This is a genomic window from Caulobacter sp. LARHSG274, assembly GCF_052871235.1.
This window is the reverse complement of the sequence record NZ_JBIXJO010000012.1, coordinates 1-110,861: the sequence shown is the minus strand read 5'-3', so window position 1 is coordinate 110,861 and position 110,861 is coordinate 1. Positions and strand designations below refer to the sequence as shown.

Annotated in this window: 109 protein-coding genes and 6 pseudogenes (1 of these 115 running past the window's edge); 50 read left to right on the top strand and 65 right to left on the bottom strand. The window is 69.0% G+C overall.

The genetic code is table 11. The features are described from left to right. Together ACIPQB_RS18200 and ACIPQB_RS18195 are read right to left on the bottom strand one after the other, a co-directional pair. Positions 1–877: the 5' portion of a PfkB family carbohydrate kinase gene (locus ACIPQB_RS18200; RefSeq protein ID WP_446486665.1), read on the bottom strand. It extends 230 nt beyond the left edge of the window; 877 of the gene's 1,107 nt are visible here — the first part of the coding sequence; its start codon is at positions 875–877; its stop codon lies off the left edge, out of view. A gap of 6 nt (positions 878–883) precedes the next feature. Next, a complete protein-coding gene (locus tag ACIPQB_RS18195; protein ID WP_446486664.1) occupies positions 884–1,558 on the bottom strand; it encodes a bifunctional 4-hydroxy-2-oxoglutarate aldolase/2-dehydro-3-deoxy-phosphogluconate aldolase in 675 nt (224 codons plus the stop codon). An 817-nt stretch (positions 1,559–2,375) separates the two neighbouring features. Here ACIPQB_RS18195 and idi point away from each other — a divergent pair. Next, positions 2,376–2,939 carry an isopentenyl-diphosphate Delta-isomerase gene (gene idi, locus ACIPQB_RS18190; RefSeq protein ID WP_446486663.1) on the top strand — a complete coding sequence of 188 codons (564 nt, stop codon included), beginning with the start codon at positions 2,376–2,378 and terminating at the stop codon, positions 2,937–2,939. Here idi and ACIPQB_RS18185 read toward each other — a convergent pair. The 28 genes and pseudogenes from ACIPQB_RS18185 to flbT form a co-directional block, all read right to left on the bottom strand. Then, positions 2,936–3,439: a hypothetical protein gene (locus ACIPQB_RS18185; RefSeq protein WP_446486662.1), complete on the bottom strand. Its 504-nt coding sequence runs from the start codon at positions 3,437–3,439 to the stop codon at positions 2,936–2,938. The genes idi and ACIPQB_RS18185 overlap by 4 nt on opposite strands. A gap of 18 nt (positions 3,440–3,457) precedes the next feature. Continuing rightward, a complete protein-coding gene (locus tag ACIPQB_RS18180) occupies positions 3,458–3,994 on the bottom strand; it encodes a hypothetical protein (protein WP_446486661.1) in 537 nt (178 codons plus the stop codon). A gap of 47 nt (positions 3,995–4,041) precedes the next feature. Beyond that, entirely contained in the window at positions 4,042–4,410 is a 369-nt protein-coding gene (locus tag ACIPQB_RS18175) for a hypothetical protein (RefSeq protein ID WP_446486660.1), read from the bottom strand. A gap of 33 nt (positions 4,411–4,443) precedes the next feature. Further along, entirely contained in the window at positions 4,444–4,638 is a 195-nt protein-coding gene (locus ACIPQB_RS18170) for a hypothetical protein (RefSeq protein WP_446486659.1), read from the bottom strand. Positions 4,639–4,660: 22 nt separating this feature from the next. Further along, positions 4,661–6,121, bottom strand: coding sequence for an NAD(P)/FAD-dependent oxidoreductase (locus tag ACIPQB_RS18165; RefSeq protein ID WP_446486658.1), 1,461 nt, complete (start codon positions 6,119–6,121; stop codon positions 4,661–4,663). Between the two features lie 12 nt (positions 6,122–6,133). Beyond that, positions 6,134–6,754 carry a hypothetical protein gene (locus tag ACIPQB_RS18160; protein ID WP_446486657.1) on the bottom strand — a complete coding sequence of 207 codons (621 nt, stop codon included), beginning with the start codon at positions 6,752–6,754 and terminating at the stop codon, positions 6,134–6,136. Position 6,755: 1 nt separating this feature from the next. Then, entirely contained in the window at positions 6,756–6,971 is a 216-nt protein-coding gene (locus ACIPQB_RS18155; RefSeq protein WP_446486656.1) for a hypothetical protein, read from the bottom strand. A 2-nt stretch (positions 6,972–6,973) separates the two neighbouring features. Further along, a complete protein-coding gene (locus ACIPQB_RS18150; protein ID WP_446486655.1) occupies positions 6,974–7,603 on the bottom strand; it encodes a hypothetical protein in 630 nt (209 codons plus the stop codon). Positions 7,604–7,630: 27 nt separating this feature from the next. Further along, complete coding sequence (locus tag ACIPQB_RS18145; protein ID WP_446486654.1) at positions 7,631–8,335, bottom strand: hypothetical protein; 705 nt, start codon at positions 8,333–8,335, stop codon at positions 7,631–7,633. Continuing rightward, positions 8,332–8,697 carry a hypothetical protein gene (locus ACIPQB_RS18140; protein ID WP_446486653.1) on the bottom strand — a complete coding sequence of 122 codons (366 nt, stop codon included), beginning with the start codon at positions 8,695–8,697 and terminating at the stop codon, positions 8,332–8,334. Before ACIPQB_RS18140 ends, ACIPQB_RS18145 begins: the two co-directional genes overlap by 4 nt. Further along, positions 8,694–8,876 carry a hypothetical protein gene (locus tag ACIPQB_RS18135; protein ID WP_446486652.1) on the bottom strand — a complete coding sequence of 61 codons (183 nt, stop codon included), beginning with the start codon at positions 8,874–8,876 and terminating at the stop codon, positions 8,694–8,696. The genes ACIPQB_RS18140 and ACIPQB_RS18135 overlap by 4 nt, the downstream gene beginning before the upstream one ends. A gap of 25 nt (positions 8,877–8,901) precedes the next feature. Beyond that, positions 8,902–9,558: a hypothetical protein gene (locus tag ACIPQB_RS18130; protein WP_446486651.1), complete on the bottom strand. Its 657-nt coding sequence runs from the start codon at positions 9,556–9,558 to the stop codon at positions 8,902–8,904. 4 nt (positions 9,559–9,562) lie between these two features. Continuing rightward, the gene (locus tag ACIPQB_RS18125; protein ID WP_446486650.1) at positions 9,563–10,540 is read right to left on the bottom strand and encodes a hypothetical protein; all 978 of its coding nucleotides are present in this window, start codon (positions 10,538–10,540) and stop codon (positions 9,563–9,565) included. Between the two features lie 373 nt (positions 10,541–10,913). Beyond that, the gene (gene ppc, locus ACIPQB_RS18120) at positions 10,914–13,652 is read right to left on the bottom strand and encodes a phosphoenolpyruvate carboxylase (protein WP_446486649.1); all 2,739 of its coding nucleotides are present in this window, start codon (positions 13,650–13,652) and stop codon (positions 10,914–10,916) included. A gap of 182 nt (positions 13,653–13,834) precedes the next feature. Further along, entirely contained in the window at positions 13,835–14,605 is a 771-nt protein-coding gene (gene kduD, locus ACIPQB_RS18115; protein WP_446486685.1) for a 2-dehydro-3-deoxy-D-gluconate 5-dehydrogenase KduD, read from the bottom strand. A 24-nt stretch (positions 14,606–14,629) separates the two neighbouring features. Then, positions 14,630–14,726: pseudogene (locus tag ACIPQB_RS18110) on the bottom strand (hypothetical protein); the annotation flags it as partial. 29 nt (positions 14,727–14,755) lie between these two features. Beyond that, a complete protein-coding gene (gene kduI, locus ACIPQB_RS18105; protein WP_446486648.1) occupies positions 14,756–15,604 on the bottom strand; it encodes a 5-dehydro-4-deoxy-D-glucuronate isomerase in 849 nt (282 codons plus the stop codon). Between the two features lie 18 nt (positions 15,605–15,622). Next, positions 15,623–17,089: a glucuronate isomerase gene (uxaC, locus tag ACIPQB_RS18100; RefSeq protein WP_446486647.1), complete on the bottom strand. Its 1,467-nt coding sequence runs from the start codon at positions 17,087–17,089 to the stop codon at positions 15,623–15,625. Positions 17,090–17,191: 102 nt separating this feature from the next. After that, positions 17,192–18,274, bottom strand: a complete 1,083-nt coding sequence (locus ACIPQB_RS18095; RefSeq protein WP_446486646.1) for a LacI family DNA-binding transcriptional regulator — start codon at positions 18,272–18,274, stop codon at positions 17,192–17,194. Between the two features lie 389 nt (positions 18,275–18,663). Further along, a pseudogene (locus ACIPQB_RS18090) lies at positions 18,664–19,173 on the bottom strand (endo-1,4-beta-xylanase); the annotation flags it as partial. Then, positions 19,155–21,998, bottom strand: coding sequence for a hypothetical protein (locus ACIPQB_RS18085; RefSeq protein WP_446486645.1), 2,844 nt, complete (start codon positions 21,996–21,998; stop codon positions 19,155–19,157). The gene ACIPQB_RS18085 and the pseudogene ACIPQB_RS18090, both read right to left, overlap by 19 nt. Before the next feature lie 80 nt (positions 21,999–22,078). Beyond that, on the bottom strand, positions 22,079–22,633 hold the full coding sequence (pseH, locus tag ACIPQB_RS18080; RefSeq protein WP_446486644.1) for a UDP-4-amino-4,6-dideoxy-N-acetyl-beta-L-altrosamine N-acetyltransferase: 555 nt from the start codon (positions 22,631–22,633) through the stop codon (positions 22,079–22,081). 59 nt (positions 22,634–22,692) lie between these two features. Continuing rightward, positions 22,693–23,532, bottom strand: coding sequence for a flagellin (locus ACIPQB_RS18075; protein WP_446486643.1), 840 nt, complete (start codon positions 23,530–23,532; stop codon positions 22,693–22,695). Positions 23,533–23,700: 168 nt separating this feature from the next. Further along, the gene (locus ACIPQB_RS18070) at positions 23,701–23,955 is read right to left on the bottom strand and encodes a hypothetical protein (RefSeq protein ID WP_446486642.1); all 255 of its coding nucleotides are present in this window, start codon (positions 23,953–23,955) and stop codon (positions 23,701–23,703) included. Between the two features lie 175 nt (positions 23,956–24,130). Further along, positions 24,131–24,952, bottom strand: coding sequence for a flagellin (locus ACIPQB_RS18065; protein ID WP_446486641.1), 822 nt, complete (start codon positions 24,950–24,952; stop codon positions 24,131–24,133). Positions 24,953–25,273: 321 nt separating this feature from the next. Continuing rightward, positions 25,274–26,092 (bottom strand): flagellin, encoded by an 819-nt coding sequence (locus ACIPQB_RS18060; protein ID WP_446486684.1) that lies wholly within the window; start codon positions 26,090–26,092, stop codon positions 25,274–25,276. A gap of 247 nt (positions 26,093–26,339) precedes the next feature. After that, entirely contained in the window at positions 26,340–26,702 is a 363-nt protein-coding gene (gene flaF / locus ACIPQB_RS18055) for a flagellar biosynthesis regulator FlaF (RefSeq protein ID WP_446486640.1), read from the bottom strand. After that, positions 26,662–27,087 (bottom strand): flagellar biosynthesis repressor FlbT, encoded by a 426-nt coding sequence (gene flbT / locus ACIPQB_RS18050; protein WP_446486639.1) that lies wholly within the window; start codon positions 27,085–27,087, stop codon positions 26,662–26,664. Before flbT ends, flaF begins: the two co-directional genes overlap by 41 nt. A gap of 180 nt (positions 27,088–27,267) precedes the next feature. Here flbT and ACIPQB_RS18045 point away from each other — a divergent pair, with 180 nt between their 5' ends. The 7 genes and pseudogenes from ACIPQB_RS18045 to ACIPQB_RS18015 form a co-directional block, all read left to right on the top strand. Then, entirely contained in the window at positions 27,268–29,067 is a 1,800-nt protein-coding gene (locus ACIPQB_RS18045; RefSeq protein ID WP_446486638.1) for a tetratricopeptide repeat protein, read from the top strand. Positions 29,068–29,088: 21 nt separating this feature from the next. After that, positions 29,089–29,808: a cytidylyltransferase domain-containing protein gene (locus ACIPQB_RS18040; protein ID WP_446486637.1), complete on the top strand. Its 720-nt coding sequence runs from the start codon at positions 29,089–29,091 to the stop codon at positions 29,806–29,808. Positions 29,809–29,951: 143 nt separating this feature from the next. Next, positions 29,952–30,344 (top strand): primosomal protein, encoded by a 393-nt coding sequence (locus tag ACIPQB_RS18035; protein WP_446486636.1) that lies wholly within the window; start codon positions 29,952–29,954, stop codon positions 30,342–30,344. A 56-nt stretch (positions 30,345–30,400) separates the two neighbouring features. Further along, positions 30,401–30,586 (top strand): hypothetical protein, encoded by a 186-nt coding sequence (locus ACIPQB_RS18030; RefSeq protein ID WP_446486635.1) that lies wholly within the window; start codon positions 30,401–30,403, stop codon positions 30,584–30,586. Positions 30,587–30,669: 83 nt separating this feature from the next. Further along, the gene (locus tag ACIPQB_RS18025; protein ID WP_446486634.1) at positions 30,670–31,539 is read left to right on the top strand and encodes an AAA family ATPase; all 870 of its coding nucleotides are present in this window, start codon (positions 30,670–30,672) and stop codon (positions 31,537–31,539) included. 71 nt (positions 31,540–31,610) lie between these two features. Beyond that, entirely contained in the window at positions 31,611–32,453 is an 843-nt protein-coding gene (locus ACIPQB_RS18020) for a hypothetical protein (protein WP_446486633.1), read from the top strand. A gap of 4 nt (positions 32,454–32,457) precedes the next feature. Continuing rightward, positions 32,458–32,598: pseudogene (locus ACIPQB_RS18015) on the top strand (hypothetical protein); the annotation flags it as partial. Here ACIPQB_RS18015 and ACIPQB_RS18010 read toward each other — a convergent pair. Continuing rightward, positions 32,595–32,966, bottom strand: coding sequence for a hypothetical protein (locus ACIPQB_RS18010; RefSeq protein ID WP_446486632.1), 372 nt, complete (start codon positions 32,964–32,966; stop codon positions 32,595–32,597). The pseudogene ACIPQB_RS18015 and the gene ACIPQB_RS18010 sit on opposite strands and share 4 nt — an antisense overlap. 36 nt (positions 32,967–33,002) lie before the next feature. Beyond that, a complete protein-coding gene (locus tag ACIPQB_RS18005) occupies positions 33,003–33,815 on the bottom strand; it encodes a universal stress protein (RefSeq protein WP_446486631.1) in 813 nt (270 codons plus the stop codon). A 152-nt stretch (positions 33,816–33,967) separates the two neighbouring features. Here ACIPQB_RS18005 and ACIPQB_RS18000 point away from each other — a divergent pair, with 152 nt between their 5' ends. The 4 genes and pseudogenes from ACIPQB_RS18000 (at position 33,968) to ACIPQB_RS17985 (ending at position 37,649) form a co-directional block, all read left to right on the top strand. Continuing rightward, complete coding sequence (locus ACIPQB_RS18000; protein WP_446486630.1) at positions 33,968–34,609, top strand: YfbR-like 5'-deoxynucleotidase; 642 nt, start codon at positions 33,968–33,970, stop codon at positions 34,607–34,609. Next, positions 34,548–35,586 (top strand): annotated as a pseudogene (locus tag ACIPQB_RS17995) (NUDIX hydrolase). The gene ACIPQB_RS18000 and the pseudogene ACIPQB_RS17995 overlap by 62 nt, the downstream one beginning before the upstream one ends. Before the next feature lie 740 nt (positions 35,587–36,326). Beyond that, positions 36,327–36,986, top strand: a complete 660-nt coding sequence (locus ACIPQB_RS17990) for a hypothetical protein (protein ID WP_446486629.1) — start codon at positions 36,327–36,329, stop codon at positions 36,984–36,986. Between the two features lie 279 nt (positions 36,987–37,265). Further along, on the top strand, positions 37,266–37,649 hold the full coding sequence (locus tag ACIPQB_RS17985; protein ID WP_446486628.1) for a hypothetical protein: 384 nt from the start codon (positions 37,266–37,268) through the stop codon (positions 37,647–37,649). Positions 37,650–37,813: 164 nt separating this feature from the next. Here the strand turns inward: ACIPQB_RS17985 and ACIPQB_RS17980 are convergent, their stop codons facing one another. Then, positions 37,814–38,803 (bottom strand): sterol desaturase family protein, encoded by a 990-nt coding sequence (locus ACIPQB_RS17980; protein ID WP_446486627.1) that lies wholly within the window; start codon positions 38,801–38,803, stop codon positions 37,814–37,816. After that, a complete protein-coding gene (locus ACIPQB_RS17975; protein WP_446486626.1) occupies positions 38,800–39,186 on the bottom strand; it encodes a hypothetical protein in 387 nt (128 codons plus the stop codon). The genes ACIPQB_RS17980 and ACIPQB_RS17975 overlap by 4 nt, the downstream gene beginning before the upstream one ends. 174 nt (positions 39,187–39,360) lie before the next feature. Between ACIPQB_RS17975 and ACIPQB_RS17970 the strand changes: the two genes are divergently transcribed. After that, on the top strand, positions 39,361–39,777 hold the full coding sequence (locus ACIPQB_RS17970) for a DUF805 domain-containing protein (protein ID WP_446486625.1): 417 nt from the start codon (positions 39,361–39,363) through the stop codon (positions 39,775–39,777). 76 nt (positions 39,778–39,853) lie between these two features. On the opposite strand, the gene ACIPQB_RS17965 is transcribed toward ACIPQB_RS17970, so the two are convergent. Continuing rightward, positions 39,854–40,393, bottom strand: coding sequence for a porin family protein (locus ACIPQB_RS17965; protein WP_446486624.1), 540 nt, complete (start codon positions 40,391–40,393; stop codon positions 39,854–39,856). A 309-nt stretch (positions 40,394–40,702) separates the two neighbouring features. Between ACIPQB_RS17965 and ACIPQB_RS17960 the strand changes: the two genes are divergently transcribed. Then, positions 40,703–41,818, top strand: coding sequence for a beta-ketoacyl-ACP synthase III (locus ACIPQB_RS17960; protein ID WP_446486623.1), 1,116 nt, complete (start codon positions 40,703–40,705; stop codon positions 41,816–41,818). Between the two features lie 6 nt (positions 41,819–41,824). Here the strand turns inward: ACIPQB_RS17960 and ACIPQB_RS17955 are convergent, their stop codons facing one another. The 4 genes from ACIPQB_RS17955 to ACIPQB_RS17940 form a co-directional block, all read right to left on the bottom strand. Further along, positions 41,825–42,232: a type II toxin-antitoxin system VapC family toxin gene (locus ACIPQB_RS17955; protein WP_446486622.1), complete on the bottom strand. Its 408-nt coding sequence runs from the start codon at positions 42,230–42,232 to the stop codon at positions 41,825–41,827. After that, on the bottom strand, positions 42,229–42,471 hold the full coding sequence (locus ACIPQB_RS17950) for a FitA-like ribbon-helix-helix domain-containing protein (RefSeq protein ID WP_446486621.1): 243 nt from the start codon (positions 42,469–42,471) through the stop codon (positions 42,229–42,231). Before ACIPQB_RS17950 ends, ACIPQB_RS17955 begins: the two co-directional genes overlap by 4 nt. Before the next feature lie 44 nt (positions 42,472–42,515). Continuing rightward, positions 42,516–42,995: a nuclear transport factor 2 family protein gene (locus ACIPQB_RS17945; protein ID WP_446486620.1), complete on the bottom strand. Its 480-nt coding sequence runs from the start codon at positions 42,993–42,995 to the stop codon at positions 42,516–42,518. A gap of 71 nt (positions 42,996–43,066) precedes the next feature. Then, positions 43,067–44,263, bottom strand: coding sequence for a M48 family metalloprotease (locus ACIPQB_RS17940; RefSeq protein WP_446486619.1), 1,197 nt, complete (start codon positions 44,261–44,263; stop codon positions 43,067–43,069). 167 nt (positions 44,264–44,430) lie between these two features. Here ACIPQB_RS17940 and tcyJ point away from each other — a divergent pair, with 167 nt between their 5' ends. The 5 genes from tcyJ (at position 44,431) to recG (ending at position 49,197) form a co-directional block, all read left to right on the top strand. After that, positions 44,431–45,231 carry a cystine ABC transporter substrate-binding protein gene (gene tcyJ / locus ACIPQB_RS17935; RefSeq protein ID WP_446486683.1) on the top strand — a complete coding sequence of 267 codons (801 nt, stop codon included), beginning with the start codon at positions 44,431–44,433 and terminating at the stop codon, positions 45,229–45,231. Positions 45,232–45,298: 67 nt separating this feature from the next. Beyond that, entirely contained in the window at positions 45,299–45,955 is a 657-nt protein-coding gene (tcyL, locus tag ACIPQB_RS17930; RefSeq protein ID WP_446486618.1) for a cystine ABC transporter permease, read from the top strand. Beyond that, positions 45,952–46,692, top strand: coding sequence for an amino acid ABC transporter ATP-binding protein (locus ACIPQB_RS17925; RefSeq protein ID WP_446486617.1), 741 nt, complete (start codon positions 45,952–45,954; stop codon positions 46,690–46,692). The genes tcyL and ACIPQB_RS17925 overlap by 4 nt, the downstream gene beginning before the upstream one ends. 62 nt (positions 46,693–46,754) lie before the next feature. Next, entirely contained in the window at positions 46,755–47,057 is a 303-nt protein-coding gene (locus tag ACIPQB_RS17920; RefSeq protein WP_446486616.1) for a hypothetical protein, read from the top strand. A 64-nt stretch (positions 47,058–47,121) separates the two neighbouring features. Continuing rightward, positions 47,122–49,197, top strand: coding sequence for an ATP-dependent DNA helicase RecG (recG, locus tag ACIPQB_RS17915; protein ID WP_446486615.1), 2,076 nt, complete (start codon positions 47,122–47,124; stop codon positions 49,195–49,197). A gap of 161 nt (positions 49,198–49,358) precedes the next feature. On the opposite strand, the gene ACIPQB_RS17910 is transcribed toward recG, so the two are convergent. After that, positions 49,359–50,471, bottom strand: coding sequence for a DUF3089 domain-containing protein (locus ACIPQB_RS17910; RefSeq protein ID WP_446486614.1), 1,113 nt, complete (start codon positions 50,469–50,471; stop codon positions 49,359–49,361). Positions 50,472–50,596: 125 nt separating this feature from the next. Between ACIPQB_RS17910 and ACIPQB_RS17905 the strand changes: the two genes are divergently transcribed. After that, positions 50,597–50,887 (top strand): type II toxin-antitoxin system VapB family antitoxin, encoded by a 291-nt coding sequence (locus ACIPQB_RS17905; RefSeq protein WP_446486613.1) that lies wholly within the window; start codon positions 50,597–50,599, stop codon positions 50,885–50,887. Continuing rightward, a complete protein-coding gene (locus ACIPQB_RS17900; RefSeq protein ID WP_446486612.1) occupies positions 50,884–51,270 on the top strand; it encodes a type II toxin-antitoxin system VapC family toxin in 387 nt (128 codons plus the stop codon). Before ACIPQB_RS17905 ends, ACIPQB_RS17900 begins: the two co-directional genes overlap by 4 nt. Before the next feature lie 10 nt (positions 51,271–51,280). On the opposite strand, the gene rfaD is transcribed toward ACIPQB_RS17900, so the two are convergent. Next, on the bottom strand, positions 51,281–52,282 hold the full coding sequence (gene rfaD, locus ACIPQB_RS17895) for an ADP-glyceromanno-heptose 6-epimerase (RefSeq protein WP_446486611.1): 1,002 nt from the start codon (positions 52,280–52,282) through the stop codon (positions 51,281–51,283). Positions 52,283–53,047: 765 nt separating this feature from the next. Beyond that, a complete protein-coding gene (gene kdsA / locus ACIPQB_RS17890) occupies positions 53,048–53,920 on the bottom strand; it encodes a 3-deoxy-8-phosphooctulonate synthase (protein ID WP_446486610.1) in 873 nt (290 codons plus the stop codon). A gap of 201 nt (positions 53,921–54,121) precedes the next feature. On the opposite strand from kdsA, the gene ACIPQB_RS17885 reads away from it, so the two are divergent. The 8 genes from ACIPQB_RS17885 (at position 54,122) to ACIPQB_RS17850 (ending at position 61,083) form a co-directional block, all read left to right on the top strand. Then, the gene (locus ACIPQB_RS17885) at positions 54,122–55,345 is read left to right on the top strand and encodes a class I SAM-dependent methyltransferase (RefSeq protein WP_446486609.1); all 1,224 of its coding nucleotides are present in this window, start codon (positions 54,122–54,124) and stop codon (positions 55,343–55,345) included. 2 nt (positions 55,346–55,347) lie between these two features. After that, positions 55,348–55,629 (top strand): hypothetical protein, encoded by a 282-nt coding sequence (locus ACIPQB_RS17880; RefSeq protein WP_446486608.1) that lies wholly within the window; start codon positions 55,348–55,350, stop codon positions 55,627–55,629. 117 nt (positions 55,630–55,746) lie between these two features. After that, complete coding sequence (locus ACIPQB_RS17875; RefSeq protein WP_446486607.1) at positions 55,747–56,745, top strand: cysteine synthase A; 999 nt, start codon at positions 55,747–55,749, stop codon at positions 56,743–56,745. Positions 56,746–56,818: 73 nt separating this feature from the next. Next, positions 56,819–57,343, top strand: coding sequence for an RNA polymerase sigma factor (locus tag ACIPQB_RS17870; RefSeq protein WP_446486606.1), 525 nt, complete (start codon positions 56,819–56,821; stop codon positions 57,341–57,343). Beyond that, entirely contained in the window at positions 57,340–57,912 is a 573-nt protein-coding gene (locus ACIPQB_RS17865; RefSeq protein ID WP_446486605.1) for a hypothetical protein, read from the top strand. Before ACIPQB_RS17870 ends, ACIPQB_RS17865 begins: the two co-directional genes overlap by 4 nt. A 94-nt stretch (positions 57,913–58,006) precedes the next feature. Beyond that, on the top strand, positions 58,007–58,861 hold the full coding sequence (gene sseA / locus ACIPQB_RS17860; RefSeq protein ID WP_446486604.1) for a 3-mercaptopyruvate sulfurtransferase: 855 nt from the start codon (positions 58,007–58,009) through the stop codon (positions 58,859–58,861). Between the two features lie 81 nt (positions 58,862–58,942). Then, the gene (gene metC / locus ACIPQB_RS17855) at positions 58,943–60,103 is read left to right on the top strand and encodes a cystathionine beta-lyase (RefSeq protein ID WP_446486682.1); all 1,161 of its coding nucleotides are present in this window, start codon (positions 58,943–58,945) and stop codon (positions 60,101–60,103) included. A gap of 440 nt (positions 60,104–60,543) precedes the next feature. Further along, on the top strand, positions 60,544–61,083 hold the full coding sequence (locus ACIPQB_RS17850; RefSeq protein WP_446486603.1) for a DUF1697 domain-containing protein: 540 nt from the start codon (positions 60,544–60,546) through the stop codon (positions 61,081–61,083). A 1-nt stretch (position 61,084) separates the two neighbouring features. Here the strand turns inward: ACIPQB_RS17850 and ACIPQB_RS17845 are convergent, their stop codons facing one another. The 7 genes from ACIPQB_RS17845 to ACIPQB_RS17815 form a co-directional block, all read right to left on the bottom strand. Beyond that, a complete protein-coding gene (locus tag ACIPQB_RS17845) occupies positions 61,085–61,774 on the bottom strand; it encodes a hypothetical protein (protein WP_446486602.1) in 690 nt (229 codons plus the stop codon). A gap of 158 nt (positions 61,775–61,932) precedes the next feature. After that, the gene (locus ACIPQB_RS17840) at positions 61,933–63,513 is read right to left on the bottom strand and encodes a carboxylesterase/lipase family protein (protein WP_446486601.1); all 1,581 of its coding nucleotides are present in this window, start codon (positions 63,511–63,513) and stop codon (positions 61,933–61,935) included. A 25-nt stretch (positions 63,514–63,538) separates the two neighbouring features. Beyond that, positions 63,539–65,752, bottom strand: a complete 2,214-nt coding sequence (locus ACIPQB_RS17835) for a beta-glucosidase (RefSeq protein ID WP_446486600.1) — start codon at positions 65,750–65,752, stop codon at positions 63,539–63,541. 11 nt (positions 65,753–65,763) lie between these two features. Further along, positions 65,764–67,737 (bottom strand): glycoside hydrolase family 3 N-terminal domain-containing protein, encoded by a 1,974-nt coding sequence (locus tag ACIPQB_RS17830; protein WP_446486599.1) that lies wholly within the window; start codon positions 67,735–67,737, stop codon positions 65,764–65,766. Positions 67,738–67,798: 61 nt separating this feature from the next. Further along, entirely contained in the window at positions 67,799–69,994 is a 2,196-nt protein-coding gene (locus ACIPQB_RS17825) for a TonB-dependent receptor (RefSeq protein ID WP_446486598.1), read from the bottom strand. A gap of 311 nt (positions 69,995–70,305) precedes the next feature. Continuing rightward, positions 70,306–71,370: a LacI family DNA-binding transcriptional regulator gene (locus tag ACIPQB_RS17820; RefSeq protein WP_446486597.1), complete on the bottom strand. Its 1,065-nt coding sequence runs from the start codon at positions 71,368–71,370 to the stop codon at positions 70,306–70,308. A 42-nt stretch (positions 71,371–71,412) separates the two neighbouring features. Continuing rightward, positions 71,413–72,525, bottom strand: a complete 1,113-nt coding sequence (locus ACIPQB_RS17815; RefSeq protein WP_446486596.1) for an acyltransferase family protein — start codon at positions 72,523–72,525, stop codon at positions 71,413–71,415. A gap of 379 nt (positions 72,526–72,904) precedes the next feature. On the opposite strand from ACIPQB_RS17815, the gene ACIPQB_RS17810 reads away from it, so the two are divergent. The 4 genes from ACIPQB_RS17810 to ACIPQB_RS17795 all read left to right on the top strand — a co-directional run bounded on the left by ACIPQB_RS17810 (position 72,905) and on the right by ACIPQB_RS17795 (position 81,216). Next, positions 72,905–76,114 (top strand): glycoside hydrolase family 2 TIM barrel-domain containing protein, encoded by a 3,210-nt coding sequence (locus ACIPQB_RS17810; RefSeq protein WP_446486595.1) that lies wholly within the window; start codon positions 72,905–72,907, stop codon positions 76,112–76,114. A gap of 119 nt (positions 76,115–76,233) precedes the next feature. Next, positions 76,234–80,013, top strand: coding sequence for a LamG-like jellyroll fold domain-containing protein (locus ACIPQB_RS17805; RefSeq protein WP_446486594.1), 3,780 nt, complete (start codon positions 76,234–76,236; stop codon positions 80,011–80,013). Between the two features lie 12 nt (positions 80,014–80,025). Next, complete coding sequence (locus ACIPQB_RS17800; RefSeq protein ID WP_446486593.1) at positions 80,026–80,229, top strand: hypothetical protein; 204 nt, start codon at positions 80,026–80,028, stop codon at positions 80,227–80,229. Between the two features lie 303 nt (positions 80,230–80,532). Continuing rightward, positions 80,533–81,216 (top strand): TetR/AcrR family transcriptional regulator, encoded by a 684-nt coding sequence (locus ACIPQB_RS17795; protein WP_446486592.1) that lies wholly within the window; start codon positions 80,533–80,535, stop codon positions 81,214–81,216. Here ACIPQB_RS17795 and ACIPQB_RS17790 read toward each other — a convergent pair. Further along, entirely contained in the window at positions 81,213–81,887 is a 675-nt protein-coding gene (locus tag ACIPQB_RS17790; RefSeq protein ID WP_446486591.1) for a UdgX family uracil-DNA binding protein, read from the bottom strand. The genes ACIPQB_RS17795 and ACIPQB_RS17790 overlap by 4 nt on opposite strands. A gap of 129 nt (positions 81,888–82,016) precedes the next feature. Here ACIPQB_RS17790 and ACIPQB_RS17785 point away from each other — a divergent pair, with 129 nt between their 5' ends. Continuing rightward, positions 82,017–82,895 carry a transglutaminase family protein gene (locus ACIPQB_RS17785; protein ID WP_446486590.1) on the top strand — a complete coding sequence of 293 codons (879 nt, stop codon included), beginning with the start codon at positions 82,017–82,019 and terminating at the stop codon, positions 82,893–82,895. A 38-nt stretch (positions 82,896–82,933) separates the two neighbouring features. After that, positions 82,934–83,080, top strand: coding sequence for a hypothetical protein (locus tag ACIPQB_RS17780; protein WP_446486589.1), 147 nt, complete (start codon positions 82,934–82,936; stop codon positions 83,078–83,080). Between the two features lies 1 nt (position 83,081). Here the strand turns inward: ACIPQB_RS17780 and ACIPQB_RS17775 are convergent, their stop codons facing one another. The 4 genes from ACIPQB_RS17775 to ACIPQB_RS17760 form a co-directional block, all read right to left on the bottom strand. Beyond that, complete coding sequence (locus ACIPQB_RS17775) at positions 83,082–83,279, bottom strand: UvrB/UvrC motif-containing protein (RefSeq protein WP_446486588.1); 198 nt, start codon at positions 83,277–83,279, stop codon at positions 83,082–83,084. 543 nt (positions 83,280–83,822) lie between these two features. After that, the gene (locus ACIPQB_RS17770; protein WP_446486587.1) at positions 83,823–85,085 is read right to left on the bottom strand and encodes an O-antigen ligase family protein; all 1,263 of its coding nucleotides are present in this window, start codon (positions 85,083–85,085) and stop codon (positions 83,823–83,825) included. Positions 85,086–85,101: 16 nt separating this feature from the next. Continuing rightward, positions 85,102–85,803 carry a sugar kinase gene (locus ACIPQB_RS17765; RefSeq protein WP_446486586.1) on the bottom strand — a complete coding sequence of 234 codons (702 nt, stop codon included), beginning with the start codon at positions 85,801–85,803 and terminating at the stop codon, positions 85,102–85,104. Positions 85,804–85,912: 109 nt separating this feature from the next. Further along, positions 85,913–87,412, bottom strand: coding sequence for a GumC family protein (locus ACIPQB_RS17760; protein ID WP_446486585.1), 1,500 nt, complete (start codon positions 87,410–87,412; stop codon positions 85,913–85,915). Positions 87,413–87,497: 85 nt separating this feature from the next. Here ACIPQB_RS17760 and ACIPQB_RS17755 point away from each other — a divergent pair, with 85 nt between their 5' ends. After that, positions 87,498–88,238, top strand: a complete 741-nt coding sequence (locus tag ACIPQB_RS17755; RefSeq protein ID WP_446486584.1) for a polysaccharide biosynthesis/export family protein — start codon at positions 87,498–87,500, stop codon at positions 88,236–88,238. A 24-nt stretch (positions 88,239–88,262) separates the two neighbouring features. Here ACIPQB_RS17755 and ACIPQB_RS17750 read toward each other — a convergent pair whose 3' ends face one another. The 3 genes from ACIPQB_RS17750 to rnd form a co-directional block, all read right to left on the bottom strand. Further along, the gene (locus tag ACIPQB_RS17750; protein ID WP_446486583.1) at positions 88,263–88,541 is read right to left on the bottom strand and encodes a sel1 repeat family protein; all 279 of its coding nucleotides are present in this window, start codon (positions 88,539–88,541) and stop codon (positions 88,263–88,265) included. 438 nt (positions 88,542–88,979) lie between these two features. Beyond that, positions 88,980–90,695 carry a response regulator gene (locus ACIPQB_RS17745; protein WP_446486582.1) on the bottom strand — a complete coding sequence of 572 codons (1,716 nt, stop codon included), beginning with the start codon at positions 90,693–90,695 and terminating at the stop codon, positions 88,980–88,982. Positions 90,696–90,793: 98 nt separating this feature from the next. Then, entirely contained in the window at positions 90,794–91,963 is a 1,170-nt protein-coding gene (gene rnd / locus ACIPQB_RS17740; protein ID WP_446486581.1) for a ribonuclease D, read from the bottom strand. 112 nt (positions 91,964–92,075) lie between these two features. Between rnd and purM the strand changes: the two genes are divergently transcribed. The 3 genes and pseudogenes from purM to purN all read left to right on the top strand — a co-directional run bounded on the left by purM (position 92,076) and on the right by purN (position 93,818). Continuing rightward, complete coding sequence (gene purM / locus ACIPQB_RS17735; protein ID WP_446486580.1) at positions 92,076–93,101, top strand: phosphoribosylformylglycinamidine cyclo-ligase; 1,026 nt, start codon at positions 92,076–92,078, stop codon at positions 93,099–93,101. A gap of 4 nt (positions 93,102–93,105) precedes the next feature. Next, positions 93,106–93,218, top strand: a pseudogene (locus tag ACIPQB_RS17730) (hypothetical protein); the annotation flags it as partial. A gap of 18 nt (positions 93,219–93,236) precedes the next feature. Next, entirely contained in the window at positions 93,237–93,818 is a 582-nt protein-coding gene (gene purN / locus ACIPQB_RS17725) for a phosphoribosylglycinamide formyltransferase (protein WP_446486579.1), read from the top strand. Between the two features lie 159 nt (positions 93,819–93,977). On the opposite strand, the gene ACIPQB_RS17720 is transcribed toward purN, so the two are convergent. The 3 genes from ACIPQB_RS17720 to ndk all read right to left on the bottom strand — a co-directional run bounded on the left by ACIPQB_RS17720 (position 93,978) and on the right by ndk (position 95,670). Beyond that, complete coding sequence (locus tag ACIPQB_RS17720; RefSeq protein ID WP_446486578.1) at positions 93,978–94,631, bottom strand: YoaK family protein; 654 nt, start codon at positions 94,629–94,631, stop codon at positions 93,978–93,980. After that, entirely contained in the window at positions 94,628–95,164 is a 537-nt protein-coding gene (locus ACIPQB_RS17715; protein WP_446486577.1) for a hypothetical protein, read from the bottom strand. The genes ACIPQB_RS17720 and ACIPQB_RS17715 overlap by 4 nt, the downstream gene beginning before the upstream one ends. A gap of 86 nt (positions 95,165–95,250) precedes the next feature. Next, on the bottom strand, positions 95,251–95,670 hold the full coding sequence (gene ndk, locus ACIPQB_RS17710; RefSeq protein ID WP_446486576.1) for a nucleoside-diphosphate kinase: 420 nt from the start codon (positions 95,668–95,670) through the stop codon (positions 95,251–95,253). Between the two features lie 100 nt (positions 95,671–95,770). Between ndk and ACIPQB_RS17705 the strand changes: the two genes are divergently transcribed. Further along, positions 95,771–97,639, top strand: coding sequence for an ABC-F family ATP-binding cassette domain-containing protein (locus tag ACIPQB_RS17705; RefSeq protein ID WP_446486575.1), 1,869 nt, complete (start codon positions 95,771–95,773; stop codon positions 97,637–97,639). Between the two features lie 132 nt (positions 97,640–97,771). After that, positions 97,772–98,179: a hypothetical protein gene (locus tag ACIPQB_RS17700; RefSeq protein ID WP_446486574.1), complete on the top strand. Its 408-nt coding sequence runs from the start codon at positions 97,772–97,774 to the stop codon at positions 98,177–98,179. Here the strand turns inward: ACIPQB_RS17700 and ACIPQB_RS17695 are convergent, their stop codons facing one another. Next, positions 98,180–98,569, bottom strand: coding sequence for a c-type cytochrome (locus ACIPQB_RS17695; RefSeq protein ID WP_446486573.1), 390 nt, complete (start codon positions 98,567–98,569; stop codon positions 98,180–98,182). Positions 98,570–98,844: 275 nt separating this feature from the next. Between ACIPQB_RS17695 and ACIPQB_RS17690 the strand changes: the two genes are divergently transcribed. Further along, the gene (locus tag ACIPQB_RS17690) at positions 98,845–99,333 is read left to right on the top strand and encodes a MarR family winged helix-turn-helix transcriptional regulator (RefSeq protein WP_446486572.1); all 489 of its coding nucleotides are present in this window, start codon (positions 98,845–98,847) and stop codon (positions 99,331–99,333) included. Here the strand turns inward: ACIPQB_RS17690 and ACIPQB_RS17685 are convergent. The 4 genes from ACIPQB_RS17685 to ACIPQB_RS17670 all read right to left on the bottom strand — a co-directional run bounded on the left by ACIPQB_RS17685 (position 99,308) and on the right by ACIPQB_RS17670 (position 101,960). Then, a complete protein-coding gene (locus ACIPQB_RS17685) occupies positions 99,308–99,559 on the bottom strand; it encodes a DUF6894 family protein (protein ID WP_446486571.1) in 252 nt (83 codons plus the stop codon). The genes ACIPQB_RS17690 and ACIPQB_RS17685 overlap by 26 nt on opposite strands. Before the next feature lie 119 nt (positions 99,560–99,678). Then, positions 99,679–100,017: a peptidase inhibitor I78 gene (locus ACIPQB_RS17680; RefSeq protein WP_446486570.1), complete on the bottom strand. Its 339-nt coding sequence runs from the start codon at positions 100,015–100,017 to the stop codon at positions 99,679–99,681. Next, a complete protein-coding gene (locus tag ACIPQB_RS17675; protein WP_446486569.1) occupies positions 100,014–100,475 on the bottom strand; it encodes a DNA polymerase III subunit chi in 462 nt (153 codons plus the stop codon). The genes ACIPQB_RS17680 and ACIPQB_RS17675 overlap by 4 nt, the downstream gene beginning before the upstream one ends. Before the next feature lie 3 nt (positions 100,476–100,478). After that, positions 100,479–101,960 (bottom strand): leucyl aminopeptidase, encoded by a 1,482-nt coding sequence (locus ACIPQB_RS17670; protein WP_446486568.1) that lies wholly within the window; start codon positions 101,958–101,960, stop codon positions 100,479–100,481. Positions 101,961–102,218: 258 nt separating this feature from the next. On the opposite strand from ACIPQB_RS17670, the gene lptF reads away from it, so the two are divergent. The 8 genes and pseudogenes from lptF to ACIPQB_RS17630 form a co-directional block, all read left to right on the top strand. Further along, the gene (lptF, locus tag ACIPQB_RS17665) at positions 102,219–103,355 is read left to right on the top strand and encodes an LPS export ABC transporter permease LptF (protein WP_446486567.1); all 1,137 of its coding nucleotides are present in this window, start codon (positions 102,219–102,221) and stop codon (positions 103,353–103,355) included. Further along, on the top strand, positions 103,352–104,455 hold the full coding sequence (lptG, locus tag ACIPQB_RS17660) for an LPS export ABC transporter permease LptG (RefSeq protein ID WP_446486566.1): 1,104 nt from the start codon (positions 103,352–103,354) through the stop codon (positions 104,453–104,455). Before lptF ends, lptG begins: the two co-directional genes overlap by 4 nt. 28 nt (positions 104,456–104,483) lie before the next feature. After that, positions 104,484–106,904 (top strand): LPS-assembly protein LptD, encoded by a 2,421-nt coding sequence (locus ACIPQB_RS17655; RefSeq protein WP_446486565.1) that lies wholly within the window; start codon positions 104,484–104,486, stop codon positions 106,902–106,904. Between the two features lie 75 nt (positions 106,905–106,979). Then, a complete protein-coding gene (locus ACIPQB_RS17650; RefSeq protein ID WP_446486564.1) occupies positions 106,980–108,329 on the top strand; it encodes a peptidylprolyl isomerase in 1,350 nt (449 codons plus the stop codon). Further along, on the top strand, positions 108,326–109,333 hold the full coding sequence (gene pdxA, locus ACIPQB_RS17645) for a 4-hydroxythreonine-4-phosphate dehydrogenase PdxA (protein WP_446486563.1): 1,008 nt from the start codon (positions 108,326–108,328) through the stop codon (positions 109,331–109,333). Before ACIPQB_RS17650 ends, pdxA begins: the two co-directional genes overlap by 4 nt. Before the next feature lie 10 nt (positions 109,334–109,343). Then, positions 109,344–110,162: a 16S rRNA (adenine(1518)-N(6)/adenine(1519)-N(6))-dimethyltransferase RsmA gene (rsmA, locus tag ACIPQB_RS17640; protein WP_446486562.1), complete on the top strand. Its 819-nt coding sequence runs from the start codon at positions 109,344–109,346 to the stop codon at positions 110,160–110,162. Positions 110,163–110,233: 71 nt separating this feature from the next. Next, the gene (locus ACIPQB_RS17635) at positions 110,234–110,644 is read left to right on the top strand and encodes a hypothetical protein (RefSeq protein WP_446486561.1); all 411 of its coding nucleotides are present in this window, start codon (positions 110,234–110,236) and stop codon (positions 110,642–110,644) included. Between the two features lie 84 nt (positions 110,645–110,728). Next, a pseudogene (locus tag ACIPQB_RS17630) lies at positions 110,729–110,861 on the top strand (IS630 family transposase); the annotation flags it as partial.

Sequence of the window (110,861 nt, the reverse complement as noted above, 5' to 3'; positions counted from 1 at the left end):
GGTAGAACTCGCCCCCGGCATAGAGGATCGCCGACCAGTCGTTGATCGAGGCGGTCTTGGCGTTGCGCAGGGTGGTCGCCGCGACCTTGAAGTTCGGGAACTGGCTGACCGCGGTCTGGATCATCTTCTTGAAGTTGGCCGGGTCGATCGAACTGATGTGCTCGTCCAGGCCCTCGACCTCGAAGCCCAGGCAGGCGGTGAAGTCCTCCTCGTTGCCGATCATCACGTCGACATACTGGGCGATGTGGCGGTTGACCTTCTGGGCTCCCGCCTTGCCGCCCTGCGACTTCCACAGGGAGGCGCGGTAGTTGAGGTCGTAGGACACCACCGTGCCGTACTTGCGGGCGACCTCGACCGCCTCGATCACGGCCTCGGCGGTGTTGCTGGCCAGGGCCGCGAAGATGCCGCCGGTGTGGAACCAGCGCACGCCTTCCTCGCCGAACAGCTTTTCCCAGTTCACCTCGCCGGGGCGGATCTGCGAGGCGGCCGAATGGCCGCGGTCGCTGCAGCCCAAAGCGGGGCGAACGCCGAAGCCCTTTTCGGTGAAGTTCAGCCCGACCCGAGTGTTGCGGCCCAAGCCGTCGAAGTCGCGCCAGATCAGGTGGCTGGTGTCGACCCCGCCCTGCATGATCAGGTCCTCGACCAGCCAGCCCAGGTCGTTCTCCGGCAGGGCCGTGACCACGGTCGAGCGCTTGCCCCAGCACTTGCGGAAGGCGCGGGCGACATTGTACTCGCCGCCGCCTTCCCAGACGTTGAACTGCCGGGCGTTGCGCACCCGGCCGAAGCCGGGGTCGAAGCGCAGCATCACCTCGCCGAAGCTGGCGCAGTCCCACTTCGTCTCCGAAGCCGGGCGGATATCGAGAACCGAGTCAGTCATAGGGAGTTAGGCCTTTCCTCGAACTTTCTTGATCAGGTCCACCGTCTCGCGGACCTTCTTGCTGATGCCGTCGTAGTCCTGGGCGTCGAGCATTTCCTGGGTGATCAGCTTGGAGCCCATGCCGGCGGCGACGATGCCCGCGCCGAACCACTTCTTGACCGAGGCCTCGTCGGGATCGACCCCGCCGGTCGGCATGATCCGGGTCCAGGGCATCGGGCCCAGCACCGCCTTGACGAAGTCCGGGCCGCCGACCGACGAGCCGGGGAACACCTTGACGATCTCGCAGCCCAGCTCCTCGGCGTAGGAGATTTCCGAGGCCGAGCCGCAGCCGGGCGAATAAGGGATCTTGCGGCGGTTGCAGACCTTGGCGACGTCGGCGTTGAGGATCGGGCCGACCACGAACTTGGCGCCGTTGGCGATGTAGATGCCGGCGGTGGGCGCGTCGACGATCGAGCCGACGCCCATGATCACCCGCGGGTCGGCCGAGGCGAAATGCTTGGTGACCTCGTAGAACACGTGGCTGGCGAAGTCGCCGCGGTTGGTGAACTCGATGCAAGGCGCGCCGCCGTCGGCGCAGGCCTGGATCACCTTCTTACAGACCTCGACGTCGGGGTGATAAAAGACCGGGATGACGCCCTGGTCCATCAGCGCCGTCAGCACGGCCATGCGGTCTTTCACCATCGGTACTGCTCCTCAAAGGATCGATCTTGCGTCGGGCGCCGCCTGGACCCCCGCGCGGGGAAGATTTCGCCGCGATCGGCGCTGGGCGATCGTTTAGACCGCGTCGCGGGCGGACGCCACACCCGAGGCTCCCCCAACGTCAATTCCGTGGCTGTCTTCCCTGTCGTTCCTGGTTTCCATCCCGCCCGCGCGCGTTGTTGCGGCGAAGTCGCTTCAAATAAAGGGCGCCGGGCCAAGGCCCGACGCCCAAGTTTGCGCAGGGGCGAACTCAAAGAGAGCCGCAAGACGCTTGGGACCGGTAGGCGGTCCGAAACGTCATGAGACCGGCGGCAGAATGGCCTGGCCACTTTGTCACCGGTGTCATCAGGAATTTACTCCGGAGCGACGCCTTGTGCAAGGGCGCTGAAAACAGCGGCGGCCCCCCGCCGGCGCGCAGGTGACCGGCTGACGTTCACGCTGCGGTCGATGCGGAGACTCAATACTGGATCCACGATCTGACGATCTCTTCCTGCGCCGCGGCAAGGTCGCGCCGCCGGTGGAGCACCGCGTGTGCTCGACAAGGCCGATGATACTTGGGATCATTGGCCCAATTCCTGTCGTCCGGGCGCTGTCTTCACGGCGAAGCGTCGCCGGAGGGCTTGAATTCACGTCGGTTTCAGAACATGGTTCCTGAGCGCATGGGTTGCGCCCAGCCAGGACACAACGCTCGTTCGATCGCAGGGCGAGTTCGGAGCAGAGGGATGGCGGAAGAGCAGACCAGGACGGGATCGACGGCGCATTGTGCGGCCGCCCCGCAGTCTCCGTGGCGTCCTGAAGCGTGACCGACGAGCAGGTCATCCTGGTGGATGAAGCCGATCGCGCACTTGGATCGGAAGAGAAGCTGCTCGCCCACCGTCTCGGCAGCCTGCATCGGGCCGTATCGGTGCTGGTCGTGGACCGTGAAGGAAGATGGCTCCTTCAGCAACGCGCCGCCGACAAGTATCACTCGGGCGCGCTCTGGAGCAACGCCTGCTGCGGCCACCCCAGGCCGGGCGAGACGACGATCGCCGCCGCGGATCGTCGCTTGTGGGAGGAGATGGGCATTCGGTGCCCTCTCCGCCTGCTCTCACAGGTGCGATACACGGCGGATGTCTGCGCCGGCCTGACTGAGAACGAGATCGCTCACGTCTTCCTGGGCCGCCATGAGGCCGATCCCGTCGCGGATCCCTGCGAGGCCATGAACTGGGCTTGGCGCGATCCGGCCTGGATCGCGCAGGACATGGGCCTGCGCCCGTCGAACTATACCCCCTGGTTCAGGATCTACTTCGATCGCCTGCGGGACGCGGCCCACCCCTCCAGCGGGCCGCTCGCCGATCCGACCCCGCCCAAGGTGACGGCTTAACAGCAGCTCCCCACGCCGGGGTGGCAGCTCTCGCAGCCACAGCAGTCCGGCTCGCAGCACGACGGCTCGCAGCAGCTCCCGCAGGCATATCCGGACCCGCAGCCACAGTCCTCATGGCGGCCGTGGTCGTAGGCGCCCGTGAAGCCTCCCAGGATCTTCACGCCGCTGAACAGCGCCGCGTTCAGGAGGTCGACGCCGAGCCGGGCCGTGGTTCCAATGCCGGCGATCAGGCCGCCGCCGCCGGGATCCTGACCGCCCGGCCCCATGCCCGGCCCGCCGGGGTAGGCCGGCGCCATGCCCACGCCGAGCGGCACGGCCCAGCTGAGGGTCCCGCCCGAAAAGGAGCCCGAGGCGGCGACCTTTGGACCGCCGGTCGCCGCCGACCCGGGCGCCGACACGCCGGACTCCGCCTGCGCCTTCCGGCGCCGGGCGTATTTGTCGAACTCCGCCTGCGCCTTGTTCGGGCCGGCGGCCGGCGTGGATGGAGTATCGCTCGCCATGGTGATTTCTCCCTGATCCTAGCAGCTGAACACTTCGCACCAGCGCGCCCTGACGGTCGCGTTGACGGCGAACAGCAGGATGGTGGCGCCGGGCTTGGTGGTGACCACGTTCTCCTTGACCTGGTAATGGGTCCCCGGAGGGTCGATCTTCTCCCAGAGCATCACCGTCCCCTCCGTGTCGCGAACCATGATGGCCACGATCGACTGGACCGTGGCGGTGATCGGGGCGTACTCCAGCGAAATATGCACGCAGCAACCGCCGCCGACGAAGGCAGTGGCGGGCTTGACCGTGGAAGGATTCGCCGCCGCGTTCGCACCGGCCGGCTGGGCCAGGTGGGCGGCGGCGAGGCTTCCTGCGACATTGTCGCCGGAGGCCTTGGCGTCGGCCGTGTAGGTGATTTCCTTGGCCTCCTTGCGGCACTGCCGGCAACCGCAGCGGCACTCTGCGGACTCGCAGCCGCAGGACTTGCAGACCCCTGGACCGTGCCCGTGGGCGGGGGACGCGAACGGCAGCATCCGAGGCCCGGCTGACCTGGCGTACTGGGCTGTACTCATGACGTGTCTCCATTCGCGCCCGCGTGCGGGCCCATCGGGGGGAAATCTCAGCAGCAGACGAGTTCGCACCATCTCAGGCGAGCGATCGCATTGTTCACCGCCACGGTGACCTTGGTCCCCGGCGCAGCGCTCAGGACCGCCTGGCGTACGGTGTAGCCTTCGGCCGGCGCATCGTCGCTCCAGGTGGCGCTGGAGCCGCCCGCGGCCGTGGTCACTTTCACGGTGGGCGAAGCCGCCCCGGCGTCCACCAGATACTCAAGAGACAGGAAGACCGGCCGCGCGCCGCCGACCAGGCCGTCCTTGGAGGGGGTGGCGGTGTCGACGTCGATCTCGCGGGCGAGCAACATGGCAGGGTCGGTGTAATGGTGACTGGGCGGCTGATGACCGCCGCAATGACTCCAGTGTCCCGTGTACATGACGATCTCCTTGGGCCGACGGGGATGTGGCGTTCAGGGTCCCGGCGGGGCGGGCGGCGGCGGGGCGGTGATGTCGCGCACGACCTTCAGGGTGTCGTTGGCCACCCCCAGGCCGGCGCTGAGGAAACCCGCGTACATGTCCGACACCTTGGTCGTGACGTCGGCGTCGATCAGACCCTGGGCGGTGTCATGGACGAGGTTTCGGACGGAATCGAAGAGTGACGACATGGTGCGGACCTTTCCTGCGGTTTCACGTGCCCAGCGACGACGCCGACGCGTGGGGCGTCGAGAAGCGCCGGTCGGCCAGGGTGATGGTTTTGGTGAGGACTTCGAGCGCCCAGTCGAGCGAGGCGGCAGGCTTGCGCGCCAACCCGGCGCCGCTGCGAGCCGCGCTGGCGACGGCCGCGCTCAGGAGCCGCACGGCTCCGGCCGTGGCGCTGGACCTGGTGCTGCTGTTCTCGCGGAGCAGGGTCGCCCAGGTCCCAAGGTCCTTGGGCGCCGCCTGGTAGAGGGCGCGCGCGCTCAGCCAACTGGACTGCGAGACCACGCCGCTGAAGACGCCGCTGGCGAAGCCGGCGAACCGCGGATCGGCCTCGCCCAGGGTCCCGACCTGTTGCAGCAGGAACAGCGCCAAGTCTTTGAGGCCCGGGTTCTTGGCCAGCGACATGAAGATCTCGGAAGTGCGCCAGTCAGACTCGCTGTGCGTGCTCCACAGCGCCTGATAGCGGGCCAGCCCGGCGCGGGAGAAGTCGCCGGCCTCCAGCGCCAGGCGACAGGCGTCGGCCGCGTAGAAGGCGCTCTCGATCGCCGTGTGGATGCCGCCGCGATTGAGCGGGTCGGCCTGGCCGGCCGCGTCGCCGATCAGGAGCACGCCGTCGGCGACCATGGCCTTGGGCCTGAAATGCGGGGCGATGCCGCCGGAGAACGGCCCGATCCGCCGAGCGCCGTCCAGCGCCGCCTTCAGATCCGTGTCGATGAACTGCCGGAGCGCCGGGCCCAGATTGTCGGCCGGCGGGAACTTGGGATCGACCGCGCAGCCTACGCCGACGCAGGCGCTCTGATGCTCGTCGATGAACATCCAGCCATAGCTTGGGAAGAGATCGCGATTGAAATAGACCCGAATGCCGGCGTCGCACTTCACCCCGGCATAGGTCGTGCGCACCGACAATCCCAGCACCCCGTCCTTCAGGCTGTTGCCGATCGACCGCGACACGGCGGAGCTCGGCCCGTCGGCGCCGATGACAATGCGCGCGCGGTGCTCGACGGCCTTGCCGTCGGCGTCGGCGAAGACACGGACCCCGTCCCCTTCCCACGCCACGCCGCGGACCAACGTCCCGCCCTCGAAGCGGGCGCCCGAGCTCACCGCATGAGCCTGCAGGATCTCGTTGAACCGGCAACGCAACACCAGGAGGGCGAAATCCGGATAGGCGGTGTCGTCGGGAAAGCGGCCGGTCAACAGATGATCGCCCTCGAGGTAGAGATCGCAGCTCTTGATGCAGCCTCGGGCCTCGGCCACCACCTCGGGCGCGCAGCCCAGCCGATCGAGCCAGTAGACCCCCTGGGGCATCAGCCCGTCGCAGCGGACGGTGTCCCGCGGCGGGGCGGACTTGTCGAGCAGCAGGACGTCGGCGCCCTGACGCGCCAATAGGCTGGCGGCGGCCGATCCCCCGGCGCCGGCCCCCACCACGATGACGTCATAGAGCGTGCTCATGCGCGGCTCACCTCAAGGCGGGGTCACCACCAGGACGACGGGGATGAAGAGGTCCTTGTCCGAGCGAACCACCACGACGCCGCGATAGACGTCAGGGGGAATGGTCTCGGGCACGACGCCCTTCAGGACGAATTTTTCGAAATCGACCGGTGCGATGGTCTTTTGCGCGGGCTTGACGGCGAAGACGGCGGCGTCGATCGCCGCCCGGCGGGTTTCACCGGCGAAGCCCTGCACCTTGAACTCCACCTTCCGGACTTCGGTCATCGAGTCGTTGTTGACCGAGAACGAGATGCTCACCTCCCCGCCCGGCGTCAGCGGCAAGCGGTTGGACAGCCCATAGGCGGCTTCGGCTTCGTCCGGCTCGACCGGTTCCTCCGGCGCGGCGCCGGGCGGCGCCGGTGGCGGCTGGCCGGCGGCGTCGAGGCCCTCGCGGATCTTCTGCTGCGCCGCCAGGCTCACGCGGTTGAGGATGGTCGCCCCCAGGCTGACGCCGGCCTCGGCGAGATCGAGTCCCTTGGCCAGAATGGTCCCCATCTGGTCCAGCCGCTCGCGCAGCTCCACGCCCGCGACAGGCCCGGGCGGCTTGTCCACGGCATCGGCGCCAACTTTCCCGGAAGAGGTCTCGACCGGCATCTCAACAGCCCCCGCAACGGTGGATCGGCGGCTCGTAGCAGCAGCGATCGCGCCGCTGGACCGGCCCGCAGCCGCAGCCGCCATGCGACTCCCGGAAGGGCGCGCCGATCACCGCGCGGGCCAGCGAGCCCAGCATGATGGCGGCGAGGCCGCCCGTCTCCGCCAGGGCGGCGAGGTTCTCGCCCAGCGTGACCAGGCGTGAGCTGTGATGGCCCATCCTCAACCTCCGTTCACGGCGCCGCCGGCCGCCGGGGCGCGCGCCTCGGCCTGCTGCAGCGAGAAGCCGACGCGGGGCGCGCCGGGGCTGACGCTGTGACGGCGCTGCGGCGTCGGCGCCCGACAGTTCACCGTCTGGACACAGGTCTCGACCGCGCGGCTCGGGATGCCGGGACTGCCGATGGCCGCCACGTCCGGGAAGCTGCGCTCGTGACTCTTGGACCGTTCGCGGCGGGCGCAGTCCTTCGGCGTGATGGTGGTCCGGCCGGAGAGCGCCAGGCGCATCAGCGGCAGGCCGAAGACCCGGGCGACCATGGCGTAGTCCGACGTCATCTCGAACTGCTGCTGGATGGAAATCGGCACCGGCGGCACGCGCCGAACATTGATGTCCAGCGCCGGCAGCTGGCTCATCGTCAGGTTTACGGTCGGCAGGCTGGAGATGTTCAGTTGCTCGATCCGCAGCGGATCGACGTGGCGCACATGGTCGACCCTGAGCGACTCCACCGACAGCGGCGCGACCTGGTTGAGCTCCTTGAGGTGCACGGCGATCGGCGTGACGGTCAGCGGCGTGATCGTCAGAGGGGCGACCGGGAGCGCCTCGGTGAAGTGGGTAGACTTAAGGTCTATGTCCATGCCGGCCCTCCAAGGCGCGACGGGGCGTCAGACGCCCGGCCAATCGTAGTTGAGTTGTGAAACCTTGGCGTCGGCGAACACGCCCGGATCGCCCAGAAGCCGCGCCCGCACCGTGACCACCGCCGCCCCGCCGCTCGCCGGAGCCTGATAGAGGAACCACGGCCCGACCACGCCCTGCAGGACGCCGTTCACCAGCCATTCCACCTGAACGCCGGTATTGAAGACCGTCGCCTCGAACTGGCGCTGCTTGTTGCAGTCGTCAATCAGGTTGTTGTTGGCGCCGTTGCGGTAATAGAGGTTCACCCGTCGCGGGAACACGGCCACCTCCGCCGCCTGGACCGGTCGCGGGCCGAGCCCGACCAGGGTCACCCAGGCGAAGGCTTTGCGCAGCGGATGCTCGCGGGAGGTCGCCACCACCAGTTCGGTCGCCCCGCTGGCGAGCACGCCCTTGGGCGGCGCGCGGTACAGACCCGAGGCGTCGATGGTCCCCTGCCCCGGCCCGCCGTCGATATCGCGCACCTCCCAGGTGTGCCCCTGGGCCGAGTTGTAGACCTGGGCCTCGAAGCGGACCTGGGCCGTGGCGGGATTGGCGGTCCAGTCGTCGCGGAAATGGACCTCGGCGCGGGGCGGCCACACCTCGATCTCCACCTGATGACGGCAGACGATCTGGCGGCGGACGTCGGTGACTACCTCGTGACGCCGCCCTGGATGGTGATGGTGGCGGCGCGTCATTCGGCCGACTCATCGCTGGTGTCGTCGCAGATCTCGACGGACGCTCGGAAGGCGCCGTCGAGATCAAGATCCAGCCCGGACTCCTCGCCGCCCAGAACGCCGCGGGTGGCGACCTCCACGGCCCGGACGCGCGCCTCCACCGGCTTCATCCGCACCCCGAACGGGCCGATCGAGCCGGCCAGCACCCGTCGGCTCAGGAACGGGATCCGCAGATGGACGGGGATCTCGTCGAAATGCAGGTGGACGTCGCCCAGGGACACCTCGAACGCGCCGCGGCCGTCGACCTCAAACTGGAAGGGCTTCATCCGCACCCGGGCCGCGAGCTCGGGATGGGCCGCCAGTTCGATCCGCCTGCGGGTCATGACGCTTCCCCCTCGCCGGTCGGCACGCCATCCGGGAAGACGCGGCGGGCGAGGTCCGAAAACATGCTGTCGACCGTTTCGTTGAGGCGTTCGAAGCCGGCCAGCGCCTCGGCGATCTCGGGACAGCTGGAGCCTTCGATGTCGATCTTCACCATCGGTCCCAGGTGCAGCGTGATCACGATCCTCGGCATGTCCGTCCTTCCCCTACGACGCTTCGTGCGACCGCTCGCTGTTGAGACCGCCCTCGATCTCGCGGAGCGCGACGGCGAGGGTGTCGAGGGAGGAGGTCAGCACGTCCAGAACGCGCCGCTCGCCCTCGTTGACCTCGGCGTAGATCTTCTCGAAGCGCGCGCCCGCCGCCGCCCCGGCGCGGCTTCTGCGATATTCCTGGCCACGCTCGCGCAATACGCCGCCAAACTGAGTGACGATCGACAAAAAGCCGTAGAGCAGGTCCACCGTGTGGTCATCCTGCGGCCGGCCTCCGGCGTTTTTCGCCTCGGCCTGCGCGCCGGCCTGGGGTTTCGCGTCGACCTGGGGCCCGGCCTCGACCTGCGGGCCGGCTTCGGGCTCCGCGGCGGGCGATGGGTCGATCGGATTGCAGCGCGAGCATCCCAGGGCCGGATCCTCGGCCTTGACCTCCCACACGGCGTAGAGCGCCGAGTCCGAGCCGGGCGGAATGGCCCGGCAGCCGGTGCGATGCAGATGCCCCCGGGCGGCGTCGAACTGGAATGGCGCTTCCCGCGCCCGCTCGCGATTGTCGATCCGCAGCAGCGGCTGGTCGCCAGGCAGCTGACCCGAAGCGTGCAGCTCCTGGATCCCGAGACCCAGCGTGTCGACCAAGGCCGCACGGGAGAAGGACATGCGCTCACTCATAGATCGCCCAGGCGGAAGCCCCCTTCACGCGCTGCTGCCGGTGCTTCTCCATCCGCGTGAGGTAATAGCGGGTGAGAAAGGCGATCAGCAGGTCGCGCCCGTCCCCGTCCGGCAGACCGGACCCCAGCTGGCGGATATGGGTGTGGAACAGGCGCTTCAGGGTGCGTTCGGGACGACTCACCTGGTTCATGAAGGTGAGCCGGTTGTCCTTGAGATCGGACCAGCAGTCCCCGTGGTCGTCGATGTACATGATCAGGGCGCCGGCCGAGAACAGGCGGGCCAGATAACTCAGCGGCAGCTCCGGCAGCAGGAAGGCCGAGAGCACGAGAATGGCGTGGCCGCTGCGGTTGCGGGCGCAGCGTTTCAGGGTGCCGAGCTGGCCGCGGGTGAGCCGGCCGCCGACGGTCTTGCGGGTGGCCCGGAGGTCCACGTCCTCCTTCTGGGCCATGTAGAGCTGCAGCACCGACTGGCGGACGATGGGGTGGAGGACGTCGCGCTGGGCGAACAGCCGCGCGGCGATCACGAAGAACAGCCGTTCGCGGTCGGTCCTCGGGTCGAACCAGCCGTCGGTGAGCAGCGCGCCGAGCCGTTTGACGTAGTCGCGGGTGGCCTCCTCGCCGAAGTCGTCGATGAAGCTGTCGGCCAGGAAGCAACAGGCGCCGAACAGGCTGCCGATCATGTGCCGGCGCTCGTCGTAGTCGAAGCCGCCGATTTCAGTGCAGGCGTGGCCGACTACGTTCATCTTGGCGCTGAGTTCGAGCATCTTGCGATACTCGCCCTGCCCAGCCTCAAGCATGACCGGGTTATATTCGCGGACGATCGGCTCAAGGCAATCGCCGACACCCGAGCGGTAGCGCTTGAACAGTTCGTTCAATCGCGATTGGGCCCGCGAACCGGGATCCCACTCTGCTGTCGAGGACTGACCTCCAGGAGGTCCCATGGCGCTCGCATCCCTGACGGCGGCGACCATTCGGACCTCCCGTCACGATGACGGGAGCGTCGGGCGACCCGCGCGAAAGTGTCTGACAACGACAAACCGTCGTTACGCAAAGCCTGACTGTACGGGCGATAGGTAGTGCCGGCACTTCGCCGCTACCCTCGCGTGCAACATACCTGTTGGGACAGGATGATCAACCCGCAATCAGAGGAAAGGCGCATCGCGCGTCGACCGCCTGAAGACCGAACAACCCCGCGCGCAGCGGCCGTTGCACGAGCGGCCAGGCGGCGCGATCACGCCGTCCATCCGCCCTCAATCCGGACTCCGCGACCTCTCCGGGATCGCTTCCATCTCAGCCCCTTCCCTCAGGAGAAAGGGAAGGCCCGTGGATGCTTTGGCGTGACGCTCAGCCCGTGTTGCGCAGGCCCGCGGCGATGCCGGCCACGGTCAGCTGAATGGCGAGCCGCAGGTTCTCGTCCTGGTCGCCGGCCCGGCGGCGGGCCAGCAGCTCCAGCTGCAGGTGATTGAGCGGATCGACCGACAGCCCGGCCAGGGCCACCGACTCGGCCAGCTCCGGCTGGTTGTCGAGCAAGGCTCCGCCGTCGCGGATAGCCAGGGCGATCCGGCTGGCGGCGTCATGCTCGCGCTGGATGGTGTCGAAGATCCGCTGGGCGTCGGCCTTGTCGGGCGACAGGGCCACGTAGCGGGCGGCGATGCCCATGTGGCTCTGGGCCAGGGCCAGCTCCATGTTCGACAGCAGCGAGGCGAAGAAGTCGAAGCCGCCGGCCAGATCCTGCAACTGCTGGGTGGAGAGCCCTGCCCGCTCGACGCCCGCCGCGAAGCCGTACCAGCCCGGCAGCATGAACCGGGCCTGCGACCAGCTGAACACCCAGGGGATGGCCCGCAGGTCCTCGATCTTGCGGCTGGCGGTGCGGCTGGCCGGACGGCTGCCGATGTTGAGCCCGACGATCTCGCCGATCGGGGTGGCCGACCAGAAGAAGTCCTCGAAGGCCGGGTCGTCATAGACCAGGGCCCGGAAGCCGTGGAACGAGGCCTCAGCCAGGGCGGTCATGGCCGCCTCGATCTTGGGATCGGGACGATGGACCGGCCGCTCGCTGGCCATCAGCACCGCGGCGGCCAGGCCGTCGAGGTTGCGGCGGGCGGTGGGCTGGTCGCCGAACCGGCGGGCGATCATCTCGCCCTGCTCGGTCATGCGGATGCGGCCCTGGACGGTGCCGGCCGGCTGGGCCAGCACGGCCTCGGCGGCCGGCCCCCCGCCCCGCCCGACGCTGCCGCCGCGGCCGTGGAACAGTTGAAGCCCCACGCCCATTCGCTCGGCCTCGAAGGCCAGGGCCGAGGCGCCGCGCGCCACGCCCCGACGGCTGGCCACGTAGCCGCCGTCCTTGTTGCTGTCGGAATAGCCGAGCATGATCTCCTGCACCGGCCGGTCGCCGAGAATGGTGCGGCTCAGCGGCAGCTCCAGCCATTGGCGCAGCACCCGCGGGCCGTTCTCCAGGTCGCCGATGGTCTCGAACAGCGGGCTGATCTTGACCGACGCCCGCGGCGCCGCCCCGCCCCAGACCAGGCCGACCTGCTTGAGCAGCACCAGCGGCTCGAGGATGTCCGACAGGGTCGCGGACTTGGAGATCACATAGGCGCCGATGCAGCCGTGGCCGTAGTCGCGCACCGCCTGGGCGGCGGCCTCCATGGTCGCCAACTCGCGCGTCGTCTCCTCGCCATAGGCGGTGAACGGCGAGACCAGCGGCCGCTGGTGCGACAGCTCGCCGATCAGCAGCTTGGACCGGGCCTCCTCGTCGAGGTCCAGGTACTTCACGCCGGTGCCGGCCCGCTGGAACAGCTCGTGCAGAGTGCGCTCGTGGACGTCGGCGTTCTGGCGCAGGTCCAGGCTCATCAGGTGGAAGCCGCAGGCCTGGGCCACCTCGACCAAGGTGCGCAGGGCCGAGCCCACCAGCCGCTCGCCGCCGTTGCGCTCCAGGCTGTCGATGACGATCTTCAGGTCGGCGACGAAGGCGTCCGGATGGCCGTAGGGCTCGACGTCGGTGCGGGCGGTGGCGAAGGCCACCCACTGGTTGGTCAGCTTCTGCGACACCGCCGAGAGACGGTCGAAGATCAGCTCCAGCGCCAGGCGATAGGGCTCGTCCAGGCGGTGAACGGACGGATCCTTGGTCTGGGCGGCCAGGGCCAGCAGCTCTTCGGACACCGGCACATAGGCCGTGGACACCGCCAGGTTCGACCACAGCTTGCGCACCTCGCCGGCGTACCAGTCGAGGATCACCCGCGATTGCGAGGCCAGGGCCAGCTTCAGGGTGTCGCCATTGACGCCGGGGTGGCCGTCGCGGTCGCCGCCCAGCCACGAGCCCATCTTCAACAGCGGGGCCATCTGGCCATGGGCGCCGACCTGCCGCGACCAGTCGCCATAGAGGTCGATGATCGCCGGCAGGATCGAGGTGCGGACGATCGACAGGGCGTTGCGGATCTCGTCCTTCACGGTGATCCGCTCGGGGCGATAGAGCCGGGTGCGCCACATCAGGGCGATCTCGCGGAACAGGTTCTCGCGGATCTCGGCGTCGAGGTCCGGCGGCAGGTGGTGGCGGCGCAGGGCCATCAGCCGCGAGATCTCGGTCTCGCGGTCGACCATGCTGCGGCGGCGAACCTCGGTCGGGTGGGCGGTCAGCACCGGCACCACGTTCATGGCCGCCAGGACCTTGGTCAGGTCCTCCGGCGACTTGCCCTGGGCGACCAGCGCCTTTACGGCGTCGACCAGGGTGCGCGGGCGCGCGTCGCCGGGCTGGGCGTCGCCCTCGGCGTGGCGGCGGCGGCCGGCGACGTCCTCGCCGATATTGGCCAGCATCGAATGGCTGGCCAGGGCCCGGGCCAGGAAGATCGCCTGCTCGCTCGACAGGTCGGCGAACAAGTGGTCCAGCCGCGCGGCCTCGCCGTCCGGAGTCTCCTGCGAGGCGGCCTTGCGGGCGGTGGCGACCAGCCGGGCGGCGTCCTCGCCGTCGAGATAGGCGATCGCCTCGTTCAGCAGGTCGCTGAGTAGACTGGCGTTCTGGCGCACGTGGCGGCTGGTGGGGCGGTCGCCCCCGGGCGACAGGGCGGCGAGCGACAGGGGGTTGCGCATGCGCGAAGCTCCGCGGCCGCCGCGACCTCGCGCCGGCCGATCAGGAAGGAAACGTCCGAAACGCCAGGCGGGCCCGGGACCCTTGCTGACGCAGCGGCGCCCTTAGCGCGCTTTGATCGGCGCGACCAGACGGCCTACGCAATGGTTCCGGTACCAAAAAGGCTTTTGCGCGGATTTTTGCCTTAGCGGGCCAGCCAGCCGCCATCGACGGGCAAGGTGATGCCCTGGACGTAGTCGGCGGCCGCCGAGGCCAGGAACACCGCCGCCCCGCCCAGGTCGCCCGGCTGGCCCCAGCGTCCGGCCGGAATCCGGGCCAGGATCGAGGCGTTACGGTCGGCGTCGTTGCGCAGGGCCTCGGTGTTGTTGGTGTCGAAATAGCCGGGGGCGATGGCGTTGACATTGATGCCCTTGGACGCCCACTCGTTGGCCAGGATCTTGGTCAGGCCGGCCAGGCCGCTCTTGCTGGCCGTGTAGCTGGGCACGCGGATGCCGCCCTGGAACGACAGCAGCGAGGCGATGTTGATCACCTTGCCGATCGAACCGCCCGCCCCGCCCTGCTTGAGCAGCTGCCGGGCGAAGGCCTGGGTTAGGAAGAACACGACCTTCAGGTTGGTGTCCATCACCGCGTCCCAGTCGGCCTCGCTGAACTCGATGCTGTCGGCGCGGCGGATGATGCCGGCGTTGTTGACCAGGATGTCGACCTTGCCGAAGGCGGCGAGGGTCTCGTCGATCACCCGCTGGACGGGTTCGATCGAGCCGAAATCGGCCTGGATCGACAGGAACCGGCGGCCCGCGGCCTCGACCAGGGCTTGGGTTTCGGTCGGGGCGCTGCGGCCGGCGGCGGCGACGTCCGCACCGGCTTCGGCCAGGGCCACGGCGACCGCCTGGCCCAGACCGGTGTTGGCGCCGGTGACGAGGGCGACCTTGCCTTCGAGGCTGAACGAGTTGGCCATGGTGCGAAGCTTTCTGCAAAAGTTGTCATCCCGGACGGCCTGAAAGGCCGATCCGGGACCCAGGGGCGGTGCGCACGGCCCCTGGGTCCCGGCTCTTCGCTTCGCTACGGTCGGGATGACAACCGAAGAAAAGTCGAGCGGCCCCCGCCCCTATTTCAGCTGGCAGATGTCCAGCACGTTCATGTCGGTATAGTCGAGGTTCTCGCCGCCCATCGCCCAGATGAAGGTGTAGTTCGAGGTGCCCGAACCCATGTGGATCGACCACGGCGGGCTCATCACGGCTTCCTCGTTGGCGATCACGATGTGACGCATCTCGTCGGGCTCGCCCATGTAGTGGAACACCCGGTCGTTCTCGCCGAGGCCGAAGTAGAAATAGGCCTCCGAGCGGCGATCGTGCAGGTGGGGCGGCATGGTGTTCCAGACGCTGCCCGGCTTGAGCACCGTCATGCCCAGCAGCAGCTGGGCCGACTTGCAGGTGGTCGGCACGATGTACTGGTAGATGGTGCGCTCGTTGGAGGTCTCCAGCGCGCCGCGCTCCATCGGGATGGCGTTGGCGAACACCAGCTTCTTGGTCTCGAAGGCGGCGTGGGCCGGCAGGCTGGTCAGGTAGAAGCGGGCCGGGTTGGCGGCGTCGAGGCTCTCGAACACCACGTCCTTGGCGCCCATGGTCACATAGATGCCGTCGCGCGGCTCGATGTCGTAGACGACGCCGTCGACCGTGACCCGGCCCTGGCCGCCGCCGACATTGATCGCGCCCAGCTCGCGCCGCTCCAGAAACGGATGGCCGGCGGCCGAGGCCGGCTCGGTCTGGTCGGGCAGCCTGACGCCCTTGCCGACCGGGGCCGCGCCGCCGATCACGAAGCGTTCGGCGTGGTTGTACTGCAGCACGATCTCGTCGGCCGCGAACAGGCCCTGCATCAGGTAGCGGTCGCGCAGGTCGTCGTTGCTGACCGCGTACATCATGTCCGGGTGGGTGGCGTGGTAGGTCTTGGCGAACATCGGGGGACTCCGGAAAATCTATTCGGCGGCGTGTTTGATCGGCTGGACGGGTCGCGCCCAGCCGGGCCGTTGGTCGAGCTTGTAGGCCTTCTTGGGCAGGGTGTAGGTCAGGTCGACGATCAGCTCGGCGGCCTCGACCTCGTCCATGCGGTGCTCGGCGACCATGCGGGCGAGGAAGGCGCTGTCGACCCGGCGGGCCACGTCGTGGCGGGCCGGAATCGACAGGAAGGCGCGGGTGTCGTCGTTGAAGCCGACGGTGTTGTAGAAGCCGGCGGTCTCGGTGACCTGCTCGCGGAACCGCATCATGCCCTCCGGGCTGTCGTGGAACCACCAGGACGGACCCAGCTTCAGCACCGGATAGTGGCCGGCCAGCGGGGCCAGTTCGCGGCTGTAGGTGGTCTCGTCCAGGGTGAACAGGATGATCGACAGGCGCGGATCGTTGCCGAACCGGCTCAGCAGCGGCTTCAGCGCCTCGACATATTCGGTGCGCATCGGGATGTCGGCGCCCTTGTCGCGGCCATGGCTGGCCAGCAGGGCGGCGTTGTGGTTGCGGTGCGAGCCGGGGTGGATCTGCATGACCAGGCCGTCGTCCAGGCTCATGCGGGCCATCTCGGTCAGCATCTGGGCGCGGAACAGCTCGGCCTTGGCCGGGGTGACCTCGCCCTTCAGCAGGCTCTGGAACAGGGCCTCGGCCTCGGTCTCGCTGAGGTCGGCGGTGGCGGCGGTCGGATGGCCGTGGTCGCTGGAGGTGGCGCCGGCCTCGATGAAGGCCGCGCGGCGAATCCGGTGGCCCTCCAGATAGCCGCGCCAGCTGGTGACGTCCTGGCCCGAGACCTCGGCGAAGCGCTCGAAGGCCCGGCCGAACCGCTCGTCCTCGAAGTCGATGACCGCGTCGGGGCGATAGGCGGTGATCACATGGCCGCCCCAGCCGCTGTCGCGGATGGCGTGGTGATGCTTGAGGCTGTCCTGCGGACCCTCGGTGGTGGCCAGGGTCTCGATGTTGAAGCGGTCGAACAGGGCCCGCGGCCGGAAGGCGTCGGTGGCCAGCGCCTCGTTGATGCGGTCGAAATAGAGGTCGGCGGTGTCGGCGCCGAGGAACACCTCGAAGCCGAACACCTTGCTGAACACGTGGTTCAGCCAGATCCAGGACGGCGTGCCGCGGAACAGGTGGAAGTTCTCCGCCAGCAGCCGCCAGGCCGCGCGCGGATCGGTAGCCGGAACGCCGGCCTTGGACCGCACCTTCAGACTCTCCAGCGAGATCCCCTGGCTATAGAGCATGCGGAACAGGTAATGGTCGGGCGCCAACAGCAGGTCGGTGGCGTCCTCGAACGGCGCATTGGTCGCGAACCAGGCCGGGTCGGTGTGGCCGTGCGGGCTGATGATCGGCAGGTCCTTGACCTGGCCGTACAGGGTCCGGGCGATCCCGCGCGTACGTTCGTCGGCGGGGAAAAGGCGGTCTTCGTGAAATACCAGAGGCCGAGCCATGGCGTCGCTGTACTCCCTTATCCGCCGACGACCTTCCGGGCCGTTTCGACGCTTGGTAACCGGTGTCAGAGTGCGGTGCAAGCCACTCCGGCCCGTCTCACCCTAAACCGAGGGCGGGGGGCCGGACGACTCGCGGACGACAAGATAGGGGATGGTGGCGCCGGGGTCTCGCGTTTCGCGCGCCTCGACGCCGATCAGCTTCTCGGCGGCGATGCGGCCGACCTCGCGGGTCGGGATGTGGATCGTGGTCAGGGGCGGCCAGACGGCCTGGGCGATCTGGAAGTCGTCGAAGCCCACCACCGTCAGGTCGGCGGGCACCTGCAGCCCCGCCCGGCGCGCCGCCTGCAGGACGCCGGCGGCCATTTCGTCGTTGCCGGCGAAGATGGCGGTCGGCCGCGGGTCCATGGCCAGCAAGGTCTCGCCACAGGCCAGGCCGGATTCGAAGGTGTAGGCTCCCTGGACCACATAGGCCGGGTCCAGCCGCACGCCGCTCTTGGCCAGGCCGCTCTCGAAGCCCTCGCGCCGCTCGTGCGAGGAGCGGAAGCTGGGCAGGCCGCTGATGAAGCCGATCCGGGCGTGGCCCAGCGCGGCCAAGTGCTCGCCCATCGCCGCGCTGCCCAGCCGGTCGTGGCCGACGATCATGTGCTCGGGCTTGTCCAGCTCGACCGAGGCGATGCGGATATATTCGCAGCCGATCTCGCGCAGCAGCTTGGCCACCCGCTCGTCTTCGGACACCGACGGCGGCAGGACGACGCCGAACAGCTTCTGGCGCTCGACGAAGGTGCGCACGTCCTGCAGGAAGGTCGGGCTGGAACGGTCGCAGGGATGGACCACCAGCTCGAACCCGGAGCCGCGGATGCCGTCCAGCAGGCCCAGCTGCATGTTGACGACATATTGCGGGTTGGGGTTGTCGTAGATCATGCCGATCAGGAACGAGCGCCGGAACGCCAGGCCCCGCGCCTGCGGATCGGGGGCGTAGCCCCATTCGGCGATCACCGCCTCGATGCGCTCGCGCGTCTCGACGCGGACGAACGGCGACTGGTTGATGACCCGCGAGACGGTCTTTTTCGACACCCCGGCCAGGCGGGCGATGTCGTTGATGGTGGCGCGCTTGCGACCGCCTTCCAGGCCCGTCTCCGGGTTCGCGGCGTCAGGGTCCGTCAGGGGGGTCGTGGGCGAGGTCAATGGGTGTCCATGCGGCGATCGTTGCTGGGTTTCGTCATACTCTACCGAGGCAGGCCCCGCTACCGATGCACGAACAGGCACGATGCGCCCATGGGTGACACCGGTTTCCAGCCTTCCCGGCGGGATGGCAGCACGAAATATTCCAATGGCCAAGGCTTTGCTGATCGCGTTGGCGGCGCCGCCTTACGAATCGGCGGCCCGTTGGTCCCGAGGTTCGCCGTTTGGAAGCCGGACGCGGAACCTCGGTCTCAGCCCGGGCCCCGTTTCAGATAGGCGCGGACCGTTTGGGCCAGCCACGGGCTCAGCGGGCCCAGCACGCCCTTGCGATCGGTCAGGATATGGGCCGCCGGGTCGCCGTTGGCCTCGAACAGGTAGTGGTCGAAGATCGCTTCGGTTCCCAGATGGCTCTGCACGCCCAAGGCGTCGACCGGTGTCCTGCACTTGCGGAAGCCTTCCAGCAGCCGCAGCACCTCGGCGCGATGCGCCTCGTTGCCGGCTTCCCAGCCCATGCAGTCGTTATAGACCAGCCGGGCCTAGGCGCGGCGGCGCGGGCGGCGTGGAAGGCCGCGTCCAGGGTCTGCTCCCGGCCCAGGATGTCGGAAAAGACCGTACGGCGAAGACGGCGATGCGGTCGGCGCGTGAACGCGAAGGTCTTGGCGTCAGGCCGCAGTACGTACCATTTGAGCTCGTTCTCGGGGACCGCACCCCGCACTCGTCGGCCAGCAGCTGGTGATAGCGGGAATCCTCGAACGAGCCGGTGAACGCCAATCGGACCGGCCCCGACCGCGCTGCCGAACCTCAGGCCCTCAGGCCCTCAGGCCCTTGACCCTGGCTAGGGTCGCCAGCGACGGCGACGCCGCCCAGGCCGGCGCGATAGCTCCTAGCTGGAGCCGGTCAATCGGTCGAGCGCGGCCTGGTAGTTGGCGATCTGGTTGGTCAGATAGGAGGGCACAGTGCCGCCGGTCTTGCCGGAGGTGGTCGTCGTGTCGGCGACGACGCCGTTGGCGGTGTCGGCCATCTCGCGATAGGCGGTGCGCACGGCCGACAGGGCCTTGGTCATCGCCGCCACGGCGACCTTGCGGCCGGCCTCGTCGGTCAGGTCCAGGCCGGTGTTCAGCGACAGGCCGTAGATCGGCCCCTTGCCGTCGGCCGAGATGGTCTTGCCGTGGTCGGTCTTGGTGTTGCGCACCACGCCGGGGGCCAGGCCAAGGGCCTTGAGCACGTCGGTCCCGCCCTTGCCGGCCAGGATCTCGACCGTCGAGGTGGTCTGGGACGGGCTGATCCGCAGGCTGCGGGAATTGCCGGAACTGGCCAGCTCGACCTTGGCGGCGTAGCCCGAGGCCTTGCGAACCTTGTCGGCCAGGGTGTCGAGCGTGTCGTTGGCGTCGATCTTGATCGTGGTCAGGGTTCCGCGGGCGCGGGTGCGGATCTGGAAGGTGTCGCCGGCCCGGGCCGAGGTGGCCGAGACGATCTTGTCGGACTGGACGAACTCCATCTTGCCGCGCGGCAGGCCGAAAAGGTCCAGGGCGCTGGAGCCCGAGGCGTCGACCGCGATCGAGGTCGGGGTGGCGTAGCCGTCCTTGCCGGTCAGGCGCTGCTGCCAGGACACCGTGCCGGCGGCGACGTCGAGCTGGGCGACATAGCCGTCCTTGTCGCCGACCGTGGCCTGGCCCGCCAGGTCCTTGCCGGCCGCGCCGACCAGCCAAACCTGGCCGTTCGACACGGCCATGCCGGTGACGGTGTCGTCGCCCGCCCCGCCGTAATAGGCCAGGGCGTCCTGGGCGGTGCTGGTGAGGTCGAGCGAAAGACGGGCGGCGAAACCGTCCGAGCCGCCGGAAGCCGCCGCGGTCTTGTTGCCGATCGCCAGGGCGGGGTTGGTGGTGGAGCCGCCGATGTAGAGCTGGCCGTTGTCGATCGCCAGGCCGGCGATATTGCCGCCCTTCAGCGAGCCGAGGTCGCGGGTGGCGCCGGCCGTGAAGGTCGCGGACTTGGTGTAGGTCACCGGGGCGGTGACCCAGACTTCCTTGTCGTTCAGGGCGGTGCGGTCCTCGGTCACGACGCTGGTGGCGACATCGAAGCTGCGCAGCATCGCCTCGCTGCCTTCATTGCTGGCCACCACCACCTGCGAGCCGTTGACGACGATGCCCGAGACGGTGTCGTTCTCGGCGCCGCCGAAATGGGTGGTGAACAGGGCCTTGGGCGTGCCGGTGATGTCGGTGGCGAAGCCGGTCAGGTAGGCGTCATAGCCGCCCTGGGTGGCGCCGGTGGCCGAGCCCGGCAGGTCGGACTGGGTGCGGCCGCCGACATAGACCACCCCGTCGGCGCCGAACGCCACGGCGGTGGCCTGGTCCTCCAGCATGCCGCCGCGGCGCACCGTCCAGGCCTCGTCGCCCTGGGCGTTATAGAGCGTGACGAAGCTGTCGGTGACCGCGCCGGCGCTGTCGGAATTGATCGGCCCGTTGGTCGCCCCCGACATCAGGCCCGAGACCGAGCCGGCGATCGCCACCTGGCCGTCGGCCGAAATGGCCATGTTGTAGCCGGTGGCGGTGTCGGCCGCGCCCAGGGTGCGGGCGTAGAGCAGCTTGCCGGCCGAGTCGTATTTCAGCAGGGCGACGTCCTGGTCGCCCTTGATCGTCTGGCTGCTCGTCGTGCCGTCGACATCGGCCAGCACATAGAGCGAGCCGTCGGGGCCGGTCATGGTCTTGTGGACGGCCGAGACCGTCCCTTCCAGCGTGTCGGAGAAGACCTTGGTCCCCACCGTGCCCGCCGTGCCCGGGCCGTACTTGGTCAGGGTATTCTCGATGACCGCGTCGTCGGTGGCGGTGTTCTTGTCGGGATCGGGGTTGCCGGCCGCGGTGGTGATGTAGACGGCGGGCTTGGGCGTCGGGGCCGAGAACGTCAGGGCCTCGGTGGAGTCGCCGCGGATGCGCAGGGCGAAATCGTCGCCGGTGGCCGGCAGCTTGACGGTCTGGCCGTTGACCGTGGTGGTGCGCTCCTGGCCGACGGTGCGCTCGACCGCAAATTCGGTGTCGAACCCCGCCGCGGCCAGCTGGTCGTTGAAGAAGCTGACCACATTGGACATGGTCCGGGGCGTGGTCCCCATCTGCGACAGGTCCATGGTCACGTCGGTCGAGACTCCGAACTTCTTCACCGACATGGTGAAGCTGACCGCGCCCTTGAAGGCGGGGACCTCGTCGTCGACCTGGCCGCTATAGATCGTGTTGGTGACGTAACCGTAATTGCTCTTGGGCACGCCGACGCTGGACTTGTCGCTGTTCATCACCGCGCCGGTGGTGACCCGCATGGCGTCGGTGCTGAGGTTCTGGATGTAGCTGTTGACGTCGTTCAGCCCCTTGCTGAACACGGCCTGCAGCCGCTTGATCTCGCTGTCGGTGACGTTCTTCTCGCTGGAGCGGTTGGCGATCGCCGACAGGGTGTTGAGCGCCTGGTAGGTGGCGAACAGCTTCTTGTAGTCGCCGCTGATCGTCGGGGCGGCGTTCTGGGCCGCGCCTTCGTCGACGAACTTGCGGCCATTGAGCGCGGCCTTGACCAGGTCGCTCGGCTCGGTGGTCACCGCGGTCCAGGGCGCGCTGGGCACAGCCTTGCTGGTGGAGGACGGCAGCGATGAAGACGAGCCGGTCGTCGACCCAGCCGTCCCCGCCGCCAGGCCTGCCGACTTGGCCTGGTAATAACCGAGCAGAAGACTGGAATCGAAAGTGATCACAGCAGGTCCCGACAAGGCGCAATACGCCCCTTGGTTGGAGTGTCGGCGATGAACGCTGACGTTTCGTTAAGAGGTGTGAATCAGGCGGCGATCAGGTGGGCGTCGGTCAGCGAGCGCCGGACGGCGCCGCCCAGTTCGCGCCACTCCTCGGCCAGCATGCCCAGCAGCACCACGTCGCGCGGTTCGCCGTTCTTGAGCACGTGGCCGCGCAGATAGCCCTCGCGACGGAAACCCGAGGCGGCCTGCGCCTTCAGGGCGGCGTCGTTGTCGGCCATCACCTCGGCGAACACCTTGTGCAGGCCCAGCTCGCCGAACGCCCGGTCCAGGCCCAGCACCTGGGCCGCCCGGCCCACGCCCCTGCCCCGCGCCTCGGCCGAGCCGAGGAACCAGTTCCAGCCGGCGCGGCGGTGGTGGCTGAGCAGGCCGGTCAGGGTCAGCAGGCCGGACGGCTCGCCCGAACGGACGATCATCCAGCCGCGCATGTCGGGATCGGTGCGCAGCGCCTGGAACCAGGCCGCGTGCGCCTCGTGGCTGGGAAAGGCCGCGTCGGACATCCAGCGGTCGACCTCGGGCTCGCCCCGCCACTTGAACAGGATCGCCTCGTCCTCGTCGGTAAGATCACGAAGGTCGATCATGCCGAGTCGTTTCCCCCAAGCCGCGTTTCGGGAAGTCTACTATCCCGCGGACGCCAGGCCTAGCTGCCGCTACCGAACAGCGAAAGGATGATCTGCGGCGCCTGGTTGGCGATCGACAAGGCCTGGGCGCCGAGCTGCTGCTTGACCTGCAGGGCCTGCAGCCGCGCGCTTTCCTTGGCCATGTCGGCATCGACCAGATTGCCCACGCCGGTCTCCAGCACGTCGCTGAGCTTGGAGACGAAGGTGTTGTGGGCCTCGATCTGCTTGGCCTGGGAGCCGATCGAGCCGACGGCCTGGTTGACCGCGCTGAGCGTCGCGTCCAGGCGGGTCAGCACGCCGGCCGCCAGGGTCTGGGTGCTGATGCTGTCGGTCGCCGTCAGGGTGTTGATCGTGCCGCCCAGCGACAGGTTCTGCAGGTTCAGGGTGATCGAGGTCACCGCGTCGGCGTCGGCCAGGAAGGTGATGTTGAAGGTTTCGGTGCCGTTCAGGATGTTGGCGCCGTCGAAGGTGGCGCTGTTGATCACCTGGGTCAGGTTCTTCAGCAGGCCCTGGAAGTCGGCGTTCAAGGCCGTCCGCGACGAGGTCGACAGCGAGGTGTCCTTGGCCGCGACCACCTTCTCGCGCATCTGGGTCAGCAGGTCGGAGACCGATTCGCCGGCCGCCAGGGCGACGTCGGCGATCGACGTGGCCCGGTCCAGGCTCATCTTCACCGCCGACAGCGCCGAGCGGTCGGACCGCTGCTCCTGGGCGATCGACCAGACGGCCGCATTGTCCTTGGCGCCGGAGATCGCCAGGCCGGTGTTGATGCGGGTCTGGACGCCCGACATCTCGTCGTTGGTCTTGTTCAGATTCTGAAGGGCGATCAGCGCGGGCTGATTGGTGTTCACGCTCAGCGTCATCACGGTCTCCGAACGGCGTTTCTTGCCAATGAGGCTCGGAACGCGATTCGGCGGCCGAGCAGGTCGACCGCGACGCTAGGGCTCGGGGAGTAAGAATATGGTTAACGCGCGTAAACCATGTTTCGCCTGCGACGTCGCGCCGCGGCGGGCTTGGCCGGAGGGCCGCCTTCAGGTCAGGCCGTCGAAGACCTCGCCGGGGTCGTAGTGCTCCGCCTGCCTGAACCGCAGCACTTCCTCGCGCGGCAATTGCTGCAGGGTCTCGCCGGTGCGCCGATCGACCGTCTTGTAGACATAGGCGCCCGTCACCTCGTCCTGCTCGATCACCAGACGCAGGTCCCAGGGCTGGGGCCCGTCCGCCTGGGCCGGCTTGGCCTTGTCCGCAGAAATGGCGGCGCCGCCCGCGGGCGAGCCCGGGACGGTCATGGAAGGCGGCGTAGGTGGCGTGGACGGCTCCGGAATCGGCGGCGTCAACGCGGCTTTTGTTTCCATCACTCCTATCGCGGCCGGTTCCCGGCGGCGCCTCTACTGGTTCCTCCCCTCGGGCGGAGGCCCGCGGAAAAGGCGGGGCGGGCCCGAAGGACCCGCCCCTTCTTCGTTCCTATCGGAACAGGCTGAGGATCGACGAGGAGGCCTGGTTGGCGATGGACAGCGCCTGGATGCCCAGTTGCTGCTTGGTTTGCAGCGACTGAAGCTTGGCGCTTTCCTTGGCCAGGTCGGCGTCGACCAGGTTGCCCACGCCGGCGTCGAGGCTGTCCTGCAGCTTGCCGACGAAGGTCAGGTGGGTGTCCAGGCCGGTCGAGCTGGTGCCCAGCGAGGCCAGCTTGTTGGTGGCCGTGCCCAGGGCGTTGCTGATCGTGGTGATCATGGTCTTGGCGGCCGCAGCGGTCGTGAACGACGACGCGGCGGTCAGGCCCAGGCCGACCAGCGACAGGGTCTTGGAACTAACGGTGAACTGGGTGCCGTCCGAGTTGGCCAGGAAGGCCAGCTTGGTGGTGCTGCCGTCGGCGATCGAAACGCCGTTGAACTTGGCGTTGCCCACGGCCTTGGTGATCTGGTCGCGCAGCGAGTTGAAGTCCGAGACCAGGGCGTTGAACGAAGCGGTGTTCAGCGAGGTGTCGGAAGCGGCCAGAGCCTTTTCCTTCATCTTGCCCAGCAGGTCGGTGACGGTGTCGCCGGCCGCCAGGGCCACGTCGATGGTCGACTGGCCGCGTTGCAGCGAGTCTTTCACGGCGTTCAGCGAGTTGGCGGTGGTCGACTGGACCTTGCCCATCGCCCAGATCGCGCCGTTGTCCTTGGCGTTGCCGACCTTCTTGCCGGTGTTGATGCGTTGTTGCGTGACCTGCAGCTCGGCGTTGGTCGAGTTCAGGTTTTGCAGGGCGATCATCGCGCCCGAGTTCGTGTTGATGCTATTCAGAGCCATTTCGGCGGGTTCCTGTTTTCAAGGGATCCGACGTCATTTTGACAGCCGGGAGCATTTTGCTCGAAGAACCAGGAAGCAATGACCGGGCCAAAGCTGCCCAGTCGGCAGATTTTAGCAAGTTACTGAAATCGCGGCGTTATAGGTCCGTTTACCAAGCTCCGCCCCGGCAGATTATGCCGAGCTTCGCAACCGGTAGGCAGATCTTGCCGGGCAAATTTGGGGGAGCCGGACATTTTCGGGGCGCCTCGACCCCAAAAAAAGAAATGCCGGACGGCCCTTGGACCGTCCGGCTTTGATCGCTTCCTTGAGCCTAGTCGCCGATCACTTGAACAGCGAAAGGATCGACTGAGGCGTCTGGTTGGCGATCGATAGCGCCTGAACGCCCAGCTGCTGCTTGGTTTGCAGCGATTGCAGCTTGGCGCTTTCCTTGGCCAGGTCCGCATCGACCAGGTTGCCGACACCCGAGTCCAGGCTGTCCTGCAGCTTACCCGTGAAGGTCAGATGCATGTCCAGGCCGGTCGAGCTGGTGCCCAGGTTCGCCAGCTTGTTCGTCGCCGTGGTCAGGGCCGTGGTGATCGTGGCGATCATCGTCTTGGCCGCGGCCGCGGTGGCGAAGGTCGAAGTGGCGGTCAGGCCCAGGCCGACGAGCGACAGGGTCTTGGCGTTCACCGTGTAGGCGACGCCGTCCGAGTTGCTGAGGAACTGCAACTTGGTGGTGGTGCCGTCCACGAGGCTGACGCCGTTGAACTTGGCGTTGGTGACAGCCTTGGTGATCTGGTCGCGCAGCGAGGTGAAATCGGAAACCAGGGCGTTGAACGAGGCGGTGTTCAGCGAGGTGTCGGAAGCGGCCAGGGCCTTTTCCTTCATCTTGCCGAGCAGGTCGGTGATGGTGTCGCCAGCGGCAAGGCCCACGTCGATCGTCGATTGTCCGCGCTGGAGCGAGTCCTTCACGGCGTTCAACGAGCTCGACGTCGTGCTTTGCATCTTGGCCATCGACCAGATCGCGCCGTTATCCTTGGCACTCGAGATCTTCTTGCCGGTGTTGATGCGTTGCTGAGTGGTTTGGAGCTCCGAGTTGGTGGCGTTCAGGTTCTGCAGCGCGATCATGGCGCCGGCATTGGTGTTGATCGAGTTCATCATGGTGGTTGCTCGCCATTTTGGGAGGATTGCCCCGGCGTTTTGCCGGTCGGGCGTTTTGCCCACCAAACCCATCGCAAGCGCCGGGCCAGGCAGCGCCAGCTTGAGCACAAAATTAGAAGACTGATTTCACTCGATATTTCGCGCCGGCGCCCCGGACGCGAAACCGCCCGGCGAATGCAGAATTCGCCGGGCGGCAGGTTTTACCGGAAAGGTTTTGAAAGGCGGGCGTCGGGCCTCGCCCGGAGTCTCAGGCCGCGTCGGCGCGGCCGGCCAGGCCCTGCATGATCATGCGGTTGATCTCGATCAGCGGCTCGAAATCCTCCTCCTTGCGCATGATCGCGCTGGAGTGGCGGCCGACCCACAGGCTGAGCGAGATGATGCTGGCCCGCAGCTGCACCGGCAGGGTGTTTTCCGGCAGCGAGCAGTCGGTCGCCAGCGCCGACCAGACCCGGCGGTTCCAGTCGAGCGCGTCGATGCGCGTAGCGATGTCGTCCGCCGGCGCCTGCGACGCCGCCATCAGAGCGCGCGTCACCTGACCGAACAGACGGTATTCCATCTCACGCGGGTTTTCAGCCCGCGTCGCCGCCTGTTGATACGCCCGAAGAGACATGCCCCAACCTCTGATCTTCGTATTCGATTAGCTTACGGCTCAACATGAGCGCCTTGTAGTATTCCCGCGCCATCACGTGCTTGGAGATGGCGATGCAGTCGCTCAGCACGGTCGGATTGCGCACGACCCCCATGAACTCGGTCAGGCGCGTTGCGAACTCTTCGTACTGACGCTCGGCCCCCGCTTCGTCCAGGTACATCATCATCACGGGAAAATAGATGTGACGGGCTGGCGAGGTGACCTCGTCGAGCTGCATGATGTCCTTCTCACGCAGCACCGAGGCCTTGTTCTGCAACACCAGAACGCCGCGACGGTCGCCGTTCTGGACCACCGCGCCGTTCAGCACGAACTTCTCGCCGGGCTTCAGCGACAGCTTCAATGGCACAAGGCCGCTCCCTCTTGCATTGCTGCGTCGCCCACCCCGTCGAAATGACGGTTTCAGTCACAAGCTAGGCGGAGGCGGTTAACGTCCCCTTGCCAAGCCTGCGACCGTGGGACGCAGCTTAGGACTCAATTAAGCATACTGACCCAGAGGATGACTCTCTCCAACCGCCAAGGCCTTATGATGTCCCGCAGTCGCGCCTCGCAGATCTCGGCCAGCGCCTTGGCCATGGCCCAGGAGTCGGTGGCCCAGGCGGTGCAGATGGGCTTCAAGGCCGCGACGGTCGGCGACGCGGCCTCGGCTGAGGCCTTGGCCCGCCTGGACCGCGAAACGGGTGAAGTCGGCAACCACGACGCCGCCAGGCTGCTGGCCCGCGCGATCCACGCCATGCAGAACCGGGACTTCGCCAAGGGCGAGAAACTGGCCCTCAAGGTTCTGGAGCGCGACGACAGGCTGGGCGTGGCTTGGCACGTGCTGGGCATCGCCCGCGAGAAGACCGGGGACTTCGCCGGTTCGATGCGTTGTTATGAAGCGGCCCTGCAGTTGCTGCCCCGGCACGGCGCGGTCGCCGGCGACCTGGGCCGGCTGGCCTTCCGCATGGACATGCCGGAGATCGCCGCCAAGTTCTTCATGCACTATCTGAACGAGCGCCCCGGCGACCTGGAGGGGATCAACAACCTGGCCTGCGCCCTGCGCGACCTCAATCGCTGCGAGGAGGCCGTCGAGGTGCTGCGCCCAGCCATCCAGCAGAACCCTGAGCAGGCGCTGCTGTGGAACACCCTGGGCACGGTGATGTGCAGCCAGGGCGACGGCCAGACCGCCGTGACCTTCTTCGACGAGACCCTGCGGCTGGCCCCCGGCTTCGGCAAGGCCTACCACAACCGCGCCTACGCCAAGCTCGACCTCGGCGACGTCGAAGGCGCCCTCGCCGACTGCGAGCAGGCGATCGCCAGGGCCGAGTCGGCCGAGGATCTGGCCACCATGCAGTTCGGCCGGGCCACCATCCTGCTGGCCCTGGGCCGGATCGAGGAAGGTTGGAAAACCTACGAGGCCCGGTTCTCGAAGGACCTGATCGAGGCCCCGCGCTTCACCATCGAGGGCGCCCGCTGGACGCCGGGCATGGACCTGGCCGGCAAGCACCTGATGATCTGCGCCGAACAGGGCCTGGGCGACGAGGTGATGTTCGCCAACCTGCTGCCCGACGTGATCGAGGCGCTCGGTCCCGACGGCCGTCTGTCGATCGCCGTCGAGCGCCGGCTGATCCCGCTGTTCCAGCGCTCGTTTCCGCAGGCCAGCGTCACCGCCCACCGCACCGTCTCCTACGAGGGCCGGGTCTATCGCGGCGCGCCGGAGATCGAGGACTGGAGCGGGATCGACCTCTGGGCCCCAATGGGCGCGCTGCTGGAAACCTTCCGTCCCAGCGTCGCCTCGTTCCCCAAGCGCCCAAGCTTCCTGACCGCCGATCCCGAGCGGGTCGAGCACTGGCGGCGCCAACTGCAGGCCGCGCCCGGTGGTCCCAAGGTCGGCGTGCTGTGGAAGAGCCTGAAGCTGAACGGCGAACGCGCCCGGCAGTTCTCGCCCTTCCTGCTGTGGCGGCCAGTGTTCGAGACGCCAGGCGTGACCTTCGTCAACATCCAGTACGGCGACTGCGCCGAGGAGATCGCCCTGGCCCGCGAGGAGTTCGGCGTCGAGATCTGGCAGCCGCCGGGCATCGACCTGAAGCAGGACCTCGACGACGTCGCCGCCCTGTGCTGCGCCATGGACCTGATCGTCGGCTTCTCCAACGCCACCACCAATCTGGGCGGCGCCTGCGGCGCGCCGATCTGGCTGCTGGGCGGCGCGGCTTCCTGGCCTCGCCTGGGCCAGACCGACTTCTATCCCTGGTACCCGCAGACCCGCTGCTTCATCACCCCCGACTACAAGGACTGGACCCCGACGATGCAACAGATCGGCGAGGCCCTGAAGGCGCAGTTCCCGGCCTGATCGGAGCAGGAGGAAACGGCCGTGCCGCTCACCATCCTTCAAGCGCGCATGTCGTCCAGCCGCCTGCCGGGCAAGGTGCTGGCCGACCTGGCCGGCGCGCCGATGATCCTGCGCCAGATCGAGCGGCTGAGCCGCGCCCGCCGCCTGGGCCGGATCGTGGTCGCCACCTCCGACCAGGCCAGCGACGACGTCCTGGCGGCCCGCCTCGATAAGGCTGGGGTCCCCGTGTTCCGGGGTTCGCTCGATGACGTCCTGGCTCGGTTCATCGGCGCGATGGACGCTTTCGGCGCGACCGGGACCGTGGTCCGCCTGACCGCCGACTGCCCGCTGGCCGACCCGGTGGTGATCGACGAGACCGTGGCCCTGCATCTCGCTTCGGACGCGGACTACACCTCCAACACCCCGGCCCGGCGCAGCTATCCCAAGGGCCTGGACGTCGAGGTGTTCAGGGCCGAGGCCCTGAGGGCCGCCGCCCGCGAGACCGCCGATCCCTATGACCGTGAGCATGTGACGCCGTTCCTCTATCGCCGCCCCGAGCGGTTCAAGGTCGCCGGACTGGAGCAGGCCGCCGACGAGGGCGAGGTGCGGTGGACGGTCGACCGTCCCGACGACCTGGACTTCGTTCGCGCGGTCTATGCCGGCCTGTACGGCGCCGATCCCGCCTTCACCTCCGACGACGTCCGCGCCTTCGTTCGCGGACGGCCGGACCTGGTCGACATGGGCGGAGACCGCCGAGTCTGATCCGGCCGCGCCGGGTCATGGCGCGACTGTTCCCGCCCTCGCGGGTCGACCTTTGGGGAACAGGCGCTGCGCCGTCGGGGTTTATCAGGGCGGCGGCGGTGGCCAAACGCATCGCCGCCAGGAACCCGCCCAAGGAGTCGCCCATGGCCCCCGAAACCGAATTTGACGACCAGGATGGCGCCGAGGTCTTGGACGAGACCAACCTGACCGACGACGGCCAGGACATCGCCAATTTCGACGAGATCGACGACGTCTATGACGCGACGCGGGCCAACGGCGACGACGAGGAGGACGAGGACGCGGAATATGACGACGACCTCGACGATCAGGACCTCGACGACATCAGCGAAGATCTTCAGGGCGAACGCGACGACGAGGGCCTGGACATCGAGCGCGAACCGCTGAGCCCCGTCACCGGCGACGAGGAGGATATCGAGGCTGCGATTTCCGACGACGACGCCGACACGGCCGATTTCGAATCCACCCAGCTGGCCGACGACGACATCGAGGTCCTGGGCTACGCCAAGGACCGCTGAGCGCCATTGAACGGGAGTCCCTCGGGGCTTAGATTCACCCCGACAGGAGACGCCCCATGCCCGACGAGAAAAGGCCCGACGCCGAGGAGTCCCTGGAGGAACAGCTGGAGGAAGGGCTGGAAGACACCTTCCCCGCCAGCGACCCGCCGTCGGTCGTACGCCGCCATCGGCAGCCGCCGACGCCCGACCAGGACGGCTCGGATGATAGCGCTTCTGACGAGGCTCCCGATAAGCCGGCTTGATCGCCGACGGAGGGTCTGTAGGTTAGCCCGCATTTGAACATCTGTTCGAGGCGCGCTCCCCCGCGACGCCGTCAGGAAACCGCATGAGCTCGCGCTTCGAAGGCACCGCCGACTATGTCGCAACCGAAGACCTGAAGGTCGCCGTTAACGCCGCCGTGGCGCTGGAGCGGCCGCTGCTGATCAAGGGCGAGCCCGGCACCGGCAAGACCGTGCTGGCCTACGAGGTGGCCAAGGCGATGAACGCCCCGCTGCTGACCTGGCACATCAAGTCGACGACCAAGGCCCAGCAGGGTCTCTACGAATACGACGCTGTCACCCGCCTGCGCGACAGCCAGCTGGGCGACGAGCGGGTCAAGGAGGTCCGCAACTACATCAAAAAGGGCAAGCTGTGGGAGGCGTTCGAGGCCCCCGCCCGCCCGGTCCTGCTGATCGACGAGATCGACAAGGCCGACATCGAGTTCCCCAACGACCTGCTGCAGGAACTCGATCGCAACGAGTTCTACGTCTATGAGACCGGCGAGACGATCGCCGCCAAGGTCCGGCCGATCATCATCATCACCTCCAACAACGAGAAGGAGCTGCCCGACGCCTTCCTGCGCCGCTGCTTCTTCCACTACATCCGCTTCCCCGACGAGCCGACCATGCAGGCCATCGTCGATGTCCATTTCCCGGGCATCAAGCAGAAGCTGGTCGCCGAGGCCCTGCGGATCTTCTACGACATGCGCAAGGTGCCGGGCCTGAAGAAGAAGCCGTCGACCTCCGAGCTGCTTGACTGGCTGAAGCTGCTGCTGGTCGAGGACATCGACGAGACGACCCTGCGCGAGAAGGATCCGACCAAGCTGATCCCGCCGCTGCACGGGGCCCTGCTGAAGAACGAGCAGGACGTCCACCTGTTCGAGCGCCTGGCCTTCCTGGCCCGCCGCGAGGGTTCGGGCGCCCGGCCCGGACAGTAGAGCCTTACCGCGATTTCATTGGACCTTCCGCCGCCGCCGGACCACGTTCCCGCCGAACGGGAGGACCCCCCATGCGAAACCTGACGCTGCTCGCGGCGGCCGCGAGCCTGACGGCGCTGTGCGCCTGCTCGCCCAAGGTCGAGATCCGCCAGCACGACCACCCGATGAAGATGGGCCGGCACGAGCCGCTGCGGGCGATCAGCCGGCTCGACTGCCCCGACCGGCAGGGCGAGCTCAAGCGCCTCAGCGCCGCCGCCGACGGCCAGGCTTGCGTCTATGGCGGCCAGAACGCCGAGGTGACCCTGAGGCTGGTGGCCCTGAACGGCGGCGACGCTGAGGCCGCCCTGGCCCCGATCGAGGCCGAGCTGAAGACCCTGATGCCGGCCATGTCCTCGGCCCCGCCGCCCCCGCCCTCCCCCGGCCAGAAGCCGCGCCGCGACGGGGCGGAGATCAGCCTGCCGGGCGTCAAGATCGACGCCCACGACAAGGGCGCCGACATCCGCATCGGCGGGCTGACGATCAACGCCAACGACGGCTCGGCCGAGGTCAAGGTCGCCAAGAACATCACCATCCGCGAGGGCGACACCGAACGGCGGGTCAGCGAGCGCACCAGCGGCGGCCGCTCGACCGTCAGCGTCAAGTCGTCGAACGACGACGAGGGCGAGATCGACGTCCACGCCAATGACGACGGGGCCCAGATCCGCCAGCGCCGGCGCGGCGACGGCGTGCGCGCCACCCTGATCCTGGCCAGCGACAAGGCGACCAGCGGCTATCGCGTCGTCGGCTACGAGGCCCGCGGCCCCAAGGGCGGCCCGCTGGCCGTGGCGGTGGTCAAGGCCAAGGGCCGCGACGGCAGCGACCACGACGTCTTCGAGGACATGAAGACCCTGGTTCGGCGCAACGTCGGGGGCTGAGCGGGTCAGACGCCCTGCGTCCTTCGAGGCTCGCCTTCGGCTCGCACCTCAGGATGAGGAGCATTTTGCACTGAATTCCTCATCCTGAGGCGCCCTCCGCAGGAGGGCCTCGAAGGACGCAAGGGGCTACGGAAGCCCTTCCTAGACCGGAGTCACCTCCATGACCTTGTAGGTCAGCGGACGGCCGTCGTCGTCGGTGACGGTGACATATTCGCCGAGCGCGAAGCGGTGCTGGCCCAGGCGATGGACCGGCTCGTCGTCGAGGGCGTCGTCGGCGTCATAGTCGAAATACCAGCGCTCGCCCTTGCGGGCCAAGCGGCCGTCGGCGGCGTCCTCGTCGGGGGCGAAGCGGCGCACGACGCAGTCGTTCTTGGCCTTGGCGTAGGCGGCGGCGTCCAGGTGGCCGTCTTCGGTCAGCGGCGCGGTCAGGGCGTAGCCGCGGTGGTCGTCGCCGCCCGCGAACTCGGTGCCGGGATTGCGCGCCAGGCGCATGACGATGCGGGACAGGGACATTGAACGTCCTCCTTCTTCTTGCGTCAAAACAGGGGTCTAGTGGGACAGGAACAGCGACGGGCCCTCGCCGTTCAGCAGGCTGCGGGTGGTGCCGCCGAAGATGAACTCCTGCAGCCGCGGATGGCCGAAGGCCCCAGCCACCAGGATGTCGGCGCCGACCTCGCGGGCCGCGCCCAGGAGCTGGCCGGCCGCGTCGCCGGTTCCGGTCAGCACCCTGGCCTCGGCGGCGACGCCGCGGGCCGCCAGGAAATCGACCAGACGATCCAGGTCGAAGCTGCGCGACGAGGCGGCCGGGGCGCCGGTCACCACTACCCGTCCGGCCTTCTCCAGCAGCGGGAGGGCCGTGCGCATGGCCCGGCTGGCCTCCTTGCCGCCGTCCCAGGCCACCAGGACGGTCCCGCCGACCTTCAGGCCGGGGCGGGCCACCACCACCGGCCGCTGCTCGTCGGCGACGATCTGCTGGAAGGCCTCGGCCAGCGGACCCTTGCCGCGGGCGGCGGCGTTGTCGAACACCACGACGTCCGACAGCCGTCCCTCCATGGCCAGGCCCGCCCAGACCGGCGAGTCGAGGCCGATCGTGCGGCTGCGCGGATAGCCGAACTCGCCCACCAGCCGGTCGATGGCGTCGCGGCCCTCGACGGCGGCCTCCTTGAGGCTTTCCAGGGCGGTGACCTGCACCCCGCCCATGAAGCCCTCGCCCATCCAGGGCATCAGGTCGGCCATGTCGGCGGGCGTATGGACGCAGGCCAGCTCGGCCCCGAAGCCCTCGGCCAGAACCGCGGCCGAGGCCAGCAGGCCCCGGTCGCCAGGAGCGCCAGCCAACGGCGCCATGATTCTCGCCCAGCTCATGATCGATCTCCCGTTCCAGGCATTTCAACGCCAAGGTATTTCCTCAGGTCGTATTTCCACAGGTCCGGGCCGGCGCCTCATTGATCTTTGTCAACCGATGGGCCAGTCAAAACCTCAGGCGGCCAACCACCTTCACTGTAGGAAACGATCTCGTGGCCAAAGGGCTGCATAAGGGCCCGCCGAGGGCGTGGCAGCGGATGCTGTCGGGACGCAGGCTGGACCTGCTGGATCCCTCGCCCATGGACATCGAGATCGAGGACATCGCCCACGGCCTGGCCCGGGTGGCGCGCTGGAACGGCCAGACCGTCGGCGAGCACGGCTTCTCGGTCGCCCAGCACAGCGTGGTGGTCGAGGAGATCGCCGCCCACATCAAGCCCGATCTGGAGCCCCGCTGGCGGCTGGCCGCCCTGCTGCACGACGCCAGCGAATATGTGATCGGCGACATGATCAGCCCGTTCAAGGCGGCCCTGGGCGTCAGCTACAAGGACTTCGAGGCCCGGCTGGAGGACGCCATCCACATCCGCTTCGGCCTGCCGGTAAAGGTTCCCGCCCCGATCAAGACCCTGATCAAGGCCGCCGACCGGGCCTGCGCCTTCTTCGAGGCCACCCAGCTGGCCGGCTTCGCCCATGCCGAATCCCTGGCGATCTTCGGCGCCCCGCCGACCGGCTACGACCTGAAGATCACGCCCCTGCCGCCGTTCGAGGCCCAGGCCCGCTACGTCCAGCGCTTTCATGTGCTGTCCCGCGCCGCCGGCTTCGAGTCCGCGCCGGGCGAAGCGTTCGAGACCGAATGACCGTCCCGGTCGTCATCGGGCTGTCGGCCGTGGTCGTGGCCATCCGCGACGGCGAGGCCGTGGTCCTGACCGTCCGGCCGCATGACGCGGTCACCGATGTCGCCAGCCCCCTGCCCGGCCTGCCGTTCGGCCCGTTCGACCCGGCCGGCCACCGCACCTTCGAACTGGGCCTGCGGGCCTTCGTCACCGACCAGACCCGCTTCCAGCTGGGCTATGTCGAGCAGCTCTACACCTTCGGCGACGAGGGCCGTGACGCGCCGCGGGCCGAGATGGGGGCCGGGGCGGCCCGCGTGGTCTCGGTCGGCTATCTGGGCCTGACCCCCAAGGCGGTCGAGACCCAGGCCCCCGACACCGCCTGGGCCCCGTGGTCGCGGTTCTTTCCGTGGGAGGACTGGCGCCACGGCCGGCCGGCCCTGCTCGACCAGGCCATCGCCCCGGCCCTGCGCCGCTGGGCCGACGACGACGCGGCCAAGTGGTCCCGCGCCCGCCTGGCCTTCGCCCTGGACGGCGCGCCCTGGAACGAGGAGCGGGTGCTGGAGCGCTACGAGCTGCTCTACGAGGCCGGCCTGGCCCCCGAGGCCGCCCGCGACCAGGCCCGGGCCGAGGGTCATGACCCGGCCGAGCCGGCCGCCCTGTCGGCGGCCCTGGGCGAGCCGATGATCTCCGACCACCGCCGCATCCTGGCCACCGGCCTGTCGCGGCTGCGCGGCAAGATCAAGTACCGGCCGGTGGTGTTCGAGCTGATGCCGGCCGAGTTCACCCTTTCGGCCCTGCAGCGCACGGTCGAGGCCATCGCCGGGGTGCCGCTGCACAAGCAGAACTTCCGCCGGGTGGTCGAGCGCGAGGACCTTGTCGAGGGCCTGGGCCGCCAGGACGCCGACACCGGCGGCCGCCCCGCCGAGCTGTTCCGCTTCCGCCGCGAGATCCTGGCCGCCCGGCCGGCCATGGGGCTGAGTTTGCCGCTGCTGCGGGAGTGAGCGGATCGGGGCATGACGGGTCTCCCGTGAGGACGCGACTTGGCCGCCTCACGCGGCGGGCCGCTGAAGGTGTGGGAGGGCTGCGGAGCGCCGGGGCCAGGCCCGGAAGAAGTGTAGAATTACCGTTTCGACCAGGACCGACGCTCCGCGCGATCGTTCTCTCAGGAGCGTCCGGCGGTCGGCGCTGTTGACGCCTCGCCGATTGAAGCCCCCGACGGGCGGGCCGGGCCTACGAAGCCCGGTCCCGGAACGCACGGGTCTCCCCGTGCCTGTCGCTCTCATCGGCCCTTCGTCAACGCCGTATCCGTAAACGGGCCCGGCCGGCACCAGATGACGAGGTCGCGGCTCCTCGCGGAACCGCCGCCGACGAGCGCGTCCCGCTCGACCGCCCCCAAGGCCGCGAAGGTCGCAGGCCTCACGCCCTCCCCATCGCCTTGAAGTGGGTCGATTATGCCGGCGGCGGGAAAGGGGGAGGATAAGTGATTTTGAGACGTTGAATTTATTCAGGAAACATGCTGGGAGCGGGGAGGATAAGGATCGACGCCGCTCATTTCGCCATTGTCATAGGCTTTGCCCATCCGCGACACGATCATCGGGGGCGAAAGGAATCCTCCTCCTTCGGGCGCGAGTTCGACATTCCGCCGGAGAGCAGTGCGGAGGACTTGTAGCTCTGCCGCTAGCTCAATAGGATGGCATAACGTCGGTCTGCGATTGCCCTCTATCTGCGCGGGAAAAAGCTGATGCTGGAAAACTATCTGCGTCGTGGCGTTCGGCTGAAATGGATGCCGCCGCGCTCACAAACCAGCGTCAATGACGGCGCGGTGATACCGACCCCGCCCGGGCCTGTGAATCCGATAAATTATGACGGCATGGACGACCAGATCATGGCGAACTTCCATGCTGGCGCGCTGGGCCTGAGAATGGGTCAGGCCATCCCCTATCGCTGGCTTTCGTACATCGCGGGCCGCACCACGACCATACCCCTGGCCGGGGGCGACGTCCTCACCGGGCCGATGAGCGGCTGCATGATCGCAACCTGGACCGATGGCGGCGCGAAGATCGCGCATGTCGGCACGATCGACAACAATCCCTCGGCCAGCAGCAAGGTGAAGCGCACCTTCGCGGCGGAAGCGGGCGCGGCCGGGGACCTGACCGCGTTCAACCCCGCCGCGGCCTGGACCCCAGGCGAGATCGCCGGCGCCATGGGCGGGCGCGCCATGAACTTCCAGATCTACGCGCTCGTGACCGGGGTCGGCGGCTATTTCTCCGTGCTGATCTTCGAGCTGCCGATCGGCCAGGGCAATAATCTCGCCGGACGCGGTTTCCAGCGCGTCGTCGGCGGGATCAAGGCGGCGCCGACAATAGCGGGCGTGCGATTGCGCGCCTTCCTGATGTCCTGAGCCACGACGCTTCTCGCCGCGCGCGGGCTTTCCGGGCGACGGGTCGATGCGACCGGGGCATAACGGTGGCGTTACGGTGACACATTGCGGTGACACATTCACATTGCGGTGACAGTGCACTAATAAAGATCGCGCCGATCGATCAGCCACGCCCTCTGTGGGCGCAAGTCGAAGTGAAAGTTAACTGCACGATTCACTGTATATGAATTTCATATCCTGAGCGCGTCGGTCCCGCTTCTCAGTTCAGGATAAAAGCAGCCACAGTCTGGAGACGATCCCATGCTCAAGCTGATTTTTATGTCGTCGGCGCTGTACCTGGCCGCGGTCGGCCTGGGACTGATGCTGTTTCCCCTCCAGTTCGGCGTCGGGGCGGTCCCGGCCCAGGCCTCGCCGGAGCTGATCGCCCTGCTGCGGCTGCTGGGCGGGCCGTTCCTGGGGATCGCGGTGCTGAACTGGCTGTCGCGCGACGCCGCCCCCTCCCCGCAGCTTCGAGCCATCCTGCTGGCCAACATCGTCGGCTTCGGCGCCGTGGCGGCCAATGACGTCTGGGGCGTGGTCAGCGGCGAGGCGCGCGACATCGCCAAGGCCTTCCTGGTCGTCCACCTGCTGTTCACGCTCGCCTTCGTGACGGCGACCCGCGGCCGCTGGCGGACGACGGCTTGAGACTTCGCAAAGGGGAAGAGGTTTTCGTCAGGATCGACTGATCAGCTAAAGCCCCTGCGTTCCCTTCTCCCCTTGCGGGAGAAGGTGGCGCGAAGCGCCGGATGAGGGGTCCCTCAAACTTTAACCGCCGCACCCGGCCGTTCCGCTGTACGCAGCGGCGCCGGTTATCGACCCCTCATCCGACCTCGCTCCGCGAGGCCACCTTCTCCCGCAAGGGGAGAAGGAAGAATCTCGCTGGGTGAGCAGACTTCGCCCGCCGCCTCGCGCTCCATCCGCGCCCGCCACTTCGCCTTCAGCGTCCGCGAGGTCTCGCGCGATCCGTCCGGGCTCCAGCCGGGCGGGCCGAACAGATAGCCCAGAACCTCGCGCGGCGAGCGCGAGCTCAGCAGGTCGCGGCCGATGCCGATCCATTCGTGGAAGACGTTGGTCAGCAGGTTGAAGCTGGTCAGGTTTTTCACCGTCCCGTAGCGGCAGGGCTCGTCCTGCGTCTCGGGGATGAAGGTGCGAAACATCCGGTCCCAGACGATCAGGATGCCGGCGTAGTTGGCGTCCAGGTAGCGGGGGTTGCGGGCGTGGTGCACGCGGTGGTGCGAGGGGGTGTTGAACACCGCCTCGAACCAGGCCGGCAGGCGCCCGATCGCCTCGGTGTGGATCCAGAACTGGTAGACCAGGCTGATCCCCTTCTGGATCGCCACCATGGCCGGCGGGAAGCCCAGCAGCGACAGCGGCAGCCACAGCAGCCAGGTCCCGGCGACGCCGCCGGTCCAGGTCTGCCGCAGGGCGGTCGACAGGTTGTAGTGGGTGGAGGTGTGGTGGTTGACGTGGCTGGCCCACCAGACCCGGCGCTCGTGGCTGAGGCGGTGGAAGGCGTAGTAGGTCAGGTCCTCGGCCAGGAACAGCAGGACCCAGGCCCAGATCGCCGTCATCGGGATCGTGAACAGGCGGTGCTGGTAGACCCACAGGGCGGCGGCGAAGGTCAGGCCGGCGGTCAGCAGCCCGGCGATCGTGCTGCCCAGGCCCATCAGCAGCGAGGTGGCGGTGTCGCGGACCTCGTAATGGGCCCGCACCTTGCCCAGCCGGGCCAGGGCCAGCTCCAGGACGATGGCCAGGACGAAGAACGGGATCGCCGCCTGGACGGGGTCGAAGCCCTTCATGCGGCCAGCTCCTGCGGCGGCCAGGCTCCGTCGCCGAGGGCCAGGCGGGGCCTCCCCTCGACCCGCCGCAGCCGGACGCGGCCGCGGGCGACGGCAGCGTCCAGCGCCGCGGCCCAGGGCGCGGCGCGGGCCACATAGCCGTCGCCCTTGCGCCACAGCACCAGGGCGACGTCGTCCGCCCGCGCCACCGCCCCGGCCCGGTCGGCGGCGATCCACAAGGCGTCGAGGGGGTGGTCGGGAAATTCCTGGGCCAGCAGGGCGCGCGCGGCCGCGGGGTCGAGCGGCGGCGCCGGGCGCGGCACGCCGGCCCCGGCCGCCAGGCCCACGAGCAGGGCCACGGCCGCGGCCGAGCCCAGCAGCTGAATGAGCAGCGCCTTGTCCAAGCCGACGCCTTCCTCCCCGATGGGCGACGAGCGTCGGACCGCCGGGGTCGGGCGTCAAGGGCGCCGCTTGGGAAGCCAGACCCGGCCCTTCCGCACCTTGGGTGTTTACGGACAGCGATTTCGTGCCCAAGGTTGAGCCCCGCTCAACGCGGAGAGGCTTTAGGGAGGCTGAAGATGTCGCTGATGTTCCAACCGCTGAAGAAATACGCCGACTTCGCCGGCCGGGCGCGCCGCTCGGAATACTGGCTGTTCACCCTGTTCATCGTCCTGGTCGAGATCGTCTATTTCATCCTGCTCGGCGCCCTCGGCGGCGGGATGGGCACGGGCCAGATGAACGGCCTGGGCATGGGGCTGACCGGGCTCTACCTGTTGTTCGTCCTGGGGATCCTCATTCCCAGCATCGCCGTCAGCTTCCGCCGCCTGCATGACACCGACCGCTCGGCCTGGTGGCTGCTGATCGCCTTCCTGCCGTTTATCGGCGGCCTGGTGCTGCTGGTCTTCACCCTGCTGCCCGGCACCAACGGCCCCAACAAGTTCGGTCCCGACCCCAAGGGCGTGGCCACCGGCGACGCCGCGGCGGTGTTCAGCTAGGCTTTCGTCGCCAAGCCGGAATCAGGAAGCGCGCCCCCGACCGGAGGCGCGCTTCCTTCGTTTCGCAGGTCAGATCCTAGAACTTCCGCGCATAGCCCACCGACACCACATTGGCGTCGGCCGCGTCGTTGTCGCGGAACTGCTGGCGGGTGTAGTCGACGCGGACGCCGTTCTTGTCGTCGAGCTTGTACTGGGCGCCGACCCCGTAGTTGGCGCTGTCGGCGTCGAACTTGCCCTCGACCCCGGCCAGGGTCTGCTTGAACTGGGTGTTGCCGTAGCCGACCCGGCCGATCAGGTCGATATTGGGCGTGACCGGCAGGAAGCCGACGCCGTAGACGGCAGCCGAATGGGTCTGCTCGATGGTGGAGCGGACGCCGTTCGTGTCGATGTCGTCGTCCTTGACGCCGCCCGACAGCTCGCCCTCGACGCCGAAGTGCGGGGTGAGCCTGGCGCCCAGGCGGCCCTGCACCGCGCCGGTGTCGGCGCCGTCGGCGCGGGAACCGGCATAGCCGAGGGTCCCATAGACCCCCGTATCGGCGGACTGGGCGTGGGACAGGGCGGGAACGGCGGCGACCGACAGGGCGGCCAGGGCCGCCGACATGAGAGTTTTCTTCATTGTTGAACTCCTTGGTACTCGTGCTCCCTCAGCCTGCTCTAGCTAGACCGCCCATGGGGCCGGGGTTGGACCCTGCGACGACCCGTTTGGGGCCATTGCGTGTCGCCGCCGACACGTCCAAGGCGAATGTGGCGGGCCGGTATCGTTCCAACCTCCGCGACGGAAAAGCCACGGGCGTGACCTACGCGCCTCACCCCGCTTGACCCGGCGTCACAGGTGACGGCGCCGTCAGGCGTGCTATGGATCGGCCGGAACAAGATCCAAGACGCGCCCCGTGCAGGCGCGCCCAGCGTCATCGGGACCGCCGCCTTGCAGAAAGCCGTCATCGCCGCCACGGGGCTCTTCACCCCGCCGTTCAGCGTCTCCAACGCCGAACTGGTCGAAGCCTTCAACACCTATGTCGCGCGCTTCAACGCCGCCAACGCCGAGGCGATCGCCGCCGGCGAAGTCACGGCCCTGGCCCCCTCCTCGCCCGAGTTCATCGAGAAGGCCTCAGGCATCAAGGCCCGCTATGTGATGAACAAGAGCGGCATCATTGACCCCGAAGTCATGCGGCCGATCCTGCCCGAGCGGCCCAACGACCAGATCTCGATCCTGGCCGAGATGGCCGTCGCCGCCGCCCGGCAGGCGATCGAGCGCTGGGGCAAGCCCGCCGCCGAGATCGGGGCGGTGATCTGCGCGGCCTCGAACATGCAGCGGGCCTATCCGGCCATGGCCATCGAGGTGCAGCAGGCCCTGGGGATCGGCGGCTTCGCCTTCGACATGAACGTCGCCTGCTCCTCGGCCACCTTCGGCATCAAGACCGCCGCCGACTTCATCGCCACCGGCAGCGCCAGGGCGGTGCTGATGGTCAATCCCGAGGTCTGCTCGGGCCACCTGAACTTCACCGACCGCGACAGCCACTTCATCTTCGGCGACGTCGCCACCGCGGTGATCCTGGAGGCCGAAGACCAGGCCCAGGGCGGCTGGGAGATCCTGGGCACGCGGCTGAAGACCGAGTTCTCCAACAATATCCGCAACAATTTCGGCTTCCTGAACCGCGCCGCCCCGGAGGGGGTCGGGGCCAAGGACAAGCTGTTCGTCCAGGAAGGCCGCAAGGTGTTCCGCGAGGTGGTGCCGATGGTCAGCCAGATGATCCTCGAGCACGCCGCCGACCTGGGGGTCGAGCCGACAGGGCTAAAGCGCCTATGGCTGCATCAGGCCAATATCAACATGAACGACATGATCGCCCGCAAGGTGCTGGGCCGCGACCCTGCCCCCGGCGAGAACGTCATCATCCTCGACGACTACGCCAACACCAGCTCGGCCGGCTCGATCATCGCCTTCCACAGCGCCAATGACGACTTCGCGCCCGGCGAGACGGGGCTGATCTGCAGCTTCGGGGCGGGCTATTCGGCGGGGACGGTGTTTGTGCGGAGGCGGTAGGCGCTCCTACAGCATCCGGATGTGCGGTGCGTAGGCCGCCATGGCCGACGCGGCGCGGAAGAACGCGGCGTCGGCCGTGACCATGACCGCATGTTCCTTGAGCGCCAACGCGAGATACAGGCTGTCATAGGCGCTTGCCTTCAGCTCGAGCGCGATGGCGTGAGCCGCTGCGACATGGCCGCGCGTGGGCATGATGCGAACCGATACGGTTTCGATGACGGCCAGAGCCTTGATGGCTTGCTGGTCTGTCAGAAACCCGCGCCTGGCCTTCATGGCCAACACGTTGGCGCATTCGATCAGCCACAGATCCGGTGCGATCAAGAGTTCCGTTTCGACCAGCGCGACGGCCCGATCCGAGCCTTCCTCGTCCAGCACCCATTTCAGCGCCGCCGACGCGTCTATGACGATCGTCATGCGTTGTCGTCGCGCGCCCGGTCTTCACGCAGCAATTCGAGACTGGTCGGACCGCGAGAAGGTCCGAGCTCCGCTCGCACGGCGTTGAGCCGGCGAACCGCGTCCTCCCGTCCCAGACCGACGCTGAACGTCAACACCCGCCGCGCCTCTTCTTCAGCCGAGATGGCGTGATCGGCCGCGCGGCGCTTGAGGGCGTCGATCACGCTGTCGTCGAGATTGCGGATGAGGATCTGGCCCATGGGTCCAAGAATGCCTCAAACATGATATCAATGCAATCACACCCCTAATCCGTCACCGGCACGACATGGGCCGAGACCGCCCGCCATGCGCCGGCTCGCCGGACATAGACGTCGGCATAGTCGTTGCGACCGGAGAAGTCGCCTTCGGCGGTCTTGCCGACGATCCGGCTGCGGGCGCGAACGACGGCGACGTCGCCGAACACCAGGATCTTCAGGTCGTCCCAGCCGATGTCGGAGATCGTGCGGGCCGGATTGGTCGCCGTCTTGATCAGGTCGGCCTTCCTGAGAATACGCCCGCCCGGATAGATCGCCGCGAAATCGTCGGCGAGGATGCGATCGAGCGCCGCGCCGTCGCGGGTCTTGTAGGCCGTCAGCCATTCGCTGTTGAGCTTCTCCAGCGCGGCGACGGTTTCAGGGGACGCGGTCGACGCCACGGCGGCAGGGGGAGAAGCCGTCTGGGCCGAGGCGGCCAGGGGCGTCAGGGCGGCGGACGCCAGCAGGGTGAGCAGGGCCAAGGTCTTCACGGTCGGATCTCCATCGGCGCGCCCGGAACGCCTCAGGCTCCGGGCTGGGAACGGGTTCATTTCGAGGCTGGTCAGCTTCCCGGCCTGGCGGCGGAAAGATGCCCCGCCTTCCAGTCCATGGCCCGGCGGATCCGCCGCCCCACCGCCGGGTGGTCGTAGAACAGCACCTCCTCGACCACGCCCGGCGTCGCGGCGCGGTATTCGATGGTCTTGACCAGGGCCTTGGCCAGGCCGTCGGGCTCGCCGACATGTTCGAGGCTGTAGCGGTCGGCGTCGCTCTCGGCGATGCGGATCAGGCTGTTGGTCAGGGGCGTGCCCAGCAGCGACAGCACCGCCAGGATCACGCTCAGCACCGGCAGGCCGGCCGGATTGGCCAGGCCGCGGACCGACTCCGCCCCCAGCAGGGCGGCGACGGGGACGAACAATCGGTCGACCAGGAAGAAGGCGACGACGGCCAGCAGGCTCATCACCCCGGCGATCCACAGGGCGTGGTGGTGGGCGTAGTGGCCCATCTCGTGGCCGACCACGCCGCGTACCTCGGCCAGGTCCGCCCCCTGCTTGAACATGGTGTCGCTCATCGCCACCCGGGCCGAGCCGAACAGGCCCGAGACGTTGGCGGTATAGGCGTTGGACTGCTTGGAGCCGTTATAGACGAAGATCTTGTCGGCCGGCACGCCGTTGGCCCGGGCCATGGCGGCCACCGTGTCGCGCACCGGGCCCGGCGGGGCCGGCGTGTAGTGGTTGAAGATCGGCTCGATATAGATCGGCGCCAGCACCATCATCACGGTGATGAACACCGCCGTCAGCCCGCCGCTCCACAGCCACCAGGTCCGCGGCGCCTTGCGGATCAGGGCGTAGAGGGCGACGAAGAACAGGCCCATCACCACCGCCGAAATGGCCAGGCTGATGGCGGCCTCGCCCAGCCAGCCGGTGAAGGCCTGGCTGGTCAGGCCGTACTGCTTCTGCCGCCACCAGCCGCTGTAGGCCGACCAGGGCAGGCTGAGCACGCCGTCGACCAGCAGATAGACGATCCCGACCACCAGGCTGGTCAGCAGCGGCCGGGCGCGTCGACGCTCCAGCCGCCGGCGCAGCCCCGGCAGCACGCCGCTGCGCACGATCAGCCACGACACCAGCACCGCGACCAGGAACCCCCACAGCAGCAGCCAATGGCCGCCGTGGGTGTAGGCGGCCGCCTTGGCGTGGGCCGCCGGCGGCAGGGTCGCCAGATAGGCCGCCGTGGCGGCGGCGGGATCGAACGCTTGGGCCATGTCGCTCCCCGAACACGCAGGTGGCCGCCAGAAGGCCAGAACCGGCCCGCCGCGTCAGGTTAATTCTCGGTCAGGTCGATCAACGCGGGCGAGCGCCGAGCCTTGCCTCTGGCGGCGGCGCGCGGGCGGTATAGAAATAGGTCATGATCCGCGCTTTCGAGGCCCGCATGCGATTCCCCGTCCGTCGTGATTTCCTGCTGGGCCTTGGCCTGGGCGTCGCCGGCCTCGGCCTGGCCGGCTGCGGCGGCAAGCCGAAGGCCGACGCCGAGTCGGGCCTCAAGCGCATCGAGGCGACCAAGACCCTGCGCATCGGCCTGGAAGGCACCTATCCGCCGTTCAACTTCCAGGACAAGGACGGCCAGCTGGCCGGCTTCGAGGTCGACTTCGCCAAGGCCCTGGCCGCGCAGATGAAGGTCAAGCCGGACTTCCGGCCCTCGCCCTTCGCCGGCCTGCTCGGCGCCCTGGAATCCAAGCGCATCGACGTGGTCATCAACCAGATCACCATCACCCCCGAGCGCGCGGCCAAGTACGACTTCTCGCGGCCCTACACGGTGTCGGGCATCCAGATCATCGTCCGCAAGGGCCGGACGGGGATCGCCGCCCCGGCCGACCTGGCCGGCAAGAAGGTCGGGGTGGGGCTGGGCACCAACTATGAGACCTGGCTGCGGGCCAATGTGCCGACCGCCATCGTCCGCACCTATGACGACGACCCCACCAAGTACCAGGACCTCAAGGCCGGCCGCATCGACGCAGTGCTCAACGACCGGCTGGTGGCCGCCGACTTCGTCAAGACCTCGCCCGACTTCGTCGCCTCGGGCCCGCCGTTCGCCAACCAGGGCATGGGCGTGGCCATGCTGCGCGATCCCGCCCTCAAGGTGGCGATCGACCAGGCCATCGACGCTCTGCGGGCCGACGGCCGGCTGGCGGCGATCTCGGTGAAGTGGTTCGGCGTGGACGTGACGAAGTGACGGTCCGTTCCAGGATTGGGGACAGGCGCATGCGCCTGTCCCCAGCCGCGCCCTCGGCCCGTTCGCGATGACCCCCGCCCTCGACCTCGTCGCGCAGTCGGCTCCGCTGCTGCTGAAGGGCGCGGGCTACACCGTGCTGCTCAGCCTGATCGGCATGGGCGTGGGGCTGGTGATCGGCTTCGGCCTGGCCCTGATGCGGCTGTCGCGGACGCGGCTGCTGCGCTGGCCGGCCGCCGTCTATGTGTCGGCCATCCGCGGCACGCCGCTGCTGGTGCAGCTGTTCCTGATCTATTACGGCCTGCCGCAGCTGGGGATCGAGCTGCCGCCGCTGCTGGCGGCCGGGATCGGGTTTTCGATCAATATCGGGGCCTATGCCGGCGAGATCCTGCGCAGCGCCATCGCCGCCGTCGACAAGGGCCAGTGGGAGGCCGCCAGCGTGCTGGGCATGAGCCGCGGCCAGGCCCTGCGCCGGGTGATCCTGCCCCAGGCCGCCCGCACCGCCGTCGCGCCGCTGGCCAACAGCTTCATCAGCCTGGTCAAGGACACCTCCCTGGCCGCCACCATCCAGGTGCCCGAGCTGTTCCGCCAGGCCCAGCTGATCACCGCCCGCACCTACGAGATCTTCGCCATGTACCTGGCGGCCGCCGCCCTCTACTGGATCCTGTCCAGCCTGCTGGCCCTGGGCCAGACCCGGCTGGAACGCCAGGCGGAGCAGGGCCGATGAGCGCAATTTCGGCCCAGGGCCTGGTCAAGCGGTTCGGCGACGCGACGGTGTTGAACGGCGTCGACCTGACCCTCAACCCGGGCGAGGTGGTGGCGGTCATCGGGCCCAGCGGCTCGGGCAAGAGCACCCTGCTGCGCTGCCTGGCCGGGCTGGAGGCTGTCGACGGCGGGACCCTGACCGTTGCTGGGGTTACGGCCGGGGACAAGCCGCCCCTGGCCCGCGCCCTGCAGGGCCGGGTCGGCTTCGTGTTCCAGAGCTTCAATCTGTTTCCGCACATGACCGCCCTGCGCAACGTCGCCGAGGGGCCGATCGTCGTGCGCGGCGAGAAGCCGGCCGCCGCCCTGGCCAAGGCCCGGGCCCTGCTGACCAAGGTCGGCCTGGCCCACCGCGTCGACGCCTATCCCCGCGAGCTGTCCGGCGGCCAGCAGCAGCGCTGCGCCATCGCCCGGGCCCTGGCCATGGATCCCGAAGTCATTCTGTTCGACGAACCGACCTCGGCGCTGGATCCGGAACTGGTCGGCGAGGTGCTGACGGTGATCCGCGACCTGGCCGTCGAGAAGCGGACCATGGTCATCGTCACCCACCAAATGGACTTTGCACGCGACGTCGCCGACCGTACGATCTTCATGGATGACGGCGTTATTATTGAGGAAGGCCCTTCCGGAGACGTGCTTGGTTCGCCTAAGGAAGAACGCACGCGGCGATTCCTCAGCAAGGTGAGCGGCCTAAGGTCATAATTTGGCCCTCGGCGGCCTTCACCACCTCGCCGCCGACGCCGTGTGCATTGAGGCGAGGTCTCGTGAAACCCTATATCGATCTGCAAGGCGCCTCGGGCGCCATCTACCGTTACAAGCTCGCCGAGGATCGTGATCCGCGGACGACGATCGCCGGCAATTTCGTCTTCATCGACGCGACCGGCGCCGTGGTCTACGCCGGCGAGGCCAACAACCTGCACGGGGCCGCCAACCGCTTCCCCGAGGCCGCGCAGAAGCACGGGGCCGAATACCTCTATACGCGCCTGAACGTCTCGGGCGCCTCGCGTTCGGAGGAGCTGCAGGACATCCTGACGGCCTTGAAGCCGGCGATGAACCGGGGCGAATAGCGCGCCGCCAAAACGGCCGCCCCCACGTCCACAACCGGCGTGGGCTTCGCTATGGTGAAGTCCGATGCGCCCCGAGATTCTCTTTCCGCTGTTCACGCCGGTCTCCACGCTCAAGGGCGTGGGGCCGCGCGTCGCGCCGCTGGTCGAGCGCCTGGCCGGGCCCCTGGTCCGCGATGTGCTGCTGACGCCGCCGACCGGCCTGATCCGCCGCACCGCCACCACCTCCGACCGCGCCGTCGACGGCCAGGTCCAGACCTTCATCGTCACCATCGACGCCCACCTACCGCCGCAGCGCTCGGGCCAGCCCTGGCGGGTGCGCGGCTGGGACGAGCACGGCTTCATCACCCTGACCTGGTTCAAGGGCCACGGACCGCACCTGGAGCGCCAGCATCCGGTCGGGGCCCGGCGGGCGGTCAGCGGCAAGGTCGAGCGGTTCGGCAGCGAGATCCAGGTCGCCCATCCCGACTACCTGCTCGAGGCCGAGCGGGCCAGCGACATCCCGCCGATCGAGCCGGTCTATCCGGCCACCGCCGGCCTGCCCTCGCGCACCTTCCGCAAGTTCGCCCTGGAGGCGCTGGAGCGGGCCGCCGCCCTGCCCGAATGGCAGGATCCGGCCTGGATGAGCCGCCAGGGCTTCCCGGCCTGGCGCGAGGCCCTGGCGGTCCTGCACGGGCCCCAGGCCGAGGTCGACCTGTCGCCGCTGTCGGCCGCCCGCCGCCGCCTGGCCTATGACGAGCTGCTGGCCCACCAGCTGGCCCTGGCCCAGCGCAAGGCGGCCAAGCGCGCCCACCCCGCCCCGCGCGTCCAGGCCGGCCCGCTGTCGGACGCGGCCGAGAAGGCCCTGCCCTTCCGCCTGACCGGGGCCCAGATCCGCGCCCTGTCGGAGGTGCGCGGCGACATGGCCAGCGGCGAGCGCATGGGCCGGCTGCTGCAGGGCGACGTCGGCTCGGGCAAGACCGTGGTGGCCATGCTGGCTATGGCCGACGCGGCCTCCAGCGGCCTGCAGTCGGCCCTGATGGCCCCGACCGAGATCCTGGCCCGCCAGCACTACGAGACCCTGGCCCCGCCGCTGGAGGCCCAGGGCCTGGCGGTGGTGCTGCTGACCGGCCGCGACAAGGGGGCGGGCCGCGCCGCCAAGCTGGCCGCCCTGGCCGACGGCTCGGCCGCCGTGGCGGTGGGCACCCACGCCCTGTTCCAGGACGACGTCGCCTTCCAGGCCCTGGGCCTGACGATCATCGACGAGCAGCACCGCTTCGGCGTCAACGAGCGCAAGCGGTTGCAGGAAAAAGGAGAAGGGGCCCACCTGCTGGCGATGTCGGCGACGCCGATCCCGCGCACTCTGGAGCTGACGGTGTTCGGCGACCTGGACGTCTCGCGCATCGACGAGAAGCCGCCGGGCCGCACGCCGGTCGCCACCCGCGCCGCGCCGACCCCGCGCATCCCCGAGATCATCGCCCGGCTGAAGGCCGCCGCCCAGGCCGGGGCCCAGGCCTTCTGGATCTGCCCGCTGGTGGCGGAGTCCGACAAGATCGACCTGCGCGACGCCGAGCGCCGCGCCGCCTCGCTGCGCGAAGCGATCGGCCCGGGCGTCGGCCTGGTCCACGGCCAGATGCCTGTCGCCGAAAAGGACGCGGTGATGCAGGCCTTCGTCGACGGCGAGGTCAGCGTGCTGGTCGCCACCACCGTGGTCGAGGTCGGGGTCAATGTGCCCAACGCCAGCATCATGGTCATCGAGCACGCCGACCGCTTCGGCCTGGCGCAACTTCACCAGCTTCGCGGTCGCGTGGGCCGCGGGGCGCGCGAAAGCTCGTGCGTGCTGCTCTACGACCCGCCGCTGTCGGAGACCGCCCAGCAGCGGCTGGACATCCTGCGCCGCAGCGACGACGGCTTCGAGATCGCCGAAAAGGACCTGGAGCTGCGCGGCGGCGGCGATCCTCTGGGCCTCAAGCAGAGCGGCTTCCCGGCCTACCGGCTGGCCGACCCGGTCGCCCATCGCGACCTGATCGCCGTGGCCGCCGACGACGCCCGGCTGGTCCTGGCCCGCGACCCGGACCTGACCTCGCCGCGCGGCCAGGCGGTGCGGGTCCTGCAGGAACTGTTCGACTGGAAGGCCGCCTCGCCGCTGAACGACGCGGGGTAGGGCCAGATAGAACGCCCCCTCCTTCCGTCTCCCCGGCGAAGGCCGGGGTCCAGGTCGTAAGGCTGTGTGTTTCGGATAAGCGTCCAACACGACGGCTGAATCTGGGCCCCGGCCTTCGGGGAGACGGGATGAAAGGTGATTCAGCCTTCAGTCATCACGTTCTACGGCCTCGGCCGCCTCTTCAACGCCGCGATCCGGACCTGGACGTCGGCTTCGATGTCGGCCCAGAACAGGTTGAAGCCGTCGACCTTGCGCCGGTCGGTCCAGGACCCGGACTCGCGCAGCGACGTCGCCTTCGGACGACCGGTGTGCAGCAGGCCGTTCTCGCATTGGGCCCAGACCTGGCGCTTGAGCAGCGCCGGCCGCGAGCCCCATTCCAGGCCGGTGGCGTTGGCGGCGCCGAGGTTCAGGCGGGCCGGGGCGCGGATCTCGGTCTGGGCGCCCAGCAGCGGGTTGACGCACAGCGGCGCGCGGCCTTCGAGCGTGACCAGTTCGTCGCTGTCGCTCCACACCAGCGAACGGGTGGCCAGTTCCTGGGCCTGCTGGAAGTCGCCGTCCAGCAGCGAGGCCCAGGCGACCACGCAGCCGGCCTGGTCGCGGGCCGCGCAGGCGGGGACCGGCGCGCCGGGACCGTAGGGGTCGGCCGGGACCACCGTCTCGATCAGATAGACCCCGACTAGGCGGTCGCGCAGGGCCGGCTCGGCGGCGATCTCCTCGTTCAGCAGCCGCGCCGCCAGCACGCCCCCCTGCTCGACCCCGACCAGCACGATCGGCCGGCCGTTGTTGTAGTGGCCCAGGAAATAGCGGAAGGCCCGCTGCACGTCGTCATAGGCGAAGCGGCGGGCGTCGCGGGCGTCGTCGCGCAGGGTCAGCAGGGTGTAGAGGCTGGCCTGGCGATAGTGGGGCGCAAAGACCCGCCCGCTGCGCGCGAACGGCTCGGCGTAGTTGGGCAGCATCACCCGGGCCAGGTCGCGCGCCGCCTTGGGCTGGTCGTAGGGCGCGTTCCAGTCGCGGCCGCCGTCATAGCTGGTGGGATGCACGAAGAACACGTCGGCCGGCCCCTTGGTCCCGGTCCCGGGCAGCAGCGCCCAGGCCGCCGGCTTGGCGTAGTCGGGGGCCGGCGGCGGCTCATAGGTCTGGAACGGCACCTTGGGATCGAGCGTCGTGCGCAGGATGTCGTAGCGCCAGTAGAACGCCGCCGCCAGGACCACGGCCAGGACCAGCACGGCCCCTGCGAAGATCCAGCGTCCGAAACCCTTGAAGCGCTCGCCCATGGACCTTGGGTTAGCACGAACCGCGGCGGTCGCGCGAGACGGCCTGGAGGCCTTGGCGCGAGACAGTCGGAACTGGCGCGTTCAGCCGCGCCGGCGCCTTGTTTTGGCTCGGCTTGGAGCCGATATTGATCGAGTGTATCTTCACGGCCATGACGCTTTATATTCGCAGCGACGAAGCTGAACGCCTCGCCCGCCAAGTGGCGGAGCGGACGGGTGACAGCCTGACCGAAGTGGTCACCCGCGCCCTTCGCGCCGAGGCCGAGCGCACGCCGCCAAATCCGCGGATGAAACCGCGTACGCGCGAAGAAAAGCTGGCCTTCATCGCCGAGCTGCAACGCCGTTCGGCGGCCCTTCCCGTGCTTGATCCAAGTACGCCTGAGGAGATGCTGTACGACGAGGATGGCCTTCCCAGGTGATCGTCCTGGACACGTCCGCCGTGTTGGCGATGCTGTGGGAGGAGCCGGAGGCTGGAGCCTTCATGGACGCTGTCGTCGGCGCTGATCGCTTGCTGATGTCCGCGCCGACTCGTCTGGAGCTTCAGATTGTCTGCCTGAGACGCAAGGGGCCAGACGAAGCGGAGAACGTCGAGCGTTTCATCGGCAATCTCAATGTCCTGATCGAGCCTTTCGACAGCCTCCAACTGGGTCTCGCCATGCGGGCGCACGAAGTCTACGGCAAGGGCCGTCACGCCCTGAACTACGGCGACTGCTTCAGCTACGCCCTGACCAAGTCGCGCGGCCTGCCGCTGCTGTTCAAGGGCGACGACTTCGCCGCCACGGACGTGAAGCGGGCGATCTGACGCCGGCGCATTAGCGGTAAGGATCGTCGGTGTTCAGGAACCCGGCCACATAGTCCTCGACGCCGTCCTCCAGCGCCGTCATCGGGGCGTTGTAGCCGGCGGCCCGCAGGCGGCTCATGTCGGCCTCCGTGAAGTACTGGTACTTGCCGCGCAGCACCTCGGGCATGTCGATATAGTCGATCTGCGGCTCGCGGCCGACGGCCCGGAAGGTGGCCTCGGCCAGGTCCTTGAACGAGCGGGCCTGGCCCGAGCCGAGGTTGTAGACGCCGTTGACCTGCGGGCTCTTGGCCAGCCAGGCGACCACGTCGGCGACGTCGCGCACATAGACGAAATCGCGCAGCTGGCCGCCGTCGGCATAGTCGGGGTGGTGCGACTTGAAGAGCTTGACCCCCTCCCCGGCCGCGACCTTGGGCCAGATCTGGCAGACCACCGACTTCATGCCGCCCTTGTGGTCCTCGTTGGGCCCGTAGACGTTGAAGAACTTCAGGCCCGCCCACTGGGCCGGGGCGTGGCCGCGGGCGGCTTCGCGGACCGCATAGAGGTCGAACAGCGCCTTGGACCAGCCATAGGCGTTCAGCGGCCGCAGGGCCTTGAGGCTGTCGAGGTCGTCCTTGCCGTCGAATCCGCCCTGGCCGTCGCCATAGGTCGCCGCCGAGGAGGCGTAGATCAGCCGCCGCCGGCGGGCCGCGCACCAGCGCCACAGGTCGCGCGACAGGGTGAAGTTGGCGTGGACGATCTTGTCGGCGTCGGGCTCGGTGGTCGACGACACCGCGCCCATGTGGATGACCAGCTCGACGTCCTCGCCGCGCGTCGCCAGCCAATCGAACAGCGCCTCGGGGGCCACGAAGTCGGCGATCGGCGACTTGGCGAGGTTGCGCCACTTGTTCTCGGCCGCCGCGCCCAGCCAGTCGCAGACCACCACGTCGAGGCCGTCGTCCTCGCACAGCCGAGCGGCGATGTTCGAGCCGATGAACCCGGCGCCGCCGGTGACGAGGATGACGCGTCTGGACATGGGGGCGTTATGGCACAGGCGATGGGAGGGACAAGAGCGCGAGCTTTGAGCTCGAAAGTAAGAAGGATCCGTCCCTCGGACTGATTCTGTGGAAAATTACTCGTGATATGCGACCTAGTACCGCAGCGGCTTCCACATACCGACGGTAAAGTCTTGTTAAGGCCAAGTTTTTTCATGGGGCCCGCGCAGGTTAACGACCTGTTAAGAAAAAACTTGCACGCGACTCGGTTCTAGCGGTTGACGAACCATTAGCCACTGTGGCCCCATATGTGGGCTGAGCGACGTGCTGCAACACCAGATGTAGCGGAGCGATCAGTCGCAAAGGGTGCGGGGCGCGGTCCGCAACTCAAGGATCTAAATCGATGACGAAGCCGTCTTCGACCGGTGGGAACAACCGTTCCGCCGTGACTGGGCAATACGTTACGCCGCAATACGCTGCGCGACACCCCAGCACGACGGTTCGCGAGTCCCCTCCGAAGCCGAAGAAATAGGCCTCGCGCCTATGTAGCTGATGTGTTTGAGAGATCCGACATGTCGGCCCTCGTACCTCAGTGAGGTAGCAGGGACGAACGACCACACCCGGAAAAGTGAAAAGGTCGCCCGCCCCCTTCAACGCAGCCCCGGTAACGACGTTGCCGGGGCTGTTCCATTTCAGTCGAGCTCGATTAAAGAACCGTGACTCATCTGGAATGAATCAAGGATAGTCTGCCTAGATTGGTTTTGCCTAGCCTTGTTCTGGCTTATCGTTGCCAGGCGTGGCCAATTTTAGGCCGCCCGCTTGCGCTTGGCCAAGGCGTCGAACTCCAACAGGTCGGCCACCAGGGCCTCGAACTGGCTCATCGGCACCATGTTGGGACCGTCGGAGGGGGCGTGGTCGGGGTCGGGGTGGGTCTCGATGAACACCGTGGCCACGCCGACCGCCACCGCCGCCCGGGCCAGGACCGGCACGAACTCGCGCTGGCCGCCCGAGGACGTCCCCTGGCCGCCCGGCTGCTGGACGCTGTGGGTGGCGTCGAACACCACCGGGCAGCCGATCTCCTTCATCACCGGCAGCGAGCGCATATCGCTGACCAGGGTGTTGTAGCCGAACGAGGCCCCGCGCTCGCAGGCCATGACGTTGGGGTTGCCGGCGCCGGTGATCTTGGCCACGACGTTCTTCATGTCCCAGGGGGCCAGGAACTGGCCCTTCTTGATGTTGATCGCCCGGCCGGTGGCGGCGGCGGCCAGCAGCAGGTCGGTCTGGCGACACAGGAAGGCCGGGATCTGCAGCACGTCGACGGCCTCGGCGACGATGGCGCAGTGGCTGATCTCGTGGACGTCGGTCAGGGTCGGCAGGCCGGTGACCGCGCGAATCTCCTGGAAGATCGGCAGGCTGTCATGCAGGCCGATGCCCCGGGCGGCGGTCGCCGAGGTGCGGTTGGCCTTGTCGTAGCTGGTCTTGTAGATCAGGCCGATCCCCAGGCGGTCGGCGATCTCCTTCAGCGCATGGGCCGTCTCCAGCGCATGCTGGCGGCTCTCCATCTGGCACGGGCCGGCGATGATCGACAGCCGCTCGGCGTTGCCGATCCTGACTGGTCCGCCCCGGCTGGTCTTGATCTCGATCACGGCGTTGGGGGCGACGGCTTGGGGCTGGCTCAAGACAGGAGTTCCGGACTAGGGGCGTTTCTGGAGGCGTTTCGAGCGCCACAGGTGGCCTTTTGGACGGGGCGGTGCAAGGGGCCATCGACCGCGGCGACGGCGCCGGCGGGTGCGGCCCTTGCGCCCGATCGGCCGCTCTCCCCATTTACACTTTGGTTTGGAGAGTTCTTACTTTCGTCAAAACTAGGGATGGGACCGTCGATGAGCGATATCCTGCCTACGACCTGGCGCGATCCTGAGCTGCGCCGCGCCCCCGCCGCCTTCCGCACCGCCCTGCGCGTCGCGATCGAGAACTGGGCGGTCGGGACCCTGACCTTCGTCCTGCCGTCGGGCAAGCCGGTGCGCATCGACGGCAAGACGCCGGGACCGGACGCGGTCATCCACATCCACGACTACCGGTTCATCCGCCGGGCCCTGGCCTCGGGCGACATCGGCTTCGCCGAGGGCTACATGGCCGGCGAGTGGGACACCCCCGACCTGTCGGCGGTGCTGGAGGCCTTCTCGCTGAACTTCGACCGGCTGACCGCCCTGGTCAGCGGCAATCCGCTGATGCGGGCCGTCAACGGGCTGTACCACCTGTTCCACCGCAACGACCGGCGCGGCTCGAAGAAGAACATCCACGCCCATTACGACCTTGGCAACGCCTTCTATTCGCGCTGGCTGGACCCCAGCATGACCTATTCCTCGGCCCTCTACGAAGCCCCCGGCCAGCCGCTGAGCGAGGCCCAGCGGGCCAAGTACGCGGCCCTTGCCCGCTCGATCGACCTGCGGCCCGGTCAGCACGTGCTGGAGATCGGCTGCGGCTGGGGCGGCTTCGCCGAGTTCGCCGCCAAGGAGGTGGGGGCCAAGGTGACCGGCGTCACCATCTCCCAGGCTCAGCACGATTTCGCCCGGCAGCGGCTGTTCGACCAGGGACTGGCCGAGAAGGCCGACATCCGGCTGGTCGACTATCGCGACGTCCGCGGCCAGTTCGACAGCGTCGCCTCGATCGAGATGTTCGAGGCGGTCGGCGAGGAATACTGGCCGGCCTATTTCGACAAGATCCGCCAGGTGCTGTCGCCCGGCGGCCGGGCCGGCCTGCAGATCATCACCATCCGCGACGAGCTGTTCGCCGCCTATCGCAGCCACACCGACTTCATCCAGCGCTATGTGTTCCCCGGCGGCATGCTGCCCAGCGAGGCGCGGCTGCGGCAGGAGACCGCCGCCGCCGGCCTGACCTGGACCGGCGTCAGCCGCTTCGGCCAGAACTACGCCGACACCCTGGCTGAGTGGGCCCGGCGGTTCGAAGGGGCCTGGGACGAGATCAAGGGCCAGGGCTTCGACGAGCGGTTCCGCCGCCTGTGGCGGTTCTATCTCAGCTATTGCGAGGCCGGGTTCCGCACCGAGCGCACCAATGTGATCCAGCTGGGCCTGGCCCGGACCTGATCATGAACCTCTACACGATGGTTCTCGATTTCCACGGCGGCACCTATATCAGCCAGTTCGACGCCGACACGGCGGCCGATGCGGTCGCCGCCTGGTGCCGCGAGCTGCAGGACGAACAGCTGCTGGGCGAGGTGTCGTCCGACGTCGCCGAGGGGATCATGATCGACGCCATCGAGAACCGCCTGGTCGAGGTCGACGGCCTGCACGGCGCCTGGTGCGCGGCGGCCACGGTCGAGGGCAATCTGGCGCTGCTGAACGTGATCATCACCCAGCGGGTGGATTGACGTCGCGCCTTCGAAATCCCTGAAACCAGGCTGTTCGCCTTCAGGAAAACTGGCCTTGCTTGCCCGGGCCGCATCACGATCTACCATGCCGACCTCCCGTACGGCCGGAATGAGCAGATGACCGTCAAGACCAGCGTCCTGGATGCGATCGGCGACACCCCCCTGATCCGCCTGAACCGCGCCAGCGCGGCGACCGGCTGCGAGATTCTCGGCAAGGCCGAGTTCATGAACCCCGGCCAGTCGGTCAAGGACCGCGCCGCCCTGGGCATCATCCGCGACGCCGAGGCCCGCGGCCTGCTGCGGCCCGGCGGCCGCATCGTCGAGGGCACCGCCGGCAACACCGGCATCGGCCTGGCCATGGTCGCCTCGGCCCTGGGCTACAAGACCACCATCGTCATCCCGCGCACCCAGAGCCAGGAGAAGAAGGACGCCATCCGCCTGCTCGGGGCCGAGCTGGTCGAGGTCGACGCCGTCCCCTATTCCAACCCCGACAACTATGTCCGCTATTCCGGCCGCCTGGCCGAGGAACTGGCCAGGACCGAGCCGAACGGGGCGATCTGGGCCAACCAGTTCGACAATGTCGCCAATCGTCAGGCCCATCTGGAGACCACCGGTCCGGAGATCTTCGAGCAGACCGACGGCGCGGTCGACGGCTTCATCTGCGCCATCGGCTCGGGCGGCACCCTGGCCGGCGTCGCCGCCGCCCTGCGGGCCCGCAAGCCGTCGGTGAAGATCGGCCTGGCCGATCCGCACGGCGCCTCGCTCTACAGCTGGTACGCCGACGGCGAGCTGAAGGCGGAGGGAACCTCGATCAGCGAGGGCATCGGCCAGGGCCGCGTCACCGCCAATCTCGAAGGCCTGGCCGTCGACTATCCATTCCGGATCAGCGACGCGGAAATGCTCGAGCAGGTGTTCGACCTGGTCGAGCACGAGGGCCTGTGCCTGGGCGGCTCGTCGGGGATCAATGTCGCCGGCGCCATCCGCATGGCCCAGGCCATGGGCCCGGGCCACACCATCGTCACCGTCCTCTGCGACCACGGCTCGCGCTACCAGAGCAAGCTGTTCAATCCGGCCTTCCTGGCCGAGAAGGGCCTGCCGACGCCGCCGTGGATGTGAAGGTTCGTCTGTTCTGTAAGAAATCCCCCACCCGCTCGACTACCTCTAGGTGAGCGAACAGGGGCGGGCGAAGATGGACTCCGGCGGTGAGACCCAGGACGAGCGTTATAGGCTCGCGGCCGTCAATTTCGGTTCGGCGCTTGAACGGCTGGCCCGAGGCTATGAGGCCAGCCCGGACGAACGCCGGGATCTCCTTCAGGACATTCACACCGCACTCTGGCGCAGCTTCGCCGGATATGACGCCCGTTGCTCGCTCCGCACCTGGGTCTATAGAATCGCGCACAATGTCGGGGCGTCGCACATCCTGCGCCGGCGGGCGAAGAGCGCGCCATGGGCCAGCCTCGACGCGATCGCCGACGCGCCAGCGCCCGACAACCCTGAGCGAGAGGCCGGCGAGCGCCAGGTCCTGACCCGCCTGCTCGCCATGATCGACGGCCTTAAACCGCCTGATCGCCAGGTGATGCTGCTCTATCTGGAAGACCTGGACGCCGCCGCGATCGGCGAGATCACCGGGCTCTCGGCCGGCGCCGTCGCCACCAAGATCCACCGCATCAAGGCCATACTGGCCCGACGCTTCGAGCATGGAGAAGCGCCATGACCATCGATCCGCGAACTGAAAGCCTCGCGACCGCCTGGCGCGGTCAGCCGATGGAGCACACGCCGATGTCTCTCGAGGAAATCCAAGCCAACGTGCGAAAGGCTCAAGACAGGTCAAAGCGTAACCTGGCTCTAGCGGCGATTGTCGTCGCGCTTGGACTGTTCGTCGCCGGAACCGAATGGCGCGCCGTTCCGACGCCGCTGATGCGGATCGGCGTCGCCCTGATGGCGATCGGCTGGGTGGCGGTTCTCGCCGGCGCCTATCGGAGCGTTTCAAGCGCTCCGGCGAACGATTCAGCCCAGGCCTGCGCGAACTTTCTGCGCGAACGGCTCCGGCGCGCGCTGCGGACGGCGCAAGGGGGCTGGCTTGTCCTCGCCTTGCCGCTCCTGCCCGGCGTCGCGGTCCTCCTGCTCGCCCTGTCAAGAAATCCGGCCGCCGATGCGGCTCACTTTGCGCCGATTGGCCTGTTGGGCGCGACGTGGCTGATCGCCATGCTCGTTATCCAGCGGCGCGCGGCGGGCAGGCTGCGGCGGGAGATTGCCGAGCTCGACGCCCAGATGACCGAGTGAACGAACTGGGCCGCGCCCGCTTGCCCTCGCCCGCCGATCGCGTGATCTTGCCGGCCGTTCCACAGGGGCGAGTCAGACCCCGAAAGGCTTCGTGATGCCCATCCCCGCCGACCCGCTCGTCTCCACCGCCTGGCTGGCCGAGCACCTCGACGCGCCGGACGTGCGGATCGTCGACGGGTCCTGGCACATGCCGGCCGCCCAGCGCGACCCGAAGGCCGAATACGACCGGGTCCACATCCCCGGGGCGGTGTTCTTCGACATCGACGAGATCGCCGACGAGACCTCCGACCTGCCGCACATGCTGCCGTCGCCGATCAAGTTCGCGGCGCGGGTCAAGAAGCTGGGCCTGGGCGACGGGTCGCGGATCGTCGTCTACGACACCAGCGGCATCCTGCCGGCCGCCCGCGTCTGGTGGGAATTCCGGGCCATGGGCCACGAGGACGTGGTGGTGCTGGACGGCGGCCTGCCCAAGTGGATCGCCGAGGGCCGCCCGGTCGACGACCTGGTCGTCGCGCCGCAGGAGCGCCACTTCACTCCGCGCTTCCAGGCCGACATCGTCCGCTCGCTGGACCAGATGAAGCGCAACCTGGAGACCGGCCGCGAACAGGTGGTCGACGCCCGCGCCGCCGGCCGCTTCACCGGCCGCGACCCCGAGCCTCGGGCCGGCCTGCGCGGCGGCCACATTCCCGGCTCGCGCAACATCCCGCTGTCGGCCCTGCTGGCCCCCGACGGCACGATGCTGCCGGCCGAGAAACTGGCGGAGGTGTTCGAGGCCGCCGGGGTCGACGTCGCCAGGCCGGTGGCGGCGACCTGCGGCTCGGGCATCACCGCCTCGGTCGTCGCCCTGGCCCTGGCGCGCCTGGGCCGGCCGCGGGCGGCGGTCTATGACGGCTCGTGGACCGAATGGGGCGGCCGCGGCGACGCGCCGGTGGCGACCGGCGAGGCCTGAGGATTTCTCGCCTTGAACCGCCGCGCTCCCGTGCCGTAAACGACGGGGGTGTCGTTGTCGTCGCCCGAGTCCGCCATGCCCCTGGATGAAGAAACCCGCCTGATCCGCAAGGGCGCCCCGGCCAAGGGCGGAACCTCCCTGGCCCGCACGGTCAATCCGCCGGTCCAGCGCGGCTCGACCGTGCTGCTGCCCAACGCCGCCTCGCTGTACGACGACGGCCAGCTGACCTACGGCATCACCGGCCTGTCCTCGCCCGCCGCCCTGCAGGCCGCCCTGGCCGAGCTGGAGGGCTCGCCCGACGTCACCCTCTATCCCTCGGGCCTGGCGGCGATCACCGGCGTGATGCTGGCCCTGCTGAAGGCCGGCGACGAGATCCTGGTGGTCGACAGCGCCTACCGGCCCACCCGGCGGTTCTGCGACCGGGTGCTGACGCGGTTCGGCGTCGCCACCACCTATTACGACCCGGCCCTGTCGCCCGAGGCGGTGATGGCCCTGTGCACGCCGCGCACCCGGCTGATCCTGCTGGAGGCCCCCGGCTCCCTGACCTTCGAGATGCAGGACATTCCCGCCCTGGCCGCCGCCGCCAACCAGCGCGGCGTCCTGACCCTGATCGACAACACCTGGGCGGCCGGCTTCTATTTCAAGCCCCTGGCCCACGGGGTGACCATCAGCGTCCAGGCCCTGACCAAATATGTCGGCGGCCATTCGGACGTCTTCATGGGCAGCGCCGCCACCGCCGACAACGTCATCGGCAACCAGCTTGGCGACGCCATGTGGGACATCGGCTGGTCGGTGTCGCCCGACGACGCCTACACCGTGCTGCGCGGCCTGCGCACCCTGGCCGTCCGCCTGCCGCGCCACCAGGAGAACGGCCTGGCCGTCGCCCGCTGGCTACAGGGCCGGCCCGAGGTGGCCCGCGTCCTGCACCCGGCCCTGGAGGGCGATCCGGGCCACGCCCTGTGGAAGCGCGACTTCACCGGCGCCTGCGGCCTGTTCGGCCTGGTGCTGAAGCCGGCGCCGGAAAAGGCCGTCCATGCCTTCCTGGACGCGCTGGAGCTGTTCGGCCTGGGCTTCTCGTGGGGCGGCTATGAGAGCCTGGCCATCCACTGCGACCCGCAGCTGAAGAACCGCAACGTCCCGGTGAGGCTGGAAGGCCCCCTGCTCCGCCTGCACGTCGGGCTGGAGAACCCCGCCGACCTGATCGCCGACCTGGAGCGGGGGTTTGTGGCGCTGAAGGGATGATCTGAAGGTCCGCTTGCCGACCGCAAGCCCATGGCGAATTTCGACCCAAGGCGGACCTTAGGTCTAAGCGCCCGTCCAAAAAATACACCCGTCATTCCGGGCCTTGTGCCCGGAACCCCTGGTTCGGCCCGCACGTGAAGTGCAAGCGGTTCGCTAGCGAACCGCCCCGCCTGCACTTGCGGCGGAGAGAGGGGTTCCGGGCACAAGGCCCGGAATGACGGCTGAGAAGGGAGTGGCGAAGGGGCTGCTTCCCACCCCGAACAGACAGTCATCACGTCCGCTTCGGGCGCGGTAACGACAGTATCGGTAACGGTGTGTCCGTCACTTGGGAATGGGAATGGCTGTTGGGCGGTGTGTGCGAAACGCGACCGCCCCAAATCCCTCCGCGACGGCGCGGCCTCGAGGGTCTAGACAACCGCCTCGTTCGAAAGGCCCGCCCCATGACCGTCCACATCGCCCTGCTGCGCGGCGTCAACGCCGCCGGGAACCGCCAGGTCACGGCCGACGAGCTGAACGCCCTGCTGGCCGAGCTGGGCTGCGCCGAGGTCCGGACCGGGCCCAAGGTCGGCGACCTGGTGTTCGCCAGCGGCGAGCAGACCGGAGCCGAGCTGCAGGCCCAGATCGAAACCGCCCTGATGGACCGCCTGGCGCTGCGCACCGACGTCTATGTGCGCACCGCCGAGGCTTGGCGCGCGATGGTCGCCGCCAACCCGTTCCCCGAATTCGCGGCCCAGGACCCCGGCTGGCTGATGACCCTGTTCCTGAAGGACGCCCCCGACAAGAAGGCGGTCGGCGCCCTGCGCGCGGCGATCCGCGGCCGCGAGCAGGTGCGGGCCGAAAGCCGCCAGCTCTACGCCGCCTATCCCGACGGCGTCGGCGGCTCGAAGCTGACCAACGGCCTGATCGAAAAGACCCTGGGCGCCCGGATCACCGGCCGCAACTGGACCACGGTGCTGGCCCTGGCCGAGATGCTGGGCTGATCTAGGCAGGCACGGTCATCGGCGTTTCGTGGACCAGGATCGGGATCAGGTCGCTGCCGGCCGGCACGTTCTGAGCCCAGGCGGCGCCGTCGGCGCTCCAGCCCTGGTTGATGTCGAAGACGACCGTGCGCTGGTCGCCCCCGGTCAAGTCGACCAGGAAACTTTGCGACATGGCATGACGCACCAGCGTGCCGACCTGGATTCCGGCGGTGGAAAAGGTCAGCAGGACCTGGTCGAGGGGCGCGACGATGTCCTCGGCCAGGCCGTAGAGCGGCTCGGCGAAGATCGCCGCCGCCGAACCGCCGTCGGCGCCCGCGGCCAGACCCGTGGTGAACGGGTTGCTGCTGCTGTTGACCAGGGTGACGGCGTTCGGGCGTCCGCCCTGGGTGACGGTGATCATGCCGTTGGCGTCGACGGTCGCCGTCTGGCCCAGATCCACCGGAACGGTCGACATCATCGTCACCACCCCGTTGGGGATCAGCTGCGAGGTGGAGACATAGGCCTGGTACTGCGCCTGAAAAGCCAGCGTGGTCATCTGCATGTACTGGGTCGTGGCGACCCAGACCAGCGGCTGGCCCGCGGCGTTGGTCGTGTCGAACGCTCGCATGGCGTAGAGCGCGTAGCCCATGTCCTTGAGCGCCGCGAGGGTGGCGGACGAGAGCGTGATGGTGATCTGCTGGGCGCTGGCCATGGGCGTTTCCCCCTGTGGATTCAGGCTCTTTCGCCGACACGCCGCGCGCGCCGCCGGAGCCAACCTTAGCAAGAAAGAGCATGAGCGCTTTCCGCCGGGGTTGCAACTGATAGGGGAATTATCTCGGAACTATCGCATAAGATCAGCCGCTTTGGGCATTACGGCCGTTTCGCCTCCGCCACCGCTTCGACGAGGTCGAGCCGCGCCTTCAGCGGATCGGGCTTGGCGACCGGTCCGGCGAAGCTGAAGTCGAGAATTTGGTCGCTGGCGGTCGTGTATTTCGGCCAGGCCGGCAGGCCGGGAGCGGCCGGGGCGCCGGTCTTGGCGAAGGCGATCCAGTAGGCGTGGGCGGCCTTGGCCGCGGCCGCGTCGGCCGGCGTCAGGGCCGCGCCGTAGCGGGCGTCGACGGTGTCGAACACGAACGGGATCTCGGTGGCGTGCGGCGCCGCCCACCAGCTGGGCCGCTGGCTCTCGGCGACATAGGTGAAGCGGTACTGGTAGACCGGACCGCCCTGGGCCGACAGGGTCCGGGCGATCTCGCGCGACGGCTCGATGAACATCCGGTCGCCGGCGACCTGCCAGCCATAGAGCCTGATGTCGCCCTGGCCGGTCGGATCGTAGAGGGTCTCGGCCTCGGCCCTGCGCGGCCCGAACGGCGCGAAGATGTCGTCGCGGCGGCCGCCGAAGAAGAAGCCGTCCGCCCCGGTCGCCCCGACCATCACCGGCATCCGGCTCCACTGGCCGGCGGCGTAGGCGGTCAGCGGCTCGCGCGGCAGGATGGCGCCGTCGAGGATCGGCCCGCCGACCCAGGTCGGGGTGCGCGAGGTGGCCATGTTGAGGCCGTCGACCAGGGCCTGCGCCGGCAGGGCGCGCAGGGCGGCCAGCGCCTCGGGGCCCTCGCCGCTGACCCCGGCCTTGGCGGCGAAGGCCACGCCCACGGCCTCGGCCGAGCGCTCTCCGGCCGCCGCATGCAGCGGCAGGGTCGGCAGCAGGCCGGCGCGGCCGCCGCCCGACTGGATGATCGCCTTGTGGAACAGGCCCTTGGCCAGGGGCGAGGTCAGCAGGTCGTGGACCGAGACCCCGCCGGCCGACTCCCCGAACAGGGTGACATTGCCCGGATCGCCGCCGAACGCGGCGATGTTGTCGCGCACCCACTTCAGCACGGCGATCTGGTCGAGCAGGGCGTAGTTGCCCAGCAGGCCATGGTCGGCGTCGGCGGCGCTGAGGGCCGGATGGGCGAAGAAGCCGAAGCGCCCGACCCGGTAGTTGAAGCTGACCAGCACCACCCCGTCTCGGGCGAAGCGGTCCCCGGCATAGACCGCTGGCGAAGAGCCGCCGTTGACGAAGCCGCCGCCATAGATCCAGACCATCACCGGCCGCTTGGCCTTGGCGGTCTCGGCCCCGGCCGGCGTCCAGACATTGGCGTAGAGGCAGTCCTCGGCCGGGGTCACGCCGAGGGGCGCGGCGTCGCCCGGGAACGGGTTCTGCATGCAGTCGGGGCCGTAGGCCTTGGCCGGGCGCACCGCGGTCCAGGCGGCCGGCGGCTGCGGGGCCCGCCAGCGCAGGTCGCCGACCGGCGGGGCGGCGAACGGCACGCCCTTGAAGGCGTCGACGCCGCCGACCCGCTCGCCGGCCACCGGGCCGAAGCGGGTCCTGACCACCGGATCGGCCGCCTGGGCCGAGGCCGCGGTCAGGCCGAGCGCCGCGGCGATGGCGAGGGCGAAAAAGCGATGGGTCATGCGGGTCCTCCTTTTTACGCGTTCGTCAGGGCTTGATCGACCGGGCCTTCAGGCGGGCCGAACCCTTCAGCGACAGGTCGGCGGACGAGGCGCCCACCGCCACCTGGTAGTCGCCGCCCGCCACGCTCCAGCGACGGCCGGCGGCGTCGAAGGCGGCCAGCAGCCGCGGATCGGCGGTCACGGTGACGTGGCGGGTCTCGCCCGGCTTCAGCGCGACCTTCTCGAAGCCGATCAGCCGCTGCGACGGCTTGCCGGCGACGCTGGTCAGATAGACCTGCGGCGCGTCCTTGCCCGGCCGGGTCCCGGTGTTGGTGACGTCGAAACCGACGCTCAGCGTCTGGCCGCCGGTGACCTTCAGATTGGCGTAGGCGAAGCGCGTGTAGGACAGGCCGTAGCCGAACGGGAACAGCGGCTTTTCGCCGGTGGCGGCGAACCGGCGGTAGCCGACGTCCGCGCCTTCCGTATAGGGCACGTCGAACGGGGTCTTTTCCGGCAGGCCGAGCCCGGGCTGGACCGCGCGCGGGTACTGGGTGATCGCGGTCGGGAAGGTCACCGGCAGGCGGCCTGAGGCGTCGACTTCGCCGAACAGCACGTCGGCGATCGCCTCGCCGCCCTTGGCGCCCGAATACCAGGCCGCCAGCACCGCTCCAGCCTGGTCCAGCCACGGCATCGCCACCGGCCCGCCGGTCTGCAGCACCACGATGCTGTTGGGGTTGGCGGCGGTCACCGCGGCGATCAGGGCGTCCTGGCCGTCGGGCAGCGACAGGTCCGGCGCGTCCTCCCCCTCGCCCATCCACTGGTTGCCGAACACGATGACCAGGTCGGCGGCCTTGGCGGCGGCCACGGCCGAGGCCAGGTAGCGGCCGTCATTGAACGTCACCTGGGCGTCCGGGGCCTCGGCGCGGATGGCGGCCAGCGGCGCGGAAGGATGGAAGACCTGGTTGCGGAAGGCGGCCATCATGCCCTCCCCGCCCAGGGGGATGGAGACCTTGGCGCCACCGGGCGCGACCACCTGGGACGAGCCGCCGCCCGATAGCACCCCGGCGTCGGCATGGCCGCCGATCACGGCGATGGTCCTGGCGGTCTTGGCCAGCGGCAGCAGGCCGCTTCGGTTCTTCAGCAGCACGATCCCTTCCTGGGCGACGCTGCGGGCGACCTCGGCGTGGGCCGGGTAGTCGATCTCGCCCTTGGCGGCCGGAACGTCGAACAGGCCGGCGGCGAACATCGAGCGCAGGATGCGGCGGGTCATGTCCGACAGCCGCTCGGCCGGAATCTGGCCGTTCTCGACGGCGGCCTTCAGCGGCGCGCCGAACCAGACCTGGTCGTCGAGCTGCTCGCCCGATTGCTGGTCGAGGCCCTTGGCGGCGTAGTCCGTGGCGTGAACCGCGCCCCAGTCGGACATCACCCAGCCCTTGTAGGCCCAGTCGCCCTTCAGCACGCCGTTGAGCAGGTGGTCGTTGCCGCAGCTGTAGTCGCCGTTGACCAGGTTGTAGGCGCACATCACCGCGCCGGGCTGGCCCTTCTCGATGGCGATCTGGAAGGCCAGCAGGTCGGACTCGCGGTGGGCGGCCTCGTCGATCACCGAATTGGCCCAGTGGCGGTTGGTCTCCTGGCCGTTCAGGGCGAAGTGCTTGACCGTCGAGATCACGTGCTGGGACTGGATGCCGCGGATCGACTCCCCGGCCAGGGTCCCGGCCAGCAGCGGATCCTCGCCGAGATACTCGAAATTTCGGCCGTTGCGCGGGTCGCGGGCTAGGTTGACGCCGCCCGCCAGCTGGACGTTGAAGCCCTTGGCCCGCGCCTCGCCGCCGACCAGCACGCCGCCCTCATAGGCGAGTTTTGGATTGAAGGTGGCGGCCAGGGCCAGGCCCGACGGCAGGGCCGTGGCGCCGTCGCCGGGCCGCAGGCCGAGCGGGTTGGTCACCCCCAGGCTGGCGTCGCTTTCCTGCAGGGCGGGTATGCCCAGCCGCTCGACCCCGGCGATGTAGCCGGCCGAGCCGATCGCCCCCTTGGGGATCTCCTTGATCTTGAAGGGCATGGCCATCGGACCGTGGACCAGGCCGATGCGCTCGTCGAGGGTCAGCTGCTGGTCCAGCAGGCGGGCGCGCTCGTCGGGCGACAGCTTGGGGTCCATCCAGGGCCTGCCGGCGGGCGCCTGGGCGAGTGCGCCGGTGGCGAGGGCCCCGATGGCGACGGAGATCACGGCCAGGCTGGCGGCGGCGGCGGACGTGCGGGGCATGGCGGTCATCCTCAATAGGTCAGGCCGTAATGGATCGGATAGAGCGGTTGGGCGGAGTCGTGGGGCGCGTCTTCGGCCTGGGCCTCGACGGCGGCCATCGACGACGGCAGCTCGAACGGCAGCCGTCCCTGGGGCGCGACCACCCCGGTCAGGGCGTCGAGCAGCGCGTCGTCGCTGGCCCCGAAGTCGCCGACCAGGGCCGCGGCCTTGTCCCTGACCTTGGTCAGGATGGCCGGGCGGTCGAGATAGACGCTGACGATGGTCGGGACCCTGGCGCTGGCGGCCTTGATCGCCGCGTAGTCGGCCGCCCCGTCCTGGAACGACAGGTCGCCCTCGTGCTGGCGGCTGCCGAAGGTGTAGGTCGGGTGCAGGGTCTGGAACGGCGCGGCGGTGCGGATGATCGCCAGCTCGGCCTGGGCCAGGTCGGTCACCGGCGTCAGGCCGTGGGCCTGGGCGACCGCCGGCGAGACGCCCAGCAGCCAGACCTTGCGGCCGGCGCCCTTCAGCGGCAGCAGGCCGTTCCTGTTCTCCAGCAGGGTCAGGGCCCGGCTCTGGGCGGCGCGCCCCTCGGCGACGAAGGCCGGGGCGCCGACGATGGCCTCGGCGGCCTTGGGATCGACATAGGGGTTCTCGAACAGGCCCTGCTCGAACTTGACCGCCAGGATGCGGCGCACCGACTGGTCGATCCGGGCCGGGGCGATCTTGCCGGCCTGGACGGCGGCGACCAGTTCGGCGGTGTCCTCGACCCCGCCGAACTGGTCGAGCCCGGCGTTGACGCCCTTGGCGTAGCGGTCGACCTTGCTCAGGTCCTCGACGCCCCAGGCGGTGGAGAAGCCTTGAAAGGTCGGCGGCTGGCCCGCCGGAAAGCCGCTCCTGCAGGTGTCGCCGCAGTCGTTGGTGATCGCCCAGTCCGACAGGATCACGCCCTTGAAGCCGTGCTTGCCGCGCAGCAGGTCAGTCAGCAGCTGTTTGCTGAAGCCCGCCCCCACCGGTTCGAGCGGCTTGCCGTCCAGGGTGACGCCCTGGAGGATGGCGTAGGTCGGCATCACGCCGACGACGCCGGCTGCGAAGGCCTCGTCAAAGGGCCGGACATGCTGGTCGAACTGGCCGGCCGGGAAGACGGCGAAACGGCCGTAGCGGTTGTGGCCGTCGAAGCCCTTGGCCGAGGCCCCGTAGCCGACCCAGTGCTTGACCACCGCCGAGACGCCGTTGGCCGCCAAGCCGATCTCGCCGCCCTGGAAGCCCTGGACATAGGCCTTGACCATCGCCCCGACCAGCTCAGGGTCCTCGCCGAAGGTCCCGTTGATCCGCGACCAGCGCGGCTCGGTGGCCAGGTCGGCCATCGGCGACAGCGCCTGGTGGATGCCGACGGCGCGGTACTCCTGGCGGGCGACCTCGCCGAAGCGACGGGTCAGGGCCGGATCGCCGATCGCCGCCAGGCCGGTCGCCTCGGGCCATTGGGAGAAGCCGCCGGCCGTCACGCTGGCGCCGGCGGTGAACTGGAAGTGGTTGCGGGGATCGGTGCTGATCGTCACCGGTATGCCCAGGCGCGTGTCCTCGGCGAGGGCCTGGAGGGCGTTGTTCTGCTCGGCCAGCATCGCCGGCGCGCCCGACAAGCGGGTGATGAAGGTCTCGACGTGGCGCGACCGGATCAGCGGCGCGGCCTTGTCGAGATCGTAGCCGGCACCGATCCCGGCGACGCCCAGCGGCCCCTTGGCCGGTACCGTGCCGTGCATCATCGCCCCGGCCTTCTCGTCCAGGGTCATGCGGGCGGTCAGGTCGGCGGCGCGGCGCTCGGCGTCCAGCCGCCAGTCCTCGTAGGGCGACAGCTTTCCGTCGCGGTCGAGGTCGCGGAACTTCAGCCCGTCGACGGCGACGATCGCGCCGCCGCGCGAGCCCAGCACCGGCTGGACGGGGGCGGCCGCGGCGACGGGCGCCAGGGCGACCGCGGCGGCGGTCAGGAGCAGGCGGCGAAACAGGGGCATACGAGAACTCGGGAACAAGGAACGGCTCCCGGCGGGCAGGTCCGCCGGGAGCCAGGCAGGTCTAGAAGGTCACGCCCAGTCGCACGCCGTAGGTGCGCGGCGGGGCGTAGAAGTCGGCGTTGCCGTTTGTGGCCAGGCCGGTGGTGGCGTTCGGCGACGAGGCGGTGCGGACGTCCTCGTTCTCGATGTTGCGGACATAGCCCTGCAGGGTCCAACGGTCGTCGGCGCTGGCGTAGGTCAGGCTGACGTCGGACTTGGTGAAGCCGTCCTGCTTGTTCTGGGCGAAGCCGTGATATTCGAGGTTCTTGCCGCTTTCGTAGTGGGTCTGGACCCGCCCGGTCAGCGTACCGCCGAACGACATCTCCCAGGCGTGCTGGTAGCCGAGATTGACCGTCCAGGCCGGGGTCCGCGCCATGCGGCAGCCCGAGAAGTCGGTCGATCGCGGGGCGGCGGCGGCGAAGTTTGCCGTGTAGCAGCCGGCCACCGTCGCATTGGCGTTGTTGTTGGCGAAGGCGTCGCCCAGCGGCAGCACGAAGTCGGTGTATTCGGCGTGGATCCAGCCGAGCGTGGCGTCGATCCGGTCGTGCTCGGTCAGCACGAAGTTGCTTTCCAGCTCCAGGCCATAGACCCGGGCCTTGTCGGCGTTCAGCGTCACCGTGGCGTTCTGGCCGGCGATCACCCCGACCGCCGAGACCTGGAAGTCCTTGTAGTCGTAGAGGAAGGCCGAGGCGTTGAGCTGCAGGCGGTTGTCGAGGAAGCGGTTCTTCACCCCGGCCTCGTAGGAGGTGATCTTCTCGGGCTCGTAGGTGTTCTGGCCGACCCCGTCGAAATAGCCGCCGGCCTTGTAGCCCGTGGCGACGTTGGCATAGAGCATCGAGGCGCTGGTCAGGTCGAAGTCGGCCCCCAGCTTCCAGTTCAGGGCGTCCCACTTGGCGTCGGCGACGTTGAGCACCACCGTCGAGGTGATCGCCCCGGCGCCGTTGGTCAGGTAGGTGCCGCCGTTGCGGGCCTTGCGGTCCTCGGTGTAGCGCAGGCCGGCGGTGACCCGCAGGCGGTCGGACAATGCATAGGTCCCCTGCCCGAACGCCGCCCACGACTCCGCCGTCACCTCCGGCTGGATGAACGACAGGAACGAGTTGGTCGCCAGCTGCACCCGGAAGTCGACATTGTTGTCCTCGGTGAAGCGGTAGAGGCCGACCACCCATTTCAGGTCGCCGGTGTCGCCGCCCAGCCGCAGCTCGTGCGACCAGGTGTGGTCCTTGCCCTTGAAATAGTTGGGCGCGCCGGTGCTGGCGTTCTCGCCGTTGCGGTCCAGGCGCGAGAAGTTGTAGCCGACCAGATAGGTCAGGGTCGCGAAACCCAGGTCCCAGTTGGCCTCGCCGCCGGTGCTGAAGAAGCGGTTGTTGCGATAGAGGTTGACCGAGCAGTTGCAGGTCCATGGATCGCCGGTTACCCGCGCCGTGCCGTAGGTCTGGTCGCCGCCGCCGGCCCCGCCCTGGTGCAGGTAGTCGGCGGTCAGCCGCACCGAGAACACATCGCTGGGCTTCCACAGCGCCTGCAGGCGGGCCGACTTGTCGTCCTGGTCGTAGCGGTCGTTGCCCCCGGTGCCCGGGCCCTTGTTGAGGGCGGTGACATAGCCGTCGTGGCGGCTCTGCTGGAAGGCTGCGCGCACCGCCAGGGTGTCGCCGACCGGGATATTGACCGCGCCGCTGGTGGTCAGGGCCCCGTAGTTGCCGACGTCGACCGAGCCGTAGCCTTCGTAGTCGCCCAGCTTGGGCTTCTTGGTGATGACATTGATCGCGCCGGCCGTGGCGTTGCGGCCATACAGCGTGCCCTGCGGGCCGCGCAGCACTTCCACCCGGTCGATGTCGTAGAACAGGGAGCCCACCGAGGTGGAGCGGGCGATGTAGATGCCGTCGATATGGTAGGCCACCGCCGGGTCGCCGACCTCGGTGGTGTTGGTGCTGCCGATGCCGCGCAGGAAGATCTGGGCCGCGCCGCCGCCGCTGGAGGTGATCTGCAGGGCCGGCACCTGGTTGCCCAGGTCGACCACCGACTTGATGCCCTGGGATTCCAGCTTGTCGCCGGTCACCGCCGATACGGTCAGCGGCGTCTTCTGGAGATTTTCGCTACGACGCTGGGCGGTGACCACCACCTCGTCGAGCTGGGCCGTTTGGGCCGCCTCCTGGGCGTACGCCGTCGGCGCGTGAAGGCCGACAACCGCCAGGGCGGTCGAGACCAAGAACATGGTGCGCATCTGTGTTCCCCTTCCTGCGCGAAGCCGGGATCGGGCGCGCCGACGCCTCCGCGTCGGCCGGCGAGCCGGCTTCCATTTCGGCGCCGCAAGCGACGACCGATCGTTTCCTCCGCCCCTGTCCCGGGGCTTGGCGACGGTGTCGATCTTCGGATCTGGTCCGCACGACAACGTTGTCGTCATTAGACATCACGCTACGACAACGTTGTCTATGAGATTTTCAAAGACACCGCTGTCTGGAATTTTGATCTCTAAAACGCTTGGGTTCGGGCCAAGAAATTTCGGATATCGGAGCTGGCCCGCAGGTAAATACTCTAGACGGGGCCCGCCCCTGGCGGCGGCGCCATCGAGTCCCGCTCGACAAAATCGTAGTCAAGCTGGCGAACGACGGTGCGACCGCGGAATCGCTTGTCGCCGAAACCCTCGATCAGCATCTCGGTGGCGGCCTCGGCCATCTCGGCGACCGGCTGGTGGATCGTGCTCAGCCGCGGCCAGGCCGAGGCGGCGGCGGGCGTGTCGTCGAAACCGACCACCGACAGCTCGTCGGGCACCGAGACCTTGCGCTTGGCGGCGGCGGCGAGCACCCCGACGGCCATGCCGTCGTTGGCGGCGAAGATCGCCGTCGGCGGCTCGGCCAGGTCCAGCAGGTGCTCGGCGGCCTCGAAGCCCGACAGGCTGTCAAAATTGCCCGGCATGATCCAGTCCGGCCGCGCGGCCACGCCGCGCGCCGCCAGGGCGGCCAGATAGCCTTCGCGGCGACGGCGGGCGGCGGTGTGGTCCGGCGGGGCGTCGATGAAGGCGATGCGACGGTGGCCCAGGTCCAGCAGCCGTTCGGTCACCGCCTGGGCCGCGCCGGCGTCGTCCATGAACACATAGGGCGAGCGGCCGAAATCGCGGTCCGGCGCCACCCGCACATAGGCCAGGCCCAGCGCTTCCAAGGCATCGAGGAACTTGGGGTCGTCGCACAGGGGCGGCGTCAGGATCAGGCCGTCGAAGCGGCTGTCCCGCAAGGCCTGGACCAGGCCCTCGCGGCTGTCGGACTCGGCTTCGTCGGCCTGCTCGACGACCAGGCGGTAGCCGGCCCGGCGGCAGGCCCGCAGCGCGCCGAGCTGGACCTCGCTGATATAGTGATAGGCGCCCATGCGGACGAAGATCACGCCGATCAGATAGCTGCGGCGGCTGGACAGCGACCGGGCCGAGACGTTGGGTCGATAGCCCAGCTGGGTGATCAGGTCCTCAACCCGGGCCCGCGCCTCGGCCCCGACCCCGTCCTCGCGATTGATCACTCGGGATACGGTCTTGATCGAGACGCCGGCCTGCCGGGCGATGTCGACGATAGTGATCCCCGCCCCCTCCGCCTTCGATCGTCGTCTTTCCATGGCGTGAACCTAGCGGAGTCGGGCGCGGGAAGCGAGGCGGCGTCAGAGCTTGATGATGACGCCGCGGCGCTTCATCGCGTAGCCCAGCAGCCAGCACGCCAGCATGTAGGCGATCGCGAACAGCAGCGAACCGAACGGCCCCGGCGCGATCGCCTGGAACACCGCCTCGCCCATCCAGCTGAAGAGGTCGACGCCGGGCCGGACCTCGATCCGCTGCAGGGTGACCACGAACAGCTCGGAGAACAGGTAGAGGGCCAGCGGATTGAGGCCGAAGACCTGGAAGAAGGCCACCGCGGCGTTGGACTTGCGCCCCTCCAGCAGGGCGATCAGGGCCGCCAGGATCATCAGGTCCAGGCCGACGGTCAGCAGCACGAAGCTGCTGGTCCACAGCTTCTTGCCGATCGGGAAGACCGGGCTCCAGGCCAGGGCGGCGATGACCAGCACGCCCCCCGCCAGGACCAGGCGGAAGAGGCTGGCGCGGGGATCGCTCTGCTGGCGCAGGAAGCGCGCGGCCATGTAGCCGGCCAGGACGTTGACCACCGCCGGCAGCGTGCCCAGCAGGCCCTCGGGGTCGAAGCCGCCGTCCCAGCGGTAGAGGTGGGCCTGGCCGATCACCAGCAGGTCGAGCCGGCCGCCGACATTGCCCAGCTTCGACAGCGGCGCGGCCGGGTCGCCGAAGGCCAGCAGCACGGCCCAGTAGCCCAGCAGCAGCACCGCGCTCAGCACCAGCAGGCCGCGCGGCGGCAGATAGCGCACCGCCAGGGACGCCAGGGCGTAGCACAGGGCGATGCGCTGCAACACGCCCATGATCCGCAACCCGCCGACCGGGATCAGCGACCAGGCCCCGCCGACCTTCTGCACGAAGGGATACCAGTACAGCAGCACCCCGAGCAGGAAGATCAGGGCCGTGCGCTTGGCGACCTTCAGCAGGAAGGTCCGGTTGTCGATCGGCCGCGAGAAGGCGAAGGCCATCGCCGCCCCGACCGCGAACAGGAACGACGGGAACACCAGGTCGGTGACGGTGAAGCCGAACCAGGCGGCGTGCTCCAGCCACGGATAGGGATCGCTCCCCGCCCCTGGCGTGTTGACGATGATCATCAGGCAGACGGTCAGGCCGCGAAAGACGTCGAGCGACAGGAAGCGGGGCTGGGGCATGGCCATCCTGAAAGTCCGGGGCGGGTGATCCTTCGTCGAGCGATTCGGCCCGCGATGCGCCCCAGGCGTCGTGAAACGGCATAGCCGATCGCAGCCCGCCGCCGCCTTGGGCGCCGCCCTTGATATTGATAACGATATCAGGATACATCCGTCGACGTCGACGACGGGCCTAACGACCTAGTCCTCGCGACGCAACGACGGACGGAAGGCGGCTTCAACGCTTTCCCAGGGCAGGACACGACGGATCCCCATGGAACAGGTCCATTGGCCGGGGCATGATCGCCTGATACGGGAATCGCGCGCGCCTCGAAGGCCCGCCGTTTCCCCGCGCCCGCCGGTCGCCCGGCCGCCTGAACAGCCTGATCCCCGGAGGTCCTCGATGAAGTCGCTTTCCGCACGCCTGATGCTGACGGCCGGCCTGGTGCTGGGCCTGGGCGGGGTCGCCGCCGCCGAGGTCGCCACGCCGATCCAGCCGCAGGTGTCGGCCGACCGGCCCGACTGGGAGAATCCCGCCGTGTTCGCCCGCGGCAAGGAGCCGGCCCGCGCCACGGGCTTTCCGTTCGAGGACCGCGCCCTGGCCCTGGGCGGCGACATGGCCGCCTCCAAGCGCTACCAGTCGTTGGACGGCGACTGGAAGTTCGCCTTCTCGCCGGGCGTCGACCAGCGCCCGAAGGACTTCTGGCGCGACGGCTTCGACGTCTCCGGCTGGAAGAGCATCAAGGTCCCGTCCGACTGGCAGGCGGAGGGCTATGACCAGCCGCGCTACAACAACATCACCTATCCGTTCCCGGCCAACCGACCGCTGATCCCGCACGCGACCAATCCGGTCGGCTCCTATCGCCGCGACTTCACCGTGCCGGCCGACTGGGACGGCAGCGACGTCATCCTGCACATCGGCGCCGCCGGCTCGGCCTACTATGTCTGGGTCAACGGCAAGGCGGTCGGCTACAGCCAGGACTCCAAGCTGCCGTCGGAGTTCAACGTCTCGCCCTATCTGCGGCCGGGGGCCAACAACGTCTCGATCGAGGTCTATCGCTGGTCGGACGGCAGCTATCTGGAGGACCAGGACTTCTGGCGGGTCAGCGGCATCGAGCGCAGCGTCTGGCTGATGGCCGCGCCCAAGGTGCGGGCCCGCGACGTCTTCGCCCACGCCACGCTCGACCAGGCCTATCGTGACGGCAAGCTGGCCGTCGACGTCGAGGTGACCCCGTCCAAGACCCCGGTCCAGGTCCGCGCCACCCTGCTGGACGGCGGGCGCACGGTGCTGACCCGCCAGGCGCAGGTGGCCCCCGCCGCCGGCCGCACGGTCACCCTCAGCGCCGTCGTGCCGCAGGTGCGGGCCTGGACGGCCGAGACCCCCAATCTCTACGACCTGCTGGTCGAGGTGCTGGACGCCAAGGGCCAGGTGGTCCAGGCCACCGCCAGCCGCATCGGCTTCCGCACCGTCGAGATCAAGGACGGCCAGGTGATGGTCAACGGCCGGCCGATCGTCATCCGCGGCGTCAATCGCCACGAGCACGATCCGGAGACCTTCCACGTCATCTCCGAAGCCTCGATGCGCCGCGACATCGAGTTGATGAAGCGCAACAACGTCAACGCCGTGCGCACCTCGCACTATCCCAACGACGAGCGCTGGTACGCCCTGGCCGACGAGTACGGCCTCTATGTGATGGACGAGGCCAACGTCGAATCCCACGCCTATATGGAGAAGGGCAACCGCGAGCCGGCCGAGCGCGCCAAGTACCAGATCGGCTTCGACCCGGCCTGGGAAGCCGCCCATGTCAGCCGCGTGGCCAACATGGTCGAACGCGACAAGAACCACCCGTCGATCATCTTCTGGTCGCTGGGCAACGAGGCCGGCATCGGCCCGAACTTCGCCAAGGGCGCGGCCTGGATCCGCCAGCGCGATCCTAGCCGGCTGATCAGCTATCTGGGCTGGGGCACGACCGACTTCCACGCCCCCAACCCTTACGTCGACATCTATGCGCCGATGTATGACGAGGTCGAGAAGATGGTCGACTACGCCACCGACCCGCGCTTCACCCAGCCCATGATCCAGTGCGAATACGCCCACATGCAGGGCAACAGCGGCGGCACGCTGAAGGCCTATTGGGACGTCATCTACGCCTATCCCAAGAAACTGCAGGGCGGCTTCGTCTGGGACTGGGTCGACCAGGGCATGAACGGCAGGACCGCCGACGGCAAGCCCTACTGGAAGATGGGCGGCGACTATGGTCCCAACCCCGGCGGCGACATCGAATTCGGCGACGGCCTGCTGCAGCCCGACCGCACGCCCAATCCGCAGCTGCACGAGCTGAAGAAGATCTATGCGCCGGTCAGCTTCGAGGCGGTCGACGCCGGGCGCGGACAGTTCAGGGTCGTCAACCGCCACGACTTCCGCGACCTGTCGGGCTTTTCCTTCGAATGGGAGTTGCTCGAGGACGGCCAGCCGACCGCCCATGGCGACCTGGGCGTCCTGACCACCGCCGCCCGCCAGAGCCAGGCCCTGACCTTGGCCCTGGCGGCGCCCAGCAAGCCGGGCGCGGAGCGCGTGCTGACCCTGCGGGCCCGGGCCCGCGACGGCGCCGTGCCGCTGGTGGCCGGCGGCGAGGTGATCGGCTGGGACCAGTTCATCCTGCCCGGACCGGTCGCGACCCCGCCCGCTCCGCCCGCCGGTCCGGTCAAGGTCGCCGACGACGCCAAGGCCGTGAAACTGGCCGCCAAGGACGCCGAGCTGGTGATCGACCGGCAGACCGGCCTGGTGGCAAGCTACGCGGTCGGGGGCAAGACCCTGCTGGCCGGCGGCGCGCCGAACTTCTACCGCCCGCTGACCGACAACGACCTGGCCGGCGGCGTCGACAAGAGCCACGCGGCCTGGCGGCAGTTCTCCGAATCCCGCGACGTGCGCGACATCAAGGTCCGCGCCCTGCCCTCGGGCGGCGGCGAGGTCGCGGTCGACTACGACTTCGCGGCCGGGGCGGTGCGCTTCCTGACCACCTACGCCATGGCCGCCGACGGGACGGTGACCGTGACCGGCCGCTTCACGCCGCTGAAGGACGACCTGCCCGATCCGCTGCGGGTCGGCCTGGCCTTCACCATGCCCACGGCGATGACCGAGGTGGCCTGGTACGGCCGCGGCCCGCACGAGACCTATGCCGACCGCAAGTGGAGCGGGGCTCTTGGCCTGTGGCACGGCAGGATCGCCGACCAGAACCACGACTTCATGCGGCCCCAGGAGACCGGCAACAAGGTCGACGTCCGCTGGATGGACGTCGGTTCGGCCCAGGGCGACGGCGTGCGGGTCACCGGCGCGGCCCCGCTGTCGATGAACGTCCTGGCCTTCCCCTACGAGGACCTGCAGCGCCGGCCGCCGGGAACCTGGCGCAGTTCCGACATCGTCCCGCACGACCATGTCAGCCTGCTGGTCGACGCGGTCCAGGTCGGGCTCGGCGGCGACGACACCTGGAGCCCGGCGGCCCGGGCCCACGTCAAGGACCGCATCCCCCTGGCGCCGCGGTCGTTCACCTTCACCCTCAGCCCCTCGACCCTGGACCGCGGCAAGATCGGAGCCCTCGGCGGCGACGACTGATCCTGACAAACGGCGTTTGGAGGGCGGCGAACCGCGATGGCGCCTTGATCTCCCGGCCGCTTTGAATGACACCGGTTTCCACAACCAGACTCATTACGAGCGACTTCAGGGAGGGCGTCATGACCCCGGGAACCGGACAGAGCCTCAAGGCGGCGTTGCTGCTGTCGGCCGCTCTTGTCGTCGCAGCCCCGGGCCTGGCCTGCGCCGAGGCCGGCGCCGACGGCCTGCTGTTCCACCTGACCGGCGACCAGGGCCTGACCGCCGACCGCGCCGCCGGGGAGGCCCAGCCCAACTTCGCCGACAAGGTCAGGATCCGGACCGACCCGGTCCGCGGCGCCTATGTCGAGGCGGCCGGCGAGCAGACGCTGAGCTGGATGGCGCCGGGCAATATCTACGCCCAGCGCGGCACGCTGAGCTTCTACTGGCGGGCCCGCGACCCGGTCGGCCCGACGCCCTTCCCGCTGTTCCGGGTCGGCTATGCCGACCACACCAGCTGGGACATGACCTGGCTGCGCATCGACTGGAACGGCCGGGGCTTCGACGCCTTCGTCACCGACAACAACCTGGCCCGGGTGCGGGTCAGCGTCACAGCGCCGCCGCCCAGGCCCGACCAGTGGATCCTCGTGACCTTCACCTGGGACCAGGCCGGGGGGATCGCCCTCTATGTCGACGGCAAGCTGTTGGCGGCCAAGGCCCAGGCCGCCGCCCTCGACGCCGGGCTGGACCAGTTTGGCCCGCACAGCCGGGTGATCTCGCCGCACCAGGTGCAGAGCGCCTTCCAATTCATCCGCGGCGGCGACGTCGACGACATCCGCATCTACGACCACGCCCTGGCGGCCGCCGAGGTGACGGCCCTGGCCGCCGGTCGCGAGCCGGCCGCCGCGCCGCCCCCCGGCTTCGACTCCAGGACCTGGCTCTACCGCTACGGCTGGGACCGTCCCGCCGATCCGCCGCCCTATCTGGCCGCCCCCGCCACCCGGATCCGCAAGGTCGAGTTCACCGACCAGTATGACCGCAAAGAGCGCATGGACCTGGGCTCGGACGGCATCGCCGAGACCACCTGGCCCGGCGTCTACAACCGCTCGACACTGCCCGGCCGCCACGACTATTTCGAGCTACCCGACTGGAACGTCTATGTCGAGGGCGGCAAGGCCGTCACCTTCACCCTGCCGGACGAGCCGTGGAACCGGCTGGAGTTCCAGGGCGCGGCCTACGGCGCCCTGACGACGATCGACGCCGCCGGCCATGAAACCCCGCTGGCCGTGCGGCCCAAGGGCGAGTTGCGCACCGTCCATTCGTTCCCCGACCTGAGGGGCGGCCGGCTGCGGTTCGACAACGTCGTCCAGGAAACCCCGATCCAGGAACTGGCCGCCTACCATGTCGCCGCCGGGGCCGAGCCGGACGCGTTCACCCTCAGCTATGTGGCGCGGCCCGGCGCCGACCCGGCCGCCTATCCGACGCTGGATTCGCTGGCGACCTTCGTCCAGGGCCGGTTCGCGGCGAGCGAGCGGACCCTGGTCGCCGCCCTGCCCGCCGGCGCCCCGGTCAAGGCCCGGGCCGCGACCGCCGGCCCCGCCCTGCCGATCGTCCACCTGCTGATCCCGGCCGACTTCCGCCTGGCCCGGCCCGGCGGCCCGGTGGGCAAGTTCCAATATGGCTGGCAGGGCCTGGACGCCGGCCTCGACGGCGTGGCCCTCGACATCCCGGCCCTCAACGTCAAGCCCACCCACGGCGACCTGTTCCCCCTGAACATCAAGGTCAAGGACCCGCTGTGGCCGGGCCGTGACCTGATCGACGTCAATGTCTCGGTCAAGCCCGGCGAGGCCCGCACGGTGTTCCTCGACACCCGCGACCGCATGCTGCCGGCCGACCGCAGCCTCTACCTGACGATCGCCGGCGCCGGCCCCGACTTCGACGCCCGGCAGTTGGACGGCATGGCCGTGCGCCTGAAGTTCAAGCCGAGCCAGGACGCCAGGGCCGAGCACGTCGCCGACCGCCTGGTCCAGGCCCGCGACAACCTGGCCTTCCTGGTCGAGGAGCACGACGCCTCCAAGCGGCTGTCGCGCTATGTCCGGCTGGAGCTGGAGCTTTCGGACCTGCTGTGGGTCGACCCGGCCAACCGGCACGGCCGCGAGATGTGGGCCGAGCTCAATCCAGAGCAGCCCGGCGTCCCGGTCGCCCTGCCGACCGCCCCCGCCGGCGTTCCCCGCTGGGCCTTCCTGCAGGTCGAGGACCTCAAGCGGGTGCGCCGCTTCATCGAATGGTGGATCGACAACCGCCAGGACGCCTATGGCGACTTCGGCGGCGGCATCTCCGACGACGACGACCTGACCCAGCAATGGCCGCCCCTGGCCCTGATGGGCGACATCCCCGACAAGACCACCGCCTCGCTGAACGCCCTGCTCGACGCCGCCGACCGCAACGGCATGGCCCCGCTGGGCCTCAGCTGGATCAAGACCGACGAGCTCCACTCCTACGAGGAGGCGATCAATCTCAAGGCCGAGGCGATGTACGCCAACTATGGCGACCCCAAGGTCGTCGAGGGCCTGATGGCGACCGCCCGCGCCTATCCGACCATCGCCCGCCAGGCCGAGGACGGCCATGTCCACATCCTCAGCCGGTTCTTCTCGGCCACCGACGTCTCGCGCGACGGTCCGTGGGGCTGGTCGCATCCCTTTTCCTACCTGGTCCTGCATCCGGGAATCCTGCTGGCCGACTTCAACGGCGATCCGACCATGCGCAAGCTGGTCCTCGACCTGGCCGACGGCCACCTGGCGCATGGCAAGCAGGACCCGGACGGGACCTGGCGCTATCCCGAGGACATCCACGCCGCCACCGGCCAGTCGCGCGGCGAGTTGGTCGGCAAGGGCCGCGGCAACGTCGCGGTCATGCAGCTGTTCTGGGCCGCCTGGCGCTGGACGGGCGACGCCAAATACCTGCGCCCGCTGCTGGGGCAGATCGCCCATGGCGGCCCAAAGGGGCTGGACGAACTCAACAGCGACGTGATCGACATGCTGGGCCAGCGCGACAAGGCCACACCGATCCTCAAGGCCATGGTCGCCAAGGGCTCGGACGACCCGTTCGCCCTCTACGAGGCCTGGCGCTCGACCGGCGACACCGCCTATCTGGAGCGGGTCTATGGCGACGAGATCACCACCGCCGAGCAGCGGATGTGGATGCTGACCGACGCCCGCTGGTGGTCGGACCGGGTGGAGCTGTTCAGCGACATCCTGCAGCGCTCGCGGCTGGGCGGCATGGCCCTGCGCCGCAACCAGATGTTCCCCGGCCACATCGTCAGCTGGCGGTTCGACACCCCGACCGCCGCCGAGGACGTCGGCATCCTGGTCACCGGCGGGCCGACGAGCTTTAAGGTCACCGGCTACAACCTTACCGCGAGTCCGGTCCATGCGGTGATGACCGGCTGGGACGTGGCCGCCGGCCAGTGGACCCTGACTCGCGCCGTCGAGGGCGCGGCCGAGCCCAAGAGCCGCCTGGCCTTCGAGCGCACCGCGGGCCTGGACCTGACCTTCGCCCCGGGCCGGACCACCACCTGGGACCTGGCCCTGGAGACCCCGGCCGCGCCGGTCACCGACCGCCCCGACCTCGGGATCGGCCGCGACGACGTCAAGGCCGCGCGCTCGGGCCTGACCGTCACCGTCCACAGCCTCGGCGCTCGGGCGGCCCCGCCCAGCCTGCTTTTGCTGGAGGACGCCGCCGGCCGCGAACTGGCTCGCGCCGCGATCCCGGCCCTGCCCGCGCCTCTGGACCTCAAGCCCAGGACCGCTGTCGTAACCCTGGCGACCCGGGCCGGCTGGAAGCGCGGCTACCGCGTCCGCATCGTCGCTCCGGCCGGGTCGCCGGAGATCACCCAGCTTAATAACAGCATCACAGCCCCCTGATACGAACCGCCCATGGCCGAAACCCTCACCGTCCCCCGCGACCTCGTCCAGCGCCTGCGCGCCCGGCTGCCGGCCGTCACCCGCGAGCACCTGTTCGACTGCTATGCGATCAGCGAGACCACCTGGACCAAGCTGCGCGACGGCCGGCCGATCAAGCGCTCGACCCTGGAGCGGATCCTGCAGCGCTATGAGCGCCTGGCCGCCCGGGCGGCTTAGGCGCGCGATGATTGAAGGCTGAATCATCTTTCATCCCGTCTCCCCGGCGAAGGCCGGGGTCCAGATTCAGCCGTCGTGCTGGCCGCCTATCCGAAATGCACAGCCCTATGATCTGGGCCCCGGCCTTCGCCGGGGAGACGGAGTAGAGTGGGCGTTTCCATCGGCGGGCCCACCGCGAGCCTGGTCGACGCGACCTGCCCGTTCCCTGGGCGAGCCGGCCGCTTTCCGCCTCCCCGGCATCTTGACGCTTGCGCCAAATTCGAACGGCCGTAAGACTTCCCCATAGGTAAAGGGAATATCGTAGTGAGTCCGAAGAGCGACGCCGCGGCCGTCCATCCAGCGCCGGAACCCGAGCTGGAGCCGATCGACAACGAAGCCGTCACCAAGAACCTGGTCTTCGTCGCCGCCGAGCGGCTGTTCGCCCTGCACGGCTTCCAGAACGTGTCGGTGCGCGACATCACCGCCGAGGCGGGGGTCAACCTGGCCTCGGTGAACTACCATTTCGGCTCCAAGGACGCCCTGCTCTACGAGATCTTCCGCCGCCGCACGGTCGAGCTGAACCGCGAGCGGGCCAAGAAGCTGCACGAGGCCACCGACCGCCACGACGGCGCGCCGCCGCTGCGCGAGATCCTCTCGGCCCTGCTGTCGCCGCCCCTGAAGTGGCTGGCCCCCGACCACGAGCGGCGCATCTCGCTGCAGTTCCTGATCCGGGCCCGCAGCGAGGGCACCGACGAGATCCGCAAGGTGCTGCAGACCGACGTCAGCCACCTGCGCCGGTTCTCCGACGCCCTGCTCAAGGCCCGGCCGGACCTGCCGCCCGAGGAAGTCTACTGGCGGCTGCACTTCACCCTGGGCATGCTGCACAACAATCGCTTCGCCGAGTTCGACCGCCTGAACGTGCTGTCGGAAAACACCACCAGCGAGGCCGACGTCGAGGCCCTGCTGCAGCGCATGCTGGCCTTCGCCGAGGCGGGGTTCGCGGCTTAGGCCGCCAGCTTCCACGCCAGTCTCAAGTCGTCGACCAGTTCGGCATAGGCGCGGGCCTTGGCGTCGGGGTCGGGCATGCGCAGCATGAACGAGGGGTGCCAGCTGACCAGGCCCACGGCCTCGCCGGCCAGGGCCTGGCGCTGGCCGCGGGTCTTGCCGATCGGGGCGGCCTTGCCGAACACCGCCAGCACCGCCGTCGCGCCCAGGGCCAGGATCACCCTGGGCTTCACCAGCCGCCGCTCGGCGTCCAGCCACCAGCGGCAGGCCTGGACCTCGCCGCGGTCGGGGGTCTTGTGCAGCCGCCGCTTGCCGCGCGGCTCGTGCTTGAAGTGCTTGACGGCGTTGGTCACGAAGGTCCGGTCGCGGCCCACCCCCGCCTCGGCCATGGCCCGGTCCAGCAACAGGCCGGCCGGACCGACGAACGGTCGCCCCTGGCGGTCCTCCCGGTCGCCGGGCTGCTCGCCGACGATCATCAGGGCCGCGCGGCTGGAGCCTTCGCCGGCCACGCCCTGGGTGGCGTCGCGCCACAGGTCGCAGCGACGGCAGACCTGCAGGCTGGCGGCCAGGGTCTCCAGGTCCGGCGGGACGGCCTGGTCGGGCGGAACCTCGCCCACACGCTCGCGGCCGGCCTTGACGGGGCGCTCTGGAACTTTGGGCGAAGGCGCGGCCATGGCCTGGATTCCGGGTTCGATTCCGGGGTTCGATCAGGTGCGGAATGTCCCGGCCGCCCCGGGGTTCCCTCCTTGCGTCCGGCGTCCGGGTTGCGGAACCGAGCCCGCCCGCCCGGGTTATGCAGGTCCATGACCCGGCTCGGCATCCTTCACGAAACGCGCTACGCCTACGCCCAGCCGGTCGGGTTCGGAACCCACAGGCTGCTGATCCGGCCGCGCGACAGCCACGCCATCCGCATCGTCGAGGCCTCGCTGCAGACCTCCCTGCCCGGCGAGACCCGCTGGACCTATGACGCGGTCGGCAACTGCGTCTGCTGGTTCACGCCGCGCGGCGAGGCCGACAGCCTGACCATCACCAGCCGGCTGGTCATCGACCGCTTCCCGGCCCCGCTGAGCGCCATGCGGCCCGACGACCCGCACACCGTCTCGCCGATCGTGTACGCCCGCGAGGACCGGGCCGTGCTCAATCCGTTCATCAGCCCGGCCACCGACGACGACGACCGCCTGCTGCTGCGCTGGCTGCGCGAGCAGATGGAGCGGCCGGACGAGCCGGCGATCGACTTCCTGCTGCGGATGAACCGCACCATCCACGACCGGTTCGAATACCGCGAGCGGCCGGAGGCGGGCACCCAGTCGCCAGCCCAGACCCTGGCGCTCGGGGCCGGCGCCTGCCGCGACTTCGCCTGGCTGATGGTCGAGGCCCTGCGCCGGCTGGGCTATGCGGCGATGTTCGCCACCGGCTATCTCTACAGCGGCCCGACCGCGGCCCTGCGCGGGGCCGGGGCGACCCACGCCTGGTGCGAGGTGTTCCTGCCCGATCTCGGCTGGACCGAGTTCGACCCCACCAACGGCCTGGCCGAGTCGCCGGACCTGATCCGGGTCGCCGCCACCCGCACCCCCAGCGAGGCCCAGCCGATCTCGGGCACCCTGATCGGCCAGCCGGGGTCGTCGAGCCTCAGCGTCTCGGTCGACGTGCGACCGCTGGACGCGCTCGATGCGGCGGCGTAACCCTATGCGGCCAACGATAAGAAAAACGGAGGAACGCCGTGATCAGAAGCTTCGAACACCAGGCCCCGCCCGGCGCCGCGCACTGGCCGCACCCCGAACCCAAGGCCCAGCACGGCCAGAAACCCGACGACGCCTGCCTAAAACTCCAGGAAAAACGCTCGTTCCAGCCGCGTCCGGGGCATTAGGTCACCGACCGCGCTCGTGCGCCTGGCGCTTGAAATAGGCGGCCTGGGGCGCGTCGGCCCCAGGCGGTTCCAGCACGCGGGCGTCGCGGCGCAACTGGTCGATCTGCTCGCGCAGGGCGGCGGCGGTCTCGAAATCCTCGGAGGCTACGGCCTGGGCCATCTCCTCCTCGAGCTGCGACAGATGGATTTGGCTGGACATCGGGCGCGCTCCTGGCCGCGGGGGCGATCCTGCGATAACGCGTGAAGCGGCGATCCGGCTCTTTGAACGCCCGACACGGCTTTTCCGCCTCACGCGGATCGCCGCTGAAGGGTTGGGAGGGTGCGAAGCGCCCGGGCCTCGCCCGGAATAGCTTTGATTGTTGTTACCGTTTCGACGAAGACAGGCGCTTCGCGCGGCCTTCGGACGAGAGCCTTCGGGTCGCGGATTTTTAACCCGCTCCGATGGAGGCCCCCGGCGGGCGGAGGGGCGACGAAACCCCGTCCGGACCACGCGGGCGATTTCAGCCCGCGCCTAACTCCCGCTCGACCGCCCCTGAAAGCCGCTTAGGTCGCCGGCCGAGCGCCCTCCCCGCCTTCAGGTGACGATCATTATCGGGCCGGCCTGGGAGGGTGAGGACCGAAAAAAGCGAGAAAACTTCAAGACGTTGATTTCATTGGGCCCGACCACTGTCCATCCCCGCAAACCGCGGGGATCGAGCACGACTTTCCTTCTCCCGCAAGGGGAGAAGGAGCGATGACGGCCTTACTCTTCGATCTCGCGGTCCGGGAAGGCCAGCTTGGCGGCGAAGGCCACGAACAGCACCCAGCGGAAGTCGTTATAGGAGACCGCCACGCTCTCGGTCAGCGACATCAGGCCGTAGACGACGAGGAACGGGAAGGCCAGCAGACCGCCGCCGCGGTCGCGGAACACGGCGATCACCGCCAGGGTCATGGTCTGCAGGAAGAACAGCCCCCAGGCGACCAGGCCCAGCAGGCCCATGCCCAGCCACTGCTCCAGCCAGCTGTTGTGGGCGTGCTGGGCCTGGAAGCCGGCGTTCTTGCTGATCCAGGCGAACGGCCCCCAGCCGCTCTTGTCGCCCCAAACCGCCTGGTAGCCGTAGCCCAGCCACGGCCGCTCCTCGATCTCCCGCATCACCGCCGCCCAGATCTTGGTGCGGCCGGTCAGGGTGGCGTCCTTGCCGAGGATGGCGAAGAACACGTCGGCGGCGAACAGCAGGAAGGCGACCAGCAGCAGCAGGCCGGTCACGCCGGCCCAGGTCGCCGCCGCCCCGGCCGCCGGGCCGCGCCGGGCCACCAGCACGAAGCCGATCGCCCCGGCCCCCAGCAGCAGCGAGACCAGCGAGGTCTTGGAGGTCGACATCAGCACCAGCACCAGGGCCAGGCCGGCGAAGGTCCACCACAGCCGGGCGCGCCGGGGATTGAGCAGGGCCGCCGCCGCCAGCACGCAGAAGCCGAAGGCCATCACCCCGCCCAGGCCGTTCTTCTCGCGCCACAGACCGCGCCAGGCGCCGGGGAACAGCTCGGTCATCACCCCGATGCGCGGAAAGGCCAAGCTGGCCACGAAACAGGCGAGGATCAGCACCGCGAAGGTCGCCCCGATCACCTCGGCCAGGGCCGGCCAGCGGAACCGCGCCGCCAGCACCGCCGCCCCCAGGGTGGTGCAGACCAGGGCGAAGCAGCGCCGCGCCGTCTGGTCGGGGTTCACCGACCACAGCATCGAGGCGGCGGCGATGGTCAGCAGGGCGATCAGGAACGGCTGGCGGACCAGCACCCGCAGGCTGGCGCCCGGCCGCAGCGCCATCAGGGCGAAGCCGGCGGCGTAGGCCGGCAGATAGGCGACGCGCAGGATGGTCGAGCCGGCCTCGGTGGCGTTCTCGCCGACCACCGGCAGCTCCCAACCGCCGCTGTAGAGCAGCAGGGAAAACAGCGCCAGGCCGAACACGGCGATCTTCGAGAGCGTCAGCCGGTCCGGCGCCGCGGCGGCCGTCCCGTAGGCCGGGGTCACCGCCGGGCCCTCCGCCTCACGGCAGGATCGCCTTGAGGAACCTCGGCGGCTGGACCGAGGCCTGGTTGAAGAACAGTCCGGCGGTGCGGCCGCCGGCTGAGGCCAGGGCGTCGCGCAGCAGGCCCGGCGGCCGCACGTCGGCCTGCTGGGCGCTGACCACCAGCACCGTCTGGTCCATGTGCTGGGCTAGGGTCAAGGCGGCCTGGGAGCGGTCGGCCGACGGGCAGTCGACGACGATGATCTCGGCGTGCTGGCGCAGCGCCGACCAGTATTCGACCCCGGGCAGGATGTGGACCTTCTGGCGGCCGCGCAGGGCCTCGCGGTTGAAGCGCGTCACCCAGAAGCGCGGCCCGCCGACGCTGTGGGCGGCCAGGTACTTGGCGTCGGGCCAGACCCCGCCGTCCGGCCGCGGGGCCGGCGGCTGCACGGTGAAGAAGGCCGAACCGTCGGGCGAGGCCGGGGCCCCGGCCCCCAGTTGGCCATAGCGCTCGGGATCGGCGGCGATGGCCTGGTATTGCGGCGAGGGGATCAGGTCCAGGTCGATCAGCCAGGTCTTGCGGCCGGCCCGGCGGGCGGCGAAGCGGGCGAATTCGCGGGCGGCGGTCGAGGTCCCCTCGCCGCGGCGGGCGGCGACGAACTGGACGACGTGGGCGCGGCCGGGCGCAGGGGCGCCCAGGGAGCCCCACAGTTCCGCCATCTCGACGTTCAAATCCACCATTCGCCGAATCGCCGCGCGTTCAAGACCGTTTACCCTAATGCGCAAAGCCGCTCGCGCGAAAGGTGATCAAGCCGCCTGCGACACCAGGGCTCGTCCGGCTGGCCGCGGCTCAGCGCTTCAGCGAGGCGGTGGCCAGCACCGGCAGGCCCAGGGTGCGGGCGGCCGAGGCCGGGGTCTGCAGGCCCGGGCGCAGCAGCATCCGCACCAGGCCGGCGCAGGCGGCGGTGAAGGCGGCGAACAGCAGGGCCAGGATCAGCACCGGCTTCTGCAGGCTCTTGCCGGTCGACGGGGCCACGGCCCGCTGGACGATGCGGATATTGTCGCTGCCCTCGGCCGACATCTGCCGCTGGGCCTCGTCCTGCTGCTCCTTGACCGTGAAGTCGCGGACATTGGACGACAGCACGTCGCGGTCGCGGCTGAGCTGGTTGAAGGTGGGCTCGAGTTCGGCCAGGCGCAGCAGGCGCTGGTTGACGTCTTCGACCTGCTGGTTGTAGGCGGCCAGCGACTGCTGCAGGGCCGCGACCTCGGCGGTCAGGTCGTTGCGGGTCGATTGCAGGGTCTGCCAGATCGGGTTGGGACCGCTGCGGCGCGCGCCGTCGCCATTGGTGCGGCCCGAGGACACGCCCTGTTCCAGCTGGGCGATCTGGGCGTCGACGTCGCGGACCGGCTGGGCGTCGGGGCGGTAGCGGGCCAGCAGGCCCTCGCGGTCGAGCTTCAACTGGGCCAGCTTGCTGCTCGCCGACATGTCGCTGTCGCGGTAGAGCACGGTCTCGACCGGAGTCCTGGCCAGCTCGGCCTGCACCGCCGCCAGCCGGCCCATGCGGTCCTGAAGCTGGGCCTGGGTGGCGTATTTCTGCGATTCGGCCTGGGCCTGCAGCTGGGTCAGGGCGGACTTCTGGGCGGCGAAGTCGCCGATGTCGTTGCCCGAAAGGAAGGCCTGGTAGGCGGTGTCGGTCTCGGCCAGCTTCTGGGCGAACAGGTCGCGCTGGCGCTCCACGACATTGCCGCCGGTGCCGATCAGCAGGCTGCGGCGATAGATCAGATATTCCTCGAGCAGGGTGTTGAGCACCTTCTCGGCGATCTGGGGATCGGGATTGGAATAGGACAGGCGGATGATCGAGTTGTCGGGGGCGGTCTCGATCTTCAGGCTGCGGGCCACGGCGTCGCGCCCCTCGGCGATCAGCTTGCGCTTTCCCTCCGGCGAGGCGCTGGCGTACTTGGCGGCGCTAGCCGGGAAGATCTTGCCGTAGCCGAGCTTGCGGATCACCCGCTCGCGCAGCTCGCCGCTGCCGAGGATCTCCGATTCCGACTGGATCACCTGGTCGACGTCGGGCACCGCGCCCCGGGCGGCGTCGCCGGCGCGGGGCTCGTAGACATATTCCTGGCCCAGGCGGACGAACAGGCTGGAATTGGCGGTGTAGGTCTTCTTCAGGGTGGTGGCGAAGGCCACGCCCAGCAGGACGATGACCACGAACACCCCCAGCATCAGGAAGCGCTCGCGCCACAGCAGGGTGACGAAATCGGTCGGGGCATAGCGCGCACGCACCGCCCAGTCGCTACGCGACGGCGGCTCGTGGGGCACGCGGGTCCAGGCGCTCGTCGTCGACATGCGAATCCGAAGGGTTCAATCTCAGCGTCAGATTGACCGCTCGCCGCTTAAGGCTTCGTTACCCATTCCTGTTAAGACTTGCCGCATGCACAGGCGCATCCCTCTTTCGGCGGCTCTCGCCCTCGTTCTCGCGGCCGGCGGCGTCACCGCCTGCGGCCATGTGGACGGCGAGCCGATCACCCCGACCGCCCGCGCGACGGCGGATTTCCCCAATATCGGCTATGCCGACTGGACCGACCAGGAGCCGGACTACCGGTTCTATCCGGGCGACGAGCTCGAGGTCACCGTGCCCTCGGCCGCCGAGCTGAACAAGTCGGTGGTGGTGCAGCCGGACGGCCGCGTCGCTTTGCCGCTGATCGGACCGGTGATGGCCGCCGACCGCTCGATCGGCGAGCTGGAGGCGGCGATCACCCAGGCCTATTCGACCCAGCTGCTGCGGCCCCAGGTGCAGGTGTCGATCAAGTCGACGGCGCCGTTGAAGGTGTTCGTGGGCGGGGAGGTCGGCAATCCCGGCGTCTATGACATGGCCGGCGACGGCGACGCCCTGCGGGCGGTGATCCAGGCCGGCGGCTTCAGGAGCTCGTCCAAGCGCAGCTCGGTGGTGATCATCCGTCGCGGTCCCAACGGTCGCGCCATGCTGCGCACGGCCGATCTGCTGTCGGGAATGACCAACAGCCGGGCGGACCTGGTGCCGCTACGCCGGTTCGACATCGTCTATGTGCCGCGCAGCGGGGTCTCCGAGGCGGGGCTGTTCATGCAGCAGTACTTCCGCGACCTGCTGCCGATCAGCTTCAGCTATGCGATCAACGGCTTCAGCGGCAATTAGGAGTGTGGGCTGAGCCTCTCGGGCTCAGCCGTGGGCCAGCCATTCGCGCGCCTGGCGCTGGGCTTCGGCGACGTCCTCGCTGGCCATCTCCTGCGAGATTTCCTTGCGATAGACCTTGGCCTCGACCGAACCGCGCATGGCGGCCAGGTTGAACAGCATGTGGGCCGAGACATAGTCCAGCGGCGCGCCGCCCTGGCCGGTCGAATAGAGCAGGCCCATGCGGAACAGTTCGTCGCCCGTGGTGTCGACGGTCGGCAGCGGCAGGCCATGGATGGCGGCCGGCGGTTCCATGCTCATCATCATCGCTTCAATTCCCTTTCCAACCCGCGACGCCCCCTCGGCTTCGCCAAGCTCTGAGAACAGAAAAGTCCACTTCAGCTGAACATATGGTTAAACGCGCCGACATCATGAATTCAGGCAAGAATACAGAAGTCGTTTACTGATGTTACTGAATGTAAACTACCGTATACAGCGCGTTAACAGGCGCGCTGATCGAAAAACACCTGGCAGTCCGGTTTCCGTTGTTTTCCAGCGGCTTGCGGGGCTGGACGACAGGGCGCGCCCGCCGGCGAAACCCGCCCTTCCCGGCTCCCGGCCGCCCGAACCACCTCTCCAGCTCCGCTGAAAACATGCTCCAGTTTCTTCTCGGCGTAACCCGTTCCGGGACCGCGAAGCCGGCGATGGACAATTGGCCGCGGACCGGAGGCGGCGCCGGATCAGACCAACTTGGCCGCGAGCGCTCTAGACCCGCGCCTTCAGCGCCCGGTCCAGCACCGCATGCAGGGCCGGGACGTCGAACGGCTTTTCCACCCAGTCGTCCATGCCCGCCGCCCGGCAGGCCGCGCGCTCGGCCGGCGTGACCCCGGCGGTGACGGCGATCACCGGGGTCTCGCGATTGGGACCCTGGGTCCGCAGCCGGCGGGTGGCGTCCAGCCCGTCCAGGCCCGGCATGTTGACGTCCATCAGGATGACGTCGAAGACCCGCGCGCCGGCCGCCGCCAGGGCCGCCTCGCCGTCGGCCGCCAGCTCGACCCGCAGGCCCAGGGCCGACAGGATCTGGTCGAGGACGCGGCGATTGACCTCGTGGTCGTCGACCACCAGGGCCAGGGGCGCGCCGGAAAAGCCGCCGGGGGCCTCGGTCAGCACGGCGGCGGGCTCCGGCGTCGGCGGCGCGGTCCCCGCCTCGACCGGCAGGTTCAGGGTGAAGCGGGCGCCGCCGGCCGGCGGACTTTCGGCGACCAGGTCGCCGCCCATCAGCCGGGCCAGGTCGCGGCTGATCGCCAGGCCGAGGCCGGTGCCGCCGAAGGTGCGGGCGGTGTCGGCGCCCAACTGGTCATAGGCGGTGAACAGCCGGTCCAGCTGGGCCGGCGTCAGGCCCGGCCCGGTGTCGATGACGGTCAGCACCAGGTCCCAGGCCTCGCCGCGCCGGGCCGAGCCCACCGCCAGCTCGACCCGGCCCTGGGCGGTGAACTTGATGGCGTTGGACAGCAGGTTGTTGAGGATCTGGCGGATACGCACCGGGTCGCCCCTGACCCAGGCCGGCAGGGTCTCGCCGCCGGTCGCCACCAGGACCAGGCCCTTGGCCTGGGCCGCGTCGGTCCAGAACCGGGCGGTGTCGTCGATCAGGGCCCGCGGGTCGAAGCCGAGCACCTCGACGCTCATCCGGCCGGCCTCGATCTTGGAGAAGTCGAGCAGGTCGTTGAGCAGGCCGCGCATCATCGCCCCGGCGTCGACCATCAGCTTGGCCTTGTCGCGGGCGGCGGGATCGTCGGCGTGGCGCGACAGCTCGCCCGCCCCGCTCAGCATCGCCCCCAGCGGCGTGCGCAGCTCATGGCTGACCATGGCCACGAAGGCCGACTTGGCGGCGGTCTGGGCCTCGGCCGCCCGCCGGGCCTCGCGCTCGGCCTGGAAGGCCCGCCGCGACCAGTCGAAGACCATGGCCAGGACCAGGGCGAGCAGGCCCACCCCCATCAGGTAGTAGGGCGTGGTCGGGTCGTCGCGGGACCCGGCCACCAGCGGCAGGATGAACAGATAGACCAGGTGCGGCGTCACCGCCGACACGAAGGCCGCGATGCAGCCTTCCGCCCCCATCAGCGCCGTCAGGATCGAGCCGGAAAGCACCAGCAGGGCCGCCGCCGATCCGGTCTGCCCCCCAAGCTCCCAAAGCGGGATGGCCAGCCAGCCGAAGACCACGGCCATGACCACGTCGGTGATCAGGTTGAAACCGACTGTCCGCCCTGGCTGGGGATGGCGCAGAAAGCGGCTGAGGGCCTGCTGCTCGGCCACCTGGGCGGCCAGATAGGCCAGGGTCCAGGGAATCAGGAAGCGGAAGTCCGGCCGCCAGGCCATCACCGCGCACAGCACCAGGATGATGAACAGCCGCAGCGCCACCTGCTTGCGCCGCGACTCCGCTGCCGGGCGATAGGCGCTCGCCAGTCTGTCCCAAGGCGTATCCAAACGCGACACCCCCTCGGCTAGTGCATTTTCAATGCGAAGTGGATACCGGTTCGCGTAAAATGAAAATGCGCCAAAGACAATCCAGGGATGATCCGACCCTATTCCGGTTTCGGCGCCCGACGCACTTCCACCACCCGCACGCGCGCGCCGTCCAGCACCAGGGCCAGTTCGCCGCGCTTGATCTTCAGGGCGTCCAGGCCGAAGGCCTCGCGCCGCCAACCGACCAGGGCCGGGGTGTTGGCCTCGTCGTCGGCGGCGATCTTCTCCAGGTCGGACACCGTGGCGATCAGCTTGGAGGCCACGCCGGCCTCCTCGGCCCGGGCCTTGAGCAGCACCTTCAGCAGCTCGACGACCGCGCCGGCCGAGGCGGGGGGCGGCGGGCCGGCCTTGTCGAGCACCGGGGCGTAGCCCTCCGGGTCGGCCAGGGCGGCCTTGATCGCCGCCAGCAGGTCGGGACCGAACTTGCTGCCGCCGAAGCCCTTGGGCACGCTGCGCAGGGTGTTGAGGCCTTCCAGGCTGGTCGGAGCCTGGGTGGCCAGCTCGTCGATGGCCTCGTCCTTGAGGATGCGGCCCCGCGGCTGGTCGCGGCTCTGGGCGGTGCGCTCGCGCCAGGCGGCCACGGCCTTGAACACCGCCAGGTACTTGGCCCCGGTCTTGCGCGGACGCAGGCGTCGCCAGGCCTTTTCCGGATCGACGTCGTAGGCGGCCGGATCGTTGAGCGCCTTCATCTCCTCTTCCACCCAGGCCAGCCGGCCGGCCTTTTCCAGGCGGTCGCGCAGGATCGGGAACAGGGTGGCCAGGTGGGTGACGTCGGCGACGGCGTAGGTCAGCTGGGCCTCGCTGAGCGGACGGCGGGCCCAGTCGGTGAAGCGGCTGGACTTGTCCAGCTCGATCTTCAGCATCTGGCGGACCAGGGCGTCATAGGCGATCTGCTCGCCGAACCCGGCGGCCATGCCGGCCACCTGGGTGTCGAACAACGGAGTCGGCATGGCGTTGAGATTGTTGAAGATCTCGACGTCCTGGCGGGCGGCGTGGAACACCTTCAGCACGGCGGGATCGCGCAGGATGTCCAGCAACGGCGCCAGGTCCAGCCCCTCGGCCAGCGGGTCGATGCAGGCCTCGATGTCCGGCGACGCCACCTGGATCAAGCAGAGCTTGGGCCAATAGGTGGTTTCGCGCATGAACTCGGTGTCCACGGCGATGAAGGGCTGGCCCTTCAACTCATTACAGAACTCCGCCAGCGCAGCGGTTGTGGTGATCGTCGTCATCGGCTGCTAATAGCCTCGCGCACCCCCGAGTCTGCAAGCATAAGCTTAGGGGCCGCGCGCACTTTCCTTTCAAAAACGGCCCGTTGGGTCGTTACCGACACAGAGCCCACGCATGAGCGACCAGCAGAACGGCCTCACCTACGCCCAGGCGGGGGTCGATATCGACGCCGGCAATGCGCTGGTCGAGGCCATCAAGCCCCTGGCCAAGGCCACGCGGCGTCCCGGGGCCGACGGCGGGCTGGGCGGCTTCGGCGCCCTGTTCGACCTCAAGGCCGCCGGCTACGAGGACGCCTTGCTGGTCTCGACCACCGACGGAGTCGGCACCAAGCTGCGCATCGCCATCGACGCCAAGATGCACGCCACGGTCGGCATCGACCTGGTGGCCATGTGCGTCAACGACCTGCTGACCCAGGGCGCCGAGCCGCTGCTGTTCCTCGACTATTTCGCCACCGGCAAGCTCGACCTGGAGGTCGCCAAGAGCGTGGTGGCCGGCATCGCCGACGGCTGCAAGCTGGCCGGCGCGGCCCTGGTCGGCGGCGAGACCGCCGAGATGCCGGGCATGTACAGCGACGGCGAATACGACCTGGCCGGCTTCTCGGTCGGGGCGGTCGAGCGCGACGACGTGCTGCCCAAGCTCGACAGCCAACGGGCCGGCGACCTGATCATCGGCGTCGGCTCGTCGGGCCCGCACTCCAACGGCTACAGCCTGGTGCGGCGGGTGGTCGAGCGCTCGGGCCTGGCCTGGGACGCGCCCTGCCCGTTCGAAGAGGGCAAGACCCTGGCCGAGGCCCTGATGGCCCCGACCCGCATCTACGTGAAGTCGATCCTGCCGCTGCTGCAGTCGGGCCGGGTCAAGGGCGGCGCCCACATCACCGGCGGCGGCCTGATCGAGAACCCGCCGCGCTGCATCGCCGCCGGCCTGGTCCCGCAGTTCGACTGGAACGCCTGGCCCCTGCCGCCGGTGTTCGACTGGCTGCAGCGCGAGGGCGGCATTTCCGACCACGAGCTGCGCCGCACCTTCAACTGCGGCGTCGGCTTCATCCTGGTGGTGGCGGCGAGCGACGCCGAACCGGTGCTGGCGGCGTTGCTGAACGCCGGCGAGGACGCGTTCATTTGCGGGCAGCTGGTGGCGGGCTGAGGCCCTGCTTGAAATCCTCGTCCTTCGACAGGCTCAGGATGAGGATTTCAATTCAGGCTCCGAGCAGCCCGCATCTCCAGTAGCCCTCATCCTGAGCCCGTCGAAGGACGAGGGCGGCCCCACGGAGCCATCCGCGTGACACATAAAACCAAAGTCGCCGTCCTGATCTCCGGCCGGGGCTCCAACATGGAGGCCCTGGTCCGGGCCGCCCAGGATCTCGCCTGCCCGTTCGAGATCGCCCTGGTGCTGTCGAACAAGCCCGAGGCCGGCGGCCTGGCCACGGCGGCCGCCGCCGGGGTCGAGGCCGTGGCCGTCGACCAGCGCCCCTTCGGCAAGGATCGCGAGGCCCACGAGCGGGCCATCGACGCCGCCCTGCGCCAGCGCGGGATCGAGGTCGTGGCCCTGGCCGGCTACATGCGCATCCTGACGCCGTTCCTGGTCGAGGCCTGGGCCGGGCGGATGCTCAACATCCACCCGTCGCTGCTGCCGAAATATCCCGGGCTCGACACCCACGGCCGCGCCCTGGCCGCCGGCGAGGTCGAGGCCGGCTGCACCGTCCACCTGGTCACCGCCGGCGTCGACGAGGGCCCGATCCTCGGCCAGGCCCGCGTGCCGATCCTGCCAGGCGACACCGAACACATGCTGTCGGACCGGGTGCTGGAGCAGGAGCACCGGCTCTATGCGGCGACCCTGGCGCAGTTCGTGCGCGGGCTATAGGCGGTCTTTCACTCAGGATCGCCAATACATCATCCGTTTCCCCGGCGAAGGCCGGGGCGCAGATCATAGGGCGGAGTGTTTCGGATTATCGTCAGGCGCGACGGCTGAATCTGGGCCCCGGCCTTCGCCGGGGAAACGGAGCAGGGTGAGCCTTCCAGATCACCACGCCCTTGCCGGCCGACGCTCGCGCCAGGCCTTGACCGCCGCCACCGCGGCCACCGCCCCGGCCGCGGCCCACAGGGCGGCGACGCCGAACCGCAGATAGGCGCTCGCCCCCAGGGCCCCGCCCAGGGTCAGGCCGGCCCACAGCAGGACGTAGGGCCCCCAGGCCCAGCGGTCGCCGCCGGTCAGGGCCGCGGCGATCCGCTGGCCGGCCTTGACCAGGGCCCCGGTCATGTAGGTCAGGCCGACCCCGACGTCGCCGTCGCGCTGGAACACCGCGTTCTCGGCCCCCATGGCCAGGACCATGGCCCCGATCCCGGCCGCGTCGAAGCCGGCGGTGATCAGGCCCGCCCCCGTCGCCAGCAGCCCCGCCTCCAGGGCCAGGACGGCCGAGCGCCGCCCCTCGCCGGCCCGCCGGGCGACCAGGGCCCCGGCCACCACCCCGGCGACGAACAGTCCGACCAGGGTCAGGACCGTCCGTACGCTCCGCCAATGGCCCATCGCCGCCCCGACCCCCAGCCGGGTGGAGTTGCCGCTCATGAAGGAGACGAAAAACCCGCCGAGCTTCAGGAATCCGATGGCGTCGACATAGCCCGCCACCGCCGACAGCCCGGCCGCCAGGGCAACGTCGCGGCGGCGATAGTCTTTCATGGCCATTCTCGCGGGAGCAGCCTGCCCATCTGGTCGCGGGGAAGAGCGTCGACGAGATATCGAGTCGCCGGGTTTTCCTCCTGGAAGGCCTCGCACAACGCCCAAGAGGGACCCCAATCGCCTTCGTCCGAGATCGCGAAGGTGGAGCCGTCATCAGCCCATTCGTAGACGCGCCAGATCGGAAGCTGGGTTGCGGGGAGCGAGTCGTAGAACGCCTCCAGCAGCGTGGGGAACCAGCCGCAGTCCATGCCCATCGAAGCGGGCGCGCCTTTGTCGTCGGTACCCGCCGAAACCAACCCCCAAGGCATCGAAGGGCCGAAACCCTCTTCACAATAGACGATCACGGTTTCGGAGCCCTGGGTGTCGTCCAGCACAGTCCAGCATTCAAATTGCTGATCCGGCTCGCCATAGTCCCATCCGCGCATGACCGGTGTGGGCTCGACCATCAGCGCGCGGATGGCGGTCAGAACACGCGGATCCGCGACGACCTCCAGCTCGCGTTCGATCAAACTCTTGAATGTGTTGGCGGCCATCCTCGAAGCTTAGCCCTTCGAGGGCCCAAACAAAAAGGCCGGCGGATCGCTCCGCCGGCCTCTTGATGTCGAAAACGTCGGGGACGTTAGCCGACGATCTCGTCTTCCTTGAAGAACTGGGCGATTTCGATCGCCGCGTTCTCGAGGCTGTCCGAACCGTGGACCGAGTTCTCGCCGATCGACAGGGCGAACAGCTTGCGGATCGTGCCTTCGTCGGCGTTGTCGGGGTTGGTGGCGCCCATGACTTCGCGGTACTTGGCCACGGCGTTGTCGCCTTCCAGCACCTGGACGACGACCGGCTCGGCGGTCATCTGCTCGACCAGCTCGCCGTAGAACGGGCGCTCGGCGTGGACTTCGTAGAACTTCTTGGCCTGGGCTTCGGTCAGCTTGACGCGGCGCTGGGCGACGATGCGCAGACCGGCCTCTTCGATGACGGCGTTGATCTTGCCGGTCAGGTTGCGACGCGTGGCGTCAGGCTTGATGATCGAGAAGGTGCGTTCGGTCATGATCCGAAAATCTCACAGAGAAAGTTTGTCGATTGGGAGGTTGCGGGCTTATAGCCGGGCGCCTCCTCCCCGCCAACCCGCCGCGTACCTTTAAAACCAAATGCTCCAGATCAACGACCTGACCTTCAACGCCTGGGGTCGGCGGTTCTTCGACCACGCCACCGTCAGCCTGCCGCCCGGAGCCAAGGTCGGGCTGATCGGCCGCAACGGCGTGGGCAAGTCCACCCTGTTCAAGCTGATCCTCGGCCAGCTGCACGCCGGCGACGACGAGATCAGCCTGCCCAAGGCCGCCCGCATCGGTTCGGTGGACCAGGAGCACCCGGCCACGCCGGTCAGCCTGCTCGACACCGTGCTGGAGGCCGACGAGGAGCGCCACAGCCTGCTGACCCGGCTGGAGACGGCCGAGCCCGAGGAGATGGGCGAGATCTGGGGCCGGCTGATCGAGATCGATTCCGACGCCGCCCCGGCCAAGGCCTCGGAAATCCTCTCGGGCCTGGGCTTCTCGCAGGAGGACCTGCAGCGGCCGATGAGCGAGTTCTCCGGCGGCTGGCGGATGCGGGTGGCCCTGGCCGCGGCGCTGTTCTCCGAGCCCGACATGCTGCTGCTCGACGAACCGACCAACTATCTGGACCTGGAAGGCGCCCTGTGGCTGGAGGCCCGCCTCCAGAAGTACCCGCACACCGCCCTGATCGTCAGCCACGACCGCGAGCTGCTCAACAACAGCTGCACCCACATGCTGCACCTGGCTGGCGGCAAGCTGGAGCTCTACACCGGCGGCTACGACGACTTCGAGCAGCGCCGGGCCGAGAAGGCCCGCCTGCAGCTGTCGGCCAAGGCCAAGCAGGACGCCGAGCGCGCCCACCTGCAGGCCTTCGTCGACCGCTTCAAGGCCAAGGCCTCCAAGGCGGCGCAAGCCCAGTCCCGCATGAAGCGCCTGGCCAAGATGCAGCCGGTGGCCACCACCATCGAGGAACGCGTCGCCCCCTTCACCCTGCCCTCGCCGCCGCGCCCCCTGGCCCCGCCGCTGATCCGGCTGGAAAGGGCCAATGTCGGCTATGAGGAAGGCCGCCCAATCCTCCGGAACCTCAACCTGCGCATGGACCTGGACGATCGCATCGGCCTGCTGGGCGTCAACGGCGCAGGCAAGTCGACCTTCGCCAAGATGATCGCCGGGGCGCTGAACATCCAGTCGGGCGAGCTGCACCGCGACCGCAAAATGAAGGTCGGCTGGTTCCACCAGCACCAGATCGAGGCCATGGACCCGGACGACACCCCGCTGGAGATCATCCGCCGGGCCATGCCGGATGCCTCGGAAAGTTCGCGCCGCTCGCGCCTGGCCCAGTTCGGCCTGGGCTTCGAGAAGCAGGAGACCACGGTCGCCAACCTGTCGGGCGGCGAGCGGGCCCGGCTGCTGCTCAACATGGTGGCGATGGACGCGCCGCACATGCTGATCCTCGACGAGCCGACCAACCACCTGGACATCGACTCGCGTCGCGCCCTGCTGGACGCCCTCAACGACTACGAGGGGGCGGTGATCCTGATCACCCACGACCGCTCGCTGATGGAGCTGGTCGCCGACCGCCTGTGGCTGGCCGCCGACGGCACGGTCAAGCCGTTCGACGGCGACATGGACGAATACGCCAAGTTCGTGCTCGACCGCGCCAGGCAGTCGGTCAAGCCGACCCAGGTGGCCCGCGAGCCGGCCAAGGCCGAACCGGCGCCCCCCGCCAAGAAATCCGTCGCCATCGAGCCGCTGAAGCGCAAGATCGAGGCGGCCGAGCAGGTCGTCACCCGCCAGACCCGCCAGCTCGCCGAACTCGACGCCCAGCTGGCCGACCCCCAGCTCTACAAGAACCCGACCAAGCTGGCCGAACTGACCAAGCGCCGCGACAACGCCAAGGCCAAGCTCGATGAGGCCGAGGCGACCTGGATGGGTCTGGCCGAGGACCTGGCGGCGGCGGAGGCTTAGAGCAAACTTGACCGTACCAATTCAATAGAACTCGTCGTTTCTGAACAACGTCGCAGTAGAGCGATAATGGTAAACGCGCCTAAACCACGTCCCTTAGGCTTTATGTGACGCGACGGGCGTATTCCTGCTCTCATGAGTTCAGGAACCGCGTCCCGAAACCACATCGTCGCCAACCCCGAGGGCCTGTCCGCGGCCTCGGTGCTGGCGGCGTTCGGCGCCTGGCTGGACCAGCGGCTGGCCGAGGCCATGCGGCTGGACATGGACCTGGCGTTCCGCGACCGCCCGTTCGACGTCGAGATCGGCCGGACGCCGGCCCTGGTCGGCTGGGAGCACCGCTACCTGCAGCCCGGCGCCCCGGCCCCGAAGGGCAAGATGTGGACGGTCTATCGCCTGCAGGACCAGACCGGCCGGCCGGCCGCCCTGCCCGTCCATGCCGAGGACTATGCCGACACCCTGACGCCGCTGCTGGGCGAACTGGGCTATCTGGGCGTGTTCGACGGCGAGCCGGCCCTGCATCCCGGCGTCGGCCGGCGCGGCTAGCTATCGGTCCGCTCGGCCCTTGCGGTGTTCGCGGGGCGGATCCAGGCTGCGGATATAGGCGACCACGTCGATGATGTTGGCGGCGCTCATGGCGCGGGGCGGCATCCGGTAGTGGCCGACCTCGGTGATCGACTCCAACTCCCAGTCCAGCCGCACGGTCTTGTAGCGCTTGGCCACCGTCCGGAACGGCGGCGCCTCGGGGGTGGGACTGGCGCCCAGGCCGCCGATGGCGTGGCAGGCGGCGCAGTTGTTCGCGGCGAAGATCCGGCCGCGCGACGCCGACCCGCGCGGCTCGCCGCTGATCGACCGGTGGGCTGCGGCCGGCCAGGCCGCGCCGAGCACCAGCGCCGTCAGGATCAGACCCCGAGAAAACCTGCAACCCCTGTCCATCGCGCGCTCGCCCGCCGCCCAATCCTGGACGGCAGGATAGGACCAGGGCGGGACCTGCGCCGTGATCTGGATCAAGTCCGACGGCCGGCGCGGCGAATCCAGCTCTGGCGTGCCGGCCGGAGACGCTGACGCTAACCCTGTTGAAAAACGAGACGCTGAAGCTCATCGCCGCGGCAGGCGCCTGATGATCCTATGAAAACGGCGCGCCGGTCCACGGGCGCCGCAATCCCGCCACGTTCTCAGGTTGCGTTAGCGGTACCCTGCAGGAGCAAACCTTGAGGCGCGCCGCCAACGTCACTGACCTCCTTTACCGGGTGGAGCAGCATCGCCGAGCGCTGCTCGCCGAGCATCTCGCGCCGCGCGGCCTCAACTTCAACCAGTGGATCGCCTTGCGCGCCCTCTGCCTGCGCGGCCCCTGCTCCATGACCGAGCTGGCGCAGGCCACGGCCATCGACCGGACTTCGCTGACGCGAACGGTGGACATGCTGACCGGCAGGGGCCTGGCGGCCCGCTGGACGCCGCCGGAGGATCGTCGCGCCGTGCTGGTCGACGCCACCACCGATGGAAAATGGCTGGCCGAAGCGGTCGAAACCGAGCTGGAAGCCCTGGAACGGCGGCTTTTCATCGACCTCAGCGCCGACGACCAGGACCGGATGGCCACGAACCTGGAAAAGATTCTGGCCCGGCTGCCCGGCCGCGGCGGGCTGGCGGACGGCGTCGAACGGGCCGCCGATCCGGCTACGCGTCGTTCGCGTTCGGCCTAGGCTCGGGGCCGACTTCGATCTCTTGGTCTTCGACGACCTCGCCGGCCTCGTCGAGGATGCACATCCGCCAGCTGCGCCCCTCGGCGAAGGTTTCCGGATAGTCCCGGACCAGGGCGGCCGCCAGCTTGGCGGCCTCGCGGCGGGCCGCGGCGCGACTCTTCAGGACCACGCCTTCGGGATCTGGAAAGCGCTGGGGACCACGGACTTCGAAATGAAAGCGGGGCATTGGGTTGCTCGCCGTTTTTAAGCGTGTACGGCGGGCTTCCACGCAAGGCCGGCGCCAACGGCGCGCGGCTCATCTTTCCATCCACAGAGTTTTCGGGTCAGAGGCCTTCAGGCCTGATCCTAGCCGCACTTGACCTGCTGGACCACGCCGGTGTCGGGGTTGAACAGGATGTTCAGCCGGTCGGGGCGGTAGTCCATGGTCACCGGGCAGGTGGTGCAGGCCACCCGCCAGCGCGAGGGGTCGACCGGGGCCGGAAGCTCGGTGCGGTTGCGGCCGACATAGGCCTGGGCCTCCTTCAGGCCGCACTGGTCCTTTTCCGGTTCCGGCGGCTTGGGCAGGGCCACCGTGGCCGGCGCGGTCGGGGTGGCCGGCGGCGGCATCGGGGCCGGGGCCGGCGGCGCGGGACTGGAGCAGGCGGCCAGGACCAGGACGACGCCCGCCACGATGATCCGCCTCATGCCTGCTTCTCCCATCCGCGCTCGGCGCCCTGGCGCCAGTAGGACACCGGGTGGCCGGCGCCCTTGAAGGTCTTCCAGCGGTCCCGCGCCAGGCGCAGGGCCTCTTCGTCGCGGCCGTCGAACAGCAGGATGCAGCGTTCGAAAGCCGAAAGGTCGCCCGGTTCGGCCCCGTCGAGCAGGAACAACGCCTGGCCGCCATTGGGGTTGTCGGGCTTGTCGGTCAGCAGCACCGGCTGGCGGTCGGCCATCGGCTCGTCGTCCAGGCCGTGCGGCAGGAAGCTGTCGTCGCGCCAAGTCCACAGGTGAGCGTCGAGCGCCCGCAGGCGGACGGGGTCGCCGCCGCGCACCAGGGCCCGCCAGCCGCGCCCCAGGGTCTTTTCCAGCAGCTCGGGCAGCACCTGTTCCAGGGCGCTGCGCTCGAGGTGGTAGAACCAGATGTCGCAGGGCGCGGCCGTCATCGCCTAGCCCTCGTAGGCGTCGGCCACCAGGCGGTTGAGCAGCCGCACGCCGAAGCCCGCGGCCCCGTCCGGGACGGTCGGGTCGGTCGAGGGCTTCCTCCAGGCCACCGAGGCGATGTCGAGATGGGCCCACGGCACGCCGTTGACGAACTTCTGCAGGAACAGGGCGGCGGTGATCGAGCCGGCCGGCCGACCGCCGATGTTCTTCATGTCGGCGATCGGGCTCTCGATCTGCTTTTCGTAGGCGGCCGGCAGCGGCATCCGCCACAGGGTCTCGCGCTCGGCCTGGCCGGCGGCGAGAAGTTTTTCCGACAAGCCTTCGTTATTGCTGAACAAACCGGCGTAGTCGTGACCCAGGGAGATGATGATCGCGCCGGTCAGGGTGGCCAGGTCGATCATGAACTTGGGCTTGAAGCGGTCCTGGCAGTACCAGAGGGCGTCAGCCAGGACGAGCCGGCCTTCGGCGTCGGTGTTGATGACCTCGATGGTCTGGCCGCTCATCGAGGTGACCACGTCGCCGGGGCGCTGGGCGGCGCCGTCGGGCATGTTCTCGACCAGGCCCAGGATGCCGACGGCGTTGACCTTGGCCTTGCGGCCGGCCAGGGCGTGCATGACGCCGGCCACGGCGGCGGCGCCGCCCATGTCCCACTTCATGTCCTCCATGCCGTCGGCCGGCTTGATCGAGATGCCGCCGGTGTCGAAGCACACGCCCTTGCCGACGAAGGCGACCGGCTGGGCCGACTTGTCGGCCGCGCCGTTCCACTGGATCACCGCCAGCTGGCTCTCGCGGACGCTGCCCTGCCCCACCCCGAGCAGCGAGCCCATGCCCAGCTTGGCCATCTGCGCCTCGCCGAGGATCTCGACCTCCAGGCCCAGAGCCTCCAGGCCCTTGACGCGGGCGGCGAACTCCTCGGGATGCAGGATGTTGGCCGGCTCGGAAACCAGGTCGCGGCTGAACAGGATGGCTTCGGCCACCGCCTCCAGGCTGGCGAAGGCCTTCTGGGCCTTGGCGGGGTCGGCGGCGGCGACCTTGATCACGGTCACCGACGGCTTCTTCTCGGCCTTTTCGGTGGTGCGGTATTTGTCGAATCGATAAGCCGCCAGCTTGGCGCCGAAGGCGGCGCGGGCGGCGGTCTCGGCGTCGCCGCCCAGCTTCAGGACCAGCTCGGTGACGCCCGAGGTCTTGACCGCCTGGTAGGCGTGGCCGGCGGCGACCTCGACGGCTTCAGGCTCGACGACGCCGTCGGCGCCGACTCCGACCAGCACCACCCGCGCCGCCTCCAGCCCGGCCGGGGCGACCAGCTCCAGGGTCTGGCCCTTGGCGCCGGTGAAGCGCCCGCCGGCCACGGCGCGGGCCAGGGCCCCGCCGGCCGCGGCGTTGACGGCCTGGGCCTCGGCCGACAGGGCGGCGGCCTCGTGGGCCAGCACGGCCAGGGCCGCGTTGGCGCCGGCCTGGGTGTCGGCGGTGACGAACTCGATACGCATGACGCGCTCCTGGAAGCCGGTGGAGCCCAATAGGACCTTCAACCTGCTGGATTGGCGCAAACCTGGGCCGAAGAAAAGCACCAATCGAACCAGCCGGGGGGACAACGGCGTCGAAGCGACCAAGCTCTCGCTCCGTGCGCGACCCGCCCCGACCGGAACGCCCGACTTGAGCAGTTGTGCGCACGCGAACACGCCGTGTAGAAGGAGCCCTTCCTCCGGAGCTCGCCGAGCCTCCGCCTTCCCCCGTGCCTGTCGTCGATGCGCCTGATCGAACGTTATCTTTTCCGGCAGCTGCTGGGCCCGACGCTGCTGGCGACGTTGGCGCTGGTGGCGCTCGCCCTGCTGGCGCGCAGCCTGTCGGAGTTCGACGTGCTGATCGAGCAGCGCCAGTCGGCGGCGGTGTTCTTCAAGATCATCGGCCTGGCCCTGCCGCAGCTGCTGAGCATCATCCTGCCGATCGCCCTGTTCGTGGCCACCCTGGTGGCGCTGAACCGGCTGCATACCGAGCAGGAAATCGTCGTCTGCTTCGCCGGCGGCATGAGTCGCTGGCGGGTGATCTCACCGGCCATGCGCCTGGCGGTGGTGGCCACCGTGATCTCGCTGGGCATGAGCCTGTGGGCCGCGCCGTGGAGCGCGCGGGCGATTCGCGAGACGTTCTTCGACATGAAGTCGGACCTGGCCTCGACCCTGGTGCGGCCGGGCGAGTTCACCGAGCCGGGGCCGGGCCTGACGGTCTACGCCCAGACCATCGACCGCGACCAGATCATCCACAACCTGTTCATCCACCAGGAAAAGCCCAATGGCGGCGCGGTCACCTACACCGCCCGCGAAGGCGTGATCGCCGAGCGCAAGGGCCTGCCGGTGCTGATCCTGCGCAAGGGCTCCAACCAGGAGTTCTCCAGCTCGGGCGTGCTGCAGTACCTGTCGTGGGACGAATACACCTTCGACCTGTCGTCGATGTTCCAGACCGACGAGCTGCTGCACTACAAGATCGGCGACCGCTATCCGCACGAGCTGTTCTTTCCCGACCTGACTCAGGACTGGGAGCAGCAGAACCGCGAGAAGCTGCTGTCGGAGGGCCACTGGCGCCTGGCCAGCCCGCTCTACAACCTGGCCATGATGGCCATGGCCCTGGCGGCGGTGATCGGCGGCTCGTTCAGCCGCATGGGCTACGCCAAGCGGATCGCCGCCGTCGGCGCCGCCGCGGTCGTGGTCCAAGTTCTCGGCTTCGGGATCAAGGCCGCCTGCGACAACGACGTCTGGCTCAACCCGCTGCAATACGCCGTACCTCTGGCCGCCCTCTGGTGGGGCCTGTCCCAGATCTTCCGCCAGAGGGTCAGCCGCTACATCGCCATCGGCCACCCCGCCGGCCTGACGCCCCTGGGGGTCCAATGATCGGCATCGGCATGATCGAGCGCTATGTGCTCAAGAAGACCCTCGGCTCGCTCGCCGCCGCCCTGGCCGTGGTCGTCGCCCTGGTCATGCTCATCGCCTTCGTCGACATCTCCAAGAACGTCGGCACCCGGACCGAGGTGGGCTTTGGCGAACTGCTGTACCTGACCCTGCTGCAGGCCCCGGCCACCATCCTGGTGCTGACGCCGTTCGTCTTCCTGTTCGGCACCCTGGGCGCCTTCGTCGGGCTGAACCGGCGCAGCGAGCTGATCGCCATGCGGGCGGCCGGGGTCTCGGCCTGGCGGTTCATCATGCCGGCCGCCACGGCCGCCTTCATCATGGGCCTGGCCACCGTCACCCTGCTCAACCCGCTGACCGCGGCGATGAGCGCCCAGTTCGAAACCACGCGCAACGCGATGATGGAGAACTACCTGAAGTCCGCGCCCAAGGGGCTGTGGCTGCGCCAGGGCGACGACAAGACCCAGATCGTCATCCGCGCCCGCTCCCGCGACCAGGCCGACGGCGAGGTGCGGCTGCGCGGGGTGTCGCTGTTCATCTACGCCGTCGCCAGCAACGGCAGCCTGCAGTTCTCGCGCCGGGTCGAGGCCGCCGAGGCCCGGCTGGAGCCCGGCTTCTGGCGGTTGTCGGGCGTGCGCGAGGCCATGCCCGGGGCCGGGGCGATCCGCTCCGACAGCCTGTCGATCCCGTCCAATCTCGACGATCGCACCGCGTCCGAGCGGTTCAACAATCCGCAGGCGATCGCCGTCTGGCGGCTGCCCGAGACCATCAAGCGCACCGAAAAGGCCGGCTTCTCGTCGATCCCCTTCCGCCTGCGGCTGCACCAGGTGCTGGCCACCCCGCTGCTGTTCGCGGCGATGTCGGTGCTGGCCGCGGCCTTTTCGCTGCGCCTGATGCGGCTGGGCGGCTTGGCCGGACTGGCCGGCGCCGGGGTGACCCTGGGCTTTGGGTTCTTTTTCTTCAACGAACTGTGCGGCGCGCTGGGCAAGGCCGATGTGCTGACCCCGGCCATGGCCGCCTGGACGCCGCCGCTGGTGGCGCTTTTGGCGGGTTTGACGCTGCTTTGCTATACCGAGGATGGGTGAGTCTGTGTCGCCGGGATCGAGGTCGTTGATGATGGAGCTTCGCAGCGGGGCGAACGAGAAGGGCCGCGCGGTCCTGCTGGCCGGGGCCGCCTGGCTGGTCCTGGCCGGCGCGGCGCACGCGCAGCAGCCGCTCGTGACCATTCCGGCCGCCCCCGCGCCGGCCCCGGCGGTCGACGACGGCCTGGGCGACACCGGCTACTACCTCGAATCCGACCTGCTGATCCGCGACGACGCCAATCAGAAGATGATCGCCCGCGGCGAGGTGGAAGCGCGCTATCAGGGCCGCACCCTGCGGGCCGACGAGGTGGTCTACGACACCAACACCGACGTGGTCACCGCCCACGGCCATGTGCAGCTGGTCAATGCCGACGGCACCGCCCAGTTCGCCGACGACCTGACGATGGACAAGGACCTGAAGGCCGGCTTCGCGCGCGGCTTTTCGGCCCGGCTGGACAAGAACGTCAAAATCGCCGCCGACACCGCCGTCCGCCGCAGCGAGACGATCCAGGAACTGAACCAGGCGATCTACACCCCCTGCGAGGTCTGCGCCCAGAAGCCGACCCCGACCTGGAGCATCCAGGCCGACAAGGTGGTGCAGGATAAGAACCGCCACATCGTCTACTATCACGGCGCGACGATCCGCATGTGGGGCGCGCCGCTGATGTACCTGCCGGTGTTCTGGCACCCCGACCCGCAGACCCCGCGCAGCTCCGGTTTCCTGACGCCGAAGATCGGCCTGTCCAAGCGACGCGGCGTTTCCTACACCCAGCCCTATCTGTTCGCCCTGTCGCCGTCGCAGGACCTGGTCGTCAGCCCGCAGTTCAATGCGAGCGTCAATCCATTCCTGAACATGACCTACCGCAAGCGGTTCTATTCGGGCTACGCCGAAGCCCGGATGGGGGTGACCTACGACAAGGACTTCGACATCCACGGCGATCGCTTCGGCCAGGCCACGGCCCGCAGCTACATCCTCGCCAAGGGCGCCTTCGACATCGACGAAAAATGGAAATGGGGCTTCGCGGCCGAACGCGTCTCCGACGAGCTGCTGTTCGACAAGTACGACATCAACGACGTCTACACCCAGCGCGGCCTGTTCACGAGCGAAGACCACCGGCTGACCTCGCAGATCTACGCCTCGCGGCAGGACGCCCGCTCGTGGTTCTCGGTCTCGGCCGTGTCGGTGCAGGGCCTGCGCGTGGTCGGGATCAACGCCGCCACCGGCATCGCCAACGCCTTCGAGAACAGCGGCGCCTTCCCGCTGATCGGGCCGCTGGTCGAAGGCCGGTGGGAGCCGGAATCGCCGGTGCTCGGCGGTCGCCTGCGCCTGCGCGGCACCGGCGTCATGCTCAACCGCTCGGAATCGCAGTTCGGCGAGCCGCCCTACAACCTCGGCGCCTACAAGGGCCAGGACGGCGTCGACAGCACCCGCGGCAGCCTGCAGGCCGACTGGCGCGCCAGCCTGGTGCTGGGCCCGGGCCTGCGCGTCCAGCCCTTCGCCCAGGCCCGCGGCGACGCCTATCGCGTCAACGACATCTACCTGTCGCCCGACGCCCTGGCCGCCGGCGACTCGACCAACGTCAACTATTCGCGCAGCCTGGGCGTGGCCGGGGTCGACCTCAGCCTGCCGCTCTTCCGCCCGCTGAAGAACGGCGGCTCCATCGTCCTGGAACCGCTGGTGCAGCTGGCGACCGGCTCGGACAGCTCGCGGGTGCCGGTGACGGTGGCGCGCACCAGCGCCATCAACGGCGGGGTCGTCACCACGACGCCCTATTTCTACAACGAGGACAGCGCCAGCTTCGAATTCGACGAGACCAACCTGTTCCAGGCCAACAAGTCGCCCGGCTTCGACCTCTATGAGGGCGGCCAGCGGATGAATGTCGGCGGCCGCGCCACCGTCAATCTCGGCGACGGCCGCGGCGGCAGCCTGCTGATCGGCCGCAGCTTCCGGTCCAAGGTCGACCCGCTGCTGCCCGAGCGCGTCGGCCTGCAGGGCAAGTCCTCGGACTGGATCGTCGCGGCCAGCGTCACCCCGGTCCGGGGGATCAGCGCCTTCGTCCGCACCCGGCTCGACGCCGACACCCACGAGGTCAAGCGGATCGAAACCGGCGTCGACGCCTCCACGACCCGGCTGCAGGGCTCGGTGCGCTATCTGAAGGACGTGCTCGACATCAACGGCAACAAGCAGGAAAACTTCGAGACGCGCGGCCAGCTGCAGCTGACGCCGCACTGGGCGCTCACCGCCCTGGGCCAGCGCGACATGATCGCCCAGGTCTGGCGCCGCCGCGACCTGGGGGTGGCCTATACCGACGACTGCATCCGCATCGACGTGATCTACCAGCACGAAGACCAGTACAGCTCGACCGTCAACGGCCTGAAGCTGCAACCCTCCGAATCCATCGTCCTGCGCCTAACGCTCGCCACATTGGGCGACACAGGGTACAGCCAATAAAGTGTCACCGCGTCGGGGGACGTGCGTCTAAGCGCGCGCCTTCCTTTGGACGCGTCTAGAGGAACGACAATACCGATGCGGTCTGCGCGTAGCGTGACAAAACTGGCGGTCAGCGCCGCCTCCATCCTCGCCTTGACCGTGGCGAGCCTCGGCCTGCCGGCCCTGGCCCAGGAAGCCCCCCCCGTGGTGGACGCCGCCCCCGCCGCGCCCGCGGCGCCGCGGGCCAACCCGCTGTCCGAAAGCGTGGCGGCGGTCGTCAACGACGACATCATCTCGAGCTATGACCTGATGCAGCGCATGCGCCTGCTGATGGTCACCTCGGGCCTGCAGCCGACCCAGGAGAACCTGCCCCAGCTGGAGCAGGAGGCCCTGCGCTCGCTGATCGACGAGCATGTCGAGATGCAGGAGCTGCGCCGGGTCGAAAAGGCCCAGAAGATCACGATCATCTCGACCGACAAGGAAGTCGACGAGCAGATCGAGGATATCGCCAAGGGCAACAACATGACCGGCCAGCAGCTGACCCAGCAGCTGGCCGCCCAGGGCGTGGGCATCGACACCTGGCGCGCCCAGATCCGCGCCGACAGCAGCTGGCAGGCCTGGATCAGCGGCCGCTACGGCTCGCGCCTGCGGGTCGGCGACGACCAGATCAAGGCCTTCGAGCGCCGCCAGGCCGAGGCCGCCAGCAAGCCGCAGTACCAGGTCAGCGAAGTGTTCATCGACGCCGCCCGCGTCGGCGGCATGGAAGTGGCCCTCAACGGCGCCAAGCAACTGGTCACCCAGATGCAGCAGGGCGCGCCCTTCCCGGCCGTGGCCCGCCAGTTCTCGGCCTCGCCGACCGCGGCCAACGGCGGCGACGCCGGCTGGGTCAGCCCCGGCGAGATGCCGCCCGAGGTCGACGCGGCGCTGGAGCAGCTGCGTCCCGGCCAGCTGTCGGCCCCGATCCCGGTCCGCGACGGCGTCTACATCCTCTATCTGCGCGAGAAGCGCTCGGGCGCGAAGACGGCCCTGGTCGACCTCAAGCAGGTGGCCCTGGCCCTGCCCAAGGACGCCACCCAGGAACAGGTCGACGCCGCCAACAAGACCCTGCTGGCCCTGAAGCCGCAGATCACCGGCTGCGACACCCTTGAGGCCACGGCCGGCAAGGTCCAAGGCGTGGTGGCCGGCGACCTCGGCGAGGCCGAGATCACCGACCTGGCCCCCGCCTTCCAGCAGGCCGCCAACAGCCTGAAGGTCGGCCAGGTCTCCGACCCGATCCGCACCGACGCCGGCCTGCACCTGATCGCGGTGTGCGGCAAGCGCCAGTCGGGGGCCCAGGCCCCGACCCGAGAGCAGATCGAAAATCGCCTGCGTGGTCAGCAGCTTGCGCTGATCTCCAAACGTTACCTGCGCGACCTTCGCAACTCGGCGACCATCGAGACCCGGTGAAGACCACAGCCCTCGCCCTCAGCGCCGGCGATCCGGCCGGCATCGGACCGGAGATCATCGCCAAGGCCTGGGCGGCGCTGCGCAAGGACGGCCCGCCGTTCATGGTGGTCGGCGACGCCCAGCTGCTGGCCTCGGCTGGCGGCGGGGTCAAGGTCCGGCCGGTGACCGGGCCGGTCGAGGCGATGCGGATCTTCGCCGAGGCCCTGCCCGTGCTCGACATCCCGCTGCAGGCGCGGGTGGTGTCGGGCAAGCCGTCCAGCGCCTACGCCGCCCAGGTCATCCGCTGGATCGAGACCGGGGCCGGCCTGGCCCTGTCGGGCGCGGTGGCCGGCCTCGTCACCGCCCCGATCGCCAAGGCCCCGCTCTATGACGCCGGCTTCGCCTTTCCCGGCCATACCGAGTTCCTGGCCGAGCTGACCCATGTCGGCGAGCGCCAGCCGCCGCACGGGCCGGTGATGATGCTGGCGGCCGGCGACCTGCGCGCCACCCTGGTGACCATCCATACGCCCCTGGCCGCCGTGCCCGCCGCCCTGTCGGTCGAGGCCATCGTCAACGCCGCCCGGGTCACCGTCGAGGCCCTGCGCACCGATTTCGGGATCGCCGCCCCGCGCCTGGCCGTCGCCGCCCTCAACCCCCACGCCGGCGAGGGCGGCGCCCTGGGCGGCGAGGAGGCGGCGATCATCGGGCCGGCGGTGCAGGCGCTGCGGGAACTGGGGATCGACGTCAAGGGCCCCGCCCCGGCCGACAGCCTGTTCCACGCCGAGGCCCGCGTCACCTACGACGCGGTGCTGTGCATGTACCACGACCAGGCGCTGATCCCGGTCAAGATGCTCGACTTCTGGGCCGGGGTGAACGTCACCCTGGGCCTGCCGATCGTGCGCACCTCGCCCGACCATGGTACGGGTTTCGACATCGCCGGCCGGGGCCTGGCCCGGGCCGACAGCCTGATCGCCGCCATCCGCCTGGCCGCCGAGATCGCCGAGCGGCGCGCGGCCGCCCTCTGAGAAGTCCGAGATGAGCCTCGCCGATCTGCCGCCGCTCCGCGAGGTTCTCGCCGAGCACGACCTGCTGGCCAACAAGAGCTTTGGCCAGCACTTCCTGCTCGACCTCAACATCACCCGCAAGATCGCCCGCCTGGCCCAGGTGGGCGAAGGCGACACGGTGATCGAGGTCGGCCCCGGCCCCGGCGGCCTGACCCGGGCCCTGCTGGAGACCGGCGCGCGGGTGATCGCCGTCGAGATGGACCGCCGCTTCCTGCCGCTGCTGGAAGACCTGGGCGCGGCCGCCGACGGCCGGCTGACCCTGGTCCAGGGCGACGCCCTGAAGGTCGACATGGCCGCGATCGCCGGCGGTCCCGCCCACATGGTCAGCAACCTGCCCTACAATGTCGGCACGCCGCTGCTGATCAACTGGCTGACCGGCCCGTTCCGGCCGCTGTCGATGACCCTGATGTTCCAGAAGGAGGTCGCCGAGCGCATCGCCGCCCAGGTGGACGACGACGCCTATGGCCGCCTGGCCGTGGTCTCCCAGACCGTCTGCAGCGCCAAGGTGGTGATGGACCTGCCGGCCCGCGCCTTCACCCCGCCGCCCAAGGTGGCCTCGGCCGTGGTGCGGCTGGTCCCGCTCGATCCCGCCCCCGACAAGGCGCTGGTCACGGCCCTGGAAAAGGTCACCGCCGCCGCCTTCGGCCAGCGCCGCAAGATGCTGCGCTCCAGCCTCAAGGGCCTGGGCGGCGGGACGCTGTGCGAGAAGGCCGGGATCAATCCGGACGCGCGGGCGGAGACGATCCCGGTCGAGGGGTTTCAGGCCTTGGCGCGGGCGGTGATGGGCTAGCCTGCCGGAAGCAATCGCTTGCGGCGGTCGCTAAGGATGGAACGCAGACCCGGAGCCGCTATGTTGCGGACATGAACCGTCCAGACCCTTTTACCCTGCCTGAATGGAAAGCGCTCCACCGAGAGGCGTCGCTGGTGAGCCAAATTATAGGATCCGGTGCCACCGCTCTTGGACGAGCCAGTTACGGTAGCGGATTTGGCGAGTATTATACGGCATTCTTTGGCCTCTCTATTGGCATTGAACGCCTCGCCAAGCTCATTCTTGTCGCGGATTTCGCAATGGACAACGGCGGCACTCTTCCAGGGCAATCTGTTGTTCGAAAATATGGCCATAGGATAAAATCTCTAGTCAACGATGTTGACCGGATCGCGAACAAGCAGAACATATCTGTCCCATACCTCGCTCCCAATGATCCCATCTGCACCGCCGCAATCAACTGTCTGGATGCATTCTCTGACGCATCTAGAGCATTCGCCCGTTGAGTTGAATCGATTGTGATCGGAGGGAGGATTCCCTTCGTCGTGGGATCATGAGTCCCTTGAGGCCTTCTGATTTGGGAGGTTTGGATGGGCGCGGCGCATTCGAAGGGTCTTCGCGAGCGGGTCGTGGCGGAAGTCGTGGCGGGCGCATCTCGCCGCCAGGCGGCGGCGCGGTTCAAGGTCAGCATATCGTCGGCGATCCGCTGGGTGGCGCTGGCGG

Excerpts from the sequence above, each read along its gene's own strand:
- ACIPQB_RS17675 (WP_446486569.1), bottom strand. The coding sequence starts at position 100,475 with ATGACGGCCGCGCCCTGCGACATCTGGTTCTACCACCTCGAGCGCAGC.
- recG (WP_446486615.1), top strand. The coding sequence starts at position 47,122 with ATGCGCCCCGAGATTCTCTTTCCGCTGTTCACGCCGGTCTCCACGCTC.
- ACIPQB_RS18035 (WP_446486636.1), top strand. The coding sequence starts at position 29,952 with ATGGCCCCCGAAACCGAATTTGACGACCAGGATGGCGCCGAGGTCTTG.
- ACIPQB_RS18160 (WP_446486657.1), bottom strand. The coding sequence starts at position 6,754 with ATGCCGGTCGAGACCTCTTCCGGGAAAGTTGGCGCCGATGCCGTGGAC.
- ACIPQB_RS18060 (WP_446486684.1), bottom strand. The coding sequence starts at position 26,092 with ATGATGAACTCGATCAACACCAATGCCGGCGCCATGATCGCGCTGCAG.
- ACIPQB_RS17940 (WP_446486619.1), bottom strand. The coding sequence starts at position 44,263 with ATGGCCCAAGCGTTCGATCCCGCCGCCGCCACGGCGGCCTATCTGGCG.
- tcyJ (WP_446486683.1), top strand. The coding sequence starts at position 44,431 with ATGCGATTCCCCGTCCGTCGTGATTTCCTGCTGGGCCTTGGCCTGGGC.
- ACIPQB_RS18150 (WP_446486655.1), bottom strand. The coding sequence starts at position 7,603 with ATGGACATAGACCTTAAGTCTACCCACTTCACCGAGGCGCTCCCGGTC.
- ACIPQB_RS17955 (WP_446486622.1), bottom strand. The coding sequence starts at position 42,232 with ATGACGATCGTCATAGACGCGTCGGCGGCGCTGAAATGGGTGCTGGAC.
- ACIPQB_RS18010 (WP_446486632.1), bottom strand. The coding sequence starts at position 32,966 with ATGTCCCTGTCCCGCATCGTCATGCGCCTGGCGCGCAATCCCGGCACC.
- ACIPQB_RS17990 (WP_446486629.1), top strand. The coding sequence starts at position 36,327 with ATGCTGGAAAACTATCTGCGTCGTGGCGTTCGGCTGAAATGGATGCCG.
- ACIPQB_RS17750 (WP_446486583.1), bottom strand. The coding sequence starts at position 88,541 with ATGATGATGAGCATGGAACCGCCGGCCGCCATCCATGGCCTGCCGCTG.
- ACIPQB_RS17865 (WP_446486605.1), top strand. The coding sequence starts at position 57,340 with ATGACCATCGATCCGCGAACTGAAAGCCTCGCGACCGCCTGGCGCGGT.
- ACIPQB_RS17705 (WP_446486575.1), top strand. The coding sequence starts at position 95,771 with ATGCTCCAGATCAACGACCTGACCTTCAACGCCTGGGGTCGGCGGTTC.
- ACIPQB_RS17695 (WP_446486573.1), bottom strand. The coding sequence starts at position 98,569 with ATGGACAGGGGTTGCAGGTTTTCTCGGGGTCTGATCCTGACGGCGCTG.
- ACIPQB_RS17875 (WP_446486607.1), top strand. The coding sequence starts at position 55,747 with ATGACCGTCAAGACCAGCGTCCTGGATGCGATCGGCGACACCCCCCTG.
- lptG (WP_446486566.1), top strand. The coding sequence starts at position 103,352 with ATGATCGGCATCGGCATGATCGAGCGCTATGTGCTCAAGAAGACCCTC.
- ACIPQB_RS17980 (WP_446486627.1), bottom strand. The coding sequence starts at position 38,803 with ATGAAGGGCTTCGACCCCGTCCAGGCGGCGATCCCGTTCTTCGTCCTG.
- ACIPQB_RS17910 (WP_446486614.1), bottom strand. The coding sequence starts at position 50,471 with ATGGGCGAGCGCTTCAAGGGTTTCGGACGCTGGATCTTCGCAGGGGCC.
- kduD (WP_446486685.1), bottom strand. The coding sequence starts at position 14,605 with ATGGCCAACTCGTTCAGCCTCGAAGGCAAGGTCGCCCTCGTCACCGGC.
- ACIPQB_RS17830 (WP_446486599.1), bottom strand. The coding sequence starts at position 67,737 with ATGCCCCTGTTTCGCCGCCTGCTCCTGACCGCCGCCGCGGTCGCCCTG.
- ACIPQB_RS18165 (WP_446486658.1), bottom strand. The coding sequence starts at position 6,121 with ATGAGCACGCTCTATGACGTCATCGTGGTGGGGGCCGGCGCCGGGGGA.
- ACIPQB_RS18065 (WP_446486641.1), bottom strand. The coding sequence starts at position 24,952 with ATGGCTCTGAATAGCATCAACACGAACTCGGGCGCGATGATCGCCCTG.
- ACIPQB_RS17765 (WP_446486586.1), bottom strand. The coding sequence starts at position 85,803 with ATGGTGGATTTGAACGTCGAGATGGCGGAACTGTGGGGCTCCCTGGGC.
- ACIPQB_RS18170 (WP_446486659.1), bottom strand. The coding sequence starts at position 4,638 with ATGTCGTCACTCTTCGATTCCGTCCGAAACCTCGTCCATGACACCGCC.
- ACIPQB_RS17815 (WP_446486596.1), bottom strand. The coding sequence starts at position 72,525 with ATGCCCCAGCCCCGCTTCCTGTCGCTCGACGTCTTTCGCGGCCTGACC.
- ACIPQB_RS18005 (WP_446486631.1), bottom strand. The coding sequence starts at position 33,815 with ATGAGCTGGGCGAGAATCATGGCGCCGTTGGCTGGCGCTCCTGGCGAC.
- ACIPQB_RS17925 (WP_446486617.1), top strand. The coding sequence starts at position 45,952 with ATGAGCGCAATTTCGGCCCAGGGCCTGGTCAAGCGGTTCGGCGACGCG.
- ACIPQB_RS18140 (WP_446486653.1), bottom strand. The coding sequence starts at position 8,697 with ATGACCCGCAGGCGGATCGAACTGGCGGCCCATCCCGAGCTCGCGGCC.
- ACIPQB_RS17835 (WP_446486600.1), bottom strand. The coding sequence starts at position 65,752 with ATGCCCCGCACGTCCGCCGCCGCCGCCAGCCTGGCCGTGATCTCCGTC.
- ACIPQB_RS18030 (WP_446486635.1), top strand. The coding sequence starts at position 30,401 with ATGCCCGACGAGAAAAGGCCCGACGCCGAGGAGTCCCTGGAGGAACAG.
- ACIPQB_RS18195 (WP_446486664.1), bottom strand. The coding sequence starts at position 1,558 with ATGGTGAAAGACCGCATGGCCGTGCTGACGGCGCTGATGGACCAGGGC.
- uxaC (WP_446486647.1), bottom strand. The coding sequence starts at position 17,089 with ATGGCTCGGCCTCTGGTATTTCACGAAGACCGCCTTTTCCCCGCCGAC.
- ACIPQB_RS17825 (WP_446486598.1), bottom strand. The coding sequence starts at position 69,994 with ATGCGCACCATGTTCTTGGTCTCGACCGCCCTGGCGGTTGTCGGCCTT.
- ACIPQB_RS17805 (WP_446486594.1), top strand. The coding sequence starts at position 76,234 with ATGACCCCGGGAACCGGACAGAGCCTCAAGGCGGCGTTGCTGCTGTCG.
- ACIPQB_RS17670 (WP_446486568.1), bottom strand. The coding sequence starts at position 101,960 with ATGCGTATCGAGTTCGTCACCGCCGACACCCAGGCCGGCGCCAACGCG.
- pseH (WP_446486644.1), bottom strand. The coding sequence starts at position 22,633 with ATGATCGACCTTCGTGATCTTACCGACGAGGACGAGGCGATCCTGTTC.
- flaF (WP_446486640.1), bottom strand. The coding sequence starts at position 26,702 with ATGTCTCTTCGGGCGTATCAACAGGCGGCGACGCGGGCTGAAAACCCG.
- ACIPQB_RS17680 (WP_446486570.1), bottom strand. The coding sequence starts at position 100,017 with ATGAGGCGGATCATCGTGGCGGGCGTCGTCCTGGTCCTGGCCGCCTGC.
- ACIPQB_RS17715 (WP_446486577.1), bottom strand. The coding sequence starts at position 95,164 with ATGGCCGCCAACACATTCAAGAGTTTGATCGAACGCGAGCTGGAGGTC.
- ACIPQB_RS17850 (WP_446486603.1), top strand. The coding sequence starts at position 60,544 with ATGACCGTCCACATCGCCCTGCTGCGCGGCGTCAACGCCGCCGGGAAC.
- ACIPQB_RS17950 (WP_446486621.1), bottom strand. The coding sequence starts at position 42,471 with ATGGGCCAGATCCTCATCCGCAATCTCGACGACAGCGTGATCGACGCC.
- ACIPQB_RS17800 (WP_446486593.1), top strand. The coding sequence starts at position 80,026 with ATGGCCGAAACCCTCACCGTCCCCCGCGACCTCGTCCAGCGCCTGCGC.
- ACIPQB_RS17775 (WP_446486588.1), bottom strand. The coding sequence starts at position 83,279 with ATGTCCAGCCAAATCCATCTGTCGCAGCTCGAGGAGGAGATGGCCCAG.
- ACIPQB_RS17760 (WP_446486585.1), bottom strand. The coding sequence starts at position 87,412 with ATGTCGACGACGAGCGCCTGGACCCGCGTGCCCCACGAGCCGCCGTCG.
- ACIPQB_RS17870 (WP_446486606.1), top strand. The coding sequence starts at position 56,819 with ATGGACTCCGGCGGTGAGACCCAGGACGAGCGTTATAGGCTCGCGGCC.
- ACIPQB_RS18075 (WP_446486643.1), bottom strand. The coding sequence starts at position 23,532 with ATGACGCTGAGCGTGAACACCAATCAGCCCGCGCTGATCGCCCTTCAG.
- ACIPQB_RS18185 (WP_446486662.1), bottom strand. The coding sequence starts at position 3,439 with ATGGCGAGCGATACTCCATCCACGCCGGCCGCCGGCCCGAACAAGGCG.
- rnd (WP_446486581.1), bottom strand. The coding sequence starts at position 91,963 with ATGACGACGATCACCACAACCGCTGCGCTGGCGGAGTTCTGTAATGAG.
- ACIPQB_RS17810 (WP_446486595.1), top strand. The coding sequence starts at position 72,905 with ATGAAGTCGCTTTCCGCACGCCTGATGCTGACGGCCGGCCTGGTGCTG.
- ACIPQB_RS17880 (WP_446486608.1), top strand. The coding sequence starts at position 55,348 with ATGAACCTCTACACGATGGTTCTCGATTTCCACGGCGGCACCTATATC.
- ACIPQB_RS18070 (WP_446486642.1), bottom strand. The coding sequence starts at position 23,955 with ATGACCGTCCCGGGCTCGCCCGCGGGCGGCGCCGCCATTTCTGCGGAC.
- lptF (WP_446486567.1), top strand. The coding sequence starts at position 102,219 with ATGCGCCTGATCGAACGTTATCTTTTCCGGCAGCTGCTGGGCCCGACG.
- ACIPQB_RS18130 (WP_446486651.1), bottom strand. The coding sequence starts at position 9,558 with ATGTCCTTCTCCCGTGCGGCCTTGGTCGACACGCTGGGTCTCGGGATC.
- ACIPQB_RS17720 (WP_446486578.1), bottom strand. The coding sequence starts at position 94,631 with ATGAAAGACTATCGCCGCCGCGACGTTGCCCTGGCGGCCGGGCTGTCG.
- ACIPQB_RS17845 (WP_446486602.1), bottom strand. The coding sequence starts at position 61,774 with ATGGCCAGCGCCCAGCAGATCACCATCACGCTCTCGTCCGCCACCCTC.
- ACIPQB_RS17755 (WP_446486584.1), top strand. The coding sequence starts at position 87,498 with ATGCACAGGCGCATCCCTCTTTCGGCGGCTCTCGCCCTCGTTCTCGCG.
- ACIPQB_RS17685 (WP_446486571.1), bottom strand. The coding sequence starts at position 99,559 with ATGCCCCGCTTTCATTTCGAAGTCCGTGGTCCCCAGCGCTTTCCAGAT.
- ACIPQB_RS18155 (WP_446486656.1), bottom strand. The coding sequence starts at position 6,971 with ATGGGCCATCACAGCTCACGCCTGGTCACGCTGGGCGAGAACCTCGCC.
- ACIPQB_RS17790 (WP_446486591.1), bottom strand. The coding sequence starts at position 81,887 with ATGGCCGCGCCTTCGCCCAAAGTTCCAGAGCGCCCCGTCAAGGCCGGC.
- tcyL (WP_446486618.1), top strand. The coding sequence starts at position 45,299 with ATGACCCCCGCCCTCGACCTCGTCGCGCAGTCGGCTCCGCTGCTGCTG.
- ACIPQB_RS17655 (WP_446486565.1), top strand. The coding sequence starts at position 104,484 with ATGATGGAGCTTCGCAGCGGGGCGAACGAGAAGGGCCGCGCGGTCCTG.
- ACIPQB_RS18045 (WP_446486638.1), top strand. The coding sequence starts at position 27,268 with ATGTCCCGCAGTCGCGCCTCGCAGATCTCGGCCAGCGCCTTGGCCATG.
- ACIPQB_RS17820 (WP_446486597.1), bottom strand. The coding sequence starts at position 71,370 with ATGGAAAGACGACGATCGAAGGCGGAGGGGGCGGGGATCACTATCGTC.
- ACIPQB_RS17635 (WP_446486561.1), top strand. The coding sequence starts at position 110,234 with ATGAACCGTCCAGACCCTTTTACCCTGCCTGAATGGAAAGCGCTCCAC.
- ndk (WP_446486576.1), bottom strand. The coding sequence starts at position 95,670 with ATGACCGAACGCACCTTCTCGATCATCAAGCCTGACGCCACGCGTCGC.
- ACIPQB_RS18175 (WP_446486660.1), bottom strand. The coding sequence starts at position 4,410 with ATGTACACGGGACACTGGAGTCATTGCGGCGGTCATCAGCCGCCCAGT.
- ACIPQB_RS18145 (WP_446486654.1), bottom strand. The coding sequence starts at position 8,335 with ATGACGCGCCGCCACCATCACCATCCAGGGCGGCGTCACGAGGTAGTC.
- ACIPQB_RS17840 (WP_446486601.1), bottom strand. The coding sequence starts at position 63,513 with ATGACCCATCGCTTTTTCGCCCTCGCCATCGCCGCGGCGCTCGGCCTG.
- ACIPQB_RS18020 (WP_446486633.1), top strand. The coding sequence starts at position 31,611 with ATGCGAAACCTGACGCTGCTCGCGGCGGCCGCGAGCCTGACGGCGCTG.
- ACIPQB_RS17885 (WP_446486609.1), top strand. The coding sequence starts at position 54,122 with ATGAGCGATATCCTGCCTACGACCTGGCGCGATCCTGAGCTGCGCCGC.
- rsmA (WP_446486562.1), top strand. The coding sequence starts at position 109,344 with ATGAGCCTCGCCGATCTGCCGCCGCTCCGCGAGGTTCTCGCCGAGCAC.
- ACIPQB_RS17970 (WP_446486625.1), top strand. The coding sequence starts at position 39,361 with ATGTCGCTGATGTTCCAACCGCTGAAGAAATACGCCGACTTCGCCGGC.
- ACIPQB_RS17985 (WP_446486628.1), top strand. The coding sequence starts at position 37,266 with ATGCTCAAGCTGATTTTTATGTCGTCGGCGCTGTACCTGGCCGCGGTC.
- ppc (WP_446486649.1), bottom strand. The coding sequence starts at position 13,652 with ATGCGCAACCCCCTGTCGCTCGCCGCCCTGTCGCCCGGGGGCGACCGC.
- ACIPQB_RS18025 (WP_446486634.1), top strand. The coding sequence starts at position 30,670 with ATGAGCTCGCGCTTCGAAGGCACCGCCGACTATGTCGCAACCGAAGAC.
- sseA (WP_446486604.1), top strand. The coding sequence starts at position 58,007 with ATGCCCATCCCCGCCGACCCGCTCGTCTCCACCGCCTGGCTGGCCGAG.
- ACIPQB_RS18125 (WP_446486650.1), bottom strand. The coding sequence starts at position 10,540 with ATGGTCGCCGCCGTCAGGGATGCGAGCGCCATGGGACCTCCTGGAGGT.
- rfaD (WP_446486611.1), bottom strand. The coding sequence starts at position 52,282 with ATGTCCAGACGCGTCATCCTCGTCACCGGCGGCGCCGGGTTCATCGGC.
- purM (WP_446486580.1), top strand. The coding sequence starts at position 92,076 with ATGAGCGACCAGCAGAACGGCCTCACCTACGCCCAGGCGGGGGTCGAT.
- ACIPQB_RS17785 (WP_446486590.1), top strand. The coding sequence starts at position 82,017 with ATGACCCGGCTCGGCATCCTTCACGAAACGCGCTACGCCTACGCCCAG.
- ACIPQB_RS18180 (WP_446486661.1), bottom strand. The coding sequence starts at position 3,994 with ATGAGTACAGCCCAGTACGCCAGGTCAGCCGGGCCTCGGATGCTGCCG.
- ACIPQB_RS17650 (WP_446486564.1), top strand. The coding sequence starts at position 106,980 with ATGCGGTCTGCGCGTAGCGTGACAAAACTGGCGGTCAGCGCCGCCTCC.
- kduI (WP_446486648.1), bottom strand. The coding sequence starts at position 15,604 with ATGTTCGCCAAGACCTACCACGCCACCCACCCGGACATGATGTACGCG.
- ACIPQB_RS17700 (WP_446486574.1), top strand. The coding sequence starts at position 97,772 with ATGAGTTCAGGAACCGCGTCCCGAAACCACATCGTCGCCAACCCCGAG.
- ACIPQB_RS17965 (WP_446486624.1), bottom strand. The coding sequence starts at position 40,393 with ATGAAGAAAACTCTCATGTCGGCGGCCCTGGCCGCCCTGTCGGTCGCC.